Below are 111,834 nucleotides of genomic sequence, written 5' to 3'. Positions count from 1 at the left end.
GTGCGACCGCGTGGTGGCGGCCGGGGTGCACAGCATCCTGAGCTTCGCGCCCGTGATGCTCCAGGTCCCGGAAGGCGTGAACCTGCGCAAGGTGGACATGGCCACGGAGCTGCAGATTCTGGCCTACCACGCGCAACGGGCGCAGACCCCCGGTCAGCCGGAGTAAATCCGGCCTTCCTGGAATCCACGCCCGTCAGCTGGCTGCGTGCGAGTGCTTAGCGGCCGTGCCTCGCGGCAGAGCCTGGCAGCCGAGCCTAGCGGCCGTAAGGGCCGCCTGGCTGCGAGTACGGGTTGGCGAACGGCTGGGGCTTCTGGAAGTACGGTGCCGACGCAGGCAGGTACAGCATCACAATCGCGGCGATGCCTACGAGGGCCACCAGCGTGTTCAGGCCAAGGGGGAGGACGCTGAACACGGACAGCGCCGCAAAGACCGTTCCCAGGATGCGGGCCCAGTTCTTGCCCTTGCGGACATTGAAGGCCACCAGCGCGTAGAGCCCCGCTCCGATCAGGGCGAAGACCACCATGGTTCCGATGATGAAGCCCTTGACGTCGTCGAATGCCACGTTCTGGCCGCTTCCGCGGAGCTGTTCTTCAAACGTGCTGCGCATGACGGGATCATCCAGCGTTGGAATCGTGAGCAGAACCGACAGAACCGACAGGACGCCGGCGCCGATGATCATCCAAAAGGAAGTGTTCACAAGCTGCGGAACACCGGCTGCGGTTCCGCCGCCCTGCGGCTGCTCCGACGGGTAACCGTACGGGGACTGGCCGTAGGGTGACTGACCGTACGGGGACGGGGCGGACGACTGCTGACCGTACTGGGGCGCACCCTGACCGTACTGAGGTGCGTTCTGACCGTACTGCGGCTGCTGCGGTGCACCCTGACCGTACTGCGGTGCACCCTGACCGTACTGCGGGGCGTTCTGCCCGTACTGCGGTGCGGGCGGGGTGTTCTGCCCGTACTGCGGCTGCTGCGGTGCGTTCTGCCCGTACTGCGGAGCGGGCGGAGTGTTCTGGCCGTACTGCGGAGCATCCTGGCCGTAGCGGGGCTGCGCGCCGCGTGCTTCCGTACCGTCCTGGCTCGGCTCGTGGGAGTTCGGCTCGCTGGGGTTTGTGGGTACTGGAGGAGTGCTCATGAGCGTTCCTTTGCGTGTTGACGTCGGGATCGGCCACCGGGTTCAGAAGCCTGCCCTGCCCCCAGCATGGTTCACTTCCACCGTACCCCTCTACGGGCACCGTGAGGATCATTCCGCAGAGGTATTCGTGCGGCGCGTCTGGGCGCCCGGAGGCCGGATCAGAGACCCTCATTGAGGCGTTTCAAACGAAGCCCGACGGCGCATCACGCACTGCTTCCGACGTCGCCTCGAGCGGCGCATGGCAGGCAGCCGCCGACGTCGCTTGCCGCGGTGACCTTCACTGCAAATCAGGTGGAGCCCCGTGCGGCGGCAAACCAGTTCTGCGAGTTAGGCACCCACATGAGCACGGTTGCGACCAGGCTGACCAGGAACCCCAGCCAGTTGCCGTCCTGGCCACCGGCGAAACTCGAATTGATGACCGCCAACAGCAGCGATACGCCCGCGACAATCGTCAGCGCCATCCGGGCCCACTCCCGGCCTTCCTTCATCTTCATCGCAAGGACAATCTGCGCAGCCGCCACCGCAAGTGCCACGAGCACCAGCAACAGCACCAAGATGGCCAGGCCGGGCAGGATCGCAAAGAGCACCAGCGCCCCGAACAGCCCGATCACTCCGCCCAAAAGTCCGAGCAGGCCGCCGATGACCCAGACCCAGTAGGACACTTTGAGCTCCGTGGGGAGACCCATGACGTCGAAGATGCCCGAGAAGCCGCCGTTGGGCATGACCTCGTAGAAGCTGCGCGGCCGGTCGGCTGGCATCGAGAAGCGTCCGGCGCCGGCCGGTTGCCCTGCCTGCCAACCCTGTTGTCCTGAGGGCTGGCCGTCCTGGTGTCCGGTGTCCTGCCCGTACCCATGCGCCGGTTGCGCGCCGTCGGGCGACCCCGGCGGCTGGTAGCCTGCGGGCGGCTGCTGTCCTGCCGGTGGCTGTGGCCCGGTTGGCTGCGATGCCGCTGGTTGCTGTCCTGCGGGAGGCTGAGCCCCGGCCGGCTGCTGTCCTGCGGGCGCGGGGTGGTCCTCAGGCGGCGGCTCGGAACCCGGCTGCTGAGGCTGCGGTTCATCGCTTGGGTTGCTCATGGCTCTCACTGTAGACCCGCGATTTGGCGAATTCTAGGAGGTTTCGGGCCATGTCCCGGCCTCTGCAGAACCCGTGTCTGGGAGACGGATCTTGTGTCCGGAAAGCTGCGCCGAAGCCAGCTCCGAAAGCTACCCCGAAAGCAGCCCCGCAGGCAGCACCGCAGGCGCAAGCCCTGGGCCCACGGCAACGCCGACGCCCCGCCCATGGAGGGCGGGGCGTCGGCGTCGTCGTACTACTTGGCTATAGAACCTAGCCGCGCAACCTACGCTGCGGGGGCGATGAAGGCCAGTTCCAGGTTGATGGCAACCTTGTCGCTGACCAGCACGCCGCCGGCTTCGAGTACGGCGTTCCAGGTCAGGCCGAAGTCCTTGCGGCTGATGGTGGTTTCTGCGGAGACGCCGGCGCGGGTGTTGCCGAACGGGTCCACGGCCACGCCGTTGAATTCCGTCTCGAGGGCCACGGGGCGGGTGACACCCTTGATGGTGAGGTCGCCCTGGAGCTCGTAGCCGTCGCCCGTGGCAACCAGACCGTTGGAAACGAAGGAGATTTCCGGGAACTTCTCGACGTCGAAGAAGTCTTCGCCGCGGACGTGGCCGTCACGGTTCACGTCGCCGGAGTCGAAGCTCGCGGTCTGGATGGTGGCGTTGATCCGCGAGTCAGCGACGTTCTCGGCGAGGTCCAGGGTTGCGGCCGCGTCCGTGAACTGGCCACGGACCTTGCTGATGCCTGCGTGCCGGACGGTGAAGGCGATTTCGCTGTGCGAGTTGTCGAGGGTCCAGGTGCCGGGGGTGACGTTGGTGGGAAGTGCCATGATGGTTCTCCTTGAATCTGTGGACGAAGCGGGATTTTCTCCGGTTGAAGCTTCATTTGTTGAAGTATCAACCAACTGCTGCATCCAGTATAAACATGCGTTTGCATCTTTTATTCCATCGCCGGGGAACATTTTGAAAAACTCCTGAGTTCTACTAGATGTAGAAGATTTCAGATCGTCCGACATCTTTGAGAAACTGGTACACATGCCCCAAGCCACTGTTCATTTGCTCCGCCACGGCGAGGTCCACAATCCCGAGGGCGTCCTGTACGGCAGGCTGCCTGAGTTCCACCTCTCCGAGCTTGGCCAGCAGATGGCGCAGACCCTCGCGGAGCATTTCCGCGACCGCGTATCCCAGGGTGCAAAGATTGTCTATCTGGCGGCCTCTCCGCTGATCCGCGCCCAAGAGACGGCGGAGCCCACGTCCCGGGCACTCGGCCTGGAGATCCACACCGACCCCCGCATCATCGAGGCTGAAAACCGCTTCGAAGGCATCAAAGTCACCAAAGCCGAGCTGCTCAAGCCCCGCCACTGGCCCAAGCTGGTGAACCCGCTCAGGCCCTCATGGGGCGAGCCGTACAAGGAGCAGGCCGCCCGCGTGAGGGAAGCGGTCCAGGACGCCCGGGCCAAGGCAATAGAACTCGGCGGCGACGGCGCCGAGGCCATCATGGTCAGCCACCAGCTTCCCATCTGGGCCACCCGGCTCAGCGCCGAGGGCAGGCCCCTCTGGCATGACCCCCGCAAGCGCGAGTGCACGCTGACCTCACTCACCTCCCTGACTTTCGACGGCGACGGAACCCTCCTGCGCGTCGAGTACAGCGAACCGGCCGCAGCCCTTCTGCCCGGCGCCTCCACCACCCCCGGAGCCTAACCATGCCCAACAGCCCCATAAGTTCCCGGCGCAGCGTTCTGGCCGCCGGCGGCCTAGCCCTGACAGCGCTCACGCTGGGGCTGTCCGCGTGCGCGCAGGAAGACGCCTTGGCGAAGCAGGCCAAGGCCGGGGACAACAAGAACTATGTGGCCGGCGACGGCTCGGTGACTGAATTCGCCGCGGCCGACCGCAAGTCCGCCGTCGACATCCAAGGCACTCTTTTTGACGGCACCGCCGTAACGGCCAAGGACTTCCTGGGCAAGGTGACGGTGCTGAACTTCTGGTTCGCTGCCTGCGCGCCCTGCCGCGTGGAAGCACCGTCCCTCGAGGCCCTCCACCAGGAGTTCAAGGGCAAAGGCGTGCAGTTCTTTGGCGTGAACCTGCGCGATGAGAAGGCCACGGCCGACGCCTTCGACAAGACCTTCGGCCTCACCTACCCGAGCTTCAACGACAAGGACGGCGCCGTGCTGCTGGCCGTGTCCGGACTCGTTCCCCCGGGTGCTGTCCCCACCACGCTCGTGGTGGACAAGCAGGGCCGGGTGGCTTCGCGCGTGCTGGGGGAGATCCAGAAGGGCACCCTCAAGGCCCTCATCCAGTCCGCCGTGGCAGAGTAGCGGCGGTCTCCCCAACGTGAACAGCCCCTTCGCCGAAGCCATCCTGAACGGATCACTCCTGCTTGCCATCCCGGTGGCTCTGCTGGCAGGCTTCGTGTCCTTCCTCTCGCCCTGCGTGCTGCCGCTCGTGCCCGGCTACCTGGGCTATGTCACGGGGCTGACCGGCGTGGATCTGCAGAAGCAAAAGCGCGGCCGCATGCTCGCGGGAATCGGTTTGTTCGTGCTCGGATTCTCGGTCATCTTTGTGCTGCTCGGCGGTGCGTTCGGCCAGCTGGGGACGCTGATCACCGGCTCGCAGAACGCCTGGATCACGCAGCTGCTGGGCGTCCTGGTGATCATCATGGGCGTAGTGTTCATGGGCGGATTCGGCTGGCTCCAGCGCGACGCCAAGATCCACGCGAAACCGCCGGCAGGCCTGTGGGGCGCTCCGCTGCTCGGGATCACCTTCGGCCTTGGGTGGGCGCCCTGCATCGGCCCCACCTACTCGGCCGTCCAGCTCCTGAGCCTGTCCGGCGGCTCCTCTGCCGCGAAAGGCGCTTTCCTGGCGTTCGTCTATAGCCTTGGCTTGGGCATTCCGTTCCTGCTGATCGCCCTCGCGGTGCGCCGTGGCGCCGGTGTGCTGTCCTTCTTCCGCACCCACCGGGTGGCCATCCAGCGGACGGGCGGCGGCGTGCTGATTGTCCTGGGCCTCCTGATGGCCACGGGAGTCTGGGGAGCCTGGGTCACGGAGTTGCAGTACTGGTTCCAAAACGATGTGAAGTTGCCGATCTGATGAGCGAGCGTGTGAAGTCAACTAAGAAATCCTCCGGAGCGGGCGGCCCCCAGGCTGCACCCGAAGATCCCCGCGAGGACCCCGTTAAGGCGGCCAAGGCCGACGCGGCGCTCCCGGCGCTGGGGATCCTCGGCATGCTCCGCTGGGCGTGGACCCAGCTCACCAGCATGCGCACCGCCCTGTTCCTCCTGCTGCTGCTCGCGGTGGCAGCGGTGCCCGGATCCCTGTTCCCGCAGCGCCCGGCCAACCCGTCGGTGGTTACGCAGTACATCAAGGACCACCCCGACTACGGCAAGATCCTCGATTCCGTTCAGCTCTACGACGTCTACTCCTCGGCCTGGTTCTCAGCCATCTACATCCTGCTGTTCATTTCGCTGATCGGCTGCGTCGTTCCCCGTGCCATCGCGCACTACCGTGCCATGCGCTCCCAGCCTCCGCGCACTCCGAAACGCCTTTCCCGCCTGCCGGAGTACGGCACACTCGTGCTGCCGGCGGAAGCCGGCGTCCCGGCGTCGGACGCCATTGAAGACGCAGCCGCGCTGCTCAAGAAACGCGGTTACCGGGTTGAAGTACGGCACGACGACGGCGCGCGGCCGTCTTTGGGGGCGGAGCGCGGCTTCCTCAAGGAGGTGGGCAACCTCGTCTTCCACACCTCGCTGATCGGCGTGCTCGTGTCCGTGGCCGTTGGCGGGCTGTTCGGCTACAGCGGGCAGCGGATCCTCGTGGAGGGCGACACGTTCGTGAACACGCTGGTGGGCTACGACCAGTTCACTCCGGGCACCAACTTCCAGAGCAGCCAGCTCCAGCCCTACTCCATCCAGCTGGACAAATTCCAGGCAACGTTTGACCGCGAATCAAAGGGCAAGTTCGGCCAGCCCATCGACTTCACGGCGGACGTCACCACCAAGGAGAACCCGGGCGCGCCGGCCAAGAAGGAAGTCCTCAAGGTCAACGATCCCGTGACCCTGGGCGGGACCAGCATCTACCTGACGGGCAACGGTTACGCCCCGGTGGTGACGGTCCGCGACGGCAAGGGCAACATCGCCATGCAGGGCCCCGTGGTGGCGAAGCTCCAGGGCGAAAACTACTACTCGTCCGTGGTGATCAAGGTTCCGGACGCGAAGCCGGACCAGCTTGGCTTCGCCGGGTTCTTCCTGCCCACGGCGTTTGTGACGGACAAGGGCATTTCCTTCAGCGGGGACCCGGACCTCATCAACCCGCAGCTGAGCCTGAACTCGTACTACGGTGACCTCGGCCTGGACAAGGGCTCCCCGCAAAACGTGTTCGAACTCGACGTCAAGGACCTGAAGCAGCTCAACGGCCGGGACCTCAAGGCGGGCGGCATCACCCTGGCCCCGGGCAGCACCTACACGCTGCCCGACGGCAAGGGCTCCATCAGCTTCGACGGCGTGAAGAAGTACGTCGGCGTGGACATCCACCACAATCCGGGCCAGCTCTCGGCCCTGATCTTCGCGCTGCTGGCCGTGGCCGGGCTCGTCGTCTCGCTCTATGTCAACCGGCGGCGCGTCTGGGTCCGCACCGGGACGCACGAGGACGGCCGCACCATGGTGGAATACGGACTCCTGGCCCGAGGCGAGGACCACCGGCTTGCAGGGGAAGCAGTTGCGATCCGCGGGCTGCTGGCGGATGCGTGGGGCCTGGACTCCCAGAAACTTCCCAGCGAACGGGCGGATAATGGCCCGGCGGACGCCCAGCCGGCGGACGCCGCGGCCGAGGGTGCCGCCGATGCCTCCGCGGCAATGCCCTCAGAAGACTTCATCCAGTCAACAGCAGGCTCACACGAGTCAAAGAAGGACCAGTAATGTTCCCCATCAACGAAACCATGGGCCAGTACAGCGAGCTCTTCATGCTGCTGGCCGCCGGCACGTACACGGTGGCGTTCATAGCCTTCGCGTGGGACCTGGCCAAGAGCAGCAAGGCGCTCCGCACCGTGGACCTCAAGGCGGCCGCGGCCGCAGGGAAGTCGGACGCAGCAACGGCCGGCCCAGCATCTGCGGACTCAGCATCTGCGGACTCGGGCGCGAAGGTCCCGGTGGCCGCCGGCGCAGTCCGCGGTGCTGCCGCGGACGCCGACCGTGCTGCGGGGCACCTGGCCGGACCCGCCGGCCGTGCCGAGCGGCCGTCGTCGTCCGTTTCCGGCCGTGCGGAGGCACCCGGCAGCGGAGCGGGGCGGACCGCCAACGCCAGCATGAAGTACGACGCCGAGCGCCGCGTTCCCGCCCGCGTGGCCGTAGCGTTGACGGTGCTGGGCGCCGCGATCCACGCTGCCGGCGTGCTGACGCGTGCCGTGGGCGCGGGCCGTGTGCCGTGGGGCAACATGTACGAGTTCCTGACCACCGGCGCGTTCGTGGCCGTGGCGGTGTTCCTGGTGGTGCTGATCCGCCGCGACCTGCGCTTCCTGGGCACGTTCGTGGTGGGCCTGGTGATCATCATGCTGGTGGCTGCCTCAGTGGCCTACTGGACTCCGGTGGGCCACCTCGTGCCCGCGCTGCAAAGCTACTGGCTGGTCATCCACGTGTCCATCGCCGTGCTCTCCTCGGCCCTGTTCACCCTGACGTTTGCCATGTCCGCGCTCCAGCTCGTGCAGTCGCACCGGCAGAAGACCATCGCGGCCGGGGGCGAGGACAAGCTGGGCTTCATGCGCCTGGTCCCGTCTGCCCTGAGCCTGGAGAACCTCTCCTACCGGATCAACGCCATCGCCTTCATCGGCTGGACGTTCACCCTCATGTTCGGCGCCATCTGGGCTGAGAAGGCCTGGGGCCGTTTCTGGGGCTGGGACACCAAGGAAGTATGGACGTTCGTGATCTGGGTGGTCTACGCAGGGTACCTGCACGCCCGGGCCACCCGCGGCTGGACCGGGACCCGCGCGGCTTGGCTGTCGATCGTGGGCTACCTGTGCGTGGTCTTCAACTTCACCATCGTGAACCAGTTCTTCAACGGCCTGCACTCCTACTCGGGGCTGTAACGCCGGCGGAGGCCTCCCGCCGGGCGGAGGCCTGTCGGAGGGTTCCCGCCGGATTCCGTGCACCGCCCATTCGCCAAAAATGGCCGCTCAGCAAGTGCGCTGGGCGGCCATTTTGGCGAACCGGCGAGGGCGGCGCTGCGGGGGCCGGTGCGGTGGGGGCCCGGGACCGTGGCTCCAGGGGTGGACCCGGGACGTGAGCTTCCTGGGCAGGCCTAGCGCCCAGGCTTCCAGCCGCGGCTAACCAGCGCCGCGCGCACCCTGGTCACGGCGTTGGGCTCCATGCCGGGCGCGAACGGGTCCAGGTCCCACTGGGTCAGGACCACCACGAGCCAGCCGAGCCCGCGCGCGTTCTCGTCACGGAAAATGTCACTTCGCCGTTGGGTAGGAGTGGAATGGTGTCCGCCGTCGTACTGGATGGCGATCTTGAACTTTTCATAGGACATGTCCGGGTCCTGGATCCAGCCGCCGGTTTCATCAAGCAACGGCAGGTTGATGGCTGGTTCGGGCAGACCGGCCCCGACCAGCAGCAGGCGCAGTTCCGTTTCCTTGGGCGAATCGGTGTCCGCCCGGATGAGCGCCCGGGCCTTCATCGCCTTGCGGTAGCCCGGCCGGCCTGCCTTGGTGGCGAGGAAGGCGTCCAGGGCAGCCAGCGTCGACAGAGGGTTCCGGCGCCTTAACAGGAAATCGCCGGCGATGACGAGGTCCTGCAGGCCCAGGACGCCGGCCAGATCAAACCAGGTCCGTAGCGGAGAGGTGCACGCCACGTAACGGCCTTCGATGATTTCCTCGGGCATGAGTACGGACTGGTGGCCGCGCACGTCCTTGCGGCGCACCGCCCTGCCGCCGCGCCGGCACGTCAGATGGACTACCTCATGGGTTTCGAAGCAGCGGGGCAAGGGAAAACCCCACAGCGCGGCTGCCGTGAGGTGGCTGGCGACGGCTCCCGTAGCCAAGGCCAGGGACCTGGCACGGACCAGCAGGGTGAGGTCAGCCGACGCCGGAATCCGCACGCCGTGGCACGGGCTGGCCAGGTCCTGGGCCCTTGCACGCCGGCGCGTCAGGCCTGCAGCCTTGGCCTGCCTCATGGTGAAGGGCTGCCCCAATAGCGGGGGAGGAAGCGGGCGGGGACGCGGCATAGAAGCATTCTGCTGCCGGAAGGAGGGCCCCGGCGCGTTGTCCACAGATACAGACCGGTGTGGAGGACTAGTTGGGCTTTCCGAGGCTCCGCCATTCGCCAAAAAGGGCCGCCCGGCAAGGATGCCAAGCGGCCATATTTGGAGAATCACGGGCCCATCGGTTTGCCGGCGCAAAGTCGGGCCGGCACGTACTACTTGATCTCGGGATTGCCCTCGGCGCTGGCATCTCCCGTGGCGCCGGAAGTGCCGGAGTTCCCCGTGCTGGGACTACCGCTGCCGCGCGGTCCGGCGCCGGGCTTGGGTTTCTTCGACTCGAGGTCGTCCTTCAGTTTCCGGAGGCGCTCGGCCTCGGCCTGGTTGCGGCGGCGCTGCTCCAGGTTGCGGAGGAAATCGGGGTCGTCGTCGGGCGCAGCGGGGTGGCGGTACGTCTGCTGCACCGGGGCAGTATAGCGGGGGCGTCCGATCAGGAACCACAGGGCGGCACCGATGATCGGCAGGAAGACGACGATGATGATCCAGGTTGTTTTGGAGAATCCCCGGGTGAGGTGCGCATCAGTCCGGATCACGTCCACAAGTCCGTAGACGTATATGGCAAGAATGGCGACTGCAATGGCAACACGGAGCATGCAATCAGTCTAGCCGCCGGACGCCCCGGCGGAGATTACAGTATGCCCACAGAGCCCGCCACCAAAAAGCCGGTGAATTTTGTCCGGAATCGCGGCCTACGAGGGTCAGAAATCGGCGCCAGATATGTGATCCGGGGCATGTGGAAAGCCGGTGCCAGCCAGGCAAAGCCGGGGGCTTACGGGAGCGCGGTGGCCGCGCGAAGCCTGGGCGGCAGCGACGGCCGAGGGCTACGGAAGGACGGCGTCACCGCGCAGGCTACGTTCAGGGAGGGCGGCTAAACTTGGAGGGTGGCATTCTTGAAATACTCCCTGATCCGGCTCGCTCTCTTCGTACCGCTGTTTGCGCTGTTCGTCTTCCTGCAGCTGGGATGGCTGCTTGCCGTCGTCTGCGCGGGGCTGATTTCCTTCGCCATTAGCTACCTCTTCTTCCAGAAACAGCGCGACGCCGCTACAGCCGCCCTGCACGCCCGCTTCTCGGGCCGCGCCAAGCCCCTGCGCTCCGCCGGTGAAGTGGACGACGCCGAGGCCGAGGACCACCTGGTCGATTCCAATCCGGACATCACGGTCCGCAACGACCTCCGGAACAAGGAAGCCTAGGGAGCCACCCGGTCCCGCACTGACGCCCGCGCAGTAAGCCGGCACCGGTAGGCCCGCGCCGTCTCCTACAGCCGCCGTCCCCTACCGCCGGCGCCGGCCCCTAAATCCCGTGGCTCAGCACGAGTCCCAGCGAGAACAGCACCGCGTAGCCGAGGTTGATGAGGCCGGTCTGCTTCAGGACCGGGATGAGGCTCTTGCGCTTCCGGCCATTGATCATGAGCCACGCGGGCATCAGGCAGGCCGGGATGAGCAGCAGCACGATCAGCATCAAGGGCCGGCCGGGCGCGAGGATCACCACCAGCAGGATGGCGACGGCGAGCATCAGCACGTAGCTTTCGCGGGCGTGCTTGTCTCCCAGCCGCACGGCCAGCGTGCGCTTCCCGGCCTGGATGTCGGAGGGGATGTCGCGGACGTTGTTGGCCATCAGCAGGGCGCAGGCTATGAGCCCGGTGCCGATCGCGCCCACAACGGCCGGCAGGCTGATCTGGCCCGCCTGCGTGTACGTGGTGCCCAACGTGGCCACCAGACCGAAGAACACGAACACGAACACGTCGCCCAGGCCCATGTAGCCGTAAGGGTTTTTGCCTCCGGTGTAGCCCCACGCGGCCATCACGCAGCCGAGGCCCACGAGGAGCAGCCACCATGACTGCGTGATGATGATGAGTACCAGCCCGAACAGCATGGCCACCCCGAACGCACCGAACGCAGCGTACTTGACGTGCTCCGGGGCTGCGGCGCCTGATCCCACGAGCCGCAGCGGCCCCACGCGGTTCTCGTCCGTGCCGCGGATCCCGTCCGAGTAGTCGTTGGCGTAGTTGACGCCCACCTGCAGCAGCAGTGCCACCAGGGCCGCCAGGATGGCGTTGAGCAGGCGGAAGGCGCCCATCTCATAGGCCGCCGCGGTGCCGATCAGGACAGGGGCGATCGCGGCCGGCAGGGTGCGGAGCCGGGCGCCTTGGATCCATTGTGCGGCTGTGGCCACGGTGAGTACCTCGTGTTGGGTCGGTGGAACGTTCGGTGGAACATTGCCCGTGCTGGAAGCGCGGCGTCGGTGGTGCCAGTCGGTGGTGCCAGTCGGTGGTGCAATGCGTGCCGCATCGTCGCGGCGCGGCGGGAACTAGTCTATTTTCCCTGATGGAGGGCGCTGAGCCGTTCAATCATCGCGAGCCTGTCGGGTTTCCCGTTTGGCAGCATGATCAGCTCGTCGGCCGGAAGGACTGTCTTGGGGGCCAGCAGTCCCAGCGTGCGGTGCCATTGTTCAGCCCAGGCCGCCCCGTCGGAAGGCCCGGAGTCGGAAGAAGAGGCGCCGTCCACGGCCACATAGGCTGCCACGGCCTGGCCCCAATTCGCGGACTCGACGCCGGCAACGAAGGCCGCGGTCACGCCGTCGGACTTTTCCAGCTCGGCCTGTACGTGCGCGGCGGAGACTTTGACGCCGCCGGTGATGATGACGTCGTCCGCGCGGCCCAGGACGGTGAGGCGGCCGTCGGGGTCCAGCACGCCGAGGTCGTTGGTGCGGTACCAGCGCACGCCGTCGTCCTCTGCGAATGTTTCCTCGGTCAGGTCCTGTGCGTCCAGGTAACCGGAGGCCAGCGTGGCCCCGCCCAGGTGGATGCGGCCGTCTTCGGACAGCCGGACGGCCACGCCCTCGAGCGGAAAGCCGTCGTACACGCAGCCGCCGCAGGTCTCCGCCGCGCCGTAGGTGGTGGTGACGCGGATGCCGGCGTCGCGGGCGGACGCAAGGAGCTCCGCGGAGGCCGGACCGCCGCCGAGCAGGATGCCGTTGAAGCGCCGCAGCACGGCCAGCGTGTCGGCCGACGGCTCCTCCAGCAGCCGCTGCAGCTGCGCGGGAACCAGGGACGTGAAACGGATCTTGTCCGTCAGCTCCAGGGCGGCGGCAGTGAAGCCGTCCGCGGTGAACCCGTTGGACAGGTCCATGGCCCAGGGCCGCGTTCCGGCGAAGAGCGACCGCACCAGCACCTGCACGCCGGCCACGTACTGCAGCGGCAGCGCCAGGAGCCACTGGCCTTCGCCCTTGAGCGCGAACGCGGTGGCCATGGACGACGCCGCCAGGGCGTCCACCGGCAGGACCGTCGCCTTGGGCGTGCCGGTGGAGCCGGAAGTGCGGACCACCACTGCGGCGTCGTCGATCCCGGGGGTTTCGACAAGCCGGACCACCGGCTCACCGTTGAGGTCGGCGGAAAGCTCGACGGCGGGTCCCTCACCGTGGAGGGCGGCCGCCAGAGCCTTGAGTGCTGGTTCGATGTTCACTTCGCCTGCCTTGGAAACGTGGGCCTGGGAATCATGGGGCTGCCTTTGGGCTAGTGCGTGGCTAGAAGTAGTGCGGGAACCTGGACCAGTCCGGATCGCGCTTCTCGAGGAACGCTTCCTTGCCCTCCACGGCTTCATCGGTCATGTAGGCCAGCCGGGTTGCTTCGCCGGCGAAGACCTGCTGGCCGGCCAGGCCGTCGTCGGCGAGGTTGAACGCGAATTTCAGCATCCGGATGGCCTGGGGGGACTGCCGGGCGATGTCCGCGGCGTATTCCAGGGCCACTTCCTCGAGCCGTTCGTGGTCCACGGCCTCGTTCACGGCGCCCATCCGGACCATGTCGTCGGCCGAGTATTCGCGGGCCAGGAAGAAGATTTCCCGGGCCGCCTTCTGGCCGATCTGGCGGGCCAGCAGCGCCGAGCCGTAGCCGGCGTCGAAACTGCCCACCGTGGCGTCGGTCTGCTTGAACCTGCCGTGCTGGCGGGAGGCGATGGTGAGGTCCGAGACGACATGCAGCGAATGGCCCCCGCCGGCGGCCCAGCCGTTCACGACGGCGATGACCACCTTGGGCATGGTCCTCATGAGCCGCTGGACCTCCAGGATGTGGAGCCGGCCGGCACGGGCGGGGTCGATGGTCTCCTGGGTTTCCCCGTCCGCGTAGCGGTACCCGTCCCTGCCGCGGATCCGCTGGTCCCCGCCGGAGCAGAACGAGTGCCCGCCGTCCTTGGGGGAGGGGCCGTTGCCGGTGAGCAGGACCGTGGCGACGTCCGGGGTCATCCGGGCGTGATCCATGGCGCGGTAGAGCTCGTCAACCGTGCCGGGGCGGAACGCGTTGCGGACCTCTGGGCGGTTGAAGGCGATCCGGACGGTGGGCAGGTCCCGCACCACCCCGTCTTCGGAGCGCTCCACCTGCCGGTGGTATGTCATGTCCTGGAAGTCGTCGAAGCCGGACACGGTGCGCCAGCGCGACGGGTCGAACACATCGGATACCTTGGCGGGGATTTCGTTGCTCACCGTCCAAGTCTAGTAATCGCGTCAGCTGATGCAGAACTCGTTGCCCTCGGGGTCCGCCATGGTGTGCCAGGAATGCGGGCCCTCGCTGGCCGACCAGAGGAACGTCGCGCCGCGTGCTTCCAGCTCGGTGCGGACCTCGTCCTTGTCCCGGCCGTCGAGGCGGACGTCCCAGTGCACCCGGTTCTTCACGGTTTTCTGTTCCGGAACGGTCTGGAACAGGACGCGACGCTCAGGCGCCTTGGCTTCGAATTCCTCGGCCGGGCGGATCGCCGCGCCGTCCCGCCACACGAGCCGGCCGTTGTGGGTCTTGGTTTCGGCGTCCGTGGCGTAGCCCTGCTCAATCATGGAGCGGATGAAGCCCTCGTCCTGCGGTTCCACGGCCCAGCCCAGCGTTTCTGCCCACCAGTCGGCGAGATCGTGCGGATTCCGACAGTCGACGACGACCTGAATGTTGAGTCCCATGGGACAAAACTACGACGACGGCGGTCTCCCTGAACAGGGTGGCGGCGGCAGCGTCCCGGGAGGCTACTGCACGTTCTGCAGCTGGTCGAGCAGTTCAGGCGGGATCGTGTAGAGGAAGATGGCGGCCAGCAGGTTCTTGGCCGCGTGGACGAAGTAGGCGAACATCAGGTTCCGGCCGGTCCACACGTACACGAACACCAGCGTTGCCCCCATGGCCAGGTAGGGCATGAGCGCGGCGACGGTGAGGGCTTCCTGGCCCACGATGTGCAGGGCGGCGAAGAGCACCACGGACACGGCGCAGCAGATCCAAATATTGATGCGCCTGCTCAGTTTGCCGATCAGCAGGTGCCGGAAGATGTACTCCTCCACGAACGGTCCCACCACAACGACGAGCGGCACCATGAGCCAGGCCGGCACCTGCCGCATGAGCACCTGCAGGCCGGCCTGGTTGGCGGATGTCTCCGTGGTGCCGGCCACCACCACGAGGACGGCGGTGAAAATCATCATGGCGATGACTGATGCCGGCACCATTGCGGCGGTGAACCACGGCCTGGTGGCAAGCACCCTGAGGTCGCGTGCCACCACCTGGCGGGCAGCGAACAGTGCCAGGATGCCCAGGCACCCGTAGAACAGCAGGTTTACTCCATATGACGCGACAGCCGGGGTCGGGGCGACCTGCCGGAGCAGCGGCAGGAGGAGGTCCCCGGCCACGGCGAAGAACACGGCGAGAGCCACGTAGAGCCCTACGGTGGTCAGGTCCAGCGGCGAAAACCGGTACAGGTCCGGGCGCGGCGGGGGAACGGTGCGTCGGATAGTCGCCATGCTTCCAGCGTAGTCCGGACGGGCGGCGGGGGAGCCCGACGGCGGGGCCCGCTTTGCAGGGACCCGGTCGCCACGGGTAGAATGTTCGGCATGCCTAACTTTCTGTTTCGGTGCGCCAAAGTAGTCCACCGAGCCTTCGCCCGCCGGCGTGCGACGACGCACGCCGGGCCTAACCCGCCCGTTTCCCGCCGTTCCGCTGCCGCCCGCGGGACAGGAGCCGCCGCCGTCGTGCTTCTCACCCTGGCCCTGGCCGCCTGCGGAGGCAACGCCTCCGGGAAGGGCGACGACGGCCGCCCGGTGGTCCTGACCACGTTCACGGTGCTGGCGGACGTCGCCCAGAACGTGGCGGGGGACAAGCTGCGGGTGGAGTCCATCACCAAGGCAGGTGCGGAAATCCACGGTTACGAACCCACTCCGGGTGACATCCGGAAGGCATCGCAGGCGGACCTGATCCTGGACAACGGGCTCAACCTCGAGGCGTGGTTCGCGCAGTTCGTGGAGGGCATGGACGTGCGGCACGCGGTGGTCAGCGAGGGCGTGGACGTGATGCCCATCAGCGAGGACTCCTACAAGGGCAAGCCGAACCCGCATGCGTGGATGTCGCCGGTCAACGTGCAGATCTACGTGGACAACATGGTGAAGGCCTTCTCCGAGCTGGATCCCCAGAACGCCTCGGTCTTCGAAGCGAACGGCAAGGCCTACAAGGCGAAGCTGCAGGCTGTGCAGGACGAGATGAAGGCCAAGCTGGCTGTTGTTCCCAAGAAGCAGCGGGCGCTCGTGACCTGCGAAGGCGCGTTCTCCTACCTGACTCGGGACGCCGGCCTGGAAGAGGTGTACATCTGGGCGGTCAACGCGGAGCAGCAGGCAACGCCCCAACAGATTACTGATGCCATCGGCTTCGTCCGGAAGAACAAGGTCCCGGCCGTCTTCTGTGAGTCCACGGTGTCCGACGCCCCGATGAAGCAGGTGGTGGAAGCCACCGGCGCCAAGTTCGGCGGAGTGCTGTATGTGGACTCGCTCTCCGAAGCGGACGGGCCCGTGCCAACCTACCTTGACCTCATCCGGCACGACTCCCAGCTGATCACCACTGCACTTACGGAGGCGGCATCATGATCGCCCACGCCACGCCGCGGCCGGCCACGGCTGAGCCTGCCGCGCTGCACCCCGCCATCCTGGTGGACAACGTCACGGTGCACTACGGCGAGGTCCTTGCCCTCGACGGCGCCTCCCTGAGCCTCGACCACGCCAGGATCTGCGGGTTGATCGGCATGAACGGCTCGGGAAAGTCGACGCTGTTCAAGGCCATCATGGGCATGATCAAGCCGGATGCCGGGCGCGTACTGATCAACGGTGCGCCGCCGGCCAAGGCCCGAAAGGAAGGCGGCATCGGCTACGTTCCGCAGAGCGAGGACGTGGACTGGCAGTTCCCGCTCTCCGTCCGGGACGTGGTGATGATGGGCCGCTACGGGCACCAGGGATTCACCCGCCGTCCGTCCAAGGCGGACCGCGCCGCCGTCGACGACGCCCTGGAGCGCGTGGAACTCTCCGAGTTTGCGAACCGGCAGATCGGCCAGCTGTCCGGCGGGCAGAAGAAGCGCGCGTTCGTGGCGCGGGGCATCGCCCAGGGCGCCACCATGATGCTCCTGGACGAGCCGTTCGCCGGCGTGGATAAGCGCTCGGAGGCCACCATTACACGCCTGCTGCGCGAACTCGCCTCCGACGGGTGCACCATCCTGATCTCCACGCACGACCTCCACGCCCTGCCGCACCTGTGCGATGAGGCTGTGCTGCTCATGCGCAAGGTGCTTATGCACGGGGATCCCGAAGTGGTGCTGCAGCCGGAGAACCTCGCCATGGCGTTCGGCCTCGATGTCCTGAACCGGAGCGGCGCCGGCCATCACCCCGCAGCCCGCCACGCCGGACCCAGTGCCGGCACCGCCGCCGGATCCAGTGCCGGCACCGAACGGAGGAACTGAGCCATGGACCTGATCAGCCTCCTGCTGGAACCCCTCGGCTACGACTTCATGGTCCGCGCCATCCTCACCACCGCGCTCGCCGCCATTGTCTGCGCGGTGCTGAGCTGCTGGCTGGTGCTCATCGGCTGGTCGCTCATGGGCGATGCCGTCTCCCATGCGGTGCTTCCCGGCGTCGTGCTTGCCTACATCGTGGGCGCGCCCTTCGCGCTCGGCGCCCTGGTGTTTGCCCTGATCGCAGTGACCCTGATCGGGGTGGTCCGGAACACCAGCCGGGTCAAGGAGGACGCCGCCATCGGCATCGTTTTCACGTCCCTCTTCGCCCTCGGCCTGGTGCTCATCTCCGTCACACCGAGCCAGACCGACCTGAACCACATCATCTTCGGGAACCTGCTGGGCGTCAGCATCCCGGACCTCATCCAGGTCCTCGTGCTGGGGGTCGTGGCGTTCGCCATCCTGATCCTGAAGCGGCGCGATCTCACCCTCTACGCCTTCGATCCCACGCACGCCCACGCCATCGGGCTGTCCCCGAAACGGCTGGGGGCATTGCTGCTGGGCCTCCTGGCGCTGACGTCCGTGGTGGCACTGCAGACGGTGGGCGTGGTGCTGGTGGTGGCCATGCTCATCATTCCTGGCGCCACGGCGTACCTGTTGACGGACCGGTTTTCGCGCATGCTGGTGATCGCTCCGGTGATTTCCGCGACGTGCTCCATCGCCGGGATCTACTTCAGCTACTACCTGGACACGGCGTCCGGCGCCATGGTGGTGCTGACGCAGGGTGCGGTGTTCGCCGTCGTCTATCTGTTCAGCCCACGGCAAGGACTGATCGGCACCCGGCTGGCGAAGGCCCGCCGCCGGAAGGCAGCTGCGCTCGCCGTCTAAGCCGCGCCTGCGGTTTGAGGTCAGCCCGGCGGCGGTGCGCGCCTTGACGGCACCGCCGCCGCCGGGCACGCTTGACGCATGAAGTCCTAGTTCGCGGCGCCGGCACCTGGCCGCGCTGCACCCCGTCGACCGGGCCCGCGGAGTTCCGCAGCGGATCAGATCCCTGCCGGACACGCTCCGGGGCCGCCCTTCGGATTGCGAGGACTTCCCATGACTGAACCCACCGCCCGTGCTGAACAGCTGCGCCTTTCCGGTGTCACCCACGGTTACGGGGACTGCGAACTCTTTGCCGGCGTCGAGCTGGTGATAGCGCCGGGCGAACATGTGGCGATCGTCGGCGAAAACGGCGCAGGCAAGTCCACCCTGTTGCGGATCCTGGCAGGACATGAGGCGCCGGACTCAGGCACGGCCGTACGCCAGGGCCGCGTGGGATACCTTGCCCAGACCTCAGGCCTGCCGGCGGGGTTGACCGTTGCCGACGCCATTGACGACGCCCTGCGTGCCCTGCGGGACATGGAAGCCGAACTGGAGCGGCTGGAGGCAGGGCTGGCCTCGGCCGAAGCACACGAACTCGAGGCCTACGGGAGCCTGCAGACCCAGTACCAGCTGCGCGAGGGCTATGCCGCGGAATCGCGGGTGGAGGCGGCGCTGGACCGGCTGGGCCTGGGCGGCGTGGAGCGGGGCCGGACGCTGGGGTCGCTGTCCGGCGGTGAACAGGAACGGGTTGCGCTGGCGTGCCTGCTGGCCGACCCGGCGGACATCCTGCTCCTGGACGAGCCCACCAACCACCTCGACGCCAGCGGTACGGCCTGGCTGGAGAACCGCCTCGCAGCGCACCGCGGGACCGTGGTGGTGGTCTCGCACGACCGCGTGCTGCTCAGGAGGGTCGCGTCCACTGTGATTGAAGTGGATGCCGAACGCCGCACCGTGAACCGCTACGGCAACGGCTACGACGGCTACCTGAAGGAGAAGAGAGCCGAACGCCAGCGCTGGGTGCAGCAGTACCACGGGTGGATCGACGCAATGGCTGCGGAACAGCTGCAGGCCGAAACCGTCGCCACAAAGATGGGGTACGCCCGCCAGCGCGACGGCGACAAGATGGGTTTCGACTTCAAGGCCGGCACGTGGGAGCGCGCCGCCACGAGCAAAATCCGCAACGCCCAGGAACGGCTCCGCCGCCTGGAAGCCAACCCGGTGGAGCGTCCGCCGGAACGCCTGAAACTGGATGCCGGGCTGGAGGATGTCCCGGTGCCTGGCGCGGGTACGGACCCCGGTGCGGCGGCCGGGGGTGGGGCGGCTGGCGGCGAAGCGTCCAACCTGGTGTTGAGGGCGCGCAAAGCACGGCTGCCGGGCCGGCTGGAGCTGTCCGAATTCCGCGTGGACCGGGGCCAGAAGATCCTGATCACGGGCCCCAACGGGGCGGGGAAATCCACGCTGCTTTCGCTGCTGGCAGGCACGCTGGAGGCCCCCGTGGGCGAGGTGGAGCGTCGAGGGCGGATCGGGTATCTCCAGCAGGAGCTCGAGCCGCCGCGGTATCCGGCACTGCGCCTGCTCCCGGCGTTTGCCGCCGGACTGGGCGGCAACATTGACGACCACGCCGAGGCACTGCTGCGCCTCGGGCTCTTCCGCGCCAGCGAGTTCCACGTGCCGGTGGGCGGCCTGTCCGCCGGGCAGCAGCGGAGGCTGGCGCTGGCCCGGCTGCTGCTGGGCCACAACGACGTCATGCTGCTTGATGAACCCACCAACCACCTGGCGCCCGTGCTCGTGGAGGAGCTTGAGACCGCCCTGGCCGGCTTCAGCGGAACGCTCGTGATGGTCAGCCATGACCGCGCGCTGCGCCAGTGGTTCAGCGACTGCGCTGACCGGTCCCGCGACCGGCCGGCGGAGCGCGGTGCGGATCATCCCTCGGGAATGTCCGCGGCGCCGCCCCGCGGCACGTGGCTGAGGTACACCATGGAGGGCGGCATCCTGGAGCCGGCACCCGCGTCCGCTTAGGGTGCCCGCGTCGACGGCGGCCGGACGGCTGCCAGTCGGCTGCCAGACGGCAGGGCAAGAACCTGCCCGTAAACGGCTGACGCCAGGTGCCGGCGGCTGGCGGCCGCCGGCACCTGGCGTCAGAGTGCCTCTGCTGTAGTCGGAACCGGTTCCGTCCGGCTACCGGAAGAGGTCGTTGTAGGTTCCCATGATGATCCGGTCACCTGGCGTCGACTTCCTGATGTAGTCAACAACTGCCCAGTCGTCCAGCGAGATGCATCCCGCCGTCGGGACCTTGTTCATGTGCAGGAAGATGGCGAAGCCGGCGTCCTGGACAATATTGGGGCGGTTGTAGTTGACCACCACGCCCTGACGGTAGTCATGGGTGGCGCGGGTGGCGAAGTACCACATGTTCTCGTCCCAGCCCACCCAGGAGGAGGACTCGAAGTACTTGTTGTATGTCGCGGTCCAGGGGTTTCCGCCCCAGCGGGAGCGGGGGTTCAGCGTGCGGTAGGCAAGCTTCGTTCCCGGGTTGCCCAGGCCGAAGGCTTCGGTGACCGAGTAGGAGCCGGTGGGCGAGTACAGGTTGCGGGTGGGTCCGGAGGCGACGCCCGGCGGCTTGAATCCGGACGCGCCCACGTAGCCGTCGGTCTTCCAGTCCGGGACGTACGTGCCTGCGATCCGGACGCAGTAGACGTTGGTGGCCCGGGAGAACCCGTAGCCCTGCGTGAACGTGAGGAGGACCCGGTTGGCTCCGTACGTGGAGTACTTGGACCGTCCGTTGTTCAGCTTCTGGCACTCGGTCATGGCATACGTCCGGGTGCCCGCCGCTGACACCCAGCTGATGAAGCCGCGCTGGAACGACTGGATGCACTGTCCGGGCGAGCACTTCTCGTTGGCCGTGGGATAGCCGAGTGTTCCGCCGGCTCCGCCGCTGGCGGCGTACCTGCCGCCGATTCCGCCCCGGACAATCCAGGCGCTGGTGGTGGGGGACCAGTGAATTGTTCCGCCCTGGAAGCGCTGGAGGCAGCCGCTTGCCGGCTGGCCGCAGGCCTCGTTGGCCAGCGGGTACCCGAGGGAACTGCGGTTTGCGCCCGCCGCAGCGTAGCGGCCGCCGATGCCGGCACGGGTGATCCAGGCTCCCGTGGCCGGTGACCAGTAGATGAATCCGCCCTGGAATTTCTGGCTGCAGCCCCCGGCGGCCTGGCCGCAGAGCTCGCCGGCGGTGGGGTAGCCCAGGACGCCATTTTGGGCTGCGGCCGCGCGCCATCGTCCGGCGATGCCGCCGCGGACCACTTGCGCTCCGATCAGGGGCGACCAGAAAATCGCCCCGCGATCAAAGGCCTGCGAACAGCCCCCGCCCTTCAGCCCGCAGACTTCAGCAGCCAACGGCAGGCCCAGCAAGGTTTCGGCACCTGACGCCGCCCAGCGACTGCCGATGCCGGTCCTGGTGGAGAAATTCAGGAACTGCGTGCCAGTCCAGACCAGCACTTTTCCGCTGGAGAACTTCTGCAGGGACTTGCCGCCGATGACCGTTTCATCGGTGATCGGATACCCGAACGTGGGAAGCCCCCCGGCTGCATGCCACTGCGGCCCGGTGCGTCCGGAGGCCGTGAAAACAGGATGGGCGCCGGTGGCGGAGGCCCAATAGATCGAGCCGCCCGTGAACGTCTGGACGCAAAGGCCTGCCGAGCACTGCTCGTTGGCCGTCGGCGCGCCGAGAACGCCGTCCTCGCCGCCCAGGGCGAGCCACTTGGAACCGATGCCGCCGCGCGTGACGAACTCCGGTTCCGGGTCAGGCGCCGGATCGGGCGCCGGATCGGGCGCCGCAGGATCGGGCACGGGGTCGGTGCTCGGATCGGCCAGTTGAGTGCCCAGCATTTCGCCTGTTCCAGGCGTCTCGGCCGGAGCTGGCGGGGTGTCGGGCTGCGGAGTGGCTTCTGCCGTTGCGGGCAGGCTCCCCGTATCCGTGGCCGGCGCTGTATCCGTGGCCGGCGGCGTGGACGGCGCGGCCTCGTCGGCAAGGGCGGGCGAGGGCGCAAAGGATCCGGCCGCGAAGCTCAGGAGCAGGGCAGCCGCAAGTAATGTTTTTTTCACGAAGCGTCCTCCACCGAGACAACCGGTTCACACGTGCCCTGTTGGCCCGTGGTTTTCGCAAAGTTCTCGGCTGACACGTCCGCCGACTTCCCTGGCTGGACGGTTTCCGTGATGAGGGCATGGCCCTGAACCGCAGCCCCGACGGTCACGGCGACCGCCACCGAGTACGTCTTGGCACGGTCGGACTTGTTGACCAGCGTGCCCTTGAACGTCCAGGACCCGTCCGGGCCCGCCGTGCACGTGTGTTTCTGCAGGGCGTCGATCGCATTCAGCGAAGTGGAGACGTCCGTGGGCAAGGATGGTGCGGTGGTGGCCGGCTCGGACTCGGTCGGCGTCTGAGACCCCGCCGTCGAAGTCGTTGCCGTTGGTGAAGGTGCCGATTGGCTTGCGCTCGGTTCGGCAGGGCCGGAGCCGCCGCCTGAACACCCCGCAACTGCCAGCAGCAGCGCTGCAGGCAGTAGTGCTCTCTTTCTCATAGTCCCCCCTGAGGAATGGCACGAGTGCCATGTGCCCGCGCGAGCGGCGTGGACGCAGGGCCCGAACAGGTCCCGGCCCATGGTGCTCAGGGTAGCGGTAATCGGCGACAATCTGGAGGATTTTATCCATTCGAGTTAGGCGCCGGTCGCGGCAGCCCGGGACGCTGTGGCGGCCGGAAATGTTGCCCGCGTCACGGAGCACTCCGGAAATCTTGTAAGATGGATGAGCCGCGCGAACCTTCGATGCTTCGCGAGTTTTTGCACGCATACGGCCCTCATGAGGGGCCGGGACTCGAATTATCTGTGCAAAAACTCCAGGTTCCGGAACCGGCATTGCCCACCTACGGCATCCCCCCGACCTACAAGGAACAGCTGTGCCTCAAAGTACCCCCACAGAACTTAAGAGCCCGACGGCACCATCCATCGCCGTCGACTCGACCCTCAGCGCCGAGGGCTACAAAAAGACCCTGGGCCGGCGCCACGTCACCATGATCGCCATGGGCGGCGCCATCGGCGTCGGTCTCTTCATGGGTGCGGGCGGACGCCTGGCCTCCACCGGCCCGGCGCTGATCTTCTCCTACGCCATTGCCGGCGTCATCGCCTTCCTGCTGATGCGGGCGCTCGGCGAGCTCGTCATGTACCGCCAGACCTCCGGCTCGTTCGTCAGCTACGCAGGTGAAATGTTCGGCAAGAAGGGCGCCTTCCTTTCCGGCTGGATGTACTTCATCAACTGGGGCATGACGGGGATCGCGGAGCTGATCGCGATCGGCCTGTACTTCCAGTTCTTCTTCCCCAACGTGCCGGTCGAGGCCTCCGCCATTGCGGCGCTGGCACTGCTCGTGGCCGTGAACCTGCTGAGTGTCAAGGCGTTCGGCGAGTTTGAATTCTGGGCGTCCTGCCTCAAGGTCGGCGCCATCCTGATCTTCCTGGCCGTGGGCTCCTTCATGGTGATCACCAACGCCAAGGTCGGCGGCGGCCACGCCTCCGTGGCAAACCTGTTCGACGGCGACGGCGGCATGTTCCCCAAGGGCGCCCTCGTGATGGTGCTGGTGCTCAACGCCGTCATCTTCGCCTACAACGGCATCGAGCTCGTCGGCATCACCGCCGGCGAGATGCAGAATCCGGAACGCGAGGTACCCAAGGCGATCCGCGCCGTCGTGCTCCGCATTGTGGTCTTCTACGTCGGCTCCGTGCTTCTTCTGGCCATGCTGCTGCCGTCCGACCAGTACAAGGCCGGCGTGTCCCCGTTCGTCACCGTCTTCGGCCAGATGGGCCTCGGCTGGGTGGGCGACGTCATGAACATGATCGTCATCACCGCGGCGCTGTCCTCCTGCAACTCGGGCCTGTACTCGATCGGCCGCGTCTTCCGCACCATGGCCAACAACGGCCACGCGCCGCAGTGGCTCACCAAGATGTCCTCGCGCCACGTTCCGTACGCAGCGATCCTGGCCATCGCCGCCTTCTACCTGGTGGGCATCCTGCTGAACATCTGGCTCGGCGGCTCGCACGCGTTCGACCTCGCGCTCAACACCGCGTCCATCGGCGTGATCTTCACGTGGGGCGCCATCTTCGCGAGCCAGATCGCACTGCGCCACCAGAAGGGCAAGGTCTCCAGCCTCCCGATGCCCGGCTCGCCGTGGACCAGCTGGGCCGGACTTGTCGCACTGCTGGCCATCGCCGTGCTGATCGGCTTCGACACCATGACCAGCAAGACCGGCGAGGTCTTCCACCTCGGCCTCTGGACCCTGGCGACCATCCCGTTCTTCGCCGTCGTGCTGTGGCTCGGCTGGCAGAAGGTCAAGAACAACGAGCCCAAGAGCGAGCTGTTCAGCTAGTTCCACCCAAGCGGTCCGGCGCTGAGTCGCCGGACGACGGCGGGCCCTCCTTTCGGGGAGGCGCCCGCCGTCGTCGTTCTCCCCATCGGTTGCTCCATAGGTGCCCTTCTGAGCGTTCAAAAGGGCCGTTGTGGAGCAACCGATGTCAGGAAGGAATGGCCGGCGCTGGGGAACTACTTGACGTCGTGCTCGACGCCGAGGGAATCCAGCGCGGCTTCGAGCCTGGCGGCGGCGCCCTGCAGCGTCCGGTCCTTCCCGCCGTAGTTTGCCACCACCGGGCAAGCACCCTGCAGCGCTGTGCCCAGATCGCGGGGAGGCGGCCGTAGTTGACCGACGCGGCGTCAAAGCCGTCATTGGCGGCGAGCCGGTCTGCGTGGCGGCGCATCTGATCGTTGAGGCCGAAGGCTTCGTGGATCATCACGACGGCGGGAAACGGGCCGGGTCCTTCTGGCGTGGCAAGGTAGCCGCCCAGGTTGAGCGACCCGCCGGCGGCGATGCTGGCTTGGCTCAGGTCTACGTGCGTCATGGGCACAGTGTTGCAGACGCAAACACCGACGGCGGGCTCCCCCCAAGGAGAGTCCGCCGTCGGTGCGTATGCAGGTCCGTCAGGAGCTAGTCCCTCTTGAACTCGTCCTTGACGTCTTCGCCGACCTTCTTGGCGTCCGCAACAACCTGTTCCTTCTGGCCCTCTGCCTTCAGGCGGTCATTGTCCGTGGCGTTGCCGGCGGCTTCCTTCGCCTTGCCGCCGAAGTCCTCAGCGGCGTTCTGAATCTTGTCTCCGATGCCCATGGTGGGGACCACCTTCCGTTGCCGGTTGATCTGACAAAGCCGCTTCAGCCTAACACAAAGCATGCTTACTAATTCAAGGCGGGGGTCGGGTTGGGAGGTGCGGCCGCCGGGTGCTGCCGGGCCGCCGCCGCCGGGTGCTGCCGGGCCGCCGCCGCCGGGTGCTCAATGTCGGTCCCCGGCACTAGGCTCGGAGCATGGATCACAGCACCAGCCTGACTCAGCACGTAAACGCAAGCCCGGAGAACGTTTGGGCGGTGATTTCGGACATCCCGGGGTCGGCGGCCACGCTTTCGGGCGTCGAATCCATCCAGATGGTCAGCGAGGGCCCGTACGGCGAAGGCACCCGCTGGAAGGAAACCCGGTCCATGTTGGGCCGGCGCGAAACGGTGGAAATGTGGGTGTCCCAGACCGACCCGCCGCGCAGCACCACGGTCAAGGCGCTGCAGGGCGGAGCCGACTACACCTCCCGGTTCACGCTGGCGGAGCGGGACGGCGGGACTGACCTGACGCTGACCTTCGGCGCGGAGGTGCTCAGGCCAACGGTCCTCAGCAGGATCATGATGGCCCTTTTCGGCCGGATCGGCATGAGCATCACGCGGAAGGCGCTCGCGAAGGACCTCGCCGAGATCGCAGCGAAAGCAGAGTCGCTGTAGTGGCGGGGAGGCCGGCGGGAAAACCCGCGCACGGCAAGGCTTTGAAGGTCACGCCCCCGCGGCTCGCGGCTGTCCGGCTGGAGGGGCTGCGGGATGATGACGCGCCGGACTTCCGGCGTGCCGAGAGGTACGACGGCGTGCGGTACAGCAGGGCGGACGCCGACGGCCTGGAGCTGAGCGGCATTGTTTTTGCGGAGTGCGAATTTGCCGGGGTTTCCTTCAATGAGGCACAGCTGCGCGGCGCCAGCTTCCGCGACTGCGTCGTGAATGAGGCCTACGCCCCGGTCCTCAGTGCGGCCCGGTCCACCCTGCACGACGTCGAGTTCAGCAATCCCCGCTGGGGCTCGGCGGAACTGTATGAGAGCGGCTGGCAGTCCGTGAGGATCGACGGCGGGAAGCTGGACTACGTGAACCTGCGCGGCTCCCGACTGGCGGATGTCCTGATCAGCGACTGCATCATCAACGAGCTGGACCTCGGCTCCGTCACCGGAGCCCGCGTTGCGCTGAAGAACTGCACCATCGGAAGCCTGGACCTCAGCGGAGCCAAGCTGAAGGATTTCGACCTCCGCGGCACGGATTTCCGGACCATCAGCGGGCTCGGCAGCCTGGCCGGCGTGGTGATCGACGACTACCAGCTCGGCCTCATCGCCCCGCTCCTGGCGGCGCATATGGGGCTGGTGGTGGCCTAACCCGGTGCGTCCGTGACAGCGGCTGGTTGACCGTTCCGGCTGGCCGTGTAATCTTTATAGAACGAACGGTCGGTAATTTATTCGTGTTCCGGCCCAGCTCCCTGCGAAAAGGATGTTCTCATGGTCGAGGCTTTTCTGGTTGGCGGTGCCCGCACCCCGGTGGGGCGATACGGCGGTGCGCTCTCGGCGGTCCGCCCGGATGATCTGGCCGCACTGGTGGTCCGCGAGGCCGTGGCGCGGGCGGGAGTCGACCCGGACGCCATTGACGAAGTGATCCTCGGCAACGCCAACGGTGCCGGCGAGGAAAACCGCAACGTTGCGCGGATGGCCACCATCCTGGCCGGACTTCCCCTCCACATCCCGGGCATCACCGTGAACCGGTTGTGCGCCTCCGGGCTGAGCGCCATCATCATGGCCAGCCAGATGATCAAGTCCGGCGCCGCGGACATCGTGGTGGCCGGCGGCGTCGAATCCATGAGCCGCGCGCCCTGGGTGCAGGAAAAGCCGCAGGCGGCCTTCGCGAAGCCGGGGGAAATCTTCGATACCTCCATCGGCTGGCGCTTCGTGAACCCGCTGTTCAAGAAGGGCCAACTGTCGCGGGACGGCAAGATGACCTTCTCCATGCCGGAAACCGCTGAGGAAGTGGGCCGGGTGGACGGAATTTCCCGCGAGGACGCGGACGCCTTCGCAGTCCGCTCGCACGAAAAGTCCCTCGCAGCCATCGCGGCGGGCCGCTTCAAGGAGGAGATCGTCCCGGTGACGGTCAAGACCCGGAAAGCCGAGACCGTGGTGGACACGGATGAGGGACCCCGCGCCGGCACCACCATGGACGTGCTCGCAGGCCTCCGGCCGGTGGTTCCCGGCGGCTCCGTCGTCACGGCCGGCAACTCCTCCACGCTCAACGACGGCGCCTCCGCCATCATCGTGGCCTCCGAAGCGGCGATCCAACGGCTCGGCCTCATCCCACGGGCCCGCATCATCGACGGCGCGTCCGCCGGCTGCGAGCCCGAAATCATGGGCATCGGACCGGTCCCGGCAACCCAGAAGGTGCTCAAGCGAAGCGGGCTCAGCGTCGGCGACCTTGGCGCCGTCGAGCTTAATGAAGCTTTCGCCACGCAGTCGCTGGCCAGCATGCGGCGGCTCGGCCTGGACGCGGGGATCGTGAACAACGACGGCGGCGCCATCGCCCTGGGACATCCGCTGGGTTCCAGCGGGTCGAGGATCGCCATCACCCTGCTGGGCCGGATGGAGCGCGAGGATGCGCGGATCGGCCTGGCCACCATGTGCATCGGCGTGGGCCAGGGCACGGCGATGCTGCTGGAGCGTCTCTAGTGGCGGGCCCGGACAGCGCGAACGGACACTTGAGCACCCTGGATTTCACCGCCATCCTCGTCGAAGAGCGCGACGACCGCGTGGTGGTGCTGCTGAACCGCCCTGAAGTCCGCAACGCGATCGACCAGCAGATGGTGGATGAGCTCCATGTGGTCTGCAGGGCGCTGGAGCAGAATCCCAAGGTGCTCATCATCGCCGGGGTGGAGGGTGTGTTTGCCTCCGGCGCGGACATTGCCCAGCTCCGCGAGCGGCGCCGCGACGACGCACTGGAGGGCATCAACTCCACGATCTTCGTCCGCATTGCCAAGCTGCCCATGCCCGTTATTGCGGCGCTGGACGGCTACTGCCTGGGCGGCGGGGCTGAGCTGGCTTATGCTGCTGACTTCCGGATCGGCACCCCCAGTGTCCGCATCGGGAATCCCGAAACCGGCCTCGGAATCCTTGCCGCCGCCGGAGCCAGCTGGCGGCTGAAGGAGCTCGTGGGGGAGCCGGTGGCCAAGGAGATTCTCCTGGCGGGACGGGTCCTGCGCGCGGAAGAGGCGCTCCGGGTCAACCTGATCACCGAGATCCACGAGGCTCCGGTGCTCATGGACGGAGCGCACCAGCTCGCGGACCGCATTGCCCGGCAGGATCCGCTGGCCGTGCGGATTACCAAGTCCGTGTTCCACGCGCCGGCGGAAGCACACCCGCTGATCGACCAGCTGGCGCAGGGAATCCTCTTCGAGTCGCAGGCCAAGTTCGACCGCATGCAGGCGTTCCTCGACAAAAAGGCATCCGGCAAGAAGGCCTCCGGACAAAACTCAGACAAAGTCAGCACAGACAGGACCACGCTATGACCGCCATTCCCCAGCACGTCGGAGTCCTCGGCGGCGGCCGGATGGGCGCCGGAATCGCCCACGCCTTCCTCATCAAGGGCGCCGACGTGGTGGTGGTGGAGCGCGACGACGACGCTGCCGCCGGCGCCCGCACGCGCGTGGCCGATGCTGTTGCGAAGTCGGCCGCCCGCGGGGTGCTCGAGGCGTCCGCGGAGGACGTCCTGTCCCGGTTCAGCACCTCGACCGACTACTCGTCATTTGCCGGCTGCGGCCTGGTGGTGGAGGCGGTCCCGGAGGACTTTGAGCTGAAGGTCAGCGCGCTGAAGGCTGTGGAGGAGCAGCTGGGGCACGAGGCATTCCTGGCCTCCAACACGTCCTCGCTGTCGGTGACGGATCTCGCTGCCCAGTTGCAGCGGCCTGCGAACTTCGTGGGGCTGCACTTCTTCAACCCCGTGCCTGCGTCAACCCTCATCGAAGTCGTGTTGGCCAAGGGAACGTCGACCGCCCTGGCGACCGCGGCGAAAGCCTGGACGGAAGCGCTGGGCAAGACCGCCGTCGTCGTCAATGACGCTCCGGGGTTTGCCTCCTCACGCCTGGGCGTGGCGATTGCGCTGGAGGCCATGCGCATGGTGGAGGAGGGCGTGGCATCGGCCGAGGATATCGACGCGGCCATGGTGCTTGGCTACAAGCACCCCACCGGTCCGCTCAGGACCACCGACATCGTGGGCCTGGATGTGCGGCTCGGCATCGCGGAATACCTGCACTCGACCCTGGGGGAGCGCTTCGCGCCGCCGCAGATCCTGAAAGACAAGGTGGCCCGCGGCGAACTGGGCCGGAAGACTGGCAAGGGCTTCTTCGACTGGGCGGACTGACAGGCCAGGCTGACGGGCGGGCTGGCCGGGCTGACGGGGCGACTTGGGCTGACGAATCGGCCGGGGCCTTGAGCCAGATGCCGTTCGGGAAGGCTCATCGCCCCTAGACTCGGGGGATGCCGGCGTCCGAGAGCAATTACGTGTCATGGCCCTCGCATCTGTTTGCCGGCCTGATCGATGCAGTGGCTTTCTGGACTCTGCCCGTGCTCGCGGTGACGCTCGGGGCGGACCGGAATGGGCAGGGCGCCATGCTCCTGCCAGCGGCTGCATGGGTGGTGCTCCTGCTGATTTTCTGGGCGATGCACGCTAAAGGACACACGCCGGGGTCTGCCGTGTCGGGGTTTCGCTTCCTGACTTGGAAGAACCGGCTTCCGGGCGCGAAATATGGACTTGCACTGGTGCTCGTGCGCGTCGTGGCTCCTCCGCTGTGGGTGGCGGTTGCCGTGATCGTGTCGGTGCCTGGCGGCGGGCCGTTGCCGGGTCTCGAGGGTTTCCCCATGATCGGCGAACGAACGGGCCGGCGGCGGTTCCTCGAGGCCGCGGACGATTACTGGGAGCGCTGGAGCTAGCCGAAGCGCGGGGTTGCCGGCGGGGCCGGGAAGTGCGGCTGATGGTTCATGCGACGTTGCCGCGGCTAGCGCGAAAAAATGCCCTTCCCCGATTCCATGTCGATCGGCAGCGACGAGTGCTCGTGGGCGATCTTCCACACGCCGCCCTTCTTCACAAGGTTGAGCGTGAGCCGGTTCGTCATCGACCGCTGGCGCTCGCCCTGCGCCGAGACTCCGGCAAAGGTGACCGCCGCATGAGCGAACGCGACGTCCTCCCCGATGGCGGACCGCACGTCATGAAACTCGACCTCGACGCGCTCAGCGCCCAGCGAGCTGAACCAGCCGGCCGCCATCTCGCGCCATTCGCCGATGCCGCTGTACTGCCACTGCCCCCACGAATCGAAGACGTGGACGTCATCGGCGTAAAGCGAGGTGAACGCCTCCACGTCCTTGGCATAAACGGCGGCGGCATAGGCCTCCAGGGCATGCGTTACGGGGGTGGGCTCGTGGCTCATGGAGCGGCTCCTTGGTGTCCGTCGGTAGGGGAATCCTACAACCGTGGGCTTACCGGGCCAGTGGCTCAACCGGCCAGCGGCTCAGCCCGGGAGCGCCCAGCATTGAGGCGCCTCTAGGATGGTGCGGGTGAACGCGATCCAACCAATCACCCTGACCGGCACATTTGTCACCCTCGAGCCGCTGGACCACAGCCACCATGATGAACTCGTGGACGCCGCCCGGGACGGCGATCTCTGGAAGCTCTGGTACACGTCCGTGCCCGCACCCCACCAGATGGCAGCCGAGATTGACCGCCGGCTGGCACTCCAGGAGCAGGGTTCCATGCTGCCATTCACTACGCGCCTGGTGGATCCAGAAACCGGCGGCCCCGGCCGGGTGATCGGCATGACCACGTACATGAACATCGACGCTGTCACGCCCCGCCTTGAGATCGGCTCAACCTGGAATGCAGCGTCCTCGCATGGCAGCGGCAGCAACCCGGATTCCAAGCTGCTGCTCCTGCGGCATGCCTTTGAAACCCTGGGCTGCCCCGCCGTCGAATTCCGCACACACTGGCTGAACCACCAGTCCCGCGAGGCCATCGCAAGGCTGGGCGCCAAGCAGGACGGCGTGCTCCGCAGTCATTCCCGGACCGCGGATGGCGTGCTCCGGGACACCGTGGTGTTCTCGATCCTCCAGCATGAGTGGCCAATGGTCCGTAACGGCCTTGAATTCAGGCTTTCCAAGCAGCGGTAGTGCCGGGCTGTTGGAGCGTCCGGCCGGACTGGCCCGGTTTTCAGCCTCAGGGGGCGTAAAAACCGGGCCAGTCCGCTGCCGGCGGCCTCAAAACCGGGCCGGTTCGGCAGAAGCCTCAGTAGCTCCGGAGCAAGCCGGGACTAGGGCGCCAATGCCGATGCCACGGCAGCCTTGTAGCCGCTGGTGTAGCCGGTGGCGGTCGGGTGGAACGTGTCCAGGGGCTGTACGACCGGCGCGCAGGTGGCCGTGAGCTCACACACCGGCTGAAGCCCCACAATCCAGGGAACGGCAGATCCCACCCCGTGGTTAATGAAGTGGTTCGTGACACTGACGTACTTCGTCCGGGTAGCCAGTGCCGAGAGTGCGATGGTCCCATTCAGCAGGTCCGCCGCGGAGTTCATGGTTATGGCCGCGGTCTTCTGCTCAGCGGTCATGAAATCGTTGACGGTGAACAGCCGGGGGTAGCCGGTGAGTACCACCCTGGCACGAGGAGCCTTCTGTTTGATCAGCGCCACCATCGCCCTGATCTTCGCGGGCAGCTTGGGGAGCTTCACCGCCAGCGAATTGAACAGGGCGGCCCTGCACGCAGCGGTGGCTGTCGAGGGGACACAGTTGGCCGCCACTGCTCCGGTGTCGATGTCGTTTCCGCCCACCGTCACGGTGATGACGGACGCATTCGCCAGGAATGGCGCTGTGGCCGGATCGAGTGAGGCACCGGTCACCACCGCGGAGACACTCTCTGTGGTGAACCCAAAACAGCCCCAGTTGGTGCCGGAAAGCTGCCTGGAGTATGCCGAGGCCGTCTGGCGGCAGTCGGTGGGAGCGGGGAACGAGTTTGGCAGGTATGCCCCGCCGCCGGTGCCGGCCGCGTACGAGTCGCCCAACCCGATATAGATCGGCTGCGGGTCAGCAGTGGCTGGAGCGGCGGCAAAACCTGCCGTGAGCGCCAGGGCGGCTAGGACACCGGTAAGACGGGCGGTACGACGCTGAAGCATTCGTTTGGTTAACACAATGAAACCCCCTCATTCAGGGAAAACCATGGACACAGGCGCAGGGAATGCTGCGGGAAAATCGGCAAGCGATGACGAATGCCTGCCCAGCGGCAGGCATGGAATCTGACGGGCGCGGTGCGGCGCTCATTGCCCTAGGGTACGCCGGCAGGGAGGCCATGAACGGGCCAGCCGGTACTCGCTTTTGGATGGCCCGGACGTTTACTACTTGGACTCGCCCAGTGCCGTCGCAGCGCCGGGTGTGGTTAGCTGTCAGCGTGAACGCGACGGATCAGGCACCTGTGGGCTGGGACGGGGCGGTGAACGCCTGGCGCGTCGCAGGCTCCGTTTTCCGGATGGGGCGGCGCGAATGGGTCACCGAGGCCGGCTGGAAAGAGGCCTACGGCGACGGCGTCCGCACCATTATCGACCTGCGCAATGCCGCCGAACGGCAGCCCCGTCCCACCGATCCCGACGTGGGCGACGCGCTCGCCGCGTTCGACGTCGTCTTCACCCCCACCGAGGACCCGGACCACCGCGAGTTCAAAGCCCTGTGCGATCCGTACCTGAACGATCCTGCCCACTATGCCGCCAACGCCCGCATCTTCCCGGACAAACTTGCCGCTGTGTTCAAGGCCGTGGCCGCCGCGTCCGGCGGAGTGGTGATCCACTGTTCGGCCGGACGGGACCGCAGCGGCATGATCGCGGCCATGCTGCAGGCCCTGGCCGGCGCCAGCGATCACGACATCGTGGCCGGATACCAGGCCGGAATGCGCGCCATCAACGAGCGTCACCGGACGCTTTGGCCGCCGCACCCGCACGAACGGTACCTCGACGAGGAAACGTTCGCGCCGCTCCTTCAGCGCCGCGGCGCCGTCGTCCTGGACTTCGTACGGGGGCTCAACACTCGGGAGTTCCTGTTGCGGCATGGAGTCTCCGAACCGGAGCTCGGAGCCATTTTGTCTGCCCTCGGCGCTAGGGTTGCGCTGTGACTTCTTCCGCGTACGGCGCCGCAGCCCGGCGCACGCTTGCCCTGGGGGCGGCGGCAGCGTTGGCGCTCGGTGCTGTTTTCGCTTCCGTGCCGGCTTCCGCTGCGGGAAGCACGACGCCGGCAGCCGCCGGGGGCTCCGCCTCGCCGCCCGTTTCGTCCCCGGCATCCGTTTCGTCGCCGGCATCCGGGGATTCCGGGGCTACGGGGTCCGCCGATCAGGCCGCGCCGGCCGCTTGGCCCACGGGCGGAAATGTAGCCGAGGAAGGGCTCGCTGAGGCGGTTCAGCGGGATCTGGGGATGACGGTGGCCGAGTTCAATGCCGCAGGTGCCCAGGGCAAGCGTGCAGCCGACGCCGTGGCCACTCTCCGCGAGCTGCCGGGCTTCGTGGCGATGCGCCTGCACCAAGGCAAGGTCCTCGTCGAAGGCGCCGGCCCCGAGCTCGACAAGGCGATTGACGCCCTCAACGCAGCCGATACTGCCGGCCGGAACGAGTTTGTGCTCGTCCCGCCGGGCACAGAGCTTCGGGCTACGGCGCAGGTGAGTGACGCGGCAAGGTCGCTCCAGGCCACCAGCGCGGAGCAGCTCTATCAGGCGTACGTGCGGGATGTTGGGGCAGCCGGTCTTCAAGCCGTGGCCGCCGCGGACGGCAAATTCATCATCCGCACGGGCGGCGTCAATGCGCCCGAAACCGAGCCGACAACCGAGGCCGCCACCGATGCCGAGGCCCAGACCGCGGCGGATGCCGCCTCCGCCGGTGACTCCGGCGCGCCCGGCTCTGCCGGCGAGCCCCGTATGTCGCCGTCGGAGTTCGTGGCCCGTTACGCCAACGTGGTGCTGGAAAAGGGTGATCCCATCGCCAGCGAGGAGGACTTCCTCGGCGGCCAGGGGTACCGGATCGACGGCGGGGTGGTCTGTTCCGCGGGATTCAGCGCCTTCAGCCCGGACGGAAAGCCCCTCGTGCTCACGGCAGGCCACTGTGCGGACGACGGCGCCGCGAGGCTGGCCGAGGTCACCCTGCCCGCGGGCGAACCGGCCGGCGGATACCTGGCGGAGAGCGGGGTAACGGGAGAGCTTGGGACCTTCGGCTTCAGCCAGTTCGGCGGTCCCGGAAACGCCAGGATCACTGATCCTGCCAACCCCGGGGCGCCGGGCACCGACATCGCGGTCATTGAGTCCATCCGCTCCGGCCTTGACCTGCTCCCGGCCGCCACCAAGTGGGAGGATCCCGCCGACCTCGGCGCGGCGTCCGTCCCGATCGTGGGCGCAGCGCCTCCGCTGGAAGGCCAGGCCGTCTGCCGCTCCGGGCGGACCGAGGGGTGGTCGTGCGGAACCGTGGATGAGGTGGGGATCTACGTCGTCGGCGGAAGCTCAGGCGATCCCGACGACCTCCGGTCTTTCCGTGGGTTCCTGTCCACGTCCGTGCAATCCAGCGGCGGCGATTCCGGCGGTCCCTGGATCAGCGGAAACTACGCCGTGGGAACGCATTCGGCCGGCAATGCGAGGTCGTCCGCGGAGAACTTCGCCGTTGCGGCCACGCTGGAGCAGTCGCTCGCGGTCCTCCCGGGCGTTCAGCTCCGGCTGTTCTTGAACCAGCCCGTGCTCAGGGGGCCCCTGCCGGCCGGGCCGATCGTGGCGGGCCAGCGCATCACGGGCCGGCTCGCCGCGGCTCCGGTCACTGATGTGCCGGCCGGTACGCAAGTCCGGATCACCCTGCCCGGCCGCGAACCGCTGGACGTGCCCTTGGACGCGGACGGCAACTGGACCTTCACCGCGCCTGCATCAGCCACGCAGTTCACGGCACAGGCCATCAACGGCTTCAGCCGCTCCGGCCTCAGTACCTTCAGCACGGTTCCGAGGCCCGCCGCGCCGGAGCCGGGCACACCGTCGAAACCGCCCGGTGCGGTCAAGCCCACTGTCCCGTCCCGGCCCGCTGCGGCGCACGGTGACCAGGCCGCCGTTCTCACCCCGGCGTCGGAGCCGTCCGTTGTCGCGGCGCTGCCTGACAGGCTCGCCCTTGCCGCAATCGGGGACGGCGCTGTCTCGGCAGGGCTGGCGGACACCGGCGCGTCCGGCCTGCTGGTCGCTGGCGGGGTCGCGGGTGCCGCGCTGGTGCTCGGCGGCGTGCTGCTGGTGGCCCTCAGGCGCCGCGGCAGGCGTTAGTCGTTTGTAGCCGCCGCTCAGCCGACGGCGGCGGTCTCATCCAGTGTGTGCGGTTCGAAGTGTTGAACGATGTCGCGGTTCGACTGAACACCTTCGGTGTAGGCCGTCGATGCCCGCCACCGCTCAATCTGGTCGAATGAGTCCCAGTGCTCGGTGCTGATGAAACGGTTTGGTACATCCCTGTCGTGCATCAGCACAGCCTTGCCGTCCGGGAATTCCTTCCGTGTTCGTGCGGCCATGTCCCGCCATGCCTGCACGAAATCATCCTCATGGCCCGGTTTGACGAGCCAGATCCCCAACGTGTCAACTGACATGTTCCACCACCTCCAGGGCGCAATCGCAGTTACCTTGATTATCTTCCGGTGCCGGGGCGCGCGGAAGGTCTCAAACATACCGTTCGGGGTCCTGCTGTTCCTGGCCCCGGGCAGGGGCTAACAGTTCGGCGAATCGTATTCGTAGGCACCGGCGTCGGCCTTGCCGGTCCCGGTGCAATGCCCGTTCTGCGGCACCGAATGCCGGTCCAGGTCCACTCCGAACGGACTGCTGCCTACGCGGTCGATGGCCGGGCTGCCACTGGTCAGCCGGAGGTCCGTGGGGGCGTTCACGAACAGCGCGGGAGCGGTGGTGGAGGTTGGGTCCAGGAAGACGTTGCTTGGCCCGTTGATGACGTTGGACTGCTCGGTCCAGCCGGAACCGTCCAGCCACAGGGCGTCGGCCACAGCCACCAGGATGTTGCCCCTGATCACGGTCGACGCAGGGCACCTTGCGTGACACACCACGCCTCTGGAATGGGGGCCATCCAGCCAGACCGTGTTGAATTCAAAGATCGTGTTGTTGGTCGGGCCGTACTTCGAATCCGGCCCGCGAACAATCAGGCCCGAAGCCTCGGCGCAGTTCGCGCCGCACGATGCGCGCACGAGGTTGTAGCGGAAGACATTGCCGTCGGCGGTTCCGTCAGAGCGGCCAATCTCCGAGAGCACGTTGTTGTCGATCGCAGTATTGTGATGGATCCTGTTTCGGCTGCCGTTGTAGATTTCAAAGGCGGCGCCGTCGCGGCTGAAATCGTAGGAAAAGGCACTGGAACCGGTGACCGTGTTGCCGGAGAACTCATTGTCGCTGCCGTTGATCAGCACGCCGAATGCGCCCGAATCGTCGCTGCAATTCGCGGCCTGAGGCGTTCCGCAGTTCGAACCCGGGGTGTTCACATTCATGACGTTGTTGTCGGTCAGGATGTTGTTGGCGTAGTTGCCGAAATCCGAACCGTCGCCCACTTTGATGCCCGCAGTGTTGCCGGAGGCCTCGGAATTCTTGACCACGTTGTTGTCGCCGTAAACGCTAAAGCCCGAGTAGCCGCAGGACGTGGCGCGCAAGCCGTCCACCACGATGAAGCTGCCGTTGAGCCGGAAGCAGTTCCCGCCCTCTCCCCCCGTGACGGTCGGCAGGTTTCCGTTTCCGTAGCTGTTGAGCGTGATGGCTGACGCCGCCGTCCCGCTGTGGTCCAGCACCACCGTGCCGATCCACTCGTCACCCCTGCGGAAACTGACGGAATCACCGGGCTTGAGGGAAATTTCCATCACTTTCGCCAGCGATTGCCACGGCGACTGAACGGACGTCCCGGAGTTGCTGTCGCTGCCCTGCGCGCTGAGATAGTAGTGGGTTCCCGCCGTCGATGAGGCAAGCGTGGACACGCCTGCCAGCAGGACGCCCACCAAGAGGACAACCGCCAACACCGCGGCTCTTGTGGAATTAGCGCTCATGATTGCACCTGCGATGATGCGGACAGTGCGGACTTCGGCGCAGCCCCGTGGCTGGCCGCCGTCCGGGAGCAGCCTCCGCGGGGAATGTGATCCGTGCGGCGGCCTTTGTTGAAGGCACGGCCGGATGCAGGGCAGGCCACCGCCTGCCGTCTATCCGGATGAGCCAGCGTACAAAGCATTCGGGGACAAAGTCAACGGGCGCAGCGCGGCGTCACAACAGCCGCCCAGGCCGCACGCGGACCGGAGCCAGCAGGCTGATGAGCAACATGGCGGTTACAGACCCGGCGGCCATGATGGAGGCCAGCACCATGATCTGGAAACGCCCCGCTTCCAGCGGCGAGAGGCCGCCGAAGATTGCACCGACGAACGCCCCCGGCAGCGTGACCAGCCCGGTCGTCTTGGTCTGGTCGATCGACGGTATGAGCGCCGAGTACACGGCGCCGCGGGCCATGTCGCGGGTGGCCTGCCGGGGAGAGGCGCCCAGCGCCAGCCACCCTTCGACCTCGTCCCACCGGTCGATCACTGCCTCGTTGAACCTGCGGCCGGCCAGCGCCGCGATGGCCATGGAGTTTCCGATCACTATGCCGCCCACCGCGAGCGCATAGCGCGGCGTGAAGTCGATTGAACCCGTGGCGAAAACGATGAGCAGCGAAACCGCGATGCCGGCAGCCATGGAACCGCCCACCCTCGCCAAATGCCGCCAGCCCCAGCCCAGGCGGCGGGCGGCCGTCATGGCCGCCACACCAAACATGACCGCGAGTGCCACAGCCACCCAGCCGGCACTGGCGATCACGGCCCCCAAAATCAGGCTGACCGCGGCCAGCTGCGCCGCTCCGCGGAGGATGGCGAAAGCCGGCGCGGCGGCGTGAGGCACCCGGGAGCCCGCGAGGACGGCGGCCGCCACGGCCATCAGGAGGCCGACCGCAATCAGGGTCGGGGCCAGGTCGCCAAGCGCAGTCACGTGTTCAGCCTAACCGCGCGAACCAAGGAACCAGGCGAACCAAGGAACCAGGCGAACCAAGGAACCGCGCGAATCAACGAACCAGGGAGGCTTAGTCTTTCCGGTCCAGCAGCAGGTTGGTGATCCGCAGCGTACACAGCCGCTGGCCGGCGTCGTTGGTGATCAGCACGTCGTGGGTGGTGAGCGTCCCGCCCAGGTGAATGGGGGTGGCCGTGATGGTGATGAGGCCGCTGCGCGCCGACCTGTGGTGGGTGGCAGAGACGTCCACGCCCACCGCCGTCTTGCCCAGCGTGCTCGCGTGGATCACGGCCGCCCACGACCCCACGGCCTCGCCCACGGCCAGGGAGGCGCCGCCATGCAGCAGGCCGAAGGACTGCCGGTTCCCCTCCACGGGCATGGTGGCCACCACGCGCTCGACCGATTCCTCGAGGATCTTCACGCCCATCTTCTCGTCGAGTTCACCCAGGGTGATCTTCCACAGCGCGGGCGTATTGGGTTGCTTGGTCAGCTCGGCGTCGTGGGGCTCGGGCGTCATAGGGTCTCCTCAGGACAGTGTGGGAACGCGGCAGGTGGCCCGGCCGGTGTGTGCTCCGCTCCTAGTGTGCAGCAGGGCACATTCATGTACTGTAGACATATTACCGAACGGACGGTCAGTAATGCGCTGGCCGGTTTGCCGGATTGCCCGGATTTGTTTGTTCCGCGTTGGAAGGACCCGTCAACGATGACCACAACCGCTACCGCTCCCAAGCCCTCCCTGGACACAGTCGAGACCGTGCCCAGTTTTGTGCAGGACTCCTGGTGGACCCCCGACGCCGGTTCGGCGGCTTCCGCTGTACCCGTGCGTGATGCGAGCACCGGGGAGATCCTCGCCAAAGTGAGCAGCGACGGCCTGGACCTGGCCGCCGTCGTGGATTACGGCCGCACCACCGGCCAGACGGAACTCGGCAAGCTGACGTTCCACCAGCGAGCCCTGAAGCTCAAGGAGCTGGCGCAGTACCTGAACGCCCGCCGCGAGCACTTCTACGGGTTCTCTGCGCAGACCGGCGCCACCAAGATCGACTCGATGATCGACATCGACGGCGGCATCGGCGTGCTGTTCACCTTCGGCTCCAAGGGGCGGCGCGAGCTCCCCAACTCGCAGGTTGTGGTGGACGGGCCCATGGAGGTGCTGTCCAAGGACGGCTCGTTCGCGGGCGAGCACATCTACACCCGCATCCCGGGCGTCGCCGTGCAGATCAACGCCTTCAACTTCCCGGTCTGGGGCATGCTGGAGAAGCTCGCCCCCGCGTTCATCGCCGGCGTCCCCACCATCGTCAAGCCCGCCACTCCCACCGGCTACGTCGCCGCGGCCGTGGTGAAGGCGATCATCGAGTCCAACATCCTGCCCAAGGGCTCGCTGCAGCTCATCTCGGGCTCGGTCCGCGGGCTCCTGGACGTGCTGGACTACCGCGACCTCGTGGCGTTCACGGGCTCGGCCTCCACCGCCCAGTCGCTCAAGTCGCACCCCAATGTCGTTCAGGGCGGCGTGCGCTTCACGTCCGAGACTGACTCGCTCAATGCCGCCATCCTCGGCCCGGACGCAGTCGAAGGCACCCCGGAGTTCGATGCCTTCATCAAGTCCGTCGTCACGGAGATGACCGTCAAGGCCGGCCAGAAGTGCACTTCGATCCGCCGCGCCATCGTGCCGCAGGACCTGGTGCCCGCCGTGATCTCCGCCATCGGGGCCCGGGTTGAGCAGCGCGTGGTGCTCGGCGATCCGCGGGCCGAAGGCGTCACCATGGGCGCGCTCGCCTCGCTGGAGCAGCTCGCCGACGTCCGCGCCGCGGTGCAGGCCATGCTCGACGCCGGCGGCGAGCTTGCGTACGGAACCCTTGATTCGCCGTCGGTCACCAGCGCGGACGGCGCAACGGGCGTCGTCGACGGCGGCGCCTTCATGTCCCCGGTGGTCCTCAGCTGGGCGGACGCGGAGGCTGAACAGGTCCACTCGCTGGAAGCGTTCGGCCCGGTGTCCTCGGTGATCGGGTACAAGGACGTTCCCGACGCCGTCCGCCTCGCCGCCCGCGGCGGCGGCTCGCTCGTCGCCTCGGTATGCACCAACGATCCCGCCGTCGCGCAGGAACTCGTCATGGGTATCGCTGCCCACCACGGCCGCGTGCTGATGCTCAACCGCGAAGACGCCCGCAGCTCCACCGGTCACGGGTCTCCGGTGCCGCACCTGGTCCACGGAGGACCGGGCCGGGCCGGCGGCGGCGAGGAACTGGGCGGCATCCGCTCGGTGATGCACCACATGCAGCGCACGGCGATCCAGGGCTCGCCGAACATGCTGACCGCCGTCACGGGCGTCTGGCACACCGGCGCTGACCGCAACTTCACCGTAGAGACGGAGGGCACCCACCCGTTCCGGAAGTCGCTGGAGACGCTGCACATCGGCGACGCCGTCCGCTCCGAGCTGCGCCAGGTTTCACTGGAGGACATCACGGCCTTCGCCAACTCCACCGGCGACACCTTCTACGCCCACACCAACCAGGAAGCCGCGGAGGCGAACCCGTTCTTCCCGGGCATCGTGGCCCACGGCTACCTGCTGCTGAGCTGGGCCGCCGGACTCTTCGTGGAGCCTGCCCCGGGTCCCGTGCTGGCCAACTCCGGCCTGGAGAACCTGCGCTTCATCACCCCTGTGGCGGCAGGTGACTCCATCCGGGTCACGCTCACGGCCAAGAAGATCACGCCGCGCGAGACGGACGAGTACGGCGAGGTGGCCTGGGACGCCGTGCTGACCAACCAGAACGACGAGATCGTGGCCACCTACGACGTCCTGACCCTCGTGGAGAAGTAGGCCCATTTTTTCCCAACTAGGTAGCAGCAGGCGTCGTTTTGGGCGCTGAAAACGGCATCTGCTGCGACCTAGTTGGGCGGCGGTCCACGCGGCGGAAGTGCCGCAGGGGAGGAAATTTAGCCTGATCTTTCGCGGGCTGCCGGGCGTAAAATGTCCCCCGTAGGAGGTGGCGAAATGACCCTAGTACTAAATACAGCCACAACCGTCCTGCCCGTGGATGACAAAGAGCGCGCCCGTCGTTTTTACGCGGAAACACTTGGACTCCCTCATCGTGGTGTGGCAGACGACGGAAGCGAATTGTTCGGCAGTGAAGGCGGCCCCATGCTGCAGCTGATGCCTGTCAGCGACGGCAAGCACTCTGAGCACACCACGTTGAGTTTCGAGGTCAGGGACATCGAACGGACCGTCCAGGACATGGAGTCCAAAGGCGTCCGGTTCCAGGACTATGACCGCCCGGATCTCAAGACCGAGAACCACATCTGTACAACCGACGCCGAAAAGTGCGCCTGGTTCATGGACACAGAGAACAATATTCTGTGCGTCCACGAGACGCTCGGCACGCAGGCTGAATACCAGCTCTGATCCGGACGTCCGGCACCTCTCACCCGAACCCTTCCCCCACGCCTGGGGGAGGGTTCGGGTTTTTCGCGCGCCTGCTGGCAGCCGGGGCGCTGAGTGCTGGGGTGTTCGGCCTTAGGACCAGGGCGTGACCGGGTGTTCCTGCGGCTCGCCGTCCACCACAATGTCGGCGCGCTCGTTGAAGAAACAGACCAGGCCGTGGATCTGCTGGGCGTCCACGTACCGGTAATCGTAAGCCCACGCGATGTTCTTTCCCCGGGTCGATTCCGGGAAGCTCCAGTACTTCGCCTCGCCCTTGTAGGGGCAGACAGTGCGGCGCGGGCTGGCTTCCATCAGGTCCAGCCGGACGTCCGCGGGCGGGATGTAGTACCGGACCGGGAGCAGCGTTTCGTACAGCAGCTGCGCTCCAACGGTGTCGGCGAGCTTCACGCCGTCGAGCATGACCTCCACGCGCCGGAGCGTGGCGCGGATGTCCACGCGGTGGAACGGATCGCGGGGGTGGCCGATGATTTCCTCGTGGTCCTCCAGCCAGTCGAAAGCCCCGAATTCCAGGATCACGTGGCCTTCCAGATCAGGGTCGGCCGGGCGGAACGCGGCGTGCGGTGCGACGCTGGCCGCGGCCACGACGTCCAGCTCTTCGCCCGGGGTGGTGTGCCGCCGGAAGCCTGTCCTCGGATCCAGCCCGGGCGGGGCGTCCAGACTGAGTTGGACGGGGAACTCTTCCGTTCCCCGGCCGTCGCCGTCCCCGTTGTGGCCCGCGGGCTGGAGCCTGGCCAGGAGGTCCTCCTCCGGGACGGCGTACACCGGGGTGACCCGTTTCGGCTCCCACACGATGAGGGCCTTTTGGGTGTCGACGACGGGGCTTCCGTCGAGGCCAGCGCGGACCCTTTTGTCGGTGGGTTCGTAGCGAAGGTCCGGAAATGCGCCGAACAGCAGTTCGGATACTTTCGTAGCCATGCATTTAGCGTGGTCGCGGCAGCGAGCCGGCGTCAACGGCCAATTCGTGGCGCGGCGTCAGGCCTTGGCGTGGAGGCCGTCGAACGCGATGGTGATGACGTCGTCGGCGAGCTTTTCCGGTGAGAGCGAGCCGCCCGGCTTGTACCACTCGACAATCGAGTTGATGGTGCCGAAGAGCAGACGGGTGACAGTGCGGGGGTCTATGTCCTGCCGCAGTGACCCTTCGTCCCGGGCCGCGGAAATCAGCCCGGCCACCTTGTGGTCGAAGGCCCGCCGGCGTTCCATGGCCGTGCGTTCGATGTCCGTGTTGCCGCGGAGCCGCAGCAGCAGCGTGACGAACGGCAGCCGCTCCACCAGCACGGCGATGGTCTGGCGCAGCACGAACTCAAGCCGCGCGTCGGCGGCACCGGACGTTGCCCCCGGCTGGTCCAGAATGGCTTCGAGGCCGCCCAGTGCGTGGTCCAGGGCGAGCTTCAGGAGATCGCCCTTGGAGGGCACGTGGTGGTAGATCGCGGACTTCGAGATGCCCAGGTTCTCGGCGAGGATGCCCATCGATGTGGCATCGTAGCCGTGGCGGTTGAAGACGTCGACGGCGATCAGCAGCACTGATTGCTGGTCGTATCCGGGGCGGCCGCGTTTCGTGGGTGCTGTACTGGCTGCTGTGCTGGGCATACCGGCTATTTTCTCATGAACGTTCGGTCAACGTGCGCAGGCACGTCCGCGGCCGGCCGGAACCGGCCACGGACGGCCGCGCGCGGCACGGGTTAGGCCTTCGGCCGGAGGTCGTAAATCCGGCGCAGCTTGCCGCTGGAACGCTCGAGCGACCCGGGCTCCACCACATCCACCGTGCACGACGAACCCACATGGATCTTGATCTGCTCGCGCAGGGTGCTGGCCGCCGTCGTGCTTTGCCCTTCGGTGACGTTGTCGCGGCGCTCAATCTTCACGGTCAGCTGGTCCATGCGCTGGCCTTCGGGCCGCGTGAGCACCAGCTGGAAGTGCGGGCTGAGCTCGGGGATGCGCAGGGCGATTTCCTCGATCTGGGACGGGAAGAGGTTCACGCCCCGGAGGATGATCATGTCGTCGCTGCGGCCGGTGATGCGGCCCATCCGGCGGTGGGCCGGGCGGGCGGTGCCGGGGAGCAGCCGTGTGAGGTCCTTGGTGCGGTACCGGATGATCGGCAGGGCTTCCTTGGTGAGCGAGGTGAAGACGAGTTCGCCGTGCTCGCCGTCGGCCAGGACATTTTCCTTGCCCGGCGCGGGGTTGAAGGGATCGATGATTTCGGGGCGGAAGTGGTCTTCCCAGATGTGGCTGCCGTCCTGTGTTTCCACGCATTCGCCGGCAACGCCCGGGCCCATCACCTCGGAGAGGCCGTAGATGTCGCAGGCCTTGATGTTCATGGTGACTTCAAGCTCGTGGCGCATTTCCTGCGTCCACGGTTCGGCACCGAGTACCGCGTACTTCAGCGACGTGGATGTGGGGTCGATGCCCATGTGGGCCATGGCGTCGGCGATGGTGAGCAGGTATGTGGGGGTGGACAAGATGACGTCCGGCTCGAAGTCCTGGATCATCTGGATCTGGCGCTCCGTCTGGCCGCCGGACATGGGGATCACGGTGCAGCCCAGTGCTTCGGCACCGGCGTGGGCACCCAGTCCGCCGGTGAAGAGGCCGTAGCCGTAGGCGTTGTGGACCTTCATGCCGGGGCGGACGCCGGAGGCGCGGAGGCAGCGCGCCACGAGCTTGGCCCAGTCGGCGAGGTCCTGCTTGGTGTAGCCGACGACGGTGGGCCTGCCGGTGGTGCCCGAGCTGGCGTGGATCCGGGCCACTTCGCTCTGCGGCACAGCGAACATGCCGAACGGGTATTCCTGGCGCAGGTCTTCCTTGGTGGTGAACGGGAAGCTGCCCAGGTCTGACAGTTCGCGCAGGTCCGAGGGGTGGATGCCGGCGTCGTCGAACTTGCGCTTGTACAGCGGCACGCGGTCGTAGGCATAGGCCAAGGTGTGCTGCAGGCGGCTGAGCTGGAGCGCCTCGAGCTCGTCCCGGGACATGGTTTCCTCGGGGTCCAGCACGGCGTCGGTTGTTGTTGCCGCGGCCGTCGAGGAAGCGGCGTTGGGTTCAGTGGCGTGGAGGGTCATGATTTGTTCCTACTCTTGGGGATGGTGCGACTGCGTCCGCGGAACTCGGCAATGAGCTCGCCCGGCAGCTGGGAGCCGGGATCGGCGGCGAAGATCTGGATGTCGTACAGGCCGCTGCGGCCGGCGCTGGAACGGCGGTCGGCGACGGCGGTGATCACCTGGCCCTGGAAGGCCGGCTTGAGGAAATTGATGTCGACGCCGGATGCAACGGTGATGGTGTCCGCGCCGTTTGTGCCGGTGCTGTTTGTGCCGGACCCGTTTCCGGAGCCCGAGTCCGGGGTGGCCGGGTTGCAGGCGAGGGCGAAGGCGGAGTCCGCGAAGGCGAAGATCATTCCGCCGTGCGCCATGCCGAAGCCGTTGAGCATCTCCTGCCGCAGGGTCATGCGGATGGTCGCGTGGCCGTCGCCGAGAGCGAGGACCTCGATCCCCATCCATTCGGAGGCATAGTCGTCCTTCAGGATCTGGTGGGGTACACCGGGAATTGTCGTTTCAGCCACGCGTCATTGCCTCCAGCTTTATTTACCGAATGTTCATTAGGTAATCCCATCGGAGGCCTTCGTGTCAAGGGTGCGTGCCAGCCTTACGGGTCCCGCGTAGGCAATTGCCATGAGCGCGGCCAGTACGTGGAGCAGCGCCAGGGTCCACCAGAGCGTGACGTAGTGCGGGCCCGCCAGTGCCGGGAAAAGTAGTGCACCGGAGGTGTTGAAGGACGCATGGAACAGCATGCAGAGCGGCACGCTTCCCGTGCCCGCGGGGGAGTGCCCCTCCGTGGAAGGACGGCCGGGGCTCTGCGTGGAACTGGTGCTGTTGTAGATCCAGGCCAGAAGCACGGATTGGGCTATCACCATCAGCATGAACGGAACCGGAGGCCGTTGCCCGGTGGGGTCCGACGCGAGCTCCGGCAAGTGCCAGAGTGCCCACACGACGCCGAGAAGGAGGGCGGCGGCGAGCGCGGTGTGGTTCTGCTGCATCAGTGGCAGGGCGTAGCCGCGCCAGCCCAACTCCTCGAAGAGGCCCACGATCACCAGGGTTGAGGCGAACGTGCCGATCAGCATGAACCAGCCCGGGTTCGGGCCCAGGTCCGGGGCTGGGGCGCCGCCGGCAACCGTGAGGGCGGCAGCGGACAGGACCAGCAGGCAAGGCAACGCGAGGGCCGCGACATACCAGCGGACGGGGACGCGCCACCGCTCTAGCTGCCGCACCAGCCGGAGCAGTCCCTTCTTGCCGCCGGCCAAGGACGCCACCACCACTGCCGAAAGGGCGGGTCCGAACGGGACCATCGGAGGGCCGTCCGGATTGAGCAGGGTCAGCGGCCACACCCACCACGAAATAGCAAAGGCAAGGCCGAAGAACAGCAGGAGCCTCTGCCGGGCTGTCCAGGCGCGCCGGTTTTGCCACATGCGCCGGCCCGGCCACTCAGGTGGGACAGGCCAGCGCCGCCGGGCACCGCGGGCCTGCCGAGAGGGCTGGCGCGGCGGCAGGCGGCCGTGACCGTCAGCCGGCAGATGGCGAGCCATGGCCGCCCTCCTCCGCGGGGCTCGTCCCGGCCGCCTCGGCGGGGTGCTGAAGTGTTCGTTCGCGCTGGTCCTGCTGTGTCTGTTCGGGGTCGGTGGGGTGCTGAAGTGTTCGTTCGCGCTGGTCCGGGTGCGCTTGCCTGGTGCGGCGGTGTCCGCGGAAGAGGCGTGCCGCCGCGACCACGCCGAGCAGGACGAGCACGGCGGCAATCTGCTGCCAGTCGCCGTCGAACACGGCCAGCTTTGTCGCCGCGGAGGCGTTGAAGGACGCGTGGAGCAGCCCCACGATCAGCAGGCTGTAGCCCGTTCCCAGGTATGCCACGCCCATGAGGGCACGGAAGAACGGGGCAAACAGGAACAGGACCGCCCAGTAGGCTGCCGCGTCGGCCAAGAGCGTGCCGGCGAAGCCCCGTTCCGCGAAGGCAAAGGGCACGTGGATGAGCGCGAACGGGATGGCTGTCAGCAAGGCGGCAACGGCCGGTCCGTGGCGGTCCATGAGACGGTGCTGCACCACGCCGGTCCAGGCCAGTTCCTCCCAGATGTTGCCGAGGAGGGCGCCGATGACCACGGTGTTCAGCAGATAGGTGCCCAGCAGCGGCGCCCAGCCGTCGGCGGGCGGATGGAAGGTTCCGGTGGCCGCGGCAATGAGCATGGTCAGCGCGGGGAGGGCCAGCAGCGCCGCCCCATACCAGGCCGGCGCCACGCGCCAGCGGAATGCCCGGCGGAAGAGCTCACGCACGGCGGGCCGCCCGGCGGCCGTTCGGGTGACCAGGACGGCCGTTCCCAGCAGGATCAGCAGTTCGGCGAGGATCCCCGGCAGGATGTTCCCGATCAGCAGGATGGACAGAATCTGGGCGGCCCAGGAGAGGGTGATGGCGATGACCACGAAGGCCGCCACGGGATGCTGTTTGATGCGGAACGCGGGAGCGGCAGGGGAAGCTGCGGGGGACCCAGGAGAGTTCATCAGCAGTGCCGTCGTTCGGAATCGCCGGTTAGAGATGGGTCTCGAGGCGCTGGCCCGCCACGTGCCCGATGGAGCGCTGAGCCGCTGACGTGGGAATCAACACCATTGTCTGCTCCCGAAAGTCGGCGAACAAGTGAAAGTATGGAGGGGCGGCGGGCTCCGGTGCTTGAGCGGGACGCCAAGGGGTACTTCCCAATGAGCGCATCCTCAGGAACACATCCTCGGGTGCACGTCGCAGCACGCTCCGCGCAGGACCTTCCAACCAGAGGACTGATCATGGCCAAAGGGATATATGTCAGTGCGACCACGCCGGGTTCGGGCAAGTCGCTCATAGCGCTGGGCCTCGCGGACACGCTCCACCGGCATGCGGACCGGATCGGCTTCTTCAAACCAGTGGTCCACGGGGACGACGCCGGGGCGGACCCCATGGTGGCGCTCATGAAATCCCGCTTCGACCTCGAGGACCAGCGCTGCCGCGGCGGGCTGACCTTCACGGAGGTCCGCGGCCTGCTCGCAGAGGGCAAGCGCGAGGACATCGACGCCCGCTGCGTGGAGATCTTCGCCGAGATGGGCCGGCACTGCGACGTGATCATCGTGGAGGGCACTGACCTCACCGGCCATGAGGCCGCCGTCGAATTCGACCTCAACGCCCGCCTCGCCAACAACCTGGCCGCCCCCGTGGTGGCGGTGGTGGGCGCGAAGGGACGCAGCGTCGCCGAGACGGCCGCCGCCGTCGACGTCGCACGGAAGGAGCTGGCGGCGGAGAAGTGCACGCTGCTGGCCATCATGGTGAACCGCGCCGATCCGAACGATGTGGACGCGATCGCCGCCGCCGTGAAGCCCGGAGCCTCCGGCCGTCCGGTCTATGTTTTCCCGGAGCTCGAGGACATTGCGCGGCCCACCACCGGCGAAGTGGGCGCCGCCCTGGGCATCCGCCAGATTGCCGGCCGCGCGGACATGGAGCGCGACGTCCGGGACGTCAAAGTGGCGGCCATGAACGTGGGCAACTTCCTGAACGTGCTCCACGACGGCGACCTGGTGATCGTCCCGGGCGACCGGGCTGACGTGATGGTGGCGTGCCTGGCGTCGTCGTTCTCGCCGGAGTTCCCCGTGCCGTCGGCGCTGATCCTCACCGGCGGTCTGGCCCCGGATGCCAACATTTACCCGCTGCTGGCGTCCGCCCCGTTCCCGGTGTTTGACACGACGGACGACACTTACACCACGGCCCGCCGGGTTTCCGAGGTCCGCAGCGAGATCTGGAGCGGGCACCGCCGGAAGGTGGCATCCGCGCTGGGCCTGTGGTCGCGGCGCGTGGACGAGGCCGAGGTCCTCGAACGCCTGCACCTGCCCCGGGCGGAGCGCATGACGCCGCTGCGGTTCCTGCACGACCTCATCGAGCGGGCCCGGTCCCAGCGCCGCCACATCGTGCTGCCGGAGGGCACGGACGTGCGGATCCTCCGGGCCGCCGAGATCCTGTACCGCCGCGACGTCTGTGACCTCACGCTGCTGGGCCGCGAAACCGACGTCAGGGAGCTCGCGGCCAGCCGGGGCATCGACCTTTCCGGCATCAACATCGTGGATCCTGCCACCTCGGAGCTGCGCCAGGAGTTCGCCGAGAAGTACGCGGAGCTGCGGGCACACAAGGGACTGGACCTGGCCCGGGCGCTGGAAGTCATGCTGGACGGCAGCTACTTCGGCACGATGATGGTCCAGCTGGGCGTGGTGGACGGCATGGTGTCCGGAGCCGCGCACACCACGGCCCACACCATCCGCCCGGCACTGGAGTTCGTGAAGACCCGCGAGGGCGTGAAGATCGTATCTTCGGTGTTCTTCATGCTCATGCCGGACCGCGTGCTGGTCTACGGCGACTGCGCCGTGAACCCGGACCCGAATGAGGAACAGCTGGCGGACATCGCGCTCGCCTCAGCGGAAACCGCGGCCCAGTTCGGCGTGGAATCCCGGGTGGCCATGCTGTCCTACTCCAGCGGCGGCTCCGGCTCGGGCGAGGCAGTGGAGAAGGTGCGGCTGGCCACCGATCTGGTGAAGAACCGCCGGCCGGAGCTGCCCGTGGAGGGCCCCATCCAGTACGACGCCGCCGTGGACGCCGCGATCGCCGCGTCCAAGATGCCCGGCTCGTCCGTCGCCGGCCAGGCCACCGTGTTCATCTTTCCGGACCTGAACACCGGCAACAACACCTACAAGGCGGTGCAGCAGACCTCCGGGGCAGTCGCCGTCGGGCCCGTCCTGCAGGGGCTCCGCAAGCCGGTCAACGATCTGTCCCGCGGCTGCACGGTGGAGGACATTGTGAACACGGTGGCCATCACCGCCGTCCAGGCCCAGGCCACGGCGGCCCAGGCGGCGGCGCCGCAGGCCACCAAGCCGGAACCCGCAGCAGCAGCAACCGTCCCGTCCGCAGAAGCCAAGGCTTAGGAGGCCCCATGCTCGTGCTCGTCATCAACTCCGGCTCGTCCTCGCTCAAGTACCAGGTGCGCGACGTCGCGGCCGGCAGCATCCTTACGGAGGGGCTGATCGAGAGGATCGGCATGTCCAACGGAGGCCAGGGCGACGGCGAAGTGGTGGGCCCGGCGGACCACGCCGAGGCGCTCGAGCAGGTGGACGCCGCGATCCACGAGGTGCTGGGTGACCGGGAGATGGACGCCGTGGGGCACCGCGTGGTCCACGGCGGCGAGCGGTTCGGCGAGCCCGTGCTGATCGACAACGAGATCACCCGCGCCATCGAGCGGCTCAACCCGCTGGCCCCGCTCCACAACCCCGCCAACGTGCTGGGCATCCGGGCCATCGCCAAGAAATGGCCGGACATGCCGCAGGTTGCCGTGTTCGACACCGCCTTCCACCGCACCCTGCCCGAGCATGCCTGGCGCTACGCCGTGCCGGACGAGCTCTACACCAACCACGGGATCCGCCGCTACGGCTTCCACGGCACTTCGCACGAATACGTCACGCACAAAGCCGCTGCGCTGCTGGACATCCCGGCAGAGGAGTTCGACGGCGTGATCGCCCACCTGGGGAACGGCGCCTCGGTCACGGCGATCCGGGGCGGCAAGTCCGTGGACACATCCATGGGCTTCACGCCGCTGGAGGGCCTGGTCATGGGCACCCGCTCCGGCGATCTCGACCCGTCCATCCTCGTGTTCCTGGCCCGCGTCGGGTGGAACGCGGAGGACCTGGACACCATGCTGAACCGCGAATCCGGGCTCAAGGGCCTGGCCGGCAACAACGACATGCGCTCGGTGGTGGAGGCCTCCGAAGCCGGCGATTCCCGCGCGGCCGTGGCGCTCGCCGTCGCGTCCTACCGGCTGGCCAAGTACATCGGCGGCTACCACGTGGCCGTGGGCGGGGCGAAGGCCTTGGTGTTCACGGCGGGGATCGGCGAGAACTCGCACCAGTTCCGTGCGCTGGTGGGGGAGAAGCTGGGTGCGCTGGGCATCGAGCTCGACGCCGGCCTCAACAGCGAGCGGTCCAAGGAACCCCGGGTGATTTCCGCCGCGTCGTCCGCCATTCCGGTGCTCGTGGTCCCCACGGACGAGGAGCGCGCCATCGCGGAGGCAACGGCCGCCGTCGTCGGGGGTTAGCCTGCCCCAAACGCGCCCCGAACCCTGGCCCCGCAACCCTTGCCCGCACCGAATCGCCAAAAATGGCCGCCTGGCGGGGGCGTCGGGCGGCCATTTTTGGTGATCGGCGGGCCGGCGGCGGCGTACCCTCGAACCATGCCCGACATCCGCCTGCCAATCCACACCGAGCGGCTGCGGCTGCGCCGGTTCGACGCCTCGGACCTGGCCGCGTTCCATGCCTACCAGTCGCTTCCGGAAACGGCGCGCTTCCTGCTGCGGGAGGCCAGGACCTACACGCAGTCCATGGAAACCGTGGGCCGGTACGCCAATTTCGCCTTCGAGAAGGAGGGCGACTGGATCTGCCTGGCCGTTGAAGCCAAGGACCGTCCCGGGCTGCTCGGTGAGGTGGTGCTCAAGTGGCTGCCCGGCGAGGGGCAGGCCGAGATCGGCTGGATCATGGCGCCGGAGGCCCGCGGCAAGGGGTACGCCACCGAGGCCGCCCGGGCGTTGCTGGACCTCGGCTTCGGCGAACTGGGCTTCCACCGGATCGATGCCAAGCTGGACGCGCTCAACACCGGTTCGGCCAGGATCTGCGAACGGCTGGGGATGCGGCTTGAGGCCACGCTCGTGGAGAACTGGCGCTACAAGGGAGCGTGGTCCACGGAGCTGATCTACGCCATGCTCGCCGAGGAGTGGCGCGCCGGCGTGCCAACCTGAGGAAAAAGCCGGTAACTCACCGCGGAGCAACGATCAGCCGGGCCAGACGTCCTGCCGCCCCAGGCGCGCCGTGAATTCGGCTTCGGGCAGCGGCCGGCTGAAGTAGTAGCCCTGCCCGCTGACGCAGCCGGTGCTTCGCAGGTGCTCGGCCTGTTCCGCGGTCTCGACGCCTTCCCAGACCGCCTCCAGCCCGCAGGCCCGGATGAGCTGGTGGATGGCCGCAATCAGGGCCGGCTGGGCGGGGTCGCTGCCCAGCGCCGTGAGCAGGGTCCGGTCCACCTTGACCCGGTCCACCGGGAGCTGCCGCAGGTAGCTGATGGAGGAGTACCCGGTGCCGAAGTCGTCGATCTCCAGGCCCACCCCGAGCTTGCGGAGGCTTGCCAGCGTGTACCGGTCGAGCTCGTTGCCCTGGATGATGGCGCTCTCCGTCAGCTCCAGGACCAGCAGTGCGGGTTCCAGGTCCGCGGAAGTGAGGGCGTCGCGGACGTCCTCGATAAACTCGAGGCGCTGCAGGTCCGCGGCCGAGATGTTGATCCGCATGGAAAAGTCGTGCTTCTTGGTTTCCGGGCCCGTCCTCCAACGCCGGAGCTGCTCCACGGAGGCCTTGAGCACCCAGTTGCCCAGCTCGGAAATGAGGCCGGTTTCCTCGGCGACCGGGATGAACTCGTCCGGCATGATCAGCCCGCGGGTGGGATGCTGCCAGCGCACCAGGGCCTCGACGCCCTCGATCCTGCCGGTGGCCAGCTCGATGATGGGCTGGTAGAAAAGCACGAGCTGCGAGCCGGAGATGGCCTCGCGCAGTTCGCCCACCAGCTGGTTGCGGAGCTGCCGGGCGTGCAGCATGGCCGGTTCGAAGATCCGCAGCTTGTTGCGGCCGTCAGCCTTGGAGGCGTACATGGCGATGTCGGCCTCCATGAGCAGTTCCTCGGAGGTCTCGCCGGGGTCCGCCATGCGCAGCCCCAGGCTGGCTCCGCAGCGGATGTTCTTGCCGTCCACCTCGATGGATCCGTTCAGGGCGTCCAGTATCCGGTTCCCCACCGCCGCGGCCTTGGCCGGCGTGGTGGAGGGAAGCAGGATGGCGAATTCGTCTCCGCCCAGCCGGGCCACCATGTCGGCGTCGCGCACGCATGACCGGATCCGCGTTCCGACGGCGGCCAGCACCTGGTCGCCCATGGAATGGCCCAGGGAATCATTGATGCTCTTGAAGGCGTCAAGGTCCAGCAGCAGCAGCGCCGGCGGCCGCCCGCCGTCGGCCGCCTCCGACTGGGCGTCGTTGAGGGCGCTGACCAGTGCGGAACGGTTGAAAAGGCCGGTCAGGGAATCGGTGAGGGCCATTTGCTGCAGCTCCAGGTGCGCAGCGTTGAGCATCTGGGTGCGGGATTCAACCCGCTCTTCCAGCTCCTGGTAGATGATCTGGAGGTCTTCGGCGAGCAGGTTGGTGCCCATGATGACCGCGTCCAGCTCATCCCGGGCGTCGGAGATTTCAATGCGCGAATGCAGCTCCCCCGAGGCGAGCCGGACAATGCCGTCGAGGAGCCGCCCCAGCCGGGGATCGCCGTCAGTGAACATTGTCCCGGAGTCTCAGCCAGTCAAGGGCTTCGCCGTCCGACGTGAAGTAGCGCGCCGGGACCGAGCCGAACTCCCCGCCCAGGAGGAAATGCCCGAGCAGCCTGTCCACGGGGCTCTCGCCAACAATCGCCCAGGCTGACACGGAGGGAATGGCCGCACAGGCGGCCCGCGCGGCGCGGCTCACGGACCCCACGCCGCTCAGTTCAAGTACGACGGCGACCCTCCGGTCACCGGCCAGCTCACCGAGATGCTCGCGCAACTGGGCGGCGGCAGCTTCATTCAGCTCCGCACCGCGGGTCACCACGGCTTTGACGGCGAGGTTCGGCAGTACCGTAACGGAGACGTCGGATGCGGATAGTCCGCCGCCGGCCGCCCGCTGCAAGGGCACTTCCGGCACAGGGCCGGGAGCCATTGTTGTTCCGGACACTTACCCCCCCTGGAGAAACTGCTGATGGTTCTCGGCCGAAGCCAAGAACGTCCGCACCGTTGCGCTCCGCTCCGACGCAGCCGCCGTATCGAACAGCGTAGCCGCCTCTTGCAGTATCTGCATGGAATCGGCACTGGAGCCTTGCGCCATGAGCGCCTTGCCCAGGATGAAGGAGGCCTCTGCGGCAGTCTGGGTTGCCAGCACGGAGAACTTGCTGCGGAGCGGCTCCAGGAGGTTGATTGCCGAATCCATGTCGCCCGTGAGGTAGTACCAGTGGGCGCGCACCAGGGACATTTCCAGCATGTCGCGTTCGCTGCCGCCCACAACCTCGGTGGCGAGTTCGGCCCGTTCGATGCAACGCAGGGTCGCGGCATCGCCGAGTTGGGCGTGCAGCCGCATTTCGGCCGAGCCCCGGTTGAAGCGGGCCCAGAGGTCCACGTCCTTCGACGGGGATAGCTGGCCCGCCGCGAGGTCATGGTAGTGGCTGCCCTCGTTGACCCGGTTGCTCAGGAACGCAACGTTGCCCATCACCCAGTAGGCCTTGCCGGCCGTGTCCTCATCTACATAGTCAGTGAGCAGCGATTCGAGGTCCAGGCACTCCCGCCATGCTTCCTCTAGCCTGCCGCTTTCAGCGAGGGCGGCGATGAGCGCCTGCTGGGCCTGGATGTGCAGGTAGACATTTTCGAAGTCTCCGGCCACGAGTCGGGCGGCGGCGGCCGCCGCCTGCACAGCCTCCGGGAGCCTTCCCACACCCTGCAGGGACACCGCCAGCAGGATATTGGCCCGGGCTCCAAGGTCCGCGGAGGAGGCAGCAACCGGATGTTCGGTGAGTTGCCGGGCCAGCTCGACGCATTCCTGAACGGATCCCTGGTCACGGAGGCATTCTGCCTGGAGCAGCACCATCTTCCACCAGCTCAGCTCATCGCCGACTTCCCGGGCCATGTCGGCGGCTTCCCCGGCCTGGGTGAAGCCTGCACTGTAGTCCCGCCGCTTCCAGCTTTCGCGGGCAGCCAATTCTGCGATCACGAAGGGGGACAAATCGCGCGGCATAGGCATGCTCTCAATTATCCATGCCGGGGCGCAGAACGCCGACGTTCCCGGGCGGAATAGCGCTTGTTACGGCCGTTACGGCGGCTGCCGGGGGCCCCGGGGAAATACTGCGAAAATGACAGCAATTGACTTGACTAAAACTTGAGATTAAGAACGTATACTGTGCCCGTAATAAGTAATTCACCTCACAACGAAAGGAACAGCGGATGAAGAAAGTAGCCGCAACACTCCTCATGACGGGCATCCTGGCTGTTGCCGGTTTCGCTGCTCCTGCGAACGCCGCACCCAAGGACAAGGACGGCACCTCGTCCTCCTCAACGGAAACGGTCAGCTACTCGCAGATCGGGTGGTGGCCCCACTAGATTCGTAGGTCTCAACCACGATTTTTATATACTGCCCCGGACCTGATGGTCTGGGGCAGTTTTTTGTCCAGGATGCCGGTGAGCCCGTGCCGGTTCTTGCTACCGTGCCCGCTAGGGTCCGGTCAGCGGCAGGTGGACGGAAACGGTGGTCCCCGAGCCCAGGGTGGAGGTCAGGTCCAGCGAACCGCCGTGGCGGTGGACGATGTCGTGGGCGATCGCCAGCCCCAGCCCGCTGCCCGGCACGGCCGCGGAGGAGGCGTTGGAGGCCCGGTAGAACCGGGTGAACACCTGGTGAATCTCCTGTTCGGGAATGCCCACGCCGGTGTCCGCGATCCTGACGACGGCGGACGGGCTGGCTTCCCCGGCAGTCTCGGGCATGACGCTGATACTGATGCGGCCGCCGTCGGGCGTGAATTTGATGGCGTTCGCCACGATGTTCGTGAAGACCTGCTCGAGCTGGGCCTCGTCGGCCTGGATCTTTACGTCCCCGTGGGAATCGGCGCCGGTGATGGTGACGTTCCGCGATTCAGCCAGCGGGCGCAGGGCCGCCACCACGATCCTCAGCACCTGGCCCAGCTCCACCTGCTTGAGGTTCAGGTTCCCGGAGCCGTCCTGCTGCGACACCGTGAGCATGTCCTCGATGAGGCGCCGGAGCCGGTCCGAGTTCCGCGAGATGACGTCCATCATGGACTCGATGCCCGGAGGCACGGGGCCGCCGGCGCCGTCGCGGATCATGTCCAGATAGGCGGTGATGGACGTCAGCGGGGTCCGGAGCTCGTGGTTGACGGTGGCCAGGAAGTCGGTTTTGGCCTTGTCCAGTTCCCGGAGCTGCTGCAGCACCTGCACCTGCGCACTGATCAGGTGGCCCTGGATGAGGCTGTGGGCGAGGTTTCCCGCCACGTGCTGGATCAGGGCGATCTCGGCCCTGGTCCATTCCCTCGGCGCGTCCAGCTGGGTGATCCAGATGATGCCCAGCGCGGAGTCGCCGTCGCCCACGGGAACCGCGATAGATGACCGGACGGAGGACAGCCCGCTCCATTTCTGCAGCCCTTCGGCGAGCGGAGATGCCTGATCGGTCTCGTGGTCCGCCACGGCAAGGACCTCGGCGTCCGCCCAGAGCGAGGTGGCCAGTTCGCGGGCCGCGTCCTCATAGGATCCCAGGGTGTCGGGAAGCGCGGGCAGCCCGGGCTTGGACCACTGGGCGCTGATCCGGGGCACGCGTGTGTCCTGGAACGTGGTGAACCAGACCTGGTCCGTCCCCAACGACTCCCCGAAGCCCCGGACAAGGTGCCCGGCCATCTGCTGGGGACTGTTGGTGCCGCGGATGGCGGCGGAAACGTTGCGGAGGCTCTCGCGCAGGAACTCCGCCTGGGCGCGGATCCGGCGGCGCTCCCGGAACCGGCCGATCAGCGTTTCGACGCGGTGGGCCAGTTCCCCCGCGTCGGCTCCGCGGGAGACGTAGTCGGCGATGCCCCACGGCTCAAGCCGCGCCATGTCAAAGTCTCCGGCGAGATCCACAATGAGGAGTACCGGTGTGCCCTCCCACAAGTAGCCGTCAGCCAGTGCCGTATCAAGAAGCACGACGGCGGCGTGGTTGCGTTCCAGCTCAGCGGCGAGGGCTCCGGCGTCGGAAGCTGTCCGGACGGTGAAGCCGGCTTCCTTGAGAACGGAAGCCGTAAAGTGCAGGCGTTCCGCATCCGGTATGGCGATGATTGCGTCGCGCGCTGCGGAAAGATGTTCCGGCGATGCCTGGACCACTGTGCCCCCTGTTGTGCGCAAGCCCTTGCGGCTACCGTGATTTTCGACTCACATTATCAGCCCGCGGACCGCGTTGGCCGCGAACGCGTGGGCCTGTAGCTTGATACTTGTCTGATAGCCACCGGGGAGGTCTTGATTGTGAATGCCGATGTCAGCGGCCGGAACACACTGTTTGACCTGGTACTGGACCCCGAGGGGCTCCTGCGGCTGACGTGGGCCAGGGGAGCGAGCATTACGGAGGCGGACGCTGAGGCCGCCATGGAGCGGGTCAATATCCTCTGCGGGGAGAGCCGCCACCCCATGCTCGTGGACATGGCAACCACCGCAGACGTGAGCCGTGCCGCGAGGGCGGTGTTCGGCCGGCCGTGCCAGGCATCGAGGATTGCGCTGCTCGGCTCCTCACCTGTGGACCGGGTCATTGCCAACTTCTTCCTGGGCGTGAGCAACATGCCGTGTCCCACGAAATTCTTCACGGCGGAGCGCGAAGCCCTCGCCTGGCTGAAGGCCGGGTAGGCCCAGGGCCCGCCGCCTTTTCCTACATCGGTTGCTCCGTAACTGCCGTTCTGGGAGTGGAAAAGGGCACTTGCGGAGCAATCGCTGCTGAATCCGGTCAGCGGGCCTGCAGCACGGAGAAGTAGCCCGGGATCTGCTCGGACCGGGTAGCGGACGTCAGCGGGCGGGTTTCGATGACGGCCGGCCCGTCCTCCACCACGTCCCACCGCAGCTCCGGAAACGCCCGCTTGCGCTGCACCGGGCCGAAACGCCCGGGCATTGGCAGGCCGCGGATTGCCTTCTCCAGCGGTGCGGGAATGGAGTGCAGCGTGGCCCCAAGATGGCAGACGTACTCGACGGCGTTGCCCCGGAAGTCCGTCTCGGCGAGAAACACGCGCCCGCGTTTGCCCACCAAGGGGTGGAGTTCCTCGGCCAGGGCAGCCTGCGCCGGGCGCTTCAGCACATGCAGGACACCCCGGATGAAGATGTTCGCGTCTCCAGCCACGCCTGCGGCGGCCAGGGCATCAGCCACCGCGCGCGATGCCCCGGGGGCGGTCATGTCTGCCGCCAGGTATGACACCCGATCCAGCCCGGCGGATTCGGAGTGCGCACGGGCAATGGCATTGGGCGAGACGTCCACGCCCAGTACATGCGGGAAGTGCGCCGCAAGCCGGCGGCTGAACGTGCCGTTGCCGCAGCCGACGTCGACAATCGGCAGGTCCGGATTCAGTTGCCTCTCCAGTTGTTCCGCGTAGCCCAGCATCTCGTGGTCGTCACCGGAGTCCCAGAGGACGTCGCCGCCGGAGCCGGTGGCGCGGACGCTGCCCCAGAACTGGTCCCAGGCGTCCCGCGGATCCCTGGGCGCCGCGGAGGACAGCTTCACCAGTTTGGGGATCAGCAGATACTTCTTCAGCGCCAAGAGCATCGTCCAAATATATGCGCTGCCTGGCGATATGCGGTGCCGGGCCCGATTCCGCACGTAGCACCGGGTCTTCTGGCTATTTTGGGCCCCTGAGCCGCGGCAGTAATCCCGGACCTTTCGCCGGTTCACCAAAAATGGCCGCCTGGGTGACCCCTTAGGCGGCCATTCTTGGTGAATCGCCACTCTCCAGAGACGTAGGCCAGGCCACAGGCCAAGCCAGGGGGCTACCGGGCAAGGGCTGTGGCTGTCGGACTGCGGGGCGGACGCTTACTTCAGGCCGGCGCCGGGCAGCAGTTCCGTGGCGCCGAGGGAATCGGCAATGAAAGCGTAGTCCCAGGCCCGTTCGTGCCACTGCACATACCGGCCCGAGGCTCCGCCGTGGCCGCCGTCCATCTCAATCTTCATGACGATCGGCTCGGTGCCCGTGGTCTTGGACCGCAGGAGCTGCACCCACTTGGCCGGCTCGACGTACAGGACACGGGTGTCATTGAAGGACGTCACGGCGGCGATCTTGGGGTAGGCCACCTCGCGGACATTCTCGTACGGCGTGTACGACTTCATGTACTGGTACACGTCCGCGTCGGTGATGGGGTTGCCCCATTCCTCCCACTCGAGCGCGGACAGCGGCAGCTCCGGATCCAGAATGGTGTTCAGTGCGTCCACGAAGGGCACCTGAGCCAGGACGGCCGCGTACTTCTCCGGCGCGAGGTTGGCCACGGCGCCCATGAGCAGGCCGCCCGCGGATCCGCCGATGGCCGCGATCCGGTCCGGCGCCGCCCAGCCGGACGCCGCCAGCCAGTCAGTGGCAGCGATGAAGTCCGTGAAGGTGTTCTTCTTGGTGAGCTTCTTGCCGTCCTCGTACCAGTGCCGGCCCAGTTCGCCGCCGCCGCGGATGTGCGCAATGACGAACACGATCCCGCGGTCCAGCAGCGAGAGCCGGGCAACGCCGAAGCCCGGGTCCATGCTCAGCTCGTAGGAGCCGTAGCCGTAGATCAGCCCGGCCGCGGTGGAATCCCGGGCAACGGACCTGCGGCGCAGCACCGAGAGCGGGACCTTGGTGCCGTCGGCGGCCTCGGCCCATTCGCGGGTTGCGACGTAGTCGGCGGGATCGTAGCCGCCCAGCACGGGGCTTTCCTTGCGGAGCAGCAGCTCCCCGGCCGGCTGTTCCGCGGTGGGGAGCACAAAGTCGTAGACGCGCGACGGCGTGAAGTAGGAGGTGTAGCCCAGCCGGATCACGGGTGCCTCGTAGTCTGAGCCGCCGACGCCTGACGTGTACAGTTCCTCTTCGAACGCCGGCTCCACGGGCGGCTCCTGGGCGGGGGTTCCCAGCCCGGCCAGGGACATCACCTGAACCCGCTCGATGGTGTCCTTGCGGATCGAGACGACCAGGTGGGTGGACGTGACACCCGCGCCGTTGACGCGGACGTCGTCGGAATGTTCGACGACGGTGGTCCAGTGCTGCTCAGCCAGCGGCTTGGTGAGCTCGGCCGGGTCAACCAGCGAGACCATCGAGTTCACGGCATTCCGGTTGTGCGTGATGACGATGCGTTCCTGGCCGTCGAGCAGGAAGGGCTCGGCCTCGTACAGGACGCGCTCGTCGCGGGAAATCACGGTGGTGAGGCGGTCCTCGGGGTCGTCAAAGCGCAGCATGCGCGTTTCGCTGTACTCGGAGCAGCCGATGCCCAGCACGAGGTGACGCCGGTCAGAGGAGAGCTCAAAGCCCAGCCACATGGCGACGTCGTCCTCCTGGTAGATCACCGCATCGTCGGCGACCGGCGTGCCCAGCACGTGCGCCTTGACCTGGTACGGCCGCCAGGAGTCATCGACCACGGTGTAGAAGATCCGGGTGCCGTCGGGGGAGAAGGAGACGCCGTAGAAGACGTTCTCAATGACGTCCGGCAGCAGCTCGCCGGTGCGAAGATCCTTGATGCGCAGGGTGAAGCGTTCGTCCCCGGAGTTGTCCACTGCGTAGGCGTACAGGTTCCCGTCCACGGTCACGGCCGTGCCGCCCACCGAGAAGAACGGCTTTCCCTCGGCTTCCACGTTGCCGTCCAGCAGGACTTCTTCGCCGGGAATTTCGACGCCGGCCTCCACCGCCGGGGGAGTCCAGTCGGCCACCGGGTTGCCGGTGTCCTGGGCCCGGACGCGGCACTGAACCCCGTATTCCTTGCCCTCCGCGGAGCGGCTGAAATACCACCAGCCATCCTTGCGGTTGGGAACCGACAAGTCCGTCTCCTGCGTGCGGCCCTTGATCTCCTGGAAGATGGCTTCGCGCAGGGGTTCCTGGTGCGCGGTGACGGCTTCCTGGTAGGCGTTCTCGGCTTTAAGGTGCGCCACGACCTCCTCGGATTCCTTGTCCCGGAGCCACTCGTAGTCATCCACGAAGGTGTCGCCGTGGTGTGTGCGCTGGGCAGGCACCTTCTTGGCGACGGGCGGCAGGGGAACGGCAGCGGCGGGGGTGGTGGCGGAGTGCTGCAGTGGAGTCTGGGTCATTCCCTCAATATATAGAGCCGCGCTGACATTTGGGCCGCCGTTCGCTACCGGGGGAGAGCCGAAAGCGTGGCCAGCTAAGGCCCCGCGAAGCCTGTCCCCGTCCCCGGCCCGGGCGTATCCTGAACTCGCGTCCGCAAACCGGAACCAATCCAGCAGCCGAGGGGCAGCCATGACCATTCCGCCAATGCCCGAACCCGACGCGTTCCCGCCGGAACCCGGCCCCGATCCCATGCCGCCGGATCCCTCGCGGCCCGCGCCGCCGAGCCCATTCCCCGCCCCGGAACCTCCGGGACCGCTGCCGGTGCCGGACCCCGGGCCGGCGCCGCTCCGCCCGGACCCGACCCGCAGCTAAAAAGCCGACTCTCCGTCAACCCGCAGTCCACAACGCGGGGGCACGCACGGCCTGATCCGAAGGATTTAGCCCATGCGTGCCCCCGCGTTGCCGTGCCGTGGGAAGACCGAAACAGGAACGTGACGCAATATTCGGTCTTTTTGCTGTTATCTGCGTCACATGCGGGTTAGGGTAGTTGTCGGTCGCAGCGTCGCGGCCGTGCATGAGGGGAGTAGTTTTCTTGAACCACAAGCTCAAGGTTTTAGTCCGGGTGGATCTCGATTGCGGTGAGGCTCAGGTCGCCGCCCAGGGGCACGTAACCGCCCAAAGCATCCAAGCTCTTTACGTCGTCATGAAGCGTGCCAACCACCTCAGGCAGGGCCTCCAGCTCGTTGTGGACGTCTCCCACGCGCGCGTCGAACCCTCGGCCCTTGAACAGCTCAGGGAATGCTCCGAAACGCACCACCTGCCGCGGTCGATCGACCCGTCGCAGTCCGAATGCAATGTCCGCGTTCTGGCACCGGCCGACGCCGGCACTCGAACCATTGCGGGCAGGGTTCCGGCAGCCGCGGCTGCTTGATGCTCACCGGCAGCTGACACCTGGCTGTCGTTACCCGGCTGTTGTTACCCGGCAGCGGGCAGCCCAGCTGGAAAGCCAGCCCTCCGTAACGAAAACCTTTCCAGGACACAGGCCTTGCAGGAAGTAAGCCCTGGGGCCGTGTCCGGGATTACTGGCTGGCGGTTTCTAACGAACGTCGCAACACCGACTCAAAGTGGTGTTGATTTGTGGGACAAAACTGCATTTCAAGCTGCGATTTATCCGCCATTCCTGGCTTACGGCCGTAGTCGCCTGACGGCTAGCTCGGTCTCTCAATGAGGGTCCATGACGCCGAGTTCATCTCGTGGCGCGGCTCATGCGCCGATTCCCGAGGCTCCCTGGGGCGCGGGCATGCCTGCGACCATTCCCGCCCACAACAGGTCTGTTGTCGCAAGGGTCAGGTCGTCCACGGATGCTCCATCGAGGAGGTTGCCCGCCGCCAGCAGTGCGGCTCCATGGAGGCTCACGAAGCATACGAGCGCGAGCCTCTCGACGTCGCCTGAGGCCAGCTCCCCGGCGTCCTGGGCTTCTACGATGAGCGCTCTGGCGACCCGCATGCCGTCTTCGCCGATGTTGCGGAGTTCATCGCTGGCATCAGGATGGTGCTTGGTGGAGTGCATCACGGCCAGCAGGACCGGGTGGGAGACCGCGAAGTCCACGTAGGCCCTCGCGATCCGGACAAAGCGTGAACGATAGCCTCCGGCAGCTTCAGACGCTCCCAGTATCCGGGCGTTCATGCCATGGAAGCCGTCAAGGGCAAGGGCATCGAGAAGCGCCTGCTTGTCACGGAAATGCTTGCCGGGCGCAGCGTGGCTCACGCCCAGGTCACGCGCGAGTTGCCGCAGGGAAAGCCCCTCGACTCCTGCTTCTTCGATGATTTCCGTTGCACGGGCGAGCAACGCCTCGCGGAGCTTGCCGTGATGGTAGGGCTGATCGGTCATGCGATCAGTATAGCCAGGATGTAGTCATTGACAACAATGGTGACACTGCCTACTATGTTGGCATTGGCTACATAGGTAGCCGCGAAACGGATCGGATTCGACATGACCATGACCTACACCGGTACTACGGCACTCATCACCGGAGCGAGCTCCGGGCTCGGTGCCGAGTTTGCCGCACGATTTGCAGCGCGCGGGGCCAACCTTGTGCTGGTCGCACGGCGGACCGACAGGCTTGAGGATCTCGCCCGGAAGCTGCGCGACGCCCACGGCATTTCAGTGACTACGCTCTCGAAGGACTTGAGCCGTCCCGGGGCCGGAGCGGAAGTCCGCGACGAGCTCGCCGGCCGGGGCATCCGCATCGACACCCTGATCAACAATGCGGGCTTCGGCACGCGCGGCCCATTGGTTGAGGAAGACCCCGCAGTCATCGCCTCCGAGATCTCCCTCAACGTGGCCTCCCTCGTCGACACCACGCGGGCATTCCTACCCGAGATGCTCGCCGCAGGGAAGGGCGCACTCATCAACGTGGCCAGCACCGCAGCATTTCAGCCGGTGCCTGGAATGGCGGTTTACGGAGCAACCAAGGCTTTCGTCCTGAGCTTCACGGAAGCGCTGGCGCACGAGACGAAGGATTCGGGCCTTCGGGTGCTCGCGCTCTGCCCTGGAGCCACCCGCACCGAGTTCTTCGACGTACTCGGGAGCCAGGCCGCAGCGGTCGGCCGGCAGCAGAGTGCCAGCGAGGTCATCGACACTGCCCTGCGCGCTCTCGATCGCCGCACTACACCCGTAAGCGTCGTCTCCGGCTGGGGTAATCGCATGCTTGCCGCCATGGCACAGCGCCTCCCCCGACACATCTCCCTCGCCATCGCCGGCAGAGCCATACAGGACTAGGGTCCCGAACGACTCAAGATATCTCAACGGCTTCTCCCCGCACGATGATCCCGCCGAACGGAGGAATATCAATGGTGAGGCTGCTCGGGCGCCCGACGTGGCTCCCTTGGAGCACCACCACCCGGCTGGGTGGTTCCACAAGCGAAAGCAGTCGGAGGTATCCGCCGAAAGCAGCGGCAGCCGAACCCGTCGCCGGATCTTCGGTGATGGCGCCCACGGGGAAGAGATTGCGTGAGTCAAACTCGCCCGCTCCGATCTCGCAGAGTGTCGTTACGGTACCGGCCCAGTTCTGGGCGTCCATCAGCGCACGCATGGCATCGGCGTCGAACGCGAATGAGTCAAAGGTCCTTCGATCAGCGAAGACCAGTATTGGATGCCAGTTTCCGGCAAAGGCGAGCAGCGGAGGGTATGCGGGGTGCAATTCGTCCCGGCCCACGCCGAGCAACCCGAGCAGAGTGTCCAGAACACCGGCTGGAAACTCGGCCACGCGAGGCTCCACGCTGGTGAAGGATGCCGTCAGGGTAGCGCCGCGGCCTGCAGATTCGATCGCGACCGGCCCCACCGACGTATCGAACATAAAGGTTCCCGTACCGTGAAGCCTCGACAGCGCGACAGCCAGGGCAATTGTGGCATGGCCGCAAAACGGCACCTCGGCAATCGGGGAGAAGTACCGCACACGGTTTCGACGGGAGTCTCCGTCAACGGTCGCCTCGGTGATAAAGACCGTTTCCGCATATCCGACATCGGCCGCGATGACCTGCATTTGAGCGTCGTCGAGACGGGTTGCATCCAATACCACTCCCGCCGGGTTTCCTCCGTCAGGCGTCGTGGCAAAGGCAGCATAGCGTAGTACGTCGGAAGTCTGATTCATCGCTACATCCTCGCACGCAAGCGTTTATGGCACCCCAGGAAAGGCCCGGCCACGCCGGGCCTTTCCGCCTTTATCGTGACCGGGCCATAGCGAATCGAAGTACGTTGACGTCGTGGGCATCCAGTGGCACGAGGCCCCGTCGGAGCTGGTATCCCCAATTCGCCTCCGCGGTGAGGTGCAGCTGGTCACGGACCGACCCCAGCTCCACGGGTGCGGTGTCAGCGTAGTTAACGCGCCGCCGGAACGGCTTGAAGTCGCCTTCATCGGCCTGCCAGATCTCGTCGTCCGCGATTTCACCCAGGGCGGTGAAGTGCCGCAGTGGGATCCGGTCGCCGAGTCGTTGGACCGGAGAGTAGAAAATGAGGGTGTCGCCGGCATGCATACGCGACAAGTTTGCCCGCTTTCCGTGACCGATCTGTGCGATACCCAGCGCGACAGCGCGTCGAACGTGCTCAGCAGATACGACTGCCAGCCATGCGCTCACTTCGCCTCCACGAGTGCAGAGCGACATTCCGTTCAGACGCCGTCATGGATCGTGATCCTGTAGCCGTCCGGATCGGCGAAGGTGAAGGTGCGCCCGAATGGCCCATCGAACAGTGCCGAGGTGATCGGTGTGCCGACCGCGGCAAGAGCATCGTGAAGCTGCTGGGCATCCGTGGCGCGGAGCCAGAGTGCAATGCCTTCTCCTGGATGGGGCACCGTGTCGAGGCTGGCTCCTGGCAGCGGTTCGCGCACCGCGAAAGAAACAGGGTGGGTATCGAAGACGACGGCGTGCGGCGGGCCGGCCTTGGATCGCGTCAGCCCCAGCTGCTGTTCGTAGAAGGCCGCCGAGCGTTGCAGATCGCGCACCTGCAGGGAAATAAAATCGGGCCCAATAGCGGCCATGGCATTGCCTCCTCGTTATGTCAGTACATTGACATATATCAAGGTATGTCAGAATATTGACATGAGTCAAGACGGCACTGGAGTAGACCTGGACACCTCGCTGGGCTATCTCCTCAAGCAGACGCACAGTGTGCTGCGCTCCGCGATGGACGGTGCGCTGCGCCCACTGGGGATGACGGTGCCGCAGTACGCGTGTCTTGAGCTCCTCGCTCAGCGGCCTGGTCTGTCCAACTCCGATCTGGCCCGCGGTACCTTCGTATCCCGGCAGTCGATGAACGTCCTCCTGCAGTCGCTCGAACGGGATCGACTGGTCGCCCGGCCGGAACAGCCATCTACCGGCAGGGTCCTCCCCGTCCAGCTCACCCCGCTGGGTCGAGAGCGACTGCAGGCCGCCAGCGCCGCTGTCAGCTCGGTGGAGACCCAAATGCGGCGGGGGCTCAACACCAGCCAAGAACGACAACTGCGGGACTTGCTCGCATCCTGCGTCAGGTCCCTATCCGAATCCTAACGAACGGAGCGGCAGGACATCATGGAAGTTGTCGTGCGCTAACTTCGAATCAGACCCAACGACTGCCGGTCGTCGTTACTTTTCCGGATTAGGGTTCTTCACGTCGCGTGAGCCGATGTCCGGCGCGCCCAGGATCTCGGCGGCGGGAGAGTGCGTCGTCTCCTGTTCGCGCACCCGCAGCTCCGGGTGGTGCAGGTCCAAGGCCGGGCGTTCCGAACGGATGCGCGGGAGGGACGTGAAGTTGTGGCGCGGCGGCGGGCAGGAGGTTGCCCATTCCAGCGACGCCCCGAAGCCCCACGGATCGTCCACTTCAACCCGCTCAGCACGGCGGGCAGTGATGAAGACGTTCCAGAAGAACGGGATGAGGGACGCTCCCAGCAGGTACGAGCCGATGCTGGAGAACTGGTTCATCCACGTGAAGTTGTCCTGCGGCATGTAATCCGCGTAGCGGCGGGGCATGCCTTCAACGCCGAGCCAGTGCTGGATCAGGAACGTACCGTGGAACCCGAGGAACAGCATCCAGAAGTGGATCTTGCCGAGGCGTTCGTTGAGCATCTTGCCCGTCCACTTCGGCCACCAGAAGTAGAAGCCGGCGAACATCGCGAACACCACAGTGCCGAACACCACGTAGTGGAAGTGCGCCACCACGAAGTAGGAGTCGGAGACGTGGAAGTCCAGCGGCGGGGAGGACAGGATGATGCCGGTCAGGCCGCCGAAAAGGAACGTGACCAGGAAGCCCAGGCTCCACAGCATGGGAGTCTCGAACGTGATTGATCCGCCCCACAGGGTGCCGATCCAGTTGAAGAACTTCACACCCGTAGGGACAGCGATGAGCATGGTCATGAACGCGAAGAACGGCAGGAGCACCGATCCGGTGACGTACATGTGGTGCGCCCACACGGTCACGGAGAGCGCGGCAATCGCGATGGTGGCGTACACCAGGCCCTTGTAGCCGAAGATCGGCTTGCGACTGAAGACCGGGAAGATCTCCACGATGCCGAAGAACGGCAGCGCGATGATGTAGACCTCGGGGTGGCCGAAGAACCAGAACAGGTGCTGCCAGAGCACGGCGCCGCCGTTTTCCGGATCATAGATGTGGGCGCCGAACCGGCGGTCGGCCCCAATGGCGAACAGCGCGGCGGCCAGCGGCGGGAAAGCCATGATCACCAGGATCGACGTCGCCAGGGCGTTCCACGTGAAGATCGGCACGCGCCACATGGTCATGCCGGGGGCGCGCATGCAGATGATGGTGGTGATGAAGTTGACCGCACCCAGGATGGTCCCGAAGCCGGACAGCGCCAGCCCGAAGACCCACAGGTCACCGCCGACGCCCGGGGTGAAGGTGGTGTTGTGCAGTGGAGCGTAGGCGAACCAGCCGAACGACGCCGCGCCCTGCGGGGTGATGAAGCCGGACATTGCGATGGTCGAGCCGAAGAGGAAGAACCAGAACGCCAGGGCATTAAGCCGCGGGAAGGCGACGTCCGGTGCGCCGAGCTGCAGCGGCATGATGACGTTGGTGAAGCCGGCGAACAGCGGGGTGGCGAACATGAGCAGCATGACCGTGCCGTGCATGGTGAACAGCTGGTTGTACTGTTCCTTGGTCACGAGGACCTGCATGCCGGGCTCGAACAGCTCGGCGCGAATGAGCAGGGCCATGACGCCGCCGAGAAGGAAGAAGATAAACGAGGCGATCAGGTACATGTACCCGATGGTCTTGTGGTCCGTGGACGTTATCCACTTGACCACCATGCTGCCCTTCTTGCGGGGCACCACTCGGGGAGCTTCGGTAGCGGTCAATCCTGCTGTGTGCTGATATGCGGTCATCGTCTGCCACTCCCCGGCATCGCGCTTCAACGCCCCTCGTCAGGGGCTGGGGTGCCGGGCCGGACCGTGAGCGGTTCGCAGCACCGACGGCATCAGGATAGCCCCCGGCGGCACCCCGGCAAAAGGGCAATCAATCAGTGCCCGGTCACTGCTCCGCGGACGGTGGTGCTTTGGCGGGACAGCAGCAGCGCCAGGGCGATCATGCCGACGCCCAACAGGAAATGCAGCCAGTTGTCCGCGGTGTTGACCGGAACAAAGTTGGCCGGCGTCTCGTGGCCGATCAGCAGGCCGTATACCCACAGGACCAGGTAGACGATTCCGCCGTACAGGAGGAAGTTCTTTGCCTGCATGGCCGTGCGGCCCATGAGGATGCCGGCCACGCCGAAGAGCATGTGGACGATGTTGTGCAGGATGGAAACCTGGAAGACGCCCAGAAGCATTGCCTCAGACATGTGCCCGGCAAAGCCCAGCGAACCGTAGTTGGTGGTTATTCCGGGGATGAAACCAAGGATGCCAACGAGCAGGAATACTGCCCCGACAGCCTGGGACGCCAGCTGCATGCGGGATCTTGCACCAGCTGTGTGATGGGTAGTAGCCATTTTGCTCTCTCCTTATTGTTGGCCGGATCAGTCCGGATTGTTGGCCGGATCAGTCCAGCACTTCCATCTGGAACCCGCAGCCGCATCGCAGCAGCCGAGTGGGTAGATGGACATCGTGGATGGTGTGGCGCCGGGCCAGCTCATGGCCGTAGATGCTGCTGGTTCCGAAGCTGACCGAGAGCATCGGGGTGGCGCAGTGGAAGTATTCACCGCCGAACTGCAGGACGCCTATCACCTGGCCGTGGCGGTTCAGGACGGCGGCGACGTCGTGGACGTTCGCCGGGTGGGCGTAGAAGAAATCGCATTCAACGCACGTGTAGGACACATCCACCAGGCCTTCTTGCGGCGGATGCATGGCCTCAATGGATTCGACGATCAGATGTTCGTCCGTCCGGCATTCGGGGCACCATAGCCGATCACCGGACGGGCTGTGCGCCCCGCCGGGAAGGTGGGCGTTGGAGATGTCCGACATCGACGGGCTCCTGTTATTTGGGCATCTTCGCCCTGACTTTTTGAGGTCAATCCCACGCTTAAAATAACCCCCGCCCGCCGGGCAAACAAGAGCCGCCGGCCCCGCGCCGGAGCCCGGAAAACCGGGGCCGGAGCCGCCCGCGCGGGCGCCAGCCATCCCCGAAAAACCGCTTGCGGACAGTTCAGGCCGGTGCTATAAAAAATCTATACCAGCGGACATAGATCAGCTGGTATGGAACGGGAGGGTTCGGACCTTCATGTTGGCTGCCACATGGGGCGGTTAGCCCGGGAGCACGCCACCGCGCTTCATAGCGCATCGGCAGCAATGTCCGGAATCCTCCCGCCAGGACGGCCCGCCGGCCTCGAAGGTCGGGGGCCGTCCCTGTTCTCCCTGCAAATGGCAGGGCGCTTGCGGCTGCCCGCCCCTTGCTACTGACACTCTGTCCACATTTGGATACGCTTGACAGATAGGTTTCCGGGTTGTATCGAGGTCACAGATATGCGGCTTTGCTGCACCTGTTCTGCGGGCAAGTCCAGGCAGGAGCGAGCAAATGAATGGAACCAGCCGCCGGGCCAAGGCCGGATTCGTTTCTGTAATTTCCCTGGTGGCAGCCTTAATAGCGGGTTGCACGCCAAACGACGGCCAGCAGCCAGCCCCCAGCGTGACGGAACCCCACGTCATTACCGTCTGGACCACGGAAACGCTTCCGGATCGCATGGCCAAATCCCGGGCGATCGTCGAACGATTCACCGCCGCCACGGGCGTGACCGTGGACCTCGTGGGCGTACCCGCGCACCGGTTCAACCAGATCGTGAGCTCATCGGAGGCTTCCGGCGACCTCCCTGACGTGATCGGTTCCATTTCGCTGGGCCAGGTCCGAACCCTGGCCGCCAACGGCCTGGTGAATACGGAACTCAACACCAGCGTCATCAACGCCCTGGGCCAGCACACGTGGTCCCCGCGTGCGCTGGAACTGACCCGGGAAGGTGGCCTGCAGCTGTCCGTTCCGGACTCCTCCTGGCAGCATCTCCTGTACTACCGGAAGGACCTGTTTGCCCAGGCCGGGCTGGCGGCGCCCAAGACGTACGCAGACATCATGGCGGCCGCAAAGAAGCTTGACACCCCCCAAATGGCAGGCATCGTCGCAGCCAACAAATCCGGCCAGGCATTCACCCAGCAGTCGTTCGAGCACATCGCGCAGGGTAACGGCTGCGAAATGGTGAACGCCAAGGACGGCATCACGTTCGAGAGCCCCCAATGCGTGGCTGCGCTCGCGTTCTACCGTGACATGCTGAAGAACTACTCCGTGCCCGGGCTCCAGGACATAGACACAGTCCGGACCTCGTACTTCTCCGGCAAGGCGGCCATGGCTATCTGGTCCACGATGCTATTGGACGAAATGGCGGGCCTGCGCACCGACACCAAGCCCAGCTGCCCGGAATGCACATCGGATCCCGGCTTCCTGGCCAGGAACACAGGAGTGGTGGCCGGCCTCCTTGGTCCTGACGGCAAGCAGCCGGCGCAGTTCGGCGAAATCACGTCCTGGACCATCACCAAAGACTCGGACGCGGAGCCTGCCCGCCGGTTCGTGGAATACGTCATGAGCGACGGTTACGCTGACTGGCTGGCCATCGCCCCCGAGGAGCGACTTCCCGTGCGCGCCGGCAGCCCCGGCAAGCCTGCTGAATACAGCGATGCGTGGAAGACCATGCCAGCCGGGGTGGGCAAGCAGGAACCGCTGGGCAAGTTCTTCTCGCAGGATGTGCTCTCCGTCTTGTTGCGTGGCCCCGAGGACGTCAAGCACTGGGGCATCATCCAGGGCCGGGGCGATCTTGCCGGAGCGGCGCTCACGGAACTGCCCATCGCCAAGGCAGTCGGGGACGTCACGGCCGGCACTGCTGACCCCAAGGCGGCAGCGCACAAGGCCGCAGCATCCCTCCGCTCGATTCTGGGCTCGGTGAAGTGATCGGCTCCGTGAAGTGATGGGCTCAGTGAATTGATGGGCCCATTGAAAGCTTAGGTATTCAGTTCCATCATCAGCGGCGGCAGCTCGTCCGCCAGCTCCCGTGCCAGGAAGCCGAGGCTGCCCAGCCTGTGTGAGAATGAGGCGTCCCGCCCAGGGCTCCAGCTCGTCCAGCAGCTTGGGCAGGCAGCCCAGCGCAAAGGCGTCGAGGATCACCGTGGCCTGGCCGCCCTTGCCACTCCCGGAGCCACCCGTGGAGTCATTCCCGGAGCCGCGGCCATCGCCAGACCCGCAGCAGCGCCTCGGTTTCGTCGATGTCGTCCAGGCCCGGCCCGATCAGCAAGGCATCGGCCGCAGCAGCGCGGCCCCCGGAGTGCGCCGGGCGCCACCGATCACCAGCACCGCGCCGCGCGGATAACTTGTCCGCACCGGCGGAGGGGAGGGGCCAGCCGCGGAGCAGCGACGGCGTGATCTGTTCGGGGGAGGCGGACTCAGCGCGGGTGGACGCTGGCATCCCCGGCATGCTCGGTCACCTGGACGCCCTGCTCGGTAAGGTGCTCGGCCACGTTGAAGCTCTCCAGCGTCCACGGACCCACGCCCTCCGGCCGCACATACCTGGTGATGGAGGCGTTGAGGACCGTGGTGCTCGCCGCGAGGTCCAGGAGTTCGTGCTCGGACATGCCTTCCAGGACGTAGCGGAACAGCAGCACCACGGCGTCGTGGCAGACCAGCATCACGCGGTGGCCGCTACCCAGCGCGTTAAGTTCGCCGAGCACGGACCGCAGCCGCAGCGCGACGTCCGCCCAGGATTCCCCGCCCGGCGGACGGTAGTAGAACTTACCCAGCCACCGCCGTCGTTCTGCTTCTTCCGGCAGCCGGTTCTCCACGCCGAGGCGGGTAAGCATGTCCAGGATGCCCAGTTCGCGGTCGCGGAGCCGCTCGTCGGTGCGGACGGCCACCGGCCAGCCCGCGGTCCCGACGGCGATCTCGGCAGTCTGGTAGGCGCGCATGTAGGGGGAGGAGATCACGACGTCGGGACGCAGGTCTTCGGGGACGTCCGCCAGTGCGCGGCCCAGCGCCTGGACCTGTCCCCGCCCTGTGGAGGAAAGCTCGACGTCGGCGTCGCGGGCGGGGACGTCGATCACGTCCGCTCCGGAATCCTGGGCGGCCGTGGCGGCCACATTGCCCTGGCTCTCGCCGTGCCGGACCAGGACGAGTTCCACCGCCCCCGCAGTCCAGCCGGCAGGCACCGTTCCGTCGTTGACTGTGTTGCCGTTCACCGCTCCGTCATTGCCCACGATTTCCACTCCCCGTTGCCCTAGGCGTGCGAATCCTCCACGTTACTAGCGCCGTACCCGCCCGGCCAGCAAAATAAGCCGTCCGGCTGAACGCGGCTGCCGCAGACGGGGCGGAACTCCGAATATTTGAAGTCCTTCAGCACGGTAGTGGCGGCCCGTAACAGGTCTAGGGTGGGAAGCGCCGGCAATCGCCGCAAAGACCCTCAGGAGCGCGCATGAACTCCAAACAATCCAGCTCCGAACAGTTCGGGAAGCACCTGAAAAGCGTCGGCGGCTCAGAGACCGACGTCAGCGGCTCCGCCTACGTAATGACAGCGGAAGACACCGTAGAGAGCGTGGTGCGGGGCATGCGGATGAAACAGCAGGAACACGGCTGCGCCCCCAGCAAGCCGTCCATCCTCCACGCCTCTGCCGAGGTCGCGATCAGCCGGCGCGATGAGCATGATCCGTCCCATCACCCCGGGACGTCGCAGCCAGGGGAGTATCAGCTGGATATCCATTTCGGCGGGGACCACAGCACCCGGGAGTCCGTCCCGGAGGCAGACCTGGAGGCCGCCCAGATCTGGGCGCAGGGGCGGATTGAAGACGCGGGTGCGGACTTCGGCGCCATCTACTTTCCGACAGCGGGAGGTGTTGCGCCTGGCTCGGGCGCCCTGGAATGCCGTTACGACCGTGCGGTGGGCTGGTACCGGTAGTGGCAGCACCGGCCTTTCACCCCGTGCGAAGCGCGGTTTAGGGCCGAAAGATTCGAGTGGGACTATGGACGGCCGCTCACCCATCCCTGCGTATACCTTCTAGCCAGAAGCTCTTAATCTGTTGCTAAGGGGCGGACCCGTTGGGGTGCCGCCGCCGGCGCAGAGAGGAGAATGCGATGGAAACGCGTGCGGAATCAACGGCACTTTGGGCGAGGACCGGGGCGATTGCGCTTCCCCTCGGCGTCATTCTGCTGGTGGTGGCTACTGCTGTGCATCCGTCCAGGGAAGACGTCATGAATCATGAGGCGGTCTTTCGGGAGTATGCCCTGAGCGACGGCTGGATTGCCATCCACTTCACACAGTGGGTCGCTGGCCTGGTGTTTTTCGGCGGGCTCGTGGCTCTGTACGTCGCCATGACAGCCAAGCGGGAAGGACCGACTGCGCTGGCCCGCTTCGGCGTGACCGCGATGGTGTTGACCGCGGCGGCCATCACCATGCTTCAGGCAGTGGACGGCGTTGCACTCAAATGGGCGGTGGATGCGTGGGTGGATGCGCCCGCCGATAAGGAGCCCTCAACGTTTGCGGCTGCCATGGCGTTGAGGTGGACTGAGTACGCGCTGCAGAGCTATTCCAACATCCTGCTCGGACTCACGCTTATTTTCTTTGGCCTGGCCATCGCATACGGCAACGCGTATTCCCGCTGGCCGGGCTGGCTGGCCGCTGGCTCGGGGGTCGCCTGGATCGTCCACGGCCTGATGGTTTCCTACGTTGGATTGTTCGACTCGGCGCCCCGGGGAGTGGCGCTTGTGCTCATGGCCGCCTGGGCGTTCGTCATGGCTGTTCTGATGTGGCGCAGCGGCGGCCGCGGACATGCCGCCCGCGCGGCGGCACCTGCGGGCCCACTCACCGCTTAGTTTGGGTGACCGCAACGCTGCCGTCGCCGAAGCCAAGCTGGGCGGTCAATCGGACCATCGAGGTCTCGTCTTTCAACAACCTATGACTGGCCGCCCAGTGGGTTGATGTGTCGTTCGCTGCGCGTGCGGCCGTAATTGGTAATCCCGCGGGGTTTGTAAACCGAGAGCACGGCAGCCACTATCAGGACGACGACCGCGGCCCCGGCGTCTGCGATGAGCTGGACACGCATTCCGGCCATGTCGGTGGGGGACAGGTCGGAGGCAGACGCTATCCCAGCCATGTGGGTGACGGGTTGCAGGTGCAGGAGCAGCAGGGCCGTGGCTAGGCCGGTGATGATGAACTTGATCAGGACCCAGTAATGGCGGAACAGGCCCCAGACGGTGGCAAGGGCCTGGACGGTGCCGGAGGTCAGCGATGCCAGACTCAGCGGAAAGATGATAGACCAGCCGATGAGGTCCATGGCCAAATATGCCCCACGAACCATCACCGGTTCTGCACTCGTCAACCCGGCGATGGCCAGGACAAGGAAGGCCGCGACAGCCCCCAGCCAGCCAATCGAACTCACCACATGGATGGTGAGGGCAAATTTCCGCAGGCCCGGGGGCATCAGTTTCATGGTGTGTGGCTTCCCATTCCGCCGCCGGTCAGATGAAGGATCGCGAACGCCACGACCAGTATCACGGCTGCAGTAATGAAGGTTTTGACCCAGCGGGGTGTGCGCGGTTCCGGCGTGCGCATGGGTGACCGCCCCGGACGATCGTTGTCAGCTGGTTGTTCAGGGCGTTCCGTCATCGTCAGTGCTTTTCTCCGTAGTTGGCTCAGGTTTTGTAAGACAGTATGTATTGCTCCGGGCAAACTGTCTACTGATCGTCATGTTGTATGATTCGTTCATGCCGAAGCTCTGGAACGAGACGATCGAGACGCATCGCGGCGCAGTGCGCGCGGCCATCCTGGACGCCACGGCTGCTTTGGTGGGGGAGCAGGGGATCGCGTCGGTGACGATGTCGCAGATCGCCCAGTCGGCAGGTATCGGGCGGGCCACCCTGTACAAGTACTTCCCCGATGTGGACGCCATCCTAGCCGCCTGGCACGAACGCCAAGTCCAGGACCACTTGGAACAACTGACCCAGGTCCGGCACGGCACCGAAGGCCCCGGACGGCAGCTCGAAGCGGTCCTGGAGACCTACGCCATGATTTCCCACTCCCGCCACGACGGGGCAGAAGCGGCACGGCTGCACCAGGGCCAACACGTCAGCCATGCCCAGCAGCACCTCATCGAATTCCTCACCGATCTGCTGCGCGAGGGAGCAGAGGCCGGAGTCTTCCGCAGGGACGTGGCCCCGGACGAGCTCGCCGGCTACTGCCTCCATGCCTTGGATGCAGCAGCCGGGCTGGAGTCCCGGGACGCCGTCCAACGCCTCGTGAAGGTCACCATGGCCGGGCTGCGGCCACCGGCTCCTGCCGGCTGAACAGGCCCGGGTCCCGCTAGCTGTACTGCTCAGGGACGTTGGTTGGGTGAATGTGATGACTCGCTGGGGCCGAGCCCGGACCCGCCCACCGCCCGGTTTCTCCGGTTAAGAAAAACCCAAAGAACCACCGCTGCTGCGACGAGGAGGCCGCCCGTCAGGATCATGGACGGGTCACGCATGTCAGGAGGCGTCGTAGGGCCGGAAGGTAGCGCCGCCGTCGGTGGAGACGAGGACTCCTGCCGGGGTGGCTGCCCAGATCCAGGGGTTGCCGTCGGCGCCCTTGACGGCCGCTATCGCCAGGACCTGGCTGTCGATCCTGCCTTTCTTCGTCCAGGTCGTGCCGGCGTCGGCCGAGTATTGGACCGTCCCGTCGGGTTCGACCCCTACTGCCTCCGCGGGGTTGGCGAAGGCGGCGAACTGGATGATGGGTCCGGACTTCACCGGCACCCAGGTGGTGCCGCCGTCGGTGGAGCGCTGGATTCCGTCGGGGGTGGTGGCCAGGACGGTGTCGCTGTCGGGGTGTCCGGCCAGGACTGCGGGGGCGAAGTCGGCGGCCACTGTTTTCCAGGTCTTGCCGTCCGGGCTGGTGCGCAGTGTTCCGTCGAACGCGACGATGCCGGACTTGGTGGTGGTGAGGGCGTGGAAGTCTGATTCGCCCTGCCGGGAGAGCTGCTCCCAGGTCTTGCCACCATCGGCGGATTTGATCAGCCCGAGCGGGTTGGGAAGGTTCGAGCCATTGCCGGGGTGACCGGAGGCGTAGAAGACGCCGCTGTCCTTGCCGGCGGTGAAGCCCATCAGGTCGTTGGTGCCCCCGATCTTGCTGGCGGGCTGTTTTGTCACGTCGAACAGGCCGTCGTGAGTGGCCAGGAGTACCTGACTGGTGCCGCCGTTGACGCTCAGCCCGTGGACGTGGGCGCTGGGCAAGCCGCTGCCAGCCTGGCCGCTTGATGATGTGTCGGTTGATTGTTCGGCCGCCGGCGTGCAGGCCGCCAGGGCCAGAAGGAGGGCGGCCGCACTGGCCATCACGGCTGCAGACCGGGGCATGGATTTGGGTGAAATGGGCATGGAAAGCTCCAGGAGATCGAGGGAAAGGAAAGCAAGGCGGGATCAGACGCCGGACCCCGCCGCAGGGGCGGCGGGGCCGGCGCCGGGTCGTGTTCCGGTTAGAGGGTGGCCAGCAGTTTCTGCGTTTCCTGGATTTCGGCTTCCTGCGCACTCACGATGTCTTTGCTGAGTTTGATCGCGTCGGTGCTCCTGCCGGCTGTGTTCTCGGTTTTGGCCATCATTATTGCGCCTTCGTGGTGGGCGATCATCTGCTTCAGGAAGAGCCGCGCTGCTTCCTTGCCCTGGGCGGTGTCGAGTTTCTTCATGTCTTCATCGCCCATCATGCCGTTCATGCTGTGGCTGGTGTGGCCGGAGGGCAACTGTGTGGGTTCGTTCCAACTCTTCAGCCAGCCGGTCATCATTTCGATTTCCGGGGCCTGGGCGGCTTTGATCTTGGTGGCCAGGGCCGCCACCTCGGCAGGAACGTCCTGCTTATTCAGCATCATGTCGCTCATCAGAACGGCCTGGGCGTGGTGCGGGATCATCATCTGGGCGAACGTGACGTCCGCGGCGTTGTGTTCAGAGGCCGACGCCGGGGCACTGCTGGCGGGCGCACTGGAGGAGGCGCTGCCATGGTCCATGCCGGGCGTGGACGTGCCGGAGGACCCGGTGCCGGACCCGGACGCGCAGCCGGCCAAGGCCAGGGCCGCGGCGAAGGCGGTGGCGGAAAGGGTGAGAAATTTCTTGTTCATGGAAAATCAGGTCCTTCAAATCATCAGTAGGCGCATGGCGCCGCCGGGGGAGGGTGCATCAGCGGATGCGGTCGGACGGCCCGGAAAGGGCCCTCAGTAAGGGACGAAAAGGGCCATCAGTAAGGGACATGCGCCGGAAGCGGTCGTTCCCGGCGCAAGGCGGCCTTTTTACGTCCTGCTGATGGACAGCTCACCCGGCGAAGGACTGCCGGGAAGATAGGAGTAGGACCCGGGGGCAGCGCTCGGTGCTCCGGCGTTGGAGATACCGCCGAACACCGCCGTGCCCGGAAGCGGGACGCACAGCGAGCCGGTCTTGCCCAGCGGGGTGCAGGACACCATCATCGTGGGCATGCCCGCGCAGCTATCGGAGCACGAACACTCCTCCACCAAGACGCTGGGCGCATTGTGCCCGCTCGAGGAAAGGTGGGCCGGGGAAGCGTTGGCTACGCCGTGCTCCGCATGACCATCGGTCGCTGCGGATTCTGTGTGGACCGTCGCGGTGCCGGCGGCGGCTGCTGAGGCCGGTGCGTGCACTGCGTGGCTGCCGGTCAGGATGTGCATGCCGAATACTCCGGCGATGATGGCCAGCACGGCGGCGACCAGGCCCGCGCGGCCAAGGAACGCCGCCGCGGTGCGGTGGGCTGCTGCGGTCAAGACGTTCCTCCTTTCGGTGCGGTCTGGTGTGACTTCTAGGCTACCGGGCCGGCGGGCATTGCCGTGTCCCCCGGCCAGTCGGCCCTCCTGGGTCAACGAACCTCGGACGGGTTCAGTTTCACCCGGCGCAGCAGCTGGGCGTTCAGGGCGACCACGATCGTGGAGGCGGACATCAGGACAGCGCCGGCAGCGGGGGAGAGCACGACCCCGGCGAAGGCCAGCACGCCGGCGGCCAGCGGGACCGAAATGATGTTGTAGCCGGTGGCCCACACCAGGTTCTGCCACATCTTTCGGTAACTGGCCCGGGACAGGTCCACCATCGACAGGACAGCCCGGGGATCGTTTCCGGCCAGGACCACACCGGCAGATTCCATGGCCACGTCGGTCCCGGCGCCGATCGCGATGCCGACCTCGGCCCTGGCCAGTGCCGGCGAGTCGTTCACGCCATCCCCGACCATGGCCACCTTCAGGCCGCGGGCCTGAAGCTCGGCGACTTTCTTGTCCTTATCGGCGGGCAGGACCTCGGCGAAGACCTCATCGATCTTCAGCTCCGATCCCACGGCTGCGGCGACCTGGCGGGCGTCGCCGGTGATCATGGCGACTTTGATGCCCCGCTTCTGCAGGGCGGCGACGGCCTGCCGCGACTCCCCACGCACTGCGTCTTCCAGACTCACGGCGCCCAGGACCCGGGTCCCGTCCACGATATGCAGAACGGCCGCGCCGCGGTCCATCCACGCCCGGGTGGCGGCTTCCACGGTTTCGGGTTCGGTGATTCTGAGTTCCTTCAGGAGGGCGGGGCCGCCGACCTGAACGGTGCGTCCGTCCACGGTGGCGCGGACGCCCCGGCCCGTCATGGAGGTGAAGCCTGTGGCCTGCGGAATGTCCAGGCCGCGCTCGCCGGCCGCCCGGACAATGGCCCGTGCCACGGGGTGCTCGCTGTCGGCCTCGACGGCGGCGGCCAGGGCCAGCAGATCCTCCCGGCTTGCGCCGTCGGCAGCGGTGACGTCTTTGAGTTCGGGTTCGCCCTTGGTCAGGGTTCCGGTCTTGTCGAACAGCACGACGTCGACGGTGCGCATGCGCTCCAGGGCCATCCGGTTCTTGATCAGCACGCCAGCGCGGGCGGCCTGCTCCGTGGAGATCGCGATGACCAGCGGGATGGCCAGGCCCAGGGCGTGCGGGCAGGCGATCACCAGCACCGTGACGGTCCGGGTGACCGCTTCGGGGACGCTGCCCAGCAGCGTCCACGCGATGAAAGTGATGACACCGGCACCTGTGGCGAAGTAGAACAGGAACGCAGCAGCCCTGTCGGCCAAGGCCTGCGCCCGGGAGGAGGACGCCTGTGCTTCAGCGACCAGGCGTCGGATGCCCGCCAGGGCGGTGTCGTCCCCGACGGCGGTGACCCGCACCCGGACGGTGTTGTCTGTGGCGACGGTTCCTGCGACCACCGGGTCGCCGGCGGACCGGAGCACGGTCCTGGACTCACCGGTGATCATGGATTCGTCGAATTCCGCCTGCCCGTCGATGACTCTGCCGTCGGCCGGCATCCGGGCCCCGGAACGGACCAGGACCATGTCCCCGGCGCGGAGCTCCGTCACGCTGATGGTCTCTGTCCCCTCGGCGGTGATTCGCTCGGCTTCGTCCGGCAGTAGCGCGGCGAGGGCATCCAGGGCGCCCCGGGCGGAGCCGAGGGCGCGCATTTCGATCCAGTGGCCCAGCAGCATGATGGCGACCAGCAGGGCCAGTTCCCACCAGAAATCCAGGTCGAAGCCGCCGATGCCCAGGCTGGTGACCCAGGAGGCGACGAAGGCGACGCTGATGGCCATGCCGATCAGCAGCATCATGCCCGGCTGCCGGGACTTGAGTTCGTTCAGGCCGCCCTTGAGGAACGGCATGCCTCCATAGAAGAAGATGACGGTTCCCAGGGCCGGCGGGATCCAGGCTGATCCGGGGAAGTCGGGCGGCATGTAGCCGAGCAGATGCGCGAACATCGGGCTGAAGTACACCACCGGCACCGACAGTGCGAGGGTCAGCCAGAACCGGTCCTTGAACATGGCCGTGCTGTGCCCGGCGTGCTGGCCGTGGGTGTGGACGACGTGGTCGTCGTCGTGGCCGTGTCCTTCATGGTGGCCGTGATGGGCGGGGGCGGTGGCGATAGCCGCAGCGGACGCCGGGGGAGTGCCGTGGGTGGCGTCGATGCCCCCTGAATGGTTGTGGTGCTGAGTGTGGTCTTCCATGATTCGTCCTTGCAGGGATCGGGCCGGTCTGTGTGACCTATAGGGTCGGGAGGCCGGCGGACCGGACTAGCGGGGGCCAGGCTGTACCCGGCAGAAACAACAGCGTCACGGACCGCCGCGTCGGCGGCGGATCCGGAAACAACCAGGCGCGAGAGCCCGCCGGGGTTCAGTTCGACGGACGCGGCCCACACGCCGTCAAGTGCTGTGACGGCCTTCTGAACGCTCTCCACGCAGTGGCCGCAGGTGAGCCCCTCGACGGAGTATTCAGCGTCGCCGGCCATGGTCACGGATTCTCCGGAGGCCTCGGTTGAGCAGCAGTTGCAGCCCGAAGCGGACGTAACCAACGGGAGCTCTTTACGGGATTCTGTTTCCCACATGTCAGTTCCATTCCTTGAGAAGAAGTTATGGGTGCTGGGGTTGAACGGCTGTGACGGCGATGCGATGCACCGGCCTGGACATACCACTTCACTGACAACACCTGAAATATACCCCCGGGGGGTATTCACGTCAAGAGTCATGTTTGATCGGTCCCTTGGAATACCTCGACTATCGGGCGCATCACTTGCTGAAGCGCCGCTCCCAAGGTGCTCAGGGCTCGGGCCACCCCTTCCCTGGGTGGTGTGGGGGACCATTTCAGGGGACGGCGGTCCCGGCTTCTACCAATTACGTCCGGTCATAATGGGTACCTGGTTCACCGGGGCTGGGGGCTGATTCTCACCAGAACTGCCGGAACCGGTGGCGGAATTCCGACCCGCCGCCGGTTCCGGCGTTATTTAGGCCGACTGCCACTAGATATCCGCAAGTGTCAGCGCCGGCGGCGAACTTCCGTCGATGTCCAGTACGCCGAACTCCTTCGCAACCGCGGCGGCGACAAGCACCTGGCCGGTCCGCGCCATCAGGTTCGGATCATGGAACAGCGCATTGACCACGCGGCCGATGAACTCAGGGCTTTCGCTGGTCGAGAGATCGAACGCGCCGCTTTTCGCCGCTGCCAGGACCGCCTCGGTACGAACCAGGCCGGGGTAGAGCGAGATTACCGGAATAGCGAACGGTTTCAGCTCGACGGCCATGTCGGACGTCATCTTGTCCGTGGCCGCTTTTGCGATGCCGTAGATCGTGTTGCCCAGGTGACGCTGCGCCGACCAGAAGCTGATGTTGATGATCAGGCCGCGGTGCCGCGGCGTCATCATGCGCGCCGCATGCGCCGAACACACAAACGCCGCGCGCACGCCGGCGTCCATCATGCCGGTCCAGCGATGCGGCGGTTGATCCCAAAACGGCAGAGCCCACGTGAACACGCCGCCTTCGACCATCTTCTCGTAGCCGCCCCAGGCGCAATTGACGAGGAGATCGAGGCCGCCGCACTCGGAGCGTATCGCTTCAAAGACTCGCGCCGTCTCTTCGTCTTTGAGATGGTCACAGCGCAGGCGCCGTATTTCCCGCGGCAGGTCCGCCTGGTCGATCGAGCGGCCGGTGCCGTAAACGCGAAACCCCGCTGCCAGAAGGCCCAGTGCGATGCCCCGGCCGACGCCCCGGCTCGCACCGGTCACGAGCGCAACGTTTCCGGTCGGCGCTTCTTTGCGTTCGCGATCGTTGGTCATGCTAAGCAGCCCCCGCTTACCTTCCGTTCCGCGACTCATGATACGCCGGAGCCGGCGCCTTGGGCCGGGCGGCGTGAACCCGGTTCCGGTGACCATGCGAACCTATGACGGCGTTGGCGGTCCGAACCAGGTGGTGAGCGCGTCAGCGAGGCCCAGCTGGGCCCGGTCTCCCACCCAGGCCACATATCCGTCGGGCCGGATCAGCACGGCGGCGGGAGCAGCGACCTCCCCGATCGCCGGAAGCTCCCACGGACCGACGTATCCGGCGTCGATCGACTGAACCCGATCCGCCCAGGGAGTGACGTCGAAGCCGCCGGGTTCACCGAGGTTGAGTAGGACGGGCCGTGCGTCATGCAGCAGGGTGAATACCCGCAGCGGGCCGTCGGCGGTGACCAGGTCGAGATCGGGCATGCGGCGTCCGAGCAGCGGGTGTCCCTCGCCCAGGTCGTAGTGGATGTCCAGGCCGGACATCATCGCGGCGAATCGTTTACGCGGCTCGTCCATGCTCAGCAGCTCGGACACGGAGTCGCGCAATGCCTCGATGCGATCGTCGGCGCGCATGAGCGCGACTTGCGCCATCGTGTTGCGCAGCACGCGGGCAGCAACCGGGTGGCGCTCGGCGTGGTAGCTATCCAGGAGGCTTTCCGGCGCTGTCCGGTGGACCACCTGGGCCAGCTTCCAGCCCAGATTCGCCGCATCCTGCACACCGGTGTTGAGGCCCTGCCCACCGACCGGGGAATGCACGTGCGCCGCGTCGCCGGCCAGCAGGACCCGTCCCTTCCGGTAGGTCGCGGCCTGCCGGGTCGCATCGGTGAACCTGGAGATCCAGGTGGGACTGTGGATCCCATAGTCGGTCCCGTATACGGCGATGAGGCCCTCGCTGAGATCGCGCAGGGTGGGTTCGCTGGTTCCGATCTGTGGTTCGGTCAACATGACCCCCACCGTCCCACCTTTCTTGTAGGTCACCTCGCCGCCCTTGATCTCGTACTCGACCTTGCCGAGGGCGTGCATGCCCGAGGGAGTGCGGCGGATGCCCAATTCCGGCTCCTCGGTCATCTCGACCTGGGCGATCAGGCTGCTGGTCGTCGGATCCCACCCGGGGAACTCGGTGCCGGCTGCCTTCCGGACCAGACTGCGTCCTCCGTCGCACCCGACGAGATATTCGGCCCGTAGCGACTGGCCGTCGGACAGCTCGACGTCGACGCCGGCGTCGTCCTGCGCGAGACCGGTCACCTCACGTCCGCGATAGAACGTCACCGCCAGCTCGCCGACCCAGCCGGCCAGGATTCGCTCGATGTGGTTCTGCCACAGCCCGAGCCCGTAGGGGTGCCGGGTGGGAAAGTCGCTGATGTCCAAATGGACGCTGGCGAACCCCGCGACCTGAGCCACCTGTCCCTCCGAGAGGAACCGATCCGCGATTCCACGCTGATCGAGGACCTCGATGGTGCGTGCGTGCAGACCGCCTGCTCGCGATCCGGGGAGGTCCTGGCTGGTGCGCCGCTCGACAATCGCAACGTCCACGCCCGCCAACGCCAATTCGCCCGCCAGCATCAGCCCTGTCGGACCTCCACCGGCGATCACCACGGCATGCTCGGTCGCCACACTCCGGTCGGCATCACGCATTTGCTACTCCCGTTCCCTAGGTTCTGGCCTTCGGCGAGTATGCGGCACCACCCGGGGCTTGCGGCAAGCCCCGTTGCGGAGGATAAATTGGAAATGGAAGGGAGTGGGTTAAACTCCCTTCCATTGTTGTCCCCTTGGAGCGTCAGGATCCGCTCTTGATGATCACGTCGTCGATGAAGCTGTCGCCCATCTGACGGGTATGTTCGGCACCCAGCTGGACCCGCGAGAGCGAGGTGGCCGGGGAGTTGACGGTGTTGCTGGAGTAGACCGCGGTGCCGTCAAACCACACCTGGATGGTGGTTGCGGCGCCATTGGGTACGACGCGCATTTCCACATGGTGCCAGGAGCTCAGCGGGATGGCGGCCGAAATCAGCTTGGTGTAGACGAATGACCCGCTGGGTGAGGTCACGCGCAGCCAGAGCTGGCCGTTGTTGTTGTACCGGTAGATGTCCGCGACCCGGGTGCTGCCCGAGAAGAAGCGGAAATACGGGACGTTGTTGCCGTCCACTCCGGCCTGGGTGATGTTGAACCAGCCGTCGGCGGAAGCGGCCGGGCTGCCGGCAGGCAGCGGAGCGGAGAGGTAAGCCAGGGACCCGGAGTCGGTGGTTGCATGCAGGTACGCGGCACAGCCTCCCGAATGCGACAGGAGAGTGGACACTGTTGCGGTGCCCGTTCCGGCGGTGGTCGGGATCAACGGAGCAAGGGTATTGGATTCGAAATTCGTAGCCGCGGCGGTGGTACCCGGTTGCGAGTTCGTGGGCGCGGCGGTACCGGGTTGGCAGGTTTCGCTCGGCGGCGGCGGGGTCTCGGTTGGCGCGTGGACCACGAGGTCGTCGATGAACGTGTCCGCCACTTGGCGGCGGCTTTCGGACCCGAGCTGGACTGCGCTCAGCGCGGTGGCGCCTGTGCTGACCTGGTTGCTGGAGTAGACCTTGGTCCCGTCAATCCACACCTCCACCGTTGAGGCGGCGCCGTTGAGGGCCATGTGCAGCACCACCTGGTGCCAGGTGTTCAGCGGAATGCTCGTGGAGAGCAGCCGCGTGGAGACGGTCGAGCCGGAGGGCAGCGTTGTCCGCAGATAGGGCCTTCCCGTGCCGTTGTCCCGGTAAATGTCGGCGATCCGGCTGCTGCCGGAGAACAGGCGGAGATAGGCCACATTGCTTCCGGCGGCGCCCGCCTTGGTGACGTTGAACCAGCCGTCGGCGTACACGTCGGCGGTGCCTGCGGGCAGCGGCGCCGAGATGTTGGCTATGGAGCCAGCATCCGCCGTCGAGTGCAGGTGGGCCGCGCAGCTCCCGGAGTGGGCCAGGGGAGAGTCCACCGTGGCAGTTCCGGGGCCGCCGGTGGTAACGGTGAATCCGGCGAGGGTGCCGGATTCGAAGTTGTTGGCCACCACGGCGGTGCCGGGGTAGGGGCCGGACGGCGGCGGGGTTCCGGGCTGGCAGGTCGCGGCTTGAGCCGGCGCCGCCCCGAACGCCCCGATGAGTGGCAGGACGAGGGCTCCCACAGCCCCCAGCCTGATTAGCCGGTTCATCAATGTGCTCCAATGTGAGTATCCAAAAGCAATGAGGCTGAAAATGGGGCCGCCTACCGTCAGCCTGCCGGACCCCGGGCGACCCCCGTAGGTGCACGCTAGTCGCGCCGCAGCGACGCAGTAACCGTGGTGGATACTCGTTTTTCGGGCGCAAGGCACCCCGGACACTACTTGCGGCCGGACCGATTACTTGGTTCACGGAGCCGGCGGACCCCACAACTAGGTCGCAGCACGCGTCGTTTTCGGGGCTCAGAACCGTGTCAGCTGCTACCTAGTTGGGCGGGGTGGCGTCGCAGGCGGTGGGCCGGTTCCGCCACGAGAGCCTACTGGCCGGTGAGCTCCGCAAGCAGCTTCTGGACCCGCGCCGTGATGTCATCCCGGACCAGGCGCATGCGTTCCATGCCTTCGATGCCGCGCTCGGAGGGCTCATCCGTTTCCCATGCTTCGAAACGCGTCCCGTCCCGCGGCTCGAGTTTCGCTTCGGTGCCAAGGACAACCACGACGTCGACGGCGTCCAGCACCGCGTCGGTGACCGGTTTGGGGTGCTCGCCGGTGATGTCGATGCCAAGCTCTGCAAGGGATTCCACCGACTGCGGATTCAGCGACTTGCCTGGTTTGGTGCCTGCGGAGTGGACGGTGACGGTTCCGCCGGCCAGCTGATTCATCAGGGCGGCGGCGAGCTGGGATTTTCCGCCGTTCTTGCTGCAGACGAACAGGACGCTGGGTGTCTTGGTGGTTTCGGTCATGCCTGTGATTATTCCTTGTCTGCGGCGGGCTTGTTGAACAGTGAGCCGGGCGCTGCCGGTAGACATTGCATGGCGGCGGAACGCGCCTCGCGCGTGCGGGACGTTCCGCCGCCGTGTGATGCACGGACTAGACGGTGGTGAATCCGCCGTCGATCAGGACGTTGGTTCCGGTGATCATCGCGGCAACGTCACTGGCAAGGTAGGCAATGAGGGCCGCGACTTCTTCGGGCTGGGCGAACCTGCCGACCGGGATCGCACGCTTGGCCTTCTCGCCCTTCTCCCCGGCCCAGGCTTTTTTGCCCAGGGGAGTCTCAACGACGGTGGGTGATACCGCGTTGACCGTGACCCCCTTGGGCGCCCATTCGAGCGAGAGGACGTGCGTCAGCCCGACGATCGCGGCTTTGGACGCGCAGTAGGCTGCGTGCTGGTCGAGTCCGATGACTGCCGCCTGGGAGGCCAGGTTGATGATGCGCCCGTAGCCGGCGTCGATCATGACGCGGCCGGCGGCCTGGGCCATGTAGAAGCTGGCGCTGAGGTTGACGTCCATCGTGGCCTGCCAGCGGGCGGCCGGTACATCCACTGCCGGGTCGAGCAGCGCGATGCCCGCGGAGTTCACCAGGATGTGGGGTGTACCGGTGACGCGGACGGCCTCGGCAACGACCTCGGCGGCTGCCTCGGGAGCGGTGAGGTCGCGGGCGATGCCGTGGTGGCCTGTGCCGGGAAGCTCCGCCATGAGGGCGCCGACGTTGTCCGAGAGGTCGACGCCGACTACGCGGGCTCCGCGTGAGGCGAAATGATGTGCGACGGTGTATCCGATGCCGCTCGCGGCGCCTGTCACGATTGCGACGCGGCCTTCAAAATTCTGTTCCATTGCTCTTATCCTTCGTATGCGCAGATGTCCTGGACCTTTTCGGCCGAGGGGCTGCTGGTATCAAATTCGTAGGTCAGCCATTCCTTGGCCAGTCGCCGTGCCAGTTCGAGGCCAACTACGCGCTGGCCGAAGCACAGCACCTGGGCGTTGTTGCTGAGGACGCTCCGTTCGACTGAGTAGGAGTCGTGGGCGGTGACGGCACGGATGCCGTGGACTTTGTTGGCGGCGATGGCGACTCCGAGGCCGGTGCCGCACACAAGGAGTGCCCTGTCGGCGTTGCCGTCTGAGACCAGGCGGGCGGCGTAGACGGCGATGTGCGGGTAGGACGTGTGGTCGTCGGCACCGACGCCCACGTCTATGACCGAGGCTACGAGCCCGTTCGCTTCCAGGTCACGCTTGAGGGCTTCTTTGTAGTCGTATCCTGCTTCGTCGCTTCCGACGACGATGCGCCATTTGGCGTTGGTCATGGCTGGGTCCTTTCTGTTGCGGGGGATAGCGCTTCGAGAGCGCGGACAATCATGCTGAAGGAGGTCGCGCCGGCATCCGGCGTGCCGACACTCTTTTCGGCCAGTGGGCGTGCCCGTCCGAGCTTTGGCGTGAGGGCGGCGGTCGCCTCAGCAGCAGCCGTGGCCGCCGTCGCCGCTGCCGACCAGGCCTCGGCGGGGTCCGTGCCGCTCATGAGTGAGAGGTCAAAGCTGTCCACGAACGGAAGCAGCGCGTCGACGAGTGTCTTGTCGCCCGGCGTCGCACGCCCAAGGTCCGTGATCGCGGTGGAGAACGCATGCAGAGCTGCCGCCAGTTCGCCGCGGCCGAACGTGGCCGCCTGGTCATCGAGCGCTGCTCCGGCGCTTTCCAGTCCGGCGCCCCAGAGTACGCCGGAGGTGCCGCCTGCCGCAGCTGCCCAGGCCTGTCCGGCTTTCCGCAGGGTCCACGAGGGTCCTGCGGTGGCGGCCTGCGCGCTCTGCGCCGCAGCGAGGGCAGCGTCGGCGCCTTTGACCATTCCGCGGCCGTGGTCACCGTCTCCGGCGACCGCGTCGATGCGGCCCAATTCGAGTTCGTTGTCATGCATGGTTCGCGCCAGGACGCCGAGGCCGTCAAGGACGAGTTGGGCGACGGGCAGCGCGGCAGCGTTCGGCGTGGGTGCATCGTCATGGGCTTCGCCAGCGGTGACATCGCCAACGGCAGGTCGGAGGCCCGTGAGTGGCGCGGTTTGCTTGCGGTAGGCAGGAGTGTAGGTGTCCGCCTTCCACATGTGCTCGAGTTCCTTGTCGAGCCACATGAGGGTCAGGGACAGTCCGCCCATGTCGAGGCTGGTGACGAGCTCCCCGACCTCGGGCTCCACGATTTCCAGGCCGGCATCCCGCAGGAGCGGGGCCACGGTCTTCCAGACAAGGAAGAGTTCCTCGTACTTGGTGGTGCCGAGTCCGTTCAGGATGACAGCTACGCGGGAGGACCTGCGGGCGGGCGCACTGGCCAGCAGGTCGGTGACGAGGAGCCGTGCCAGCTGGTCGGCAGTCATGAGGGGTTGGTCACGGATGCCTGGCTCGCCGTGGATGCCGAGGCCCACGCCCATGTGCTGCTCCGGAACCGTGAAGAGGGGTTCGGTGGCGCCGGGCATGGTGCAGCCGGAGAACGCGACGCCGAAGGTGCGGGTGGCGGCGTTGGCGGCGCGGCCGATCCGCTCGACTTCGTCCTTGTCCAAGCCCGAAGCGGCGGCCGCGCCGAGGGCCTTGAAGACGGTGAAGTCGCCGGCGATGCCGCGGCGTTCGGATTCATTCGGTGAGGAGGCGATGTCGTCTGTGACCACGACGATCCTGGTGTCGATGCCTTCTTTGCGCAGCCGTTCGGCGGCGATGCCGAAGTTCATGTTGTCGCCGGCGTAGTTTCCGAAGGTGAGGATAACCCCTTTCCCTTGGTCTGAGGCTTTGGCAACTGAGTAGACCTGGGCTGCGCTTGGTGAGGTGAACACATTGCCGACGACGGCTCCGGTTGCGAAGCCGGGACCGACGATGCCGCAGAACGCGGGGTAGTGCCCCGAGCCTCCGCCGACGACGACCGCGACCTGCGGCGTCTCAGAGCGGTGGGCGACGGCCCCGCCAGGGACACCTCGCAGGCGGTCGGAATAGAGGTCGAGGAAGCCGGCGAACTGATCTTCGGCAAAATCGGCGGGGTCGTTGTAAAGGACAGTCATGGTGGTGCGCTCCGGTCGGAAGGTTTGTTGAGGGGTGATGGCCGGGGCCCGTGGTGGTCGGGCCCCGGCCGGTTGGGTGAGCGGTTACTTCGTCTGGCCGGGGAGGCCTTCGTAGGCGATGTTGCCGCTCTTGAGGTTCTCGTCGATGAGCTTGGGGAGGCCTTCGAGGAAGGCCTCCCGGCCGGTCACGACGTTCTTGAAGGCATCCCCGACGTTGTCGGCGGTGATGGCGGGCATCGTGTAGAGGGGCTTCTTGTCGACGTCCTCGCCGCGGGCAATCTTTGCGGCGACGGCGAGGCCCGCGGCAAGCTCCACGGTGCCGTGCTGCAGCGAGGTGCCGATCATGTCCCCGGCCTGTACGGCCTTGAGGCCGTCCTCGATGCCGTCGATGCCGACGACGGGGACGTTTTTGACTCCTGCCTCGCGCAGCGCCTGGATCGCGCCGAGCGCCATGTCGTCATTCTGGGAGATCACGCCGTCAATTTCGCCCTGGAAAGCGGAAACCCAGTTGCTCATCTTGTTGACGGCTTCGTCGCGCTTCCAGTTGGCGGTGTCCTTGGCCAGGACTTTGATGTTCGGGTTCTTGGCCAGGACGTTCTGGATGCCCTTGCCCCGGTTGATCTGCGGGGAGGAGCCAATGGGGCCCTCAAGGACGACGACGTTGCCCTTGCCGCCGAGCTTTTCCACCATCATCGTCGCTTCCTGTTCTCCGGCTGCCACGTCATCGGGCTGCACGCTGGCGCCCAGATCCGCACCGGAGAGTGCGGTGTTGACGTCAATAACGGGAATGCCCGCCGCCTTCGCGGCAGCAATCTGCGGCTGCAGGGAGTCGGCCTGGACCGGAACGATGATGATCGCGTCGACCCGGGCATTAACGTATTGGTCCATCTGGTTGGCCTGGGCCGACACGTCTCCACCGGCCGAGTTCCACTGCAGGTTGATGTCGTTGGCCTTGGCGTAGGCCTCCATGCCTTCCTTGCCCTGGGTGATGAACGACGACATGTCGTACACGGTCACTCCGACTGTGATTGTCTTGTCACCGCCTGCGGCGCTGGGGTCTCCGGCGCCGCAGCCTGCGAGGCTAAGCGTCGCGACGGCCGTCATTGCGGTGCCAGCGAGCAGCTTCTTCGCCATTGAGGATGCTTTCTTCATGATGTTCCTTCTCATAGGTTTGGGCTAGGGGGATGGTTTCGGGGGCTCTCAGCGGCGGCCGCGGCGGGCGGCCCAGACGTCGACGCCGACGGCGGCGACGATGATCACGCCTTTGATGACGTTTTGCCAGTAGGCGGGCACGAGCAGGAGGTCCAGGCCGTTGTTGATGGTCTGGATCAACAGCAGCCCGATTGCCGTGCCCCATACGGTTCCTCGGCCCCCCATGAGGCTCGCTCCGCCGATGACGACCGCAGCAATCGCGTCCAGCTCGTAGCCCTGGCCGAGGTTGGGGGCGCCGGTGATGACGCGGGAGGCGAGCATGAGTCCGGACAGGCCGGCGAGGACGCCGCTGATGGCGTAGACGCTGAAGAGGATGTTGCGGGAGCGGACGCCCGCAATTTCGGCGGCAAGTCGGTTGCCGCCGATCGCGTAAACGCGCAGGCCGTAGTTCGTGCGTTTCATCACGAAGGCAAGAACGAGGATCGCAATGATCATGAGGATGACGGGGAGGGTCAGGCCAAGGATCTGGGTGTTGGCGAAGGATCCGAAGCTGGCGGGCAGCCCGTTGATGGGGGCGCCGTTGCCGATGACGTAGGCGATGCCGGACGCCAGGGTCAGCATCCCGAGGGTGGTGATGAACGGCGGCACTTCGAATTTACTGACGATGAGCCCGTTGATGGAACCTGCGAGCAGGCCGGTGACCACGGCCGCCACCAGCGGCAGCATGGGGCTGTCGCCTGCGTTCGTAGCGGTCCAGGCTGCGGCCATCGCGCTGGCGGCCATCACGCTGCCGACGGAGAGATCGATGCCGCCGGTCAGGATCACGAGCGTCTGCCCGAGGGCGATGAGCGCGAAAGGCGCGGCCGCAATGAGAATGTTGGTGAGGTTGTCGGGTGTCGCGAACCGTGCGCTGCGGTAGGCGAAGAACGCAACGATGAGCAGCATCACCACGACCATGATGTGGCGGATGAGGAAGCCGCTGGCGAGTTCTTTCCAGTCTCGGCGTTGCAGGGCGGGGAGGACGTCGATGGTTGTATTCATGGCATGGTGTCTTTCACGGGTGCGGCGTTCTGGCCGGAGGCGAGTCGGAAGATGGTGTCCTGGACGGTCGGGGAGTCGAGCTGGGCGCGGTCGAGTTCGCCGACAACGCCGAGGTCGCGCATCACGAACGCACGGTGGGAGAGGCTGAGGATCTCGGGCATGTCGCTTGAGGCCATGACGACGGCCATCCCGGCGGACGAGAGTTCGGTGATGATGCGGTAGATCTCACTGCGTGCGCCCACGTCCACGCCCCTGGTGGGCTCGTCGAGCAGCAGCGCGTCGACCGGGCCGGTGAGCCACCGGCCAAAGACGACTTTCTGCTGGTTGCCGCCGGAGAGGTTGTCGAGGTGCTGGTCGAGGCCGTTGCTCTTCAGGCGCATCGACTTCATGATCGTGCCGACGGCGTCGCGTCGCTGCCGGCCGTTGAGGACACCGAACTTCGAGAATGCTGCGATGCGCGGAAGTGTCGCGTTGTCCAGCACACTCATGGACAGCACCGCGCCGGCTCCCTTTCGGTCCTCCGGCACGATCGCCAGGTTCCGGGCGATGGAGCTCAGCGGGGCTCCTGGCTTCAGCGTGGTGCCGGATACCCTCACCGTCCCCGAGACGGGCTTGCGGATGCCGTAAATGCATTCGATGAGCTCAGTGCGTCCTGCACCGACGAGGCCGGCCAGGCCGAGGATTTCACCGCTTTTTACCGTGAAGCTGACCGGTTCCGCGCCGGGGGCGATGACGAGGCTGTCGACTTCGAGTACTGATTGGGTACCGGCGTCCGGCCTCTCGGGGAAGAGTTGGTCGAGTTCGCGGCCGATCATGGCGGTGACGATGCCGTCGTCCGTGATCGCGGCCAGCGGTGTGTCGCTGACCAGTTTGCCGTCACGGAGCACGACCACACGGTCGGCCATTGCCCGGATCTCTTCCATCTTGTGCGTGGTGAAGAGGATGGCTACGCCCTGGTCCCGCAGCGAGCGCACGATGCCGGCCAGCCGCGCGACTTCGCGCTCTGCGATGGCACTGGTGGGTTCGTCCAGCAGCAGTACGCGTGCCCCGCGGTGGGTTGCTTTGATGATTTCGATGATCTGGCGCACGCCCACGGGCAACGTCTTCATCCGGGATTTCGGGTCCGTTTCCAGCCCGAATTCCTCAAGATAGCCCTTCGCGGCCTGGATCATGGCGCGACGGTCGAGAATGCCGATTCCGTTCTTCAGCTCGCGGCCGATGAAGAGGTTCTCGTAGACCATCATCTCGGGGATGGAGGCGAGTTCCTGGGGAACGATGGCGACGCCCAGGGAATAGGCGGCCTGGGCGTTGCCGCTTGGGAGATGCTGGCCGCGGACCTGCACCTGGCCGTCGTCGGGGCGGTACTGACCCGAAGCGATCTTCATGAGCGTGGACTTCCCGGCACCGTTCTCACCGGCGAGGGCAGTGACCGTGCCAGGTTCCAGGGCGAAGGTGATCCCTTTGAGAACAGGGATCCCTCCGAAGGACATAGTGATGCCCGAACATTCGAGCATGGGGACGACGGGACCTCTGTCGTCGGATTGGACGGTCGACACCTGTATCGAGCTCCTTTGCTTGCCGTCTCATCGCCACGGGGGGAGTGGCCGCAATCACTCTACGACGACTTCTGCACAAAAGTTAATACCATGTGCTCATATGAGCACTATGCACTTAAATGATATTATTTCGCTCATAAGAGCAGACCTAACGTTTGTCGGGGATCTGTGCTCAAATGATTGGTGGAGGTATTTCATGGCACAGGCGCCAGGGCCGGGCAGGCAGGTGCAGATCGCGCATATAGCGACCCAGCACTACCTGCAGAACAAGACCCGGATCGAGATCGCCAACGAAACCGGTCTGAGCCGGTTCAAGGTGGGCAGGCTGCTCGACGAAGCGGTGAGCTCGGGGATCGTTCGCATCGACATCCAGAGTCCTTCAGGTGTGCGGCTCGATCTCTCCGTGCAGCTAAAGGAGCGTTTCGGCCTTCAGCACTCCGTGGTGGTCGACGTGCCTTCCGAAGCGGACGACGTCCTGCAGGCAAAGCTGGGATCCACGGCTGGGGACCTGCTGAGCGAAATCCTGACCGACAACGATGTTCTTGGTCTCACTTCCGGCCGCACCCTCAGCGCCATGGCGCGTTCACTGAGCAGCCTGCCGAAGTGCGGCGTTGTGCAGCTCGCAGGAGTCGCAGGTCCCATCCAGGAGACCGGCCTCGAGATCATGCGCCGCATCAGCACCATCGCCGGTGTCCGGCCTTGGACGATCTACTCGCCCCTGGTGATGAGTGACGCCCAGACCGCGGTGGGCGTGCGCCGTCAGCCGGACACCAACCAGACCTTTGAGCAGTTTTCCCGGGTGACCGTCGCTGTGGGGGCAGTCGGCTCGTGGAAACCGGAAAACTCCCAAATGATCAAGAACCGCGCGCTCGACCCCTCGGACCGCGAGAAGCTGCTGGCCCGGGGTGTCGTCGCGGAATTCGGCGCAACACTGATCACCGACACGGGCGAGGTCATTCACGACATCGATGACCGGTGCATCGCAATCTCCGAGAAGCAGTGGCGCGCCATCCCCACCGTGATCGCGGTGGCCGGTGGACCCACGAAGACCCGGGCCATACGGGCGCTTTTGGCCTCCGGCCTGCTTCATGGCCTCGTGACCGACAGCGCCACAGCCGAAAGGCTTCTCGGAGGCTGAACATGGCGGGACCACTGCTTGTCGCCGGCGTCGACTCCTCGACGCAAAGTTGCAAATACATCACCGTCGATGCTGCGACGGGAGCGATCTCGGCGTCCATGGCACTGCCACACCCCGACGGCACGGCCGTCGACCCGCGGCACTGGTGGGACGCCTTCACCGGCGTCGGAGCCGCTTCCCTGCACGGCGTCAAAGCCGTATCCGTCACGGCTCAGCAGCACTCGACGATTCTGCTCGGCAAAGACAACGAGACTCTGTGCGACGCCATCCTGTGGAACGACCACCGCGCCACCCAGAGCGCGCTCGACCTCCGGCACGAATACGGACAGGACCGCTGGGCCAGGGATATCGGTGTGGTTCCGACGGCGGCCCATCCCGTATCAAAGCTGCGCTGGCTGGCGCGCACGGCACCGGAGACCGCCGCCCGGGTCCGGAAGGTCATGGTTCCTCATGACTGGCTGACCTGGCACCTGCTGGGGGCAAACGGCGAACCGACGACGGACCGCTCCGACGCCTCGGGAACCGGATACTGGGCTTCCACGGGCGCCGGCTACCGCCAAGACATCGTGGAATTCGCCTTCGGACGGACACTGGATGTGCCACGGGTCCTGGGGCCCGGAGAACGCGCCGGCGTCACCCGGTCCGGGGTCGTGGTCGGTGCAGGCTGCGGGGACAACGCCGCGGCCGTGTTCGGGCTCGGTGCGGAGCCCGGTGAAGCGGTTGTGTCCATCGGCACGAGCATGACCGTGTCCATGGTCGACACCATGCACGTCGTCGACCCGACCGGGCACGTCGCCGATATGGCCGATGCGGCAGGGGCCCAGTTGCCCATTGTGGCAACCCTGAATGGCGCCCGAACCCTAAACTCCACCGCAAAGATGCTCCGTCTGAGCCTCGACGAGTTGAATGATCTGGCCGTGGCCGGTCCGCCTGACGCCGGCGGGCTGTGCTTCCTTCCCTACCTTGACGGAGAACGGACGCCCCTGCTTCCCGAGTCCCGGGGCGCACTCGTCGGGCTCACGCGCTCTTCAATGACACCGGAGAACCTTGCCCGCGCCGCAGTGTTGGGCCTGGCCTGCGCGATCGCTGACGCTATCGACGATCTGGTGCGATCCGGCCTCAACGTTCAGCGGGTCACCCTTATCGGCGGCGGCTCCAGGTCCATGGCGCTGCGACAGGCCGTCGCAGACCTGACCGGACGCCAGATCGGCTGGCCTGAACCCCGCGAATATGCCGCACTCGGGGCCGCCCGCCAGGCAGCCTGGGCGCTCACCGGCGAACCGCCCGATTGGCCCCTCCCCAATAGGCATCATCTCGACCCGTCGCAGGCCCTGGACTGGACGGGAGACGTGCGAGAACGGCACCGGAACACCGGCACCGTTCTCTACGGCTCTGAGCTTCGATAGCGTTCGACTGCACGCCAGTATTGAGTGGAAGGGTGCCTCTCCTGTCACCCAACTAGGTCGCATTTGTTGTCGTTTTCAGGGCTCATAACGGCCACAACTGCGAGTCAGTTGGGTGGGGCGACCTAGTTGGGCGGGGTGGCGTCTCAGGCGTGCGTGGGCTCCTCCACCAGGGCCGTGGCGATGCTGTCCGCGTCGTCCAAAGCGGCGAGGTAGCGCTCGGCGTCCAGGGCCGCGGCGCAGCCGGTGCCGGCGGCGGTGATGGCCTGGCGGTAGCGGTGGTCCACGGCGTCGCCGCACGCGAATACCCCGGAGCGGCTGGTAACCGTGGTGGGGGAGTCCACCTTGATGTACCCCTCCGCGTCCAGCTCCAGCTGCCCGGCCACCAGCTCGGTGCGCGGCACGTGTCCGATGGCCACGAAGATGCCGGTGGCGGGCTGATGGCGGGTTTCGCCGGTGCGGGTGTCCTTGAGGGTGACGCCGGTGACCTTGCCGTTGCCGTGGATCCCGGTGACGGCCGAGTTCCACGCGAAACTGATCTTGGGGTTGTCCTTGGCGCGCTGGGCCATGATCCGGGAGGCGCGCAGCTCGCCCTTGCGGACGACGACGGTAACGGACTTCCCGAAGCGGGTCAGGAACGTGGCCTCCTCCATGGCCGAGTCTCCGCCGCCGACGACGATGATGTCCTGGTCGCGGAAGAAGAAACCGTCGCACGTGGCGCACCAGGAGACGCCGTGGCCGCTGAACTTCTTCTCCTCCGCCAGGCCGAGCTCCTTGTACGCGGAGCCGGTGGCGAGGATGACGGCCGGTGCCTGGTGAATGTCGCCGCCGCCGGTGACCACGCGCTTCAGGTGCCCGGACAGCGTCACTTCAGTGACGTCGTCGAACACCACTTTGGCGCCGAACCGCTCAGCCTGTTGCTGCAGGCCGTCCATGAGCTCCGGGCCCTGGATGCCTTCCGGGAAGCCGGGAAAGTTTTCGACGTCGGTGGTGTTCATCAGGGCGCCGCCGGCGGTGACGGACCCGGCCAGCACCAGCGGCTCCAGGCCGGCACGGGCGGCGTAGATGGCGGCGGTGTAGCCGGCCGGGCCGGAACCGATGATGATCAGCTGCTCGGTTGTGATGTTCTCGGTCTTCGCATTCTTGGAACTCACGGCTGGCTCCGTTTCCTCGGGCTGGTTGGACATTCGGTTCACTGGGCATGGCAATTACTGCGCGTCGCGGTGCTGGGCGTTGCGCGCCCAAAGAACCGCATAAACAAGTGCAACAAGCGCGGGGACTTCGATCAAGGGCCCGACGACGCCGGCCAGCGCCTGCCCGAGTTCTTCTCGCCGTTCAGATTGTGGGGGACCGGCGTTCGATCAGGATGGTGTCGCGCCACTTCCCGGTGAGCGGGCCGTGGGTCATCCTGGCGATGCGGTGCCTGCGCCCGACGACGACGTAGCCGTTGGCGAGGTGGAGTTTGAGGCTGGCTTCGTTTTCGGGAAAGACGCTGGCCTGGATGGTCCAAATCCCCTCAGCCTCGGTGGATTCAGCCAATGCCCGTAGCAGCGCAGCGCCCTGGCCGAGTCCGCGTGCCTCGGCGGCGATGTAGACGGAGTGTTCGACCACGCCGGAGTAGACGGGGCGGCCGGAGACGGGCGAGACAGCCGCCCAGCCAAGGATCCTGCCCTCTGCCGTTTCGGCGACAAGCCGGTGGCGGGGCAGTCTCGAGTTGTTGAACCGCTCCCAGTCGGGCGCCTCCCATTCGAAGGTGGCGTGGCCCGTATCGATGCCTTCCTGATAGATACGCCGAACTTCCGGCCAGTCGTCTGGTTCCATGGCCCGGATCGCTGCCGTGGACGTCACAGGTTTGCCAGCATGCCGGCGGCGTTGTCCAGGGCGCCGGGGGCAAGGGAGAAGTAGGCCCACGTGCCGCGCTTTTCGCGGTGCAGCAGCCCGGCCTCGACCAGGATCTTCAGGTGGTGGGACACCGTGGGCTGGCCCAGGTCCAGCGGGTCGGTCAGGTCACACACGCAGGTCGCCCCGGATGACGAGGCCTTGATGATGGAGAGCAACCGGAGCCGGTTAGGGTCGGCCAGCGCCTTGAAGACCAAGGCCTTTTGCTTGGCCTCCTCAGCGCCCAGGGCAGGCGTCCCTGCCGGCGCACAGCAGGCTTCATCCGTGGCCGGCTCGAGAATAGGCAGCAGGTTCATGTACCCATTATGCGCCAATATTGACAGCCATCAATGTAGGTCCTCTGACCCCACGGCCGGTTGCCGGCGAACGCAGGGACTAGGAGCTGGTCTTTGCTGAGTCGTGCGGGAGAACGACGTCGTCGGCCGTGCGGGCCGCGGCGGGGAACAGGATGAGGAGGAGACCCAGCCCTGCTGCCGCGCCAACGAGTTGAGCGACGACGAACCCGGGCACGGAGGCCGGTGCAATGCCGGCGAAGGTGTCGCTGAAGATGCGGCCGACCGTCACGGCGGGGTTCGCGAACGACGTCGAGGACGTGAACCAGTAGGCTGCGCCGATGTAGGCGCCCACCGCCGGCGCGGCAAGGACGCCCCGCTTGGTGGCGGCGAGGGTGAAGATCAGCAGGATGAGCCCGGCGGTGGCAACGACTTCACCCAGCAGATGCCCCAAGGTGGCGCGGTCCTTGACGGAGATGGAGGTTTCCACCTCAAACATGGCGTTCGCGACGACGCTGCCGCTGACCGCGCCCAGAGCCTGCGCGACCGCATAGGTGCCGAGCTCCGGCAGGGTCAGCCCCGTGCCGTTGCGCCGGCCCAGGATCCAGTCGACCAGGGAGACCGCAGGGTTGAAGTGCGCGCCGCTGACAGGCCCGAATACGAGGATCAGCACGGTCAGGCCCAGCACGGTGGCGGTGCTGTTCTGGAGCAACTGCAGGCCGATGTCGTTGGGCGAGAGCTGCTGCGCGGCGATCCCCGAGCCCACGACGATCATCACGAGCAAGCTGGTGCCGACAAGTTCGGCGACGGCACGGCGCCACAACGGTGGCTGGTTAGAAGTCATGGAACCAAGCTTGACCGATGAAATTAACTCAGTCAAAATTGAGTCAATGAATACTGAGTCAGTGGACGCTTTCCAGGCGCGGGTCGCCAAGCATGCGGCCCTCGCCGATCCTGCGCGGCTGCGCATTGTCGACCTGCTGACCCTAGGGGACTTCTCCCCGACGGAACTGCAGGCTGAGCTGGGGATGCCCTCGAACCTGCTGTCCCACCATCTGCGCACCCTGGAAGGAGCGGGCCTGGCAACCCGCCACCGCTCCGAAGCCGACAGGCGGCGCAGCTATATCCGGCTCGCCGCGGGTGCGCTGGAAGGCCTCGCGCCGGGGGTCGAGCACGGCGCCACACGTGTGCTGTTCGTCTGCACCCGGAACAGTGCCCGGTCCCAGCTGGCCGCCGCACTCTGGCAGCAGGTCAGTGAAATCCCATCAACGTCGGCGGGAACGCGCCCCGCGGACCGCATCGCGCAGGGAGCCATCGATGTCGCCCGCCGTCACGGACTGGGCCTCGCTGACCTTCCTCCGCGGAGGCTTGACCAGGTGGCCGGCGTCGGGGACTTCGTCGTGACCGTGTGTGACAACGCCCATGAGGAACTCACCATTCTGGGCGGTGTCCACTGGTCCGTGCCGGATCCCCTGCGGAATAACACGGAGGAAGCCTTCGAGGCCGCCTTTACCGACATCTCCCGCCGCGTCAATGACCTCGCGCCCCGGGTGCACGCCGCCTGAACACTGGCGATTTTCCCGCAGACCCGGGTCCCATGGCGGCCGAGGGGCAACAATCCGGACCGTACGTAAATATTGACATTCATCAATCTATCGTCCGATACTCCATACATCGATCAACATCAATATTTACGTAGTGATGCAGGATGTGCGGGCGGAAGACCTCAACCAGACCGATTCACCCATCCCCTAACTGATTCCAGGAGAAACCCAGTGAGCACCGAAACCGCCAAGAAGCCGTCCGTCCTCTTCGTCTGCGTGCACAACGCCGGCCGCTCCCAGATGGCCGCCGCGTTCCTCACCAGCCTTTCCAACGGCGAAATCGAGGTCCGTTCCGCCGGCTCGCAGCCCGCCGACAAGATCAACCCCGCGGCCGTGGAAGCGATGGCAGAGGTCGGCATCGACATGTCCGCCGAGGTCCCGAAGGTCCTCACCACCGAAGCCGTGAAGGAATCGGACGTGGTGATCACCATGGGCTGCGGCGACGAATGCCCGTACTTCCCCGGCAAGCGCTACGAGGACTGGGTCCTGGAAGATCCGGCAGGCAAGGGCGTCGAATCCGTCCGTCCCATCCGCGACCAGATCAAGGCCCGCATCGAGGGCCTGATCGAGTCCCTCATCCCCGCTGCCAAGTAACGCACCCACGCCTAAAACCCGGAACGCGGGAGGAGGTGAGCTGAATGACTACCGGATGCTGCGGCGACTCCGGCTGCTGCGACGACGATCAGGACTGCTGCTGACGCCCGCCTTTCCGCCCAACTAGGTGGCAGTAGGTGTCGTTTTGAGCCGTCAAAACGACCACAAATGACACCTAGTTGGGCCCCTACTATCACCAATCGATGAGAAATTAGGACAGCATGGATTCAGCGATGAACCTTCCCGTTGCCGTCATCGGCGCCGGCCCGGTGGGCCTTGCCGCCGCGGCGCACCTACTCGAACGCGGCCTGGAGCCGCTGGTCTTCGAGGCAGGCCCGACGGCGGGCGCGGCCGTTGAGCAGTGGCGCCACATCCGGCTGTTCTCACCGTGGCGGTTCAACCTCGACGCCGCCGCCCTCCGCCTGCTCGAAGGTTCCGGCTGGGAATCCCCGCGGCCCACAGCACTGCCGTACGGCGGCGAACTCATCGACAGCTACCTGACGCCGCTGGCGGCGCTGCCGGAGATTGCCTCGCGGCTGCAGACCGGCGCGCGCGTCGTGGCCGTGACGCGCCAGAGCCTGGACAAGACCCACGTGCGGAACCGGGACACCACGCCGTTCGTGGTCCGCGTCGAGCACGAGGACGGCGAAACCCGCGACCACACCGTGGCCGGGGTCGTTGACGCCTCCGGAACGTGGTCCATCCGCAACCCGCTGGGGACCTCCGGGTTGCCGGCCATCGGCGAGGACGCCGCCGCGGACAGGATTTCCGCGCCGCTGCCCGATGTCACAGGCCGGGACCGCCGGTCATTTGCCGGACGCCGCGTCCTGGTGGTGGGGGCCGGCCACTCCGCCGCCAACACCCTCATCAGTCTGGCCGACCTCGCCAAAGACGAGCCGGACACCAGGATCCTGTGGGCTGTCCGCGGCGACTCCGCGGCGAAGGTCTACGGCGGCGGCGACGTCGACGGGCTGCCGGCGCGCGGCCAGCTCGGTGCCCGCCTGCGCCGCCTCGTCGAGGCAGGAACCATCGAGCTGCAGACCGGCTTCGGCATCAGCTCACTGAAATCCCTCGACTCGCAGGTGACCGTCGAAGCCGTGGACGGCCGCACACTGGACGCCGACATCGTGGTGCCCTGCACTGGCTTCCGCCCGGACCTGGACATCCTGCGCGAACTCCGGCTCAACCTTGATCCTGCCGTCGAAGCGCCGGTGGAGCTCGGCCCGCTGATCGACCCCGAATTCCACTCCTGCGGCACCGTCCCGCCGCACGGTGCCAAGGTCCTGGCCCACCCGGACAAGGACTTCTACATCGTCGGCATGAAGTCCTACGGCCGGGCACCGACCTTCCTGCTGGCCACCGGCTACGAACAGGTCCGCTCCGTCGCCGCAGCCCTGGCCGGGGACCACGCCGGCGCGGACACGGTCCACCTCGAACTCCCCGAGACCGGCGTCTGCTCCACCGACGCCGGCACCAGTTGCGACGTCCCGGCACACGCTGCGGCATCCGCGGAGAGCGGCTGCTGCGGGACACCCGAACCGGTGCTGGTCGGCTTCCCCACCGGCCTGTTCCACGGCCGCTCCGGCATCAACTAGAAATCCAGCCAGTAACCAAGCAATGGAGTGCTGTCATGACTGAAAACCGTGAAACCAGCCTGGGACTGCAGGACAACACCGAGGTCCTGCAGCGGATCAGCGCCCGGCTCGGCGAGAGATTCGCCGGGATCTTTGCCGCCGAAACCGTCGAACGCTATGTGTTCGAGTCCTACACCGCCCTGGCCAGGACAGCGAAGATCACCACCTACCTGCCCGCCACCACAGAACACTTCGCCAGCGACCGGCTGAACGCCCTGGCCAAGTCCAAGGGAGCGGTCGCCTCCGAGGCACCCGAGGTGCTATTCGTCTGCGTGCAGAACGCCGGACGGTCCCAGATGGCCGCCGCCCTGCTCACCGTCGAAGCCAAGGGCAGGATCCACGTCCGCTCCGCCGGCTCCCTGCCGGCAGCCGAACTCGATCCCGCTGTAGTGACAGTGATGTCCGAGATGGGTCTGGACCTGTCCCGGAACTATCCCAAGCCGCTCACCGACGACGTCGTTCGCGCCTCCGACGTGGTGATCACCATGGGCTGCGGCGACTCCTGCCCCATCTATCCAGGCAAACGCTACGAGGACTGGGAACTGCCGGACCCGGCCGACCAGCCCCTCGAAACGGTCCGGGAGATCCGCGACCAGATCCAAGACCGGGTCAAAACCCTGGTCGACTCACTCACAAAGGAAACAACGCACTCATGACCCAGGAAGTCGACGCCCAGAAGTCCCCTGCCGTGCTCTTCGTCTGCAGCAAGAACGGCGGCAAATCCCAGCTCGCCGCCGGCCTGATGAACCAACTGGCCGGAGGAGCCATCACGGTCTACTCCGCAGGCACCAAACCCGGAAAGTCCCTCAATCCCCAGGCCGTGGAGTCCCTGACCGAACTCGGCATCGACATCACCGGCGAACACCCCAAGCCCGTCACCGACGAGGTCCTGAACACAGTCGAAGCCGTCATCATCCTGGGCACCGAAGCCAAACTCGAACCCCACGACGGCACCCGATTCGAGGTGTGGGAAACGGACGAGCCCTCTGAACGTGGCATCGAGGGCATGGAACGCATGCGCCTGGTCCGGGACGACATCAAGGCCCGGGTCCAGAAGCTCTATGCGGAGCTCACCGGGAACTAGCATGCCCGCCCCCGCGCTATCCCGGACACTTGTCGCGGAGGGTGCACCTCGCGGCGGCCTCGCCGCGCTGTGCATCACCCAGACCACCGGGTGGGGCATCCTCTACTACGCATTGCTGGCGGCGGTTCGGCCCATCAGCGAGGACACAGGCTGGAACCCTGCGCTGGTCACGGGAGCCTTTTCCGCGGGACTGATCGCCTCTGCCGTGGCCGGGATCGCCGTCGGCAGGATCCTGGACAGGACGGGCCCGCGCAGCCTGATGATCGGCGGCTCCCTGGTAGGCACTCTGGCGCTGATATTGGTCGGTGTTGCGCCGAATTTGCCCTTGTTCGCAGCTGCCTGGCTGCTGGCCGGAACCGCGCAGGCCGCCGTGCTGTATCAGCCGGCATTCACCGTGATCAGCCGCTGGTACGGCCCATCCCGGGTCAGGCCCCTGACCATCCTGACCCTCGTGGCAGGGTTCGCGTCCACGATCTTCGCCCCGCTCACCGCGGCCCTCTGCGCAGCCTTCGGCTGGCGGGGCGCCTTCCTCGTTCTCGCCGGAGCGATGGCCCTGATCACCGTTCCCCTGCACGCCCGCTACCTGAACCGCGCCTGGGCGCCCAACCTGCCAGGAGTTGCCGCGGCCGACGACAGGGCGGCGGTGCGCTCCATCCGGCACAGCGGCGAATTCCTCGGCCTGCAGGCACTCATGGTCCTCCTATGCCTCGGCCTCTACACCGTAACGCTGAACATCATCCCCCTGCTAATGGAAAAGGGCGCCGGCTACACCACGGCCGCGCTCGGCCTCGGACTCGTCGGGGCAGGACAGGTCGGCGGCCGGCTGTTCTTCGCCGCCATCCCTGCCAGAGCCCGGCTACCGATCATAACCGGCACCGCCACGGCCGCCGTTCTTCTACTCGCTCTCCTGCCAGGACCGGCACCCATGCTGATCGCCACCGGTATGTTCGCCGGTGCAGTCCGCGGCTGCCAGACGCTACTGCAGGCCACGATTGTCGCCGACCGGTGGGGAACAAACAGCCTCGGCATCCTACAAGGGACCTTCGCCCCACCCCTAACCGCCGTCACAGCCCTCGCTCCGGCCGCCGGCCCGGCCGTGGCAGCCTGGCTCGGCTCCTTCACTGCCATGGCGTACGCCATGGCAGCCGCCACCGGAATCGCCGCACTCATCGCCGTCGCCGTGCGCCTCACCAGAGGCGCACATGTCCGATGACGCATGGACCAACGGCCAATCGCGTCCAGCACGACGGCGCCTGCCGCCGTCGGACGTCAGCCGGGCCTGTTCTGCGCCACGTACGCCCCCACGGTGTCCCTCCCCAGCGCCGCCCCGACGGCGGAGAAGGCGCCGTAGTCCGGCAGGACGATGGACTGCCCGTCGGTGCTGAACCCGAGACCGGCGGTTGGCATGTTGAAGAACACGGCGTCCTGCAGGCGGACGTTGCGGAGGCTGTACGCCAGGCTGGCGAGTGTGGCGGCATTCAGTCCCTTGTCCACCTGCATGTACCGGGACGCCGTGCTGACCACCTTGTACATGGTCACGGGGTTGGACAGGGTCTTTGCGGAGAGGAGCTTGGCAAGCGTGGCGCGGATGAAGGTCTGCTGGTCCCTGATCCGTTGGAAGTCGCCGTCGGCAAACGCGTAGCGCTCCCGGACGAATTCAAGTGCCCGCTGGCCCTTCAGATTGTTCACGCCCGCAGGAAAGTGCTGGTGCGTGTCGTGTGTGGAGGTGAAGGCCTCCCTGACTTTGACGTCCACGCCGCCGAGTGCCTCGGTAATGCCCCTGAAGCCCTCGAAGTCCATCATCATGACGTGCTGGATCTTCTGGCCAAACAGTGATTCCACGGTCCTCACGGCCAGCGGCACGCCCCCAAGGGTCAGGGACGAGTTGATTTTCGCTTCGCCGTAGCCGGGGATGGGCACCCAGGTGTCGCGCATGATCGAGATGCCGTACAGGTGCCTGCCGTCCCGCGCCAGGTGGACCAGGATCATGGCGTCCGCGCGCTGGTCGGGCAGGCCGTTGGGGTTCGGGGGGTCACCGCGGCGGTGGTCGCTGCCCAGGACCAGGATGTTCATGGGCAGCGTCGGCGGCGGCGGCGGCTTCACCGGCTTGGGCTTGGCGGGGGACGGCTTCGCGGCGGGCGTCGGCGTCGGCGTGGGCGTGGCGGTGGCGGTCGGGCTCTCGGTTTCGAGCGTGGCCGTGTTGGTATCCCAGCTACGCGCCAGGTTGAAGATGATGCCGGCGGCCACCAGCGGGATCACGATCAGTGCCGCCAGCAGCACCCTGAAGGCCGTCCGCTTGCCCTTCGGGGGTCCTGCGGAGGGGGCTGCGTCGCCCGTCTTGTCCGGATCATTCCGGGATTCCATGATCGGACGGTACCACCAAAATTCTTCGGAAAGAACGACGTCGGCGGGCGGGTTTTTCGTGTTGGCCGGGAGGCGAGCAGGCTATCACCATGAGTGAATACACCTTTGCGTGAATACATCCGGGGCTGTACTTTTGTGGCATGGAAACGCTCACGCAGGCACCCGTGCTGGCCCGGTTCGGGTACGCGGTCTCGGACCCCACCCGCGCCCGGATCCTCCTGGCCCTTTCTGACGCCCCGTCCTACCCTTCTGATCTGGCCGACACCCTAGGGGTGTCCCGGCAGAGCATGTCCAACCACCTGACGTGCCTGCGCGGCTGCGGCCTGGTCGTTGCCGTTCCGGACGGGCGGCGGAGCCGGTACGAACTCGCGGACGCGCGGCTGGGCCACGCGATCAAGGACCTGATCGGTGTTGTCCTCGCGGTGGATCCGGCCTGCTGCGCCCCGGACGGGACGTGCCTGGCTTGAGCGCCCTGCTCCAGGCACCAACGGCCGAGCGCCGCGCGGTACTGAGCCTCAGGATCCGGCTTTTCGCGGCCGCGACGATCACCTACAACGTCATCGAGGCCGTGGTGGCCCTCTGGGCCGGAGGCGTCGCGGACTCCTCGGCGCTGATCGGCTTCGGGCTGGACTCGGTGATCGAGGTCGCGTCGGCGCTGGCGCTGTCCTGGCAGTTTTCCGCCAAAGACCCGGAGCGGCGCGAGCACCTGACGCTGCGGATCATCGCCCTGTCCTTCTTCGCTCTCGCGGCGTTCGTCACGGCGGACGCAGTCCGGGCCCTTACTGGCGGGGGAGAGGCCCAGCACTCCACGCCCGGGATTGTGATCGCCGCCCTGAGCCTGGCCATCATGCCCGTGCTGTCCTGGGCGCAGCGCCGCGCCGGGCGGGAACTTGGTTCGCGGACAGCCGTGGCCGATTCCAAACAGACGCTGCTGTGCACCTACCTCTCCGCCGTCCTGCTGGTGGGCCTGGTCCTGAACAGCGCCCTGGGCTGGTGGTGGGCGGACGCCGGAGCCGCCCTGGTTATCGCCGGCATCGCCGTCCGTGAAGGCATCAACGCCTGGCGCGGCGACGCCTGCTGCGCCGTCCCGAACGCGGCAACCGACCACGCCGAAGAAGAGGATGACTGTTGCGTCCCGGCCGGACCCGCAGCATCGGGTGGGACCGAAACCATGGCGGTCACCCTGGCACACACGGATCCGGGCGGTTCCTGCTGTGCCGAATGTGGATCGGATACCAGGCTCGCACCGGTCGCCGTGGCCTTTGGAACGAAACCGGCTGATCGATGAGCGCCGTCACTGTTGCACGCAACGTGCGCATCGCGGGGGCCGTTGAGCGCCGGTGTCAGGAGGGGATGTTCAGCCGGGCGAAGCGCAGGATGGAGATGATGGACGGAGCCAGTTCGTCTTCCATCTGGTGGTAGTACTCGGGGCTGCGGCGGTACGGGTCAACGACGTCGTTGTCCGCGGCTTCCGGTGCAAGCGCAAGGTGCCTCACGGACGCGGCCCGGGCCGGGAGCTTGCGCCACAGCTTGGTGTTGGCGGAGATTTTTTCGCCGTTCAGGAGGCCAGCCTGGCCGTGCTCGGCGGCTTCGCCCTCGCCTGCATGGCCTTCGCGTTCCTCGAGGATATCCAGCATCCGGGCGAACTCGCGGATGGTGAAGGTCCGCTTCAGGAGGGAGGCGTCCAGCTGGAGCACCTCGCCGCGGTGTGCGGAGGTCATGGTGAGGACCAGGTCCACCTTGCGAAGGATCTTGCCGGTGAGCTGGCGCGCCGCGAAACCGTCCGCGGTGCCGCCGAAGGTGCGGATGATGTCCGCGGAAAGCGGCTGGACAGGATCGCCCACCATGGCGCGGGTTCCGGCGCTGCGGACCTCGAAGCCGCCGGGCAGCACCTGGTCCAGCCCGGCCTGCAGCAGCCGTTCCGCCACGGGGGAGCGGCAGATGTTGCCCGTGCAGACGGTCAGTATTCGGACTGGCGAAGGCGATTCCACGTGTTGGCTCTTTCCGGCGGCAGAGGCGGACAGGCCTGTCCGCACATTTCAACTTAACATGCAGGCACCCGCGGGCTCCGGGGGAATCGCCTGCAGTCCGGCAACCCAGTTGAGGAAGCCCCTTCCCATGGAACTCTCAGGTTCCCTTCATCTGCCTGCGGGGGACGTGGTGGCACGATGGAACCCTTGGACGGATGGGCGCTTCGGATTGGCTTCAGGAGGCAGGATGTGATGACCGCTGGCCACAGCCGGGTACGGAACGGGAGAGGCGCCAACCTGCGCCGCGCTTCCACCCTCCTGGCATGCGTTGCGCTGGTGGCGGCGCTCGCCGCCTGCCAGCCGGGCCCCGGTCCGGGCCCGTCTCCTTCCCCGTCCGGGGCGGCAAAGCCGGGGCATGTCTTCGTGATCAACCTGGAGAACAAGTCGTACCGGGACGTCTGGGGCGAAGAGTCTGAAGCCCCATACCTGTCCCGGACGCTGCGTCCCCAGGGCGAGCTCCTGACGAAGTACTACGCGATCGGCCACTCATCTTTGACCAACTACATCGCCCAGCTGTCCGGGCAGGGCCCCAACCCCAACACCAGCCACGACTGCCCCACGTACGCGCCCTTTAGCGCCACCGGCACGGAATCCCTGGGCCATCTGCAGGGCAGCGGCTGCGTTTATCCCGACTCCGTGCCCACGCTGGCTGGCCAGCTCAGCGCCGCCGGGAAGTCGTGGAAGGGGTACATGGAGGACATGGGGACGCCGTGCCGCCATCCGGAGCCGGGCGCCAGGGACCCGAACCAGAACGCGGGCCCGGACGGACAATACGCCACCCGGCACAACCCGTTCGTCTATTTCACCGCGATCACGGCCTCGCCCGAGTGCCAGAGCAACGTGGTGGACTTCAGCAACCTCGCTTCCGACCTCAAGTCGGCCGCCACGACGCCGAACCTCTCCTACATCAGCCCCAACCTGTGCAACGACGGCCATGACAGCCCCTGCGCTGACGGGCGCCAGGGCGGCCTTGCCTCCGCTGACGAATGGCTCCGGCAGCAGGTCCCGGAGATCCTGTCCTCCGCCGCCTTCCGGCAGGACGGGCTCCTGGTCATCACGTTCGACGAGGCTGAGGGGAAGGAAAGCGCCGAGTCCTCCCTGCCCGGCGGCGCCGGCGGCGGCCTGGTCGGGGCTCTAGTGCTGTCACCGCTGGTCAAGGCCGGTTCAGCCTCTGACCGGGCCTACAACCATTACAGCCTGCTGGCCAGCATCGAGGACATCTTCAACCTGCCCTACCTCGGCTACGCCGCGGCCCCGGATCTCAACCGCTTCGGGCCGGACGTCTACAACGCCGGCTCCTGACGCAGCGCCACAGGTGACTCGCTGGCCGGTTCACCTGTCCGCGCGCGGGCGGGAGAAGAGGCCGCGCGCCAGGGTGAGTCCCTGGCCAAGCTTGACGGTGGGGAGGTAGGCCCGGGTGATGGCATTGGCGATGGCGGGCAGCGCGGCAGCATCCGGGAAGAGCAGGTACATGGGCGTGTAGTCCGGCTTGAACTTGGCCTTGAAGGCCAGCAGCGACCGGAAGCCGTAAACGGGTTCCAGCGTGGCCCCCAGCCGGTCGAGCAGCCGGTCAAGGCCGCCGTCGTAGTCCGCGGAGTGGGCGGCCAGCGAATCCCGGGGCGGGCGGGCAAGCGGTGCCCCGGAGAGGCTGATGAACTCACAGCCTTCGTCCTTGAGGCTCAGCGCCGCGGAAGCGATGAGGAAGTCGATGCCGGCGCGGAAGCCGCTGCTGCGCCGCCGCATGAAGTCCAGGGTCCAGCCGACGATGCGGCCGTTGCGGTAGACGGGCAGCCAGGACGCCACAGCGTGGACCGTATGGTGGCTGTCCACGGCGAGCAGGCAGCGGACCTCGGGGTCGTCCAGCTCGTCCAGGCTGCCCAGGGTGAAGCCCATCTCGGGCACCTTCTTGTCCGCGACCCATTCTTCGGACAGGGCCTGGATCTGGGCCTGCACGGAGCGGGGCGCGGCCGCGTAGGTGGTCCACTCCGCGCGGATGCCTGCCTTGGCCGCGTTGTTCAGCGCGGTGCGGATGTCCTGGAATTTCTTGCCCCGGAATGACAGGGAGTGCAGGGGCAGGACGGTCTCGTGGGCCACCAGCACCGATCCCCAGCCCAGCGAGGAGGCGTGGCTGCGGAGGTCCTGCGGCACGAAGTAGAAACAGGGCGTCCATCCGTTGAGCCGGCAGTAGTCGGCGAACTCGGTGAAGGAGGACTCCCTGTCTGAACGCGGCCCCACCGGGACGCCGAGTGCCAGCGCAATGCCGGCGATGACCCTGTACGCGACGAAGCTCTCCCCGGAGGCGGAGAACCAGTAGCTGTTCCCGGCCCAGGTTGTCATCCAGGACAGCGAGCTGCCCCCGTGCGCCTTGAGGATGGCCCTGGCACGGTCCTCGTCGGCACTGTGCCGGCCATGGGCCGGCCGCAGGAAGGTCCGGAGCAGCAGGATGCCGGTGACGGCCCAGAAGACGACGCCGATGCCCTCGTACAGCAGCACGGCTGCGGTGCTTTCGGGAAAGAACGCGGGGGACAGGTCAACCAGGAAGCCCAGCGGAAGGAACCTGTCCGGCACGTCGGCGATCAGTTCGGGCAGTCCCGGAGCGGGCGTGAAGCCGCTGGACAGGGCCAGCCCGGCGCCCACGTACGCAACGCCAAGAAGAACCCAGGCAACCACCACGCGCCTGGCCAGCCGCCGGTAGGTCCCGCGCGGGGCGGGAACGGGGAACAACGTCCGTCCCAGCAACAGAACCGCTGTCAGGAAAACCGGAAGGAGCATGGGCAGCACCAGGCTGAGGGGGTGGGAATAGCCTGACAGATCGATCCCGCCCACTCCTTCGCGGGCAGAGGTGTCTGGAGTGGCGGTGTGCGGAAGCCCAGGCTGCAGGACTCCGGCAATGGTGATGACTGCCAGCACCGACAACGCCACCTGCATCAGCAACACCGCAGCCCACGCGAACCGGCGGCCGCGGCGAAGGCCGTCCGCGAGCAGGAGCAGCAGAAACGACGGAAGGATAGCCATGAAGAGCCCGCCGGCGCCGGCCCGCTGCTGCAGCTGGGCCGCCGCACAGTCCTTGGCCTCCGCGGGGTGGGAGCAAAATGCCTGGAGGGCCTGCGGGTCCACGGGCTGGATATTGGTGAACAAATACCTCAGAACGGACAGCGGACCCACTGCGTGCGGCGCCAAGCCCGCCACCACCGGGCCCACCGCCGCCACCACCACGAGCAGCGCCACCAGGACGCGGCCCTCGTGCCGGGAAACGGCGGGGCGGCCGAACCGCGGCCGCCGTCCCAGAAGGACCGGGCCCAGGAGTGCCCCAGCTCCAGCGGCCCCGAGCCTGACCAGGTCTTCGAAGCCGCCCGCGTAGAGGGCGAAGAGCATCAGCACGGCAACGATGACCACGCGGATGCGGCGCCGCCACAGGGTTGGGGTGGCGGCGGTGGCGGCCATGGCAGCCCCGCAGGCCAGCGCGCTGGGCCCCATGAAGAAATGCCCGCTCATGTCCCGGGTCCAGCTGCCCATCAGTGTTCCGGCCAGTGCCAGGAATCCGAGTGTGGCGCCGACGCCCAGAACGTGTGCGCCCACGGCCGCTGCGGCGAACCGCAGGCTTCCCAGCTTCCGCTCCAGGGGTAGACCGACCAGCAATACCAGGGCGGTGCCCAGCACGTACCCCGTCAGGCTCCGCTCCCAGAACCCGGACAACAGCACCGCCCACCAATGCCCGGACAGGGAATGCACGGTGGCCGCCACGTGTGGCCGCAGTCCTTCGGGCGGGCCGGACAGGAGGCTGGAGGACAGGGCGCCGGCGGTCCAGAAGATGGCGACGAACCAAAGCGTGGCGGGCGCGCCGCGCAGTATTCCGGACCAGCCGCGAACCGTCCGGGCGTCGAGGGGAAGAGGGAGCCCCTGTTGCGGCAGCGGCATCGGGCATCCTTTCGCGGGCGGAGGGAGCTGGCCGCCTTAGATTCTCCCACACGCGCGCACGCGGCAGCCTCCGCCTGGACAGGGATTCATTAGTTACCGGCATTCACGAAGAAGTCATCAGGGCGTCATGTCGATGCAACTAACGCAGCCCACACTGGTGCCAGTAGGCAGGGAGAGGAGCCGTCATGGACGGTCAAGGAGCGCATATCCGTTCCTGCGCTGAGCTTTCGCCGGGGGACCGAATTGAAGCGTGGCGCGGAGACCGGCCCCTGTACCGGGGACGCGTGCTGGCAGTGGTTCCGGAACTGGATATGTTCTGGATTCGTGATTCACGGACGGGCACGCGCCAACTGCTGGATCTCGATCAGCTGCGCGTCCTGCGGTGCCCGCTACGGGTTTTACCATCCCCGCCGGACCGGGGTCCGGGACCGACAGCCGCCTGACGTTCACCCAAGCGAACATTGAGTGAACTTCCGCCAGGACTGGGATTTCGCCGGCACCCTGCCCCTACCATTTCCGGCATGCATTCCCTTGAATCCGAAGCCCTGATCAACGCCCGCACCTCGACGGTCTGGGCTGTCCTCACAGACACTGGCAACCTGACCGTCTGGGAATCAGGCATTACCGCTGTCGACGGCGAGCTGCGCAACGGCGGACGGGTCCGATTCCACACTACGGGCACGGGGCGCAGGAGCATCCGTGTGAGGGTCCAGCAGCTGCCCGGCAGTGTCATGACCTGGACCGCAAGCCTGCCTCTAGGGCTTTCAAAAACCACCCGGACCTTCACGCTCGCACCCGCAGACAGCCTCACCCGCTTCCACGTGAGGGACGAGCACAGCGGGCTTCTTCACTTGCTGGGCGGACACACACTGCACTTCGCTGACCCGTCCGTGGCCGACTTCGTCAGGTCAGTCAAGAAGCGCGCCGAGCTGCTCGATCGCCTATAGGGCCTTCTGCACCCGCCCGGGCAAAGCCCGGATGAACATTCTCCAGAATTAGGGGTCTTTTGCGGAATTCTGGACATGTCTGGAGCGTTTTGTCAGTAGCGCCCCCGGCGTACCGCACCGGGGCGGCGAGGGAAGGACGAGGCGATGCACAACGTCGGCCACTTTGAACTCCAAGGCTCCGCTGCGGAACGCACCCCGGCCCGCCACCCCTGGAACCGGTACGTGGCAATGGGGGATTCATTTACCGAGGGCGTGGGCGATCCGGAGCCCCGCAGCCCGGGCGGCCTGCGCGGATGGGCGGACCGCGTAGCGGAAGAACTAAGCATCGGCCATGAGGACTTCGCGTACGCGAACCTGGCCATCCGCGGACTGTTGCTGGAAGAGATCCTGGACCGGCAGGCCGGGCCGGCGCTGGCCCTGAAGCCGGACCTCATCACCCTTTCGGCGGGAGGGAACGACGTCATCTTCCACGGCACCGATCCGGACCGCCTGGCCGTCCAGCTGGACGCCGGCGTGCAGCTCCTGGGACTAACGCGCGCAACGATTGTGCTGTTCACCGGGCCGGACTGGGGATCGACGCCCGTGCTGGGCCGCAACCGCGCCAAAGTGGCCATCTTCAACGAGAACGTCCGGACCATCGCGTCCCGGCGCGGCGCCCTGATCGCCGACCTGTGGGCGCTGCGCCAGCTCACCCACCCGCGGATGTGGGATCCGGACAGGCTGCATTTCTCGCCGCTGGGCCATCACACCGTCGCCATGATGGTGCTGGACACCCTGAGCGTCGCCAACACCCTCAAACCGCTGATGCCCAAGGACCTGCCGGAGAGCAGCTGGCGAACCGCCAGGGCTAGCGACCTCGTCTGGGCGCGGAACTACCTTCTCCCGTGGGTCGTGGCGCGCATCCGGCCCCAGACGGCTGCGGAGCTGAGGGCGAAGCGTCCTTTGGCGGGGCCGGTCTTCGGCGCCGGAATGCCGCCGGGGACGTTCATCGAAGCGGCAGGGCAGGCCTAAGCGGGCGTCGCCAAGTGCCTCAGTTGAAGGACGCCACCCAGCCCGTCTTTACGGAAGACCTGGTGGCCACCTCCCCGACGGCGTCGTGGTCCTCGTCCT

111 protein-coding genes and 2 pseudogenes (1 of these 113 cut by a window edge) are annotated in these 111,834 nt (G+C 66.6%); 48 read left to right on the top strand and 65 right to left on the bottom strand.

From position 1 onward, the window contains the following. Nucleotides 1-166, top strand: the 3' end of a protein-coding gene (locus ASG92_RS24135) for a redox-sensing transcriptional repressor Rex (RefSeq protein WP_056634538.1). Its footprint begins 530 nt before the window's first position; the window shows 166 of its 696 coding nt (coding positions 531-696); the start codon falls outside the window, past its left edge; it ends in the stop codon at nt 164-166. 88 nt (nt 167-254) lie between these two features. On the opposite strand, the gene ASG92_RS24130 is transcribed toward ASG92_RS24135, so the two are convergent. The 3 genes from ASG92_RS24130 to ASG92_RS24120 form a co-directional block, all read right to left on the bottom strand. Beyond that, complete coding sequence (locus ASG92_RS24130; RefSeq protein ID WP_056634534.1) at nt 255-1,136, bottom strand: hypothetical protein; 882 nt, start codon at nt 1,134-1,136, stop codon at nt 255-257. A gap of 287 nt (nt 1,137-1,423) precedes the next feature. Next, on the bottom strand, nt 1,424-1,894 hold the full coding sequence (locus ASG92_RS24125) for a hypothetical protein (protein ID WP_240987280.1): 471 nt from the start codon (nt 1,892-1,894) through the stop codon (nt 1,424-1,426). A 578-nt stretch (nt 1,895-2,472) separates the two neighbouring features. Next, the gene (locus ASG92_RS24120) at nt 2,473-3,021 is read right to left on the bottom strand and encodes a YceI family protein (RefSeq protein ID WP_056634532.1); all 549 of its coding nucleotides are present in this window, start codon (nt 3,019-3,021) and stop codon (nt 2,473-2,475) included. Between the two features lie 205 nt (nt 3,022-3,226). On the opposite strand from ASG92_RS24120, the gene ASG92_RS24115 reads away from it, so the two are divergent. Genes ASG92_RS24115 through ccsB form a run of 5 tightly spaced genes read left to right on the top strand, consistent with a single transcriptional unit; the run spans nt 3,227 to nt 8,264 of the window. Next, nucleotides 3,227-3,892: a histidine phosphatase family protein gene (locus tag ASG92_RS24115; RefSeq protein WP_056634530.1), complete on the top strand. Its 666-nt coding sequence runs from the start codon at nt 3,227-3,229 to the stop codon at nt 3,890-3,892. 2 nt (nt 3,893-3,894) lie between these two features. Further along, nucleotides 3,895-4,506 (top strand): TlpA disulfide reductase family protein, encoded by a 612-nt coding sequence (locus ASG92_RS24110; RefSeq protein WP_056634527.1) that lies wholly within the window; start codon nt 3,895-3,897, stop codon nt 4,504-4,506. A gap of 16 nt (nt 4,507-4,522) precedes the next feature. After that, a complete protein-coding gene (locus ASG92_RS24105) occupies nt 4,523-5,278 on the top strand; it encodes a cytochrome c biogenesis protein CcdA (protein WP_056634524.1) in 756 nt (251 codons plus the stop codon). Continuing rightward, nucleotides 5,278-7,101, top strand: coding sequence for a cytochrome c biogenesis protein ResB (locus ASG92_RS24100; protein ID WP_082579704.1), 1,824 nt, complete (start codon nt 5,278-5,280; stop codon nt 7,099-7,101). Before ASG92_RS24105 ends, ASG92_RS24100 begins: the two co-directional genes overlap by 1 nt. After that, a complete protein-coding gene (ccsB, locus tag ASG92_RS24095; protein WP_056634521.1) occupies nt 7,101-8,264 on the top strand; it encodes a c-type cytochrome biogenesis protein CcsB in 1,164 nt (387 codons plus the stop codon). The genes ASG92_RS24100 and ccsB overlap by 1 nt, the downstream gene beginning before the upstream one ends. 212 nt (nt 8,265-8,476) lie before the next feature. Here the strand turns inward: ccsB and ASG92_RS24090 are convergent, their stop codons facing one another. Both ASG92_RS24090 and ASG92_RS24085 read right to left on the bottom strand, forming a co-directional pair. Continuing rightward, complete coding sequence (locus ASG92_RS24090; RefSeq protein WP_056634519.1) at nt 8,477-9,400, bottom strand: hypothetical protein; 924 nt, start codon at nt 9,398-9,400, stop codon at nt 8,477-8,479. A gap of 191 nt (nt 9,401-9,591) precedes the next feature. Then, on the bottom strand, nt 9,592-10,026 hold the full coding sequence (locus tag ASG92_RS24085) for a PLD nuclease N-terminal domain-containing protein (protein ID WP_056634517.1): 435 nt from the start codon (nt 10,024-10,026) through the stop codon (nt 9,592-9,594). 288 nt (nt 10,027-10,314) lie between these two features. Here ASG92_RS24085 and ASG92_RS24080 point away from each other — a divergent pair, with 288 nt between their 5' ends. Then, complete coding sequence (locus ASG92_RS24080) at nt 10,315-10,623, top strand: DUF4229 domain-containing protein (RefSeq protein WP_056634514.1); 309 nt, start codon at nt 10,315-10,317, stop codon at nt 10,621-10,623. A 100-nt stretch (nt 10,624-10,723) separates the two neighbouring features. Here ASG92_RS24080 and ASG92_RS24075 read toward each other — a convergent pair whose 3' ends face one another. The 5 genes from ASG92_RS24075 to ASG92_RS24055 all read right to left on the bottom strand — a co-directional run bounded on the left by ASG92_RS24075 (nt 10,724) and on the right by ASG92_RS24055 (nt 15,190). Beyond that, nucleotides 10,724-11,605: a 1,4-dihydroxy-2-naphthoate polyprenyltransferase gene (locus ASG92_RS24075; RefSeq protein WP_056634511.1), complete on the bottom strand. Its 882-nt coding sequence runs from the start codon at nt 11,603-11,605 to the stop codon at nt 10,724-10,726. 140 nt (nt 11,606-11,745) lie between these two features. Next, nucleotides 11,746-12,894 (bottom strand): AMP-binding protein, encoded by a 1,149-nt coding sequence (locus tag ASG92_RS24070; RefSeq protein WP_056634508.1) that lies wholly within the window; start codon nt 12,892-12,894, stop codon nt 11,746-11,748. A 61-nt stretch (nt 12,895-12,955) separates the two neighbouring features. After that, nucleotides 12,956-13,906, bottom strand: a complete 951-nt coding sequence (locus ASG92_RS24065; protein ID WP_056634505.1) for a 1,4-dihydroxy-2-naphthoyl-CoA synthase — start codon at nt 13,904-13,906, stop codon at nt 12,956-12,958. A gap of 21 nt (nt 13,907-13,927) precedes the next feature. Further along, on the bottom strand, nt 13,928-14,368 hold the full coding sequence (locus ASG92_RS24060; RefSeq protein ID WP_056634503.1) for a VOC family protein: 441 nt from the start codon (nt 14,366-14,368) through the stop codon (nt 13,928-13,930). A 63-nt stretch (nt 14,369-14,431) separates the two neighbouring features. Beyond that, entirely contained in the window at nt 14,432-15,190 is a 759-nt protein-coding gene (locus ASG92_RS24055; RefSeq protein ID WP_056634501.1) for a type II CAAX endopeptidase family protein, read from the bottom strand. A gap of 90 nt (nt 15,191-15,280) precedes the next feature. On the opposite strand from ASG92_RS24055, the gene ASG92_RS24050 reads away from it, so the two are divergent. The 4 genes from ASG92_RS24050 to ASG92_RS24035 all read left to right on the top strand — a co-directional run bounded on the left by ASG92_RS24050 (nt 15,281) and on the right by ASG92_RS24035 (nt 20,040). After that, complete coding sequence (locus tag ASG92_RS24050; RefSeq protein ID WP_082579715.1) at nt 15,281-16,303, top strand: metal ABC transporter substrate-binding protein; 1,023 nt, start codon at nt 15,281-15,283, stop codon at nt 16,301-16,303. Next, complete coding sequence (locus ASG92_RS24045) at nt 16,300-17,166, top strand: metal ABC transporter ATP-binding protein (protein WP_240987279.1); 867 nt, start codon at nt 16,300-16,302, stop codon at nt 17,164-17,166. Before ASG92_RS24050 ends, ASG92_RS24045 begins: the two co-directional genes overlap by 4 nt. Before the next feature lie 3 nt (nt 17,167-17,169). Next, nucleotides 17,170-18,045: a metal ABC transporter permease gene (locus tag ASG92_RS24040; RefSeq protein WP_056634494.1), complete on the top strand. Its 876-nt coding sequence runs from the start codon at nt 17,170-17,172 to the stop codon at nt 18,043-18,045. Between the two features lie 210 nt (nt 18,046-18,255). Beyond that, on the top strand, nt 18,256-20,040 hold the full coding sequence (locus ASG92_RS24035) for an ABC-F family ATP-binding cassette domain-containing protein (protein ID WP_056634491.1): 1,785 nt from the start codon (nt 18,256-18,258) through the stop codon (nt 20,038-20,040). 159 nt (nt 20,041-20,199) lie between these two features. Here the strand turns inward: ASG92_RS24035 and ASG92_RS24030 are convergent, their stop codons facing one another. Continuing rightward, nucleotides 20,200-22,116, bottom strand: a complete 1,917-nt coding sequence (locus ASG92_RS24030) for a hypothetical protein (protein WP_056634487.1) — start codon at nt 22,114-22,116, stop codon at nt 20,200-20,202. Next, nucleotides 22,113-22,592: a hypothetical protein gene (locus tag ASG92_RS28740; protein WP_157372459.1), complete on the bottom strand. Its 480-nt coding sequence runs from the start codon at nt 22,590-22,592 to the stop codon at nt 22,113-22,115. The genes ASG92_RS24030 and ASG92_RS28740 overlap by 4 nt, the downstream gene beginning before the upstream one ends. Nucleotides 22,593-22,966: 374 nt before the next feature. Between ASG92_RS28740 and ASG92_RS24020 the strand changes: the two genes are divergently transcribed. After that, a complete protein-coding gene (locus tag ASG92_RS24020) occupies nt 22,967-24,427 on the top strand; it encodes an amino acid permease (RefSeq protein WP_056634481.1) in 1,461 nt (486 codons plus the stop codon). A 176-nt stretch (nt 24,428-24,603) separates the two neighbouring features. Here the strand turns inward: ASG92_RS24020 and ASG92_RS27840 are convergent. Both ASG92_RS27840 and ASG92_RS24015 read right to left on the bottom strand, forming a co-directional pair. After that, a pseudogene (locus tag ASG92_RS27840) lies at nt 24,604-24,953 on the bottom strand (dienelactone hydrolase family protein); the annotation flags it as partial. Nucleotides 24,954-25,039: 86 nt separating this feature from the next. Continuing rightward, a complete protein-coding gene (locus tag ASG92_RS24015) occupies nt 25,040-25,216 on the bottom strand; it encodes a CsbD family protein (RefSeq protein WP_056634477.1) in 177 nt (58 codons plus the stop codon). Nucleotides 25,217-25,410: 194 nt separating this feature from the next. On the opposite strand from ASG92_RS24015, the gene ASG92_RS24010 reads away from it, so the two are divergent. The 6 genes from ASG92_RS24010 (at nt 25,411) to ASG92_RS23985 (ending at nt 30,146) form a co-directional block, all read left to right on the top strand. Beyond that, nucleotides 25,411-25,869 (top strand): SRPBCC family protein, encoded by a 459-nt coding sequence (locus ASG92_RS24010; protein ID WP_056634474.1) that lies wholly within the window; start codon nt 25,411-25,413, stop codon nt 25,867-25,869. After that, a complete protein-coding gene (locus ASG92_RS24005; protein ID WP_056634471.1) occupies nt 25,869-26,558 on the top strand; it encodes a pentapeptide repeat-containing protein in 690 nt (229 codons plus the stop codon). Before ASG92_RS24010 ends, ASG92_RS24005 begins: the two co-directional genes overlap by 1 nt. A 120-nt stretch (nt 26,559-26,678) precedes the next feature. Continuing rightward, complete coding sequence (locus tag ASG92_RS24000; RefSeq protein WP_056634468.1) at nt 26,679-27,890, top strand: acetyl-CoA C-acyltransferase; 1,212 nt, start codon at nt 26,679-26,681, stop codon at nt 27,888-27,890. A 29-nt stretch (nt 27,891-27,919) separates the two neighbouring features. Continuing rightward, the gene (locus tag ASG92_RS23995) at nt 27,920-28,726 is read left to right on the top strand and encodes an enoyl-CoA hydratase/isomerase family protein (RefSeq protein ID WP_056634809.1); all 807 of its coding nucleotides are present in this window, start codon (nt 27,920-27,922) and stop codon (nt 28,724-28,726) included. After that, on the top strand, nt 28,723-29,577 hold the full coding sequence (locus ASG92_RS23990; protein WP_056634465.1) for a 3-hydroxyacyl-CoA dehydrogenase family protein: 855 nt from the start codon (nt 28,723-28,725) through the stop codon (nt 29,575-29,577). The genes ASG92_RS23995 and ASG92_RS23990 overlap by 4 nt, the downstream gene beginning before the upstream one ends. 116 nt (nt 29,578-29,693) lie before the next feature. Then, nucleotides 29,694-30,146, top strand: a complete 453-nt coding sequence (locus tag ASG92_RS23985) for an RDD family protein (protein WP_056634461.1) — start codon at nt 29,694-29,696, stop codon at nt 30,144-30,146. A 65-nt stretch (nt 30,147-30,211) separates the two neighbouring features. Here ASG92_RS23985 and ASG92_RS23980 read toward each other — a convergent pair whose 3' ends face one another. Then, nucleotides 30,212-30,640 (bottom strand): SgcJ/EcaC family oxidoreductase, encoded by a 429-nt coding sequence (locus ASG92_RS23980; protein ID WP_056634458.1) that lies wholly within the window; start codon nt 30,638-30,640, stop codon nt 30,212-30,214. 127 nt (nt 30,641-30,767) lie between these two features. Here ASG92_RS23980 and ASG92_RS23975 point away from each other — a divergent pair, with 127 nt between their 5' ends. Beyond that, on the top strand, nt 30,768-31,376 hold the full coding sequence (locus ASG92_RS23975; RefSeq protein ID WP_157372458.1) for a GNAT family protein: 609 nt from the start codon (nt 30,768-30,770) through the stop codon (nt 31,374-31,376). 140 nt (nt 31,377-31,516) lie between these two features. On the opposite strand, the gene ASG92_RS23970 is transcribed toward ASG92_RS23975, so the two are convergent. Beyond that, nucleotides 31,517-32,386, bottom strand: coding sequence for a GDSL-type esterase/lipase family protein (locus tag ASG92_RS23970; RefSeq protein ID WP_240987278.1), 870 nt, complete (start codon nt 32,384-32,386; stop codon nt 31,517-31,519). A 257-nt stretch (nt 32,387-32,643) separates the two neighbouring features. Here ASG92_RS23970 and ASG92_RS23965 point away from each other — a divergent pair, with 257 nt between their 5' ends. Continuing rightward, nucleotides 32,644-33,357 (top strand): tyrosine-protein phosphatase, encoded by a 714-nt coding sequence (locus ASG92_RS23965; RefSeq protein WP_056634450.1) that lies wholly within the window; start codon nt 32,644-32,646, stop codon nt 33,355-33,357. Continuing rightward, the gene (locus ASG92_RS23960) at nt 33,354-35,516 is read left to right on the top strand and encodes a S1 family peptidase (RefSeq protein ID WP_056634447.1); all 2,163 of its coding nucleotides are present in this window, start codon (nt 33,354-33,356) and stop codon (nt 35,514-35,516) included. Before ASG92_RS23965 ends, ASG92_RS23960 begins: the two co-directional genes overlap by 4 nt. Before the next feature lie 17 nt (nt 35,517-35,533). Here ASG92_RS23960 and ASG92_RS23955 read toward each other — a convergent pair whose 3' ends face one another. From ASG92_RS23955 to ASG92_RS23940, 4 genes are all read right to left on the bottom strand, one after another. Next, nucleotides 35,534-35,908 (bottom strand): antibiotic biosynthesis monooxygenase family protein, encoded by a 375-nt coding sequence (locus tag ASG92_RS23955; protein ID WP_240987277.1) that lies wholly within the window; start codon nt 35,906-35,908, stop codon nt 35,534-35,536. A gap of 39 nt (nt 35,909-35,947) precedes the next feature. Beyond that, nucleotides 35,948-37,273 carry a hypothetical protein gene (locus ASG92_RS23950; RefSeq protein ID WP_056634443.1) on the bottom strand — a complete coding sequence of 442 codons (1,326 nt, stop codon included), beginning with the start codon at nt 37,271-37,273 and terminating at the stop codon, nt 35,948-35,950. Nucleotides 37,274-37,484: 211 nt separating this feature from the next. Beyond that, nucleotides 37,485-38,234, bottom strand: a complete 750-nt coding sequence (locus tag ASG92_RS23945) for an ABC transporter permease (RefSeq protein ID WP_082579703.1) — start codon at nt 38,232-38,234, stop codon at nt 37,485-37,487. 91 nt (nt 38,235-38,325) lie between these two features. Further along, nucleotides 38,326-38,769, bottom strand: coding sequence for a PaaI family thioesterase (locus tag ASG92_RS23940; RefSeq protein WP_056634440.1), 444 nt, complete (start codon nt 38,767-38,769; stop codon nt 38,326-38,328). Between the two features lie 186 nt (nt 38,770-38,955). Between ASG92_RS23940 and paaZ the strand changes: the two genes are divergently transcribed. After that, on the top strand, nt 38,956-41,067 hold the full coding sequence (gene paaZ, locus ASG92_RS23935; protein ID WP_056634437.1) for a phenylacetic acid degradation bifunctional protein PaaZ: 2,112 nt from the start codon (nt 38,956-38,958) through the stop codon (nt 41,065-41,067). Nucleotides 41,068-41,241: 174 nt separating this feature from the next. Further along, nucleotides 41,242-41,649 (top strand): VOC family protein, encoded by a 408-nt coding sequence (locus ASG92_RS23930; protein WP_056634433.1) that lies wholly within the window; start codon nt 41,242-41,244, stop codon nt 41,647-41,649. A 111-nt stretch (nt 41,650-41,760) separates the two neighbouring features. On the opposite strand, the gene ASG92_RS23925 is transcribed toward ASG92_RS23930, so the two are convergent. The 6 genes from ASG92_RS23925 to ASG92_RS23900 form a co-directional block, all read right to left on the bottom strand. Beyond that, the gene (locus tag ASG92_RS23925) at nt 41,761-42,603 is read right to left on the bottom strand and encodes a DUF427 domain-containing protein (RefSeq protein WP_056634430.1); all 843 of its coding nucleotides are present in this window, start codon (nt 42,601-42,603) and stop codon (nt 41,761-41,763) included. 57 nt (nt 42,604-42,660) lie between these two features. Continuing rightward, on the bottom strand, nt 42,661-43,275 hold the full coding sequence (locus ASG92_RS23920) for a TetR/AcrR family transcriptional regulator (RefSeq protein WP_056634427.1): 615 nt from the start codon (nt 43,273-43,275) through the stop codon (nt 42,661-42,663). Nucleotides 43,276-43,367: 92 nt separating this feature from the next. Further along, on the bottom strand, nt 43,368-44,738 hold the full coding sequence (paaK, locus tag ASG92_RS23915) for a phenylacetate--CoA ligase PaaK (RefSeq protein ID WP_056634424.1): 1,371 nt from the start codon (nt 44,736-44,738) through the stop codon (nt 43,368-43,370). Then, nucleotides 44,735-45,235 carry a hotdog fold thioesterase gene (locus ASG92_RS23910; protein ID WP_056634420.1) on the bottom strand — a complete coding sequence of 167 codons (501 nt, stop codon included), beginning with the start codon at nt 45,233-45,235 and terminating at the stop codon, nt 44,735-44,737. The genes paaK and ASG92_RS23910 overlap by 4 nt, the downstream gene beginning before the upstream one ends. 36 nt (nt 45,236-45,271) lie before the next feature. Beyond that, complete coding sequence (locus ASG92_RS23905; RefSeq protein ID WP_056634417.1) at nt 45,272-46,138, bottom strand: CPBP family intramembrane glutamic endopeptidase; 867 nt, start codon at nt 46,136-46,138, stop codon at nt 45,272-45,274. A 94-nt stretch (nt 46,139-46,232) separates the two neighbouring features. Then, nucleotides 46,233-47,216, bottom strand: a complete 984-nt coding sequence (locus tag ASG92_RS23900) for a type II CAAX endopeptidase family protein (RefSeq protein WP_056634414.1) — start codon at nt 47,214-47,216, stop codon at nt 46,233-46,235. A gap of 276 nt (nt 47,217-47,492) precedes the next feature. On the opposite strand from ASG92_RS23900, the gene pta reads away from it, so the two are divergent. The 3 genes from pta to ASG92_RS23885 all read left to right on the top strand — a co-directional run bounded on the left by pta (nt 47,493) and on the right by ASG92_RS23885 (nt 51,505). After that, on the top strand, nt 47,493-49,646 hold the full coding sequence (pta, locus tag ASG92_RS23895; protein ID WP_056634800.1) for a phosphate acetyltransferase: 2,154 nt from the start codon (nt 47,493-47,495) through the stop codon (nt 49,644-49,646). A gap of 8 nt (nt 49,647-49,654) precedes the next feature. Next, entirely contained in the window at nt 49,655-50,809 is a 1,155-nt protein-coding gene (locus tag ASG92_RS23890) for an acetate kinase (RefSeq protein WP_056634411.1), read from the top strand. 135 nt (nt 50,810-50,944) lie between these two features. Further along, complete coding sequence (locus ASG92_RS23885) at nt 50,945-51,505, top strand: GNAT family protein (RefSeq protein WP_056634406.1); 561 nt, start codon at nt 50,945-50,947, stop codon at nt 51,503-51,505. A 33-nt stretch (nt 51,506-51,538) separates the two neighbouring features. Here ASG92_RS23885 and ASG92_RS23880 read toward each other — a convergent pair whose 3' ends face one another. Genes ASG92_RS23880 through ASG92_RS23870 form a run of 3 tightly spaced genes read right to left on the bottom strand, consistent with a single transcriptional unit; the run spans nt 51,539 to nt 54,557 of the window. Then, nucleotides 51,539-53,074, bottom strand: coding sequence for an EAL domain-containing protein (locus tag ASG92_RS23880; protein ID WP_056634402.1), 1,536 nt, complete (start codon nt 53,072-53,074; stop codon nt 51,539-51,541). After that, a complete protein-coding gene (locus ASG92_RS23875; protein ID WP_157372456.1) occupies nt 53,064-53,501 on the bottom strand; it encodes a hypothetical protein in 438 nt (145 codons plus the stop codon). The genes ASG92_RS23880 and ASG92_RS23875 overlap by 11 nt, the downstream gene beginning before the upstream one ends. Then, complete coding sequence (locus tag ASG92_RS23870) at nt 53,502-54,557, bottom strand: hypothetical protein (protein ID WP_056634396.1); 1,056 nt, start codon at nt 54,555-54,557, stop codon at nt 53,502-53,504. 200 nt (nt 54,558-54,757) lie between these two features. Between ASG92_RS23870 and ASG92_RS29390 the strand changes: the two genes are divergently transcribed. Next, nucleotides 54,758-54,913, top strand: coding sequence for a hypothetical protein (locus ASG92_RS29390; RefSeq protein WP_200952074.1), 156 nt, complete (start codon nt 54,758-54,760; stop codon nt 54,911-54,913). Nucleotides 54,914-55,024: 111 nt separating this feature from the next. On the opposite strand, the gene ASG92_RS23865 is transcribed toward ASG92_RS29390, so the two are convergent. Beyond that, the gene (locus tag ASG92_RS23865; protein ID WP_056634393.1) at nt 55,025-56,692 is read right to left on the bottom strand and encodes an ATP-binding protein; all 1,668 of its coding nucleotides are present in this window, start codon (nt 56,690-56,692) and stop codon (nt 55,025-55,027) included. Between the two features lie 117 nt (nt 56,693-56,809). On the opposite strand from ASG92_RS23865, the gene ASG92_RS23860 reads away from it, so the two are divergent. Next, nucleotides 56,810-57,184, top strand: a complete 375-nt coding sequence (locus ASG92_RS23860; RefSeq protein ID WP_056634797.1) for an STAS/SEC14 domain-containing protein — start codon at nt 56,810-56,812, stop codon at nt 57,182-57,184. A 97-nt stretch (nt 57,185-57,281) separates the two neighbouring features. Here the strand turns inward: ASG92_RS23860 and ASG92_RS23855 are convergent, their stop codons facing one another. Both ASG92_RS23855 and ASG92_RS23850 read right to left on the bottom strand, forming a co-directional pair. Beyond that, nucleotides 57,282-58,088, bottom strand: a complete 807-nt coding sequence (locus ASG92_RS23855; protein ID WP_056634389.1) for a class I SAM-dependent methyltransferase — start codon at nt 58,086-58,088, stop codon at nt 57,282-57,284. Between the two features lie 264 nt (nt 58,089-58,352). After that, a complete protein-coding gene (locus tag ASG92_RS23850) occupies nt 58,353-60,578 on the bottom strand; it encodes a S9 family peptidase (protein WP_200952073.1) in 2,226 nt (741 codons plus the stop codon). Nucleotides 60,579-60,747: 169 nt separating this feature from the next. Here ASG92_RS23850 and ASG92_RS28735 point away from each other — a divergent pair, with 169 nt between their 5' ends. Next, the gene (locus ASG92_RS28735) at nt 60,748-60,930 is read left to right on the top strand and encodes a hypothetical protein (protein WP_157372455.1); all 183 of its coding nucleotides are present in this window, start codon (nt 60,748-60,750) and stop codon (nt 60,928-60,930) included. A 241-nt stretch (nt 60,931-61,171) separates the two neighbouring features. On the opposite strand, the gene ASG92_RS30495 is transcribed toward ASG92_RS28735, so the two are convergent. Further along, nucleotides 61,172-61,372 (bottom strand): hypothetical protein, encoded by a 201-nt coding sequence (locus ASG92_RS30495; RefSeq protein WP_157372454.1) that lies wholly within the window; start codon nt 61,370-61,372, stop codon nt 61,172-61,174. Nucleotides 61,373-61,821: 449 nt separating this feature from the next. Next, entirely contained in the window at nt 61,822-62,448 is a 627-nt protein-coding gene (locus tag ASG92_RS23840) for a TetR-like C-terminal domain-containing protein (RefSeq protein WP_056634381.1), read from the bottom strand. A gap of 102 nt (nt 62,449-62,550) precedes the next feature. On the opposite strand from ASG92_RS23840, the gene ASG92_RS23835 reads away from it, so the two are divergent. Then, complete coding sequence (locus ASG92_RS23835) at nt 62,551-63,339, top strand: SDR family oxidoreductase (protein ID WP_056634375.1); 789 nt, start codon at nt 62,551-62,553, stop codon at nt 63,337-63,339. A 13-nt stretch (nt 63,340-63,352) separates the two neighbouring features. Here ASG92_RS23835 and ASG92_RS23830 read toward each other — a convergent pair whose 3' ends face one another. The 3 genes from ASG92_RS23830 to ASG92_RS23820 form a co-directional block, all read right to left on the bottom strand. Beyond that, complete coding sequence (locus ASG92_RS23830) at nt 63,353-64,210, bottom strand: PhzF family phenazine biosynthesis protein (RefSeq protein ID WP_056634372.1); 858 nt, start codon at nt 64,208-64,210, stop codon at nt 63,353-63,355. A 70-nt stretch (nt 64,211-64,280) separates the two neighbouring features. Then, on the bottom strand, nt 64,281-64,721 hold the full coding sequence (locus tag ASG92_RS23825) for an EVE domain-containing protein (protein ID WP_240987276.1): 441 nt from the start codon (nt 64,719-64,721) through the stop codon (nt 64,281-64,283). A 5-nt stretch (nt 64,722-64,726) separates the two neighbouring features. Then, entirely contained in the window at nt 64,727-65,095 is a 369-nt protein-coding gene (locus ASG92_RS23820; protein WP_056634368.1) for a VOC family protein, read from the bottom strand. Between the two features lie 61 nt (nt 65,096-65,156). Between ASG92_RS23820 and ASG92_RS23815 the strand changes: the two genes are divergently transcribed. Further along, nucleotides 65,157-65,603, top strand: coding sequence for a MarR family transcriptional regulator (locus tag ASG92_RS23815; RefSeq protein WP_056634365.1), 447 nt, complete (start codon nt 65,157-65,159; stop codon nt 65,601-65,603). Nucleotides 65,604-65,678: 75 nt separating this feature from the next. Here ASG92_RS23815 and ctaD read toward each other — a convergent pair whose 3' ends face one another. The 3 genes from ctaD to ASG92_RS23800 form a co-directional block, all read right to left on the bottom strand. After that, the gene (gene ctaD, locus ASG92_RS23810) at nt 65,679-67,427 is read right to left on the bottom strand and encodes a cytochrome c oxidase subunit I (protein ID WP_056634362.1); all 1,749 of its coding nucleotides are present in this window, start codon (nt 67,425-67,427) and stop codon (nt 65,679-65,681) included. Nucleotides 67,428-67,561: 134 nt separating this feature from the next. Continuing rightward, complete coding sequence (locus tag ASG92_RS23805; RefSeq protein WP_056634361.1) at nt 67,562-68,026, bottom strand: DUF4383 domain-containing protein; 465 nt, start codon at nt 68,024-68,026, stop codon at nt 67,562-67,564. A 49-nt stretch (nt 68,027-68,075) separates the two neighbouring features. After that, nucleotides 68,076-68,498 (bottom strand): hypothetical protein, encoded by a 423-nt coding sequence (locus ASG92_RS23800; protein WP_056634357.1) that lies wholly within the window; start codon nt 68,496-68,498, stop codon nt 68,076-68,078. Between the two features lie 550 nt (nt 68,499-69,048). Here ASG92_RS23800 and ASG92_RS23795 point away from each other — a divergent pair. Further along, nucleotides 69,049-70,464: an extracellular solute-binding protein gene (locus ASG92_RS23795; RefSeq protein WP_082579700.1), complete on the top strand. Its 1,416-nt coding sequence runs from the start codon at nt 69,049-69,051 to the stop codon at nt 70,462-70,464. 256 nt (nt 70,465-70,720) lie between these two features. Here the strand turns inward: ASG92_RS23795 and ASG92_RS23790 are convergent, their stop codons facing one another. Beyond that, nucleotides 70,721-70,975 (bottom strand): hypothetical protein, encoded by a 255-nt coding sequence (locus tag ASG92_RS23790; RefSeq protein ID WP_200952072.1) that lies wholly within the window; start codon nt 70,973-70,975, stop codon nt 70,721-70,723. Continuing rightward, nucleotides 70,953-71,711 carry a histidine phosphatase family protein gene (locus ASG92_RS23785; protein WP_157372463.1) on the bottom strand — a complete coding sequence of 253 codons (759 nt, stop codon included), beginning with the start codon at nt 71,709-71,711 and terminating at the stop codon, nt 70,953-70,955. Before ASG92_RS23785 ends, ASG92_RS23790 begins: the two co-directional genes overlap by 23 nt. A 263-nt stretch (nt 71,712-71,974) precedes the next feature. Between ASG92_RS23785 and ASG92_RS23780 the strand changes: the two genes are divergently transcribed. Both ASG92_RS23780 and ASG92_RS23775 read left to right on the top strand, forming a co-directional pair. Next, entirely contained in the window at nt 71,975-72,454 is a 480-nt protein-coding gene (locus ASG92_RS23780) for a hypothetical protein (protein ID WP_056634351.1), read from the top strand. 176 nt (nt 72,455-72,630) lie between these two features. Then, complete coding sequence (locus ASG92_RS23775) at nt 72,631-73,368, top strand: hypothetical protein (protein WP_056634347.1); 738 nt, start codon at nt 72,631-72,633, stop codon at nt 73,366-73,368. An 80-nt stretch (nt 73,369-73,448) separates the two neighbouring features. On the opposite strand, the gene ASG92_RS23770 is transcribed toward ASG92_RS23775, so the two are convergent. Continuing rightward, nucleotides 73,449-73,985, bottom strand: a complete 537-nt coding sequence (locus ASG92_RS23770) for a DUF2269 domain-containing protein (RefSeq protein WP_200952071.1) — start codon at nt 73,983-73,985, stop codon at nt 73,449-73,451. Between the two features lie 274 nt (nt 73,986-74,259). Between ASG92_RS23770 and ASG92_RS23765 the strand changes: the two genes are divergently transcribed. Further along, a complete protein-coding gene (locus ASG92_RS23765) occupies nt 74,260-74,838 on the top strand; it encodes a TetR/AcrR family transcriptional regulator (protein WP_056634785.1) in 579 nt (192 codons plus the stop codon). Between the two features lie 180 nt (nt 74,839-75,018). Here ASG92_RS23765 and ASG92_RS23760 read toward each other — a convergent pair whose 3' ends face one another. The 15 genes and pseudogenes from ASG92_RS23760 to ASG92_RS23695 form a co-directional block, all read right to left on the bottom strand. Beyond that, nucleotides 75,019-75,903, bottom strand: coding sequence for a F510_1955 family glycosylhydrolase (locus tag ASG92_RS23760; RefSeq protein ID WP_056634341.1), 885 nt, complete (start codon nt 75,901-75,903; stop codon nt 75,019-75,021). A 98-nt stretch (nt 75,904-76,001) separates the two neighbouring features. Continuing rightward, nucleotides 76,002-76,634, bottom strand: a complete 633-nt coding sequence (locus tag ASG92_RS23755) for a DUF305 domain-containing protein (protein ID WP_056634338.1) — start codon at nt 76,632-76,634, stop codon at nt 76,002-76,004. Nucleotides 76,635-76,802: 168 nt separating this feature from the next. Beyond that, on the bottom strand, nt 76,803-77,288 hold the full coding sequence (locus tag ASG92_RS23750; protein WP_056634334.1) for a hypothetical protein: 486 nt from the start codon (nt 77,286-77,288) through the stop codon (nt 76,803-76,805). Nucleotides 77,289-77,380: 92 nt separating this feature from the next. Then, nucleotides 77,381-79,522, bottom strand: a complete 2,142-nt coding sequence (locus ASG92_RS23745) for a copper-translocating P-type ATPase (RefSeq protein WP_056634331.1) — start codon at nt 79,520-79,522, stop codon at nt 77,381-77,383. A gap of 95 nt (nt 79,523-79,617) precedes the next feature. Next, a pseudogene (locus tag ASG92_RS30135) lies at nt 79,618-79,803 on the bottom strand (cation transporter); the annotation flags it as partial. Nucleotides 79,804-80,310: 507 nt separating this feature from the next. After that, on the bottom strand, nt 80,311-81,123 hold the full coding sequence (locus ASG92_RS23740; protein WP_056634328.1) for an SDR family NAD(P)-dependent oxidoreductase: 813 nt from the start codon (nt 81,121-81,123) through the stop codon (nt 80,311-80,313). Nucleotides 81,124-81,225: 102 nt separating this feature from the next. Then, nucleotides 81,226-82,746 carry an FAD-dependent monooxygenase gene (locus tag ASG92_RS23735; protein WP_056634327.1) on the bottom strand — a complete coding sequence of 507 codons (1,521 nt, stop codon included), beginning with the start codon at nt 82,744-82,746 and terminating at the stop codon, nt 81,226-81,228. A gap of 142 nt (nt 82,747-82,888) precedes the next feature. Continuing rightward, nucleotides 82,889-84,280, bottom strand: a complete 1,392-nt coding sequence (locus ASG92_RS29385; protein ID WP_056634324.1) for a hypothetical protein — start codon at nt 84,278-84,280, stop codon at nt 82,889-82,891. Between the two features lie 323 nt (nt 84,281-84,603). Further along, entirely contained in the window at nt 84,604-85,026 is a 423-nt protein-coding gene (locus tag ASG92_RS23725; protein ID WP_056634321.1) for a low molecular weight phosphatase family protein, read from the bottom strand. 127 nt (nt 85,027-85,153) lie between these two features. Continuing rightward, nucleotides 85,154-85,897 (bottom strand): GolD/DthD family dehydrogenase, encoded by a 744-nt coding sequence (locus tag ASG92_RS23720; protein ID WP_056634318.1) that lies wholly within the window; start codon nt 85,895-85,897, stop codon nt 85,154-85,156. Between the two features lie 5 nt (nt 85,898-85,902). Next, entirely contained in the window at nt 85,903-86,364 is a 462-nt protein-coding gene (locus ASG92_RS23715) for a ribose-5-phosphate isomerase (RefSeq protein WP_056634316.1), read from the bottom strand. After that, nucleotides 86,361-88,088: a dihydroxyacetone kinase family protein gene (locus ASG92_RS23710; protein WP_056634313.1), complete on the bottom strand. Its 1,728-nt coding sequence runs from the start codon at nt 88,086-88,088 to the stop codon at nt 86,361-86,363. Before ASG92_RS23710 ends, ASG92_RS23715 begins: the two co-directional genes overlap by 4 nt. Nucleotides 88,089-88,172: 84 nt before the next feature. After that, nucleotides 88,173-89,240, bottom strand: a complete 1,068-nt coding sequence (locus tag ASG92_RS23705) for a substrate-binding domain-containing protein (RefSeq protein WP_082579699.1) — start codon at nt 89,238-89,240, stop codon at nt 88,173-88,175. Between the two features lie 48 nt (nt 89,241-89,288). Further along, the gene (locus tag ASG92_RS23700) at nt 89,289-90,281 is read right to left on the bottom strand and encodes an ABC transporter permease (protein ID WP_056634310.1); all 993 of its coding nucleotides are present in this window, start codon (nt 90,279-90,281) and stop codon (nt 89,289-89,291) included. Then, nucleotides 90,278-91,837 (bottom strand): sugar ABC transporter ATP-binding protein, encoded by a 1,560-nt coding sequence (locus ASG92_RS23695; RefSeq protein ID WP_240987275.1) that lies wholly within the window; start codon nt 91,835-91,837, stop codon nt 90,278-90,280. The genes ASG92_RS23700 and ASG92_RS23695 overlap by 4 nt, the downstream gene beginning before the upstream one ends. A 196-nt stretch (nt 91,838-92,033) precedes the next feature. Here ASG92_RS23695 and ASG92_RS23690 point away from each other — a divergent pair, with 196 nt between their 5' ends. Together ASG92_RS23690 and ASG92_RS23685 are read left to right on the top strand one after the other, a co-directional pair. Then, nucleotides 92,034-92,975, top strand: coding sequence for a sugar-binding domain-containing protein (locus ASG92_RS23690; RefSeq protein ID WP_056634307.1), 942 nt, complete (start codon nt 92,034-92,036; stop codon nt 92,973-92,975). 2 nt (nt 92,976-92,977) lie between these two features. Further along, nucleotides 92,978-94,381: an FGGY family carbohydrate kinase gene (locus ASG92_RS23685; RefSeq protein ID WP_056634304.1), complete on the top strand. Its 1,404-nt coding sequence runs from the start codon at nt 92,978-92,980 to the stop codon at nt 94,379-94,381. Nucleotides 94,382-94,524: 143 nt separating this feature from the next. Here ASG92_RS23685 and trxB read toward each other — a convergent pair whose 3' ends face one another. The 4 genes from trxB to ASG92_RS23665 all read right to left on the bottom strand — a co-directional run bounded on the left by trxB (nt 94,525) and on the right by ASG92_RS23665 (nt 97,393). Continuing rightward, nucleotides 94,525-95,502 (bottom strand): thioredoxin-disulfide reductase, encoded by a 978-nt coding sequence (trxB, locus tag ASG92_RS23680; protein WP_056634776.1) that lies wholly within the window; start codon nt 95,500-95,502, stop codon nt 94,525-94,527. A 211-nt stretch (nt 95,503-95,713) separates the two neighbouring features. Then, nucleotides 95,714-96,199, bottom strand: a complete 486-nt coding sequence (locus ASG92_RS23675; RefSeq protein WP_056634773.1) for a GNAT family N-acetyltransferase — start codon at nt 96,197-96,199, stop codon at nt 95,714-95,716. 23 nt (nt 96,200-96,222) lie between these two features. Further along, entirely contained in the window at nt 96,223-96,573 is a 351-nt protein-coding gene (locus ASG92_RS23670; RefSeq protein WP_056634300.1) for a metalloregulator ArsR/SmtB family transcription factor, read from the bottom strand. Between the two features lie 79 nt (nt 96,574-96,652). Then, nucleotides 96,653-97,393, bottom strand: a complete 741-nt coding sequence (locus ASG92_RS23665) for an aquaporin (protein ID WP_056634297.1) — start codon at nt 97,391-97,393, stop codon at nt 96,653-96,655. Between the two features lie 46 nt (nt 97,394-97,439). Here ASG92_RS23665 and ASG92_RS23660 point away from each other — a divergent pair, with 46 nt between their 5' ends. The 6 genes from ASG92_RS23660 to ASG92_RS23635 all read left to right on the top strand — a co-directional run bounded on the left by ASG92_RS23660 (nt 97,440) and on the right by ASG92_RS23635 (nt 102,678). Then, nucleotides 97,440-98,114, top strand: coding sequence for a helix-turn-helix domain-containing protein (locus tag ASG92_RS23660; protein WP_056634770.1), 675 nt, complete (start codon nt 97,440-97,442; stop codon nt 98,112-98,114). A gap of 210 nt (nt 98,115-98,324) precedes the next feature. Next, complete coding sequence (locus tag ASG92_RS23655) at nt 98,325-98,747, top strand: arsenate reductase ArsC (RefSeq protein ID WP_056634294.1); 423 nt, start codon at nt 98,325-98,327, stop codon at nt 98,745-98,747. 221 nt (nt 98,748-98,968) lie between these two features. Further along, nucleotides 98,969-100,342, top strand: a complete 1,374-nt coding sequence (locus tag ASG92_RS23650) for an FAD-dependent oxidoreductase (protein WP_056634292.1) — start codon at nt 98,969-98,971, stop codon at nt 100,340-100,342. 35 nt (nt 100,343-100,377) lie between these two features. After that, nucleotides 100,378-101,037: an arsenate reductase ArsC gene (locus ASG92_RS23645; RefSeq protein WP_056634289.1), complete on the top strand. Its 660-nt coding sequence runs from the start codon at nt 100,378-100,380 to the stop codon at nt 101,035-101,037. Then, nucleotides 101,034-101,465, top strand: coding sequence for a low molecular weight phosphatase family protein (locus ASG92_RS23640; RefSeq protein WP_056634287.1), 432 nt, complete (start codon nt 101,034-101,036; stop codon nt 101,463-101,465). Before ASG92_RS23645 ends, ASG92_RS23640 begins: the two co-directional genes overlap by 4 nt. Before the next feature lies 1 nt (nt 101,466). Next, nucleotides 101,467-102,678: an MFS transporter gene (locus ASG92_RS23635; RefSeq protein ID WP_056634284.1), complete on the top strand. Its 1,212-nt coding sequence runs from the start codon at nt 101,467-101,469 to the stop codon at nt 102,676-102,678. 56 nt (nt 102,679-102,734) lie between these two features. On the opposite strand, the gene ASG92_RS23630 is transcribed toward ASG92_RS23635, so the two are convergent. Further along, nucleotides 102,735-103,829: an LCP family protein gene (locus ASG92_RS23630; protein ID WP_056634281.1), complete on the bottom strand. Its 1,095-nt coding sequence runs from the start codon at nt 103,827-103,829 to the stop codon at nt 102,735-102,737. A 140-nt stretch (nt 103,830-103,969) separates the two neighbouring features. On the opposite strand from ASG92_RS23630, the gene ASG92_RS23625 reads away from it, so the two are divergent. Beyond that, entirely contained in the window at nt 103,970-104,296 is a 327-nt protein-coding gene (locus ASG92_RS23625) for a metalloregulator ArsR/SmtB family transcription factor (RefSeq protein WP_056634277.1), read from the top strand. Then, a complete protein-coding gene (locus tag ASG92_RS23620) occupies nt 104,293-105,117 on the top strand; it encodes a cation transporter (protein ID WP_056634274.1) in 825 nt (274 codons plus the stop codon). The genes ASG92_RS23625 and ASG92_RS23620 overlap by 4 nt, the downstream gene beginning before the upstream one ends. 55 nt (nt 105,118-105,172) lie before the next feature. Here ASG92_RS23620 and ASG92_RS23615 read toward each other — a convergent pair whose 3' ends face one another. Further along, entirely contained in the window at nt 105,173-105,820 is a 648-nt protein-coding gene (locus ASG92_RS23615; protein WP_056634768.1) for a protein-tyrosine-phosphatase, read from the bottom strand. Between the two features lie 231 nt (nt 105,821-106,051). On the opposite strand from ASG92_RS23615, the gene ASG92_RS23610 reads away from it, so the two are divergent. Continuing rightward, on the top strand, nt 106,052-107,161 hold the full coding sequence (locus ASG92_RS23610) for an alkaline phosphatase family protein (protein ID WP_082579697.1): 1,110 nt from the start codon (nt 106,052-106,054) through the stop codon (nt 107,159-107,161). A 30-nt stretch (nt 107,162-107,191) separates the two neighbouring features. On the opposite strand, the gene ASG92_RS23605 is transcribed toward ASG92_RS23610, so the two are convergent. After that, on the bottom strand, nt 107,192-109,777 hold the full coding sequence (locus tag ASG92_RS23605; protein ID WP_056634273.1) for a DUF2156 domain-containing protein: 2,586 nt from the start codon (nt 109,775-109,777) through the stop codon (nt 107,192-107,194). Nucleotides 109,778-110,298: 521 nt separating this feature from the next. Between ASG92_RS23605 and ASG92_RS23600 the strand changes: the two genes are divergently transcribed. Both ASG92_RS23600 and ASG92_RS23595 read left to right on the top strand, forming a co-directional pair. Continuing rightward, a complete protein-coding gene (locus ASG92_RS23600) occupies nt 110,299-110,724 on the top strand; it encodes an SRPBCC family protein (protein WP_056634271.1) in 426 nt (141 codons plus the stop codon). A gap of 144 nt (nt 110,725-110,868) precedes the next feature. Then, nucleotides 110,869-111,735 (top strand): SGNH/GDSL hydrolase family protein, encoded by an 867-nt coding sequence (locus ASG92_RS23595; protein ID WP_056634269.1) that lies wholly within the window; start codon nt 110,869-110,871, stop codon nt 111,733-111,735. The last annotated feature ends 99 nt before the right edge of the window (nt 111,736-111,834 follow it).

Source organism: Arthrobacter sp. Soil736, from assembly GCF_001428005.1.
In the GTDB taxonomy this organism is placed as follows: domain Bacteria; phylum Actinomycetota; class Actinomycetes; order Actinomycetales; family Micrococcaceae; genus Arthrobacter.
Note: the sequence above shows the minus strand (reverse complement) of the source record. Positions and strands in the feature narration are given on the sequence as shown.

Coding starts and splice junctions, on each gene's coding strand:
- ASG92_RS24130 (WP_056634534.1), bottom strand. CDS start 1,136: ATGAGCACTCCTCCAGTACCCACAAACCCCAGCGAGCCGAACTCCCAC.
- ASG92_RS24125 (WP_240987280.1), bottom strand. CDS start 1,894: ATGCCAGCCGACCGGCCGCGCAGCTTCTACGAGGTCATGCCCAACGGC.
- ASG92_RS24120 (WP_056634532.1), bottom strand. CDS start 3,021: ATGGCACTTCCCACCAACGTCACCCCCGGCACCTGGACCCTCGACAAC.
- ASG92_RS24115 (WP_056634530.1), top strand. CDS start 3,227: ATGCCCCAAGCCACTGTTCATTTGCTCCGCCACGGCGAGGTCCACAAT.
- ASG92_RS24110 (WP_056634527.1), top strand. CDS start 3,895: ATGCCCAACAGCCCCATAAGTTCCCGGCGCAGCGTTCTGGCCGCCGGC.
- ASG92_RS24100 (WP_082579704.1), top strand. CDS start 5,278: ATGAGCGAGCGTGTGAAGTCAACTAAGAAATCCTCCGGAGCGGGCGGC.
- ccsB (WP_056634521.1), top strand. CDS start 7,101: ATGTTCCCCATCAACGAAACCATGGGCCAGTACAGCGAGCTCTTCATG.
- ASG92_RS24090 (WP_056634519.1), bottom strand. CDS start 9,400: ATGCCGCGTCCCCGCCCGCTTCCTCCCCCGCTATTGGGGCAGCCCTTC.
- ASG92_RS24085 (WP_056634517.1), bottom strand. CDS start 10,026: ATGCTCCGTGTTGCCATTGCAGTCGCCATTCTTGCCATATACGTCTAC.
- ASG92_RS24060 (WP_056634503.1), bottom strand. CDS start 14,368: ATGGGACTCAACATTCAGGTCGTCGTCGACTGTCGGAATCCGCACGAT.
- ASG92_RS24055 (WP_056634501.1), bottom strand. CDS start 15,190: ATGGCGACTATCCGACGCACCGTTCCCCCGCCGCGCCCGGACCTGTAC.
- ASG92_RS24050 (WP_082579715.1), top strand. CDS start 15,281: ATGCCTAACTTTCTGTTTCGGTGCGCCAAAGTAGTCCACCGAGCCTTC.
- ASG92_RS24045 (WP_240987279.1), top strand. CDS start 16,300: ATGATCGCCCACGCCACGCCGCGGCCGGCCACGGCTGAGCCTGCCGCG.
- ASG92_RS24040 (WP_056634494.1), top strand. CDS start 17,170: ATGGACCTGATCAGCCTCCTGCTGGAACCCCTCGGCTACGACTTCATG.
- ASG92_RS24035 (WP_056634491.1), top strand. CDS start 18,256: ATGACTGAACCCACCGCCCGTGCTGAACAGCTGCGCCTTTCCGGTGTC.
- ASG92_RS28740 (WP_157372459.1), bottom strand. CDS start 22,592: ATGAGAAAGAGAGCACTACTGCCTGCAGCGCTGCTGCTGGCAGTTGCG.
- ASG92_RS24015 (WP_056634477.1), bottom strand. CDS start 25,216: ATGGGCATCGGAGACAAGATTCAGAACGCCGCTGAGGACTTCGGCGGC.
- ASG92_RS24010 (WP_056634474.1), top strand. CDS start 25,411: ATGGATCACAGCACCAGCCTGACTCAGCACGTAAACGCAAGCCCGGAG.
- ASG92_RS24000 (WP_056634468.1), top strand. CDS start 26,679: ATGGTCGAGGCTTTTCTGGTTGGCGGTGCCCGCACCCCGGTGGGGCGA.
- ASG92_RS23990 (WP_056634465.1), top strand. CDS start 28,723: ATGACCGCCATTCCCCAGCACGTCGGAGTCCTCGGCGGCGGCCGGATG.
- ASG92_RS23985 (WP_056634461.1), top strand. CDS start 29,694: ATGCCGGCGTCCGAGAGCAATTACGTGTCATGGCCCTCGCATCTGTTT.
- ASG92_RS23980 (WP_056634458.1), bottom strand. CDS start 30,640: ATGAGCCACGAGCCCACCCCCGTAACGCATGCCCTGGAGGCCTATGCC.
- ASG92_RS23955 (WP_240987277.1), bottom strand. CDS start 35,908: ATGTTTGAGACCTTCCGCGCGCCCCGGCACCGGAAGATAATCAAGGTA.
- ASG92_RS23950 (WP_056634443.1), bottom strand. CDS start 37,273: ATGAGCGCTAATTCCACAAGAGCCGCGGTGTTGGCGGTTGTCCTCTTG.
- ASG92_RS23940 (WP_056634440.1), bottom strand. CDS start 38,769: ATGACGCCCGAGCCCCACGACGCCGAGCTGACCAAGCAACCCAATACG.
- paaZ (WP_056634437.1), top strand. CDS start 38,956: ATGACCACAACCGCTACCGCTCCCAAGCCCTCCCTGGACACAGTCGAG.
- ASG92_RS23930 (WP_056634433.1), top strand. CDS start 41,242: ATGACCCTAGTACTAAATACAGCCACAACCGTCCTGCCCGTGGATGAC.
- ASG92_RS23925 (WP_056634430.1), bottom strand. CDS start 42,603: ATGGCTACGAAAGTATCCGAACTGCTGTTCGGCGCATTTCCGGACCTT.
- ASG92_RS23920 (WP_056634427.1), bottom strand. CDS start 43,275: ATGCCCAGCACAGCAGCCAGTACAGCACCCACGAAACGCGGCCGCCCC.
- paaK (WP_056634424.1), bottom strand. CDS start 44,738: ATGACCCTCCACGCCACTGAACCCAACGCCGCTTCCTCGACGGCCGCG.
- ASG92_RS23905 (WP_056634417.1), bottom strand. CDS start 46,138: ATGTGGCAAAACCGGCGCGCCTGGACAGCCCGGCAGAGGCTCCTGCTG.
- ASG92_RS23900 (WP_056634414.1), bottom strand. CDS start 47,216: ATGAACTCTCCTGGGTCCCCCGCAGCTTCCCCTGCCGCTCCCGCGTTC.
- pta (WP_056634800.1), top strand. CDS start 47,493: ATGGCCAAAGGGATATATGTCAGTGCGACCACGCCGGGTTCGGGCAAG.
- ASG92_RS23890 (WP_056634411.1), top strand. CDS start 49,655: ATGCTCGTGCTCGTCATCAACTCCGGCTCGTCCTCGCTCAAGTACCAG.
- ASG92_RS23885 (WP_056634406.1), top strand. CDS start 50,945: ATGCCCGACATCCGCCTGCCAATCCACACCGAGCGGCTGCGGCTGCGC.
- ASG92_RS23880 (WP_056634402.1), bottom strand. CDS start 53,074: ATGTTCACTGACGGCGATCCCCGGCTGGGGCGGCTCCTCGACGGCATT.
- ASG92_RS23870 (WP_056634396.1), bottom strand. CDS start 54,557: ATGCCTATGCCGCGCGATTTGTCCCCCTTCGTGATCGCAGAATTGGCT.
- ASG92_RS29390 (WP_200952074.1), top strand. CDS start 54,758: ATGAAGAAAGTAGCCGCAACACTCCTCATGACGGGCATCCTGGCTGTT.
- ASG92_RS23855 (WP_056634389.1), bottom strand. CDS start 58,088: ATGCTCTTGGCGCTGAAGAAGTATCTGCTGATCCCCAAACTGGTGAAG.
- ASG92_RS23850 (WP_200952073.1), bottom strand. CDS start 60,578: ATGACCCAGACTCCACTGCAGCACTCCGCCACCACCCCCGCCGCTGCC.
- ASG92_RS28735 (WP_157372455.1), top strand. CDS start 60,748: ATGACCATTCCGCCAATGCCCGAACCCGACGCGTTCCCGCCGGAACCC.
- ASG92_RS23840 (WP_056634381.1), bottom strand. CDS start 62,448: ATGACCGATCAGCCCTACCATCACGGCAAGCTCCGCGAGGCGTTGCTC.
- ASG92_RS23835 (WP_056634375.1), top strand. CDS start 62,551: ATGACCATGACCTACACCGGTACTACGGCACTCATCACCGGAGCGAGC.
- ASG92_RS23830 (WP_056634372.1), bottom strand. CDS start 64,210: ATGAATCAGACTTCCGACGTACTACGCTATGCTGCCTTTGCCACGACG.
- ASG92_RS23825 (WP_240987276.1), bottom strand. CDS start 64,721: ATGTCGCTCTGCACTCGTGGAGGCGAAGTGAGCGCATGGCTGGCAGTC.
- ASG92_RS23820 (WP_056634368.1), bottom strand. CDS start 65,095: ATGGCCGCTATTGGGCCCGATTTTATTTCCCTGCAGGTGCGCGATCTG.
- ASG92_RS23815 (WP_056634365.1), top strand. CDS start 65,157: ATGAGTCAAGACGGCACTGGAGTAGACCTGGACACCTCGCTGGGCTAT.
- ctaD (WP_056634362.1), bottom strand. CDS start 67,427: ATGACCGCATATCAGCACACAGCAGGATTGACCGCTACCGAAGCTCCC.
- ASG92_RS23805 (WP_056634361.1), bottom strand. CDS start 68,026: ATGGCTACTACCCATCACACAGCTGGTGCAAGATCCCGCATGCAGCTG.
- ASG92_RS23800 (WP_056634357.1), bottom strand. CDS start 68,498: ATGTCGGACATCTCCAACGCCCACCTTCCCGGCGGGGCGCACAGCCCG.
- ASG92_RS23795 (WP_082579700.1), top strand. CDS start 69,049: ATGAATGGAACCAGCCGCCGGGCCAAGGCCGGATTCGTTTCTGTAATT.
- ASG92_RS23790 (WP_200952072.1), bottom strand. CDS start 70,975: ATGCCAGCGTCCACCCGCGCTGAGTCCGCCTCCCCCGAACAGATCACG.
- ASG92_RS23780 (WP_056634351.1), top strand. CDS start 71,975: ATGAACTCCAAACAATCCAGCTCCGAACAGTTCGGGAAGCACCTGAAA.
- ASG92_RS23775 (WP_056634347.1), top strand. CDS start 72,631: ATGGAAACGCGTGCGGAATCAACGGCACTTTGGGCGAGGACCGGGGCG.
- ASG92_RS23770 (WP_200952071.1), bottom strand. CDS start 73,985: ATGAAACTGATGCCCCCGGGCCTGCGGAAATTTGCCCTCACCATCCAT.
- ASG92_RS23765 (WP_056634785.1), top strand. CDS start 74,260: ATGCCGAAGCTCTGGAACGAGACGATCGAGACGCATCGCGGCGCAGTG.
- ASG92_RS23760 (WP_056634341.1), bottom strand. CDS start 75,903: ATGCCCATTTCACCCAAATCCATGCCCCGGTCTGCAGCCGTGATGGCC.
- ASG92_RS23755 (WP_056634338.1), bottom strand. CDS start 76,634: ATGAACAAGAAATTTCTCACCCTTTCCGCCACCGCCTTCGCCGCGGCC.
- ASG92_RS23745 (WP_056634331.1), bottom strand. CDS start 79,522: ATGGAAGACCACACTCAGCACCACAACCATTCAGGGGGCATCGACGCC.
- ASG92_RS23740 (WP_056634328.1), bottom strand. CDS start 81,123: ATGACCAACGATCGCGAACGCAAAGAAGCGCCGACCGGAAACGTTGCG.
- ASG92_RS23735 (WP_056634327.1), bottom strand. CDS start 82,746: ATGCGTGATGCCGACCGGAGTGTGGCGACCGAGCATGCCGTGGTGATC.
- ASG92_RS29385 (WP_056634324.1), bottom strand. CDS start 84,280: ATGAACCGGCTAATCAGGCTGGGGGCTGTGGGAGCCCTCGTCCTGCCA.
- ASG92_RS23725 (WP_056634321.1), bottom strand. CDS start 85,026: ATGACCGAAACCACCAAGACACCCAGCGTCCTGTTCGTCTGCAGCAAG.
- ASG92_RS23720 (WP_056634318.1), bottom strand. CDS start 85,897: ATGGAACAGAATTTTGAAGGCCGCGTCGCAATCGTGACAGGCGCCGCG.
- ASG92_RS23715 (WP_056634316.1), bottom strand. CDS start 86,364: ATGACCAACGCCAAATGGCGCATCGTCGTCGGAAGCGACGAAGCAGGA.
- ASG92_RS23710 (WP_056634313.1), bottom strand. CDS start 88,088: ATGACTGTCCTTTACAACGACCCCGCCGATTTTGCCGAAGATCAGTTC.
- ASG92_RS23705 (WP_082579699.1), bottom strand. CDS start 89,240: ATGAAGAAAGCATCCTCAATGGCGAAGAAGCTGCTCGCTGGCACCGCA.
- ASG92_RS23700 (WP_056634310.1), bottom strand. CDS start 90,281: ATGAATACAACCATCGACGTCCTCCCCGCCCTGCAACGCCGAGACTGG.
- ASG92_RS23690 (WP_056634307.1), top strand. CDS start 92,034: ATGGCACAGGCGCCAGGGCCGGGCAGGCAGGTGCAGATCGCGCATATA.
- ASG92_RS23685 (WP_056634304.1), top strand. CDS start 92,978: ATGGCGGGACCACTGCTTGTCGCCGGCGTCGACTCCTCGACGCAAAGT.
- ASG92_RS23675 (WP_056634773.1), bottom strand. CDS start 96,199: ATGGAACCAGACGACTGGCCGGAAGTTCGGCGTATCTATCAGGAAGGC.
- ASG92_RS23670 (WP_056634300.1), bottom strand. CDS start 96,573: ATGAACCTGCTGCCTATTCTCGAGCCGGCCACGGATGAAGCCTGCTGT.
- ASG92_RS23665 (WP_056634297.1), bottom strand. CDS start 97,393: ATGACTTCTAACCAGCCACCGTTGTGGCGCCGTGCCGTCGCCGAACTT.
- ASG92_RS23660 (WP_056634770.1), top strand. CDS start 97,440: ATGAATACTGAGTCAGTGGACGCTTTCCAGGCGCGGGTCGCCAAGCAT.
- ASG92_RS23650 (WP_056634292.1), top strand. CDS start 98,969: ATGGATTCAGCGATGAACCTTCCCGTTGCCGTCATCGGCGCCGGCCCG.
- ASG92_RS23645 (WP_056634289.1), top strand. CDS start 100,378: ATGACTGAAAACCGTGAAACCAGCCTGGGACTGCAGGACAACACCGAG.
- ASG92_RS23640 (WP_056634287.1), top strand. CDS start 101,034: ATGACCCAGGAAGTCGACGCCCAGAAGTCCCCTGCCGTGCTCTTCGTC.
- ASG92_RS23635 (WP_056634284.1), top strand. CDS start 101,467: ATGCCCGCCCCCGCGCTATCCCGGACACTTGTCGCGGAGGGTGCACCT.
- ASG92_RS23630 (WP_056634281.1), bottom strand. CDS start 103,829: ATGGAATCCCGGAATGATCCGGACAAGACGGGCGACGCAGCCCCCTCC.
- ASG92_RS23625 (WP_056634277.1), top strand. CDS start 103,970: ATGGAAACGCTCACGCAGGCACCCGTGCTGGCCCGGTTCGGGTACGCG.
- ASG92_RS23610 (WP_082579697.1), top strand. CDS start 106,052: ATGACCGCTGGCCACAGCCGGGTACGGAACGGGAGAGGCGCCAACCTG.
- ASG92_RS23605 (WP_056634273.1), bottom strand. CDS start 109,777: ATGCCGCTGCCGCAACAGGGGCTCCCTCTTCCCCTCGACGCCCGGACG.
- ASG92_RS23600 (WP_056634271.1), top strand. CDS start 110,299: ATGCATTCCCTTGAATCCGAAGCCCTGATCAACGCCCGCACCTCGACG.
- ASG92_RS23595 (WP_056634269.1), top strand. CDS start 110,869: ATGCACAACGTCGGCCACTTTGAACTCCAAGGCTCCGCTGCGGAACGC.